This window comes from Paenibacillus sp. FSL H8-0315, assembly GCF_038005365.1.
GTDB classification, from domain to species: Bacteria; Bacillota; Bacilli; order Paenibacillales; family Paenibacillaceae; genus Paenibacillus_AQ; species Paenibacillus_AQ odorifer.
Genome location: NZ_JBBOTA010000001.1, coordinates 1,845,485 through 1,960,827 on the forward strand (window position 1 = coordinate 1,845,485; position 115,343 = coordinate 1,960,827).

The window sequence follows — 115,343 nt, forward strand, 5'->3', positions numbered from 1 at the left end:
GTGCGTATCACGCAGATGCAGCGGTACCTCCGCTGATTTGATCTCATCCATACTTGCCATTGCATTGGAAATAGCCATAACCACAGCATTAGACTTCGGACTTTCCACTGCAAAAAGAATAGCTTGGGCAATGTTCAGCTTCGCCTCTGGCCAACCATTGTTTCGATACGCATCCAGCGCACTCACCGCTTGAACCATAGCTTGGGGATTAGCCAAGCCGATATCCTCACTGCTGGCTGCAATCAGGCGCCGAATAAAAGTCATAGGGTCCATTCCAAGCTTTTCTACCGCATACAGAAACCAAAACAACGCGGCGTCGCTGGAACCGCGAATACTTTTATGAAAAGCGGATAGCACATCATACTGCGTAGATTCATCAGCCTTCACAATGGGGCGCCGAATGGATTCTTCCGCCACCTCCAGCGTGATATGAACACTTCCATCAACTTGCGGCGCGGTAGTCAGGGCTGCCAGCTCCAGCGCATTTAGTGCCCGCCGGATGTCTCCATTAGCCATTGTTGCAATATGCAACAAAGCCTCCTCATCAACCTGAAGCTCCATAAATCCAAGACCTTTCTCTTTGTCCGCCAAGGCTCTGCGCATCGCGATCAAGCTGTGTTCACTCGTTAATGCCTCCAGCTGAAATAAGGTGGATCGGCTCATAAGCGCCCCATTAACATAATGGAACGGGTTCTCTGTAGTCGCTCCAATGAAGGTAATAGTCCCTTTTTCTACTGCTGGCAAAAGCGCATCCTGGCGTGAGCTATTAAATCGATGCACCTCGTCCAGGAACAGGATCGTCTTAGTGCCGTACAATGTTTGATTGTTCTGAGCTCGCTCAATAACCTCCCGTACATCCTTCACGGTAGCTTCCACCGCATTCAGACGTACGAACTCTCCTTGCGTGTGATGAGAAATAATATGCGCGAGTGTCGTCTTGCCGCATCCCGGGGGGCCATAGAGCAAAATCGAAGAGACTTGATCCGCCTCAATCGCTCTTCGCAGCAGCTTCCCCCGACCTATGATATGCTCTTGACCAATATATTCATCAAGATTCTCCGGTCTCATCCGGTCCGCAAGCAGCCGTCCGCCCCCGGTGTCCTCTCCGAAAGAAAATAAATCCATAACTCCACTTCCTTGCTATATTCTTGTAAAAGCTCAATGTAAATCCCTCTCTATCATACCATATCACAGGGAAGGATTAGGATGTCCTGCCGGTTCAAGGTAACAGTATCAGCATAGACTTATTTTACGCCAAAATAAAAAGAGCATGATCTCGTCTTAGAAAGGCGGGAGCCATGCTCTTTTTTCAAAATATAAGAAAGTATAGGTTTCACACTACACTTTATCCTTATGATTTCTCGCATAACGCTTACCGTCCTTCTAAGGACACCAGAGGCGTTTATGCTTGAATTGCAAGCTAGCAATTTACTGCCAGCCGCATTTTTGATATGATTTTACGAATGCTTTCTTCCGATAGATGGTACTTCTTCTGAAGTTCCGCTACGGAATCACCGCTTCGATGACAACTGAAAATTTCCTTGTTCCGGTTCGCTATTTCTTTCCTCGAACCGCTGTTCTCGCCCCATCGAACCCGCTCTTCCGTCTTCTTAGGGATGTAGAGCAGTTCACCTTGGATGTATCCCTGAAGCTCTTCGAGCAAGCCAGGGGGGAGCACATCCTTCCCATTTACATAACTCAACTTGCATTTCCTCCTTCAACAGGTGTGTCCCTATGCGTCGGTCAACTAAGTTTTTAGTTATAATCACGTCACCTGCCTCCTTTCTTCTCCTCATATTTGGAAAAATCCGTAATTTCATTATATAAAAACCTTTTGGTAGCGTCTACATTCGATTTCATAAATTAAGTTCTTATGGATAAGTGTGGTACTTCTTATGTTAGTAATAAGGAGGCCGTAAGGCCTCCTCGCTTTAAGCAGGTTTCCGTCTTAAACGGAAACCACCTCGTATACTGAAATCATTTCAATCAGCCTCCTTCCAGAAGTGTTCTTGCCCGGCCGGACACTTATTATTAAGCCATACCTATGGGGGAGTTACAAGACCAAGAACAGTTATAACCATTCTCCACCAGTCTTATTCTCCCTCAGAATCGCTTCCAGCCGCCGTTTGCACATAGGAAGGAACTTCCCCATTATGGAGCAGCCACAGCTCATGGAGAGCACGTGTACAGCCGACATACATCAGCTTCGCGTCCCAAGCCGTCGCTCCGTAATGGTCTTGATCGGCATCTGCTAAGATCACCGCATCGAACTCCAAACCTTTTGATAAATAGACAGGCAGCACCGATAACCCGCCCTGATATTGCGTCATACTGCCATCAATCAGATGAATATCTTCAAAATGCTGTGCCAGCTCCGCATATAGTTCTGCAGCCTCATGAAGATTTCTTGTTAGGACAGCCACCGTACGGTATTCCCTTCCTGACAGAGACTTCAGTGCAGAGGTTATTGTCCGCAAGCGAGCTTGCTCATCAGCCACCAGTTCCCCGGCATCCTCGCCATAGGCGATCATACGCACGGGATCTCCACTACGAAACACAGGAACAGCCAGCAATGAGCTCTCCACACCTGAAGATAGAATTCCATTAGCGAAGTCTATAATTTCCATAGTAGAACGATAGCTGCGTGTCAGCGCGTGATAAGCCGTGTTCTCAGGGGCAAACAACGTCTGCATCTCTTCCCACGCGTGTACGCCTTTATAGGCATGTATGCCCTGCGAGAGATCACCCAGGATCGTAAAGGAATGGCCTCGCACATATAAATCCAGAACGGCAATTTGGAAAGGTGAAAAATCCTGAGCCTCATCGATTACTACATGGTCAAAGCGAGTAACGCCCTCATCACCATTCAAAAGATAATGGATATACAGCAGCGGAGGTAAATCCTCTTCACGTATGATGCCTTTTTTCAGCTCTTTTGCCGTTTCCTTCAACACAGCTGCCGGAATTTCCTCTGGCGGTTCAACCGGCCAATCCTCAGGAAGTTTAGCTGCTCGGAAAATTTGCTTATAGATCGTTAATGGATCATATTTAGGCCATTTGGCACTATAAGCCTTCTCTCGCTGCGCGCCTTTTTTCTTGCGATCCTTCATAGCAGCAGCTGAAGGACTCTTCTTCAGTTCCATCTCAATCCAGCGATGAATCCGCGCCATTACCCGTTCCTTGCGCTTGGCTGGAGGATAGGGAGCATACTCCTCATTATGCCAGCGCAAAATCATAGAACGGCGTAGCACCGCACCCTCCCACGGGCTAAAATCACCCTCAGGTACAGAGCTGCTTTCCAATAGCTTGATGCTGGACTCTATGATTCCCATCAGCACCGTGGAACCCTTGAGGCGCCCCGGCGTCTCTTCTGTAATTACCGGCATGCCGCCAGGGGTTTCGAACCAGCGGTTCATCGTCTCTGTCGCATCCTGTTCCGGCAATTCCAGTCCTAGTACATTAGCCGCCCAATCCGGAAATGTACTTTGAGCAATATTACCTACCCCGAGCTCAGGCAATACGTCCGAGATGTAATCCAAAAACATCCGGTTTGGTGCAAAAATGATCATTTTTTCCGCAGAAACCTGATCCTTGTATTGATACAGCAGAAAAGCAAGCCTGTGCAGTGCAACGGTTGTTTTACCGCTTCCTGCCACGCCCTGAATGATTAGCGCTGTATTTTTGGCAGCACGGATAATCTTGTCCTGCTCCTCTTGAATGGTCGATACGATATCCCGTAGACGATTATCCTTGTTCTCCCCAAGTCGATAGACGAGAAACTCATCTGATACAATCGGTGCATCGCTTTCCCGATTGTACGTATCCGCGACCCGCTCCAGAATTTGCTTCCGAATCACCACGTTGCGTTTGAGGTATACCAGCCCCTCTATTAATCCCTCAGGAGCTTCATAGGAGGCTGGCTCGGTACCGCCGGTAAACGAATAAAACAGGCTTGCTACCGGTGCGCGCCAGTCGATGACTAGCGGACGGTCGCTTACCTGCTCGAGGTCTACGCCGATTTTGCCTATATAGAGTGCCTTCCGTTCATTCTCATCATTGCCTTGAAAATCAAGCCGTCCGAAATAAGGCTCCTGCCTAAGCTTGGCAAGATCTTTGCGCTTCTGATCACGGTTCGCTTCCAGCACCTGTTCCGTATAGTCATGTCCCGTGTACACTGGTGTCTGCTGGAGCTTCTCCAGCAAAGTGTCAATTTCAGTAAGCGCTTGATTCAGCCTGTCTTCTTCCTCTTGATAGGCACTTTGAAAGTTGTCTTCCAATTTCAGTTACCTCCTAAAAGTTTATCGAGCTTAAATTTTCATGCTCCTACGCCCATTTCTCACGCAAAAGGATACCCATTGTAGCACAATCAGCACTTAAATACCAAATCTTACAAATAATTTGACTAAACTTATAAGTTGTTCTCCAACCTAAAGCCCTTTGGTGCACCTTAGCATGCACAAGCGCCGAATGTTCGGGACAAACCAAAGGCTTTTTTGCCTTTGGTTTCAGCGTTCGCACACATTTAGCTCCGATCAGAGGCATTTTTGCCTTTGATTTCAGCGTTCGCTCACATTTGGCTCGCATCTGAGGCATTTTTGCCTTTGGTTTCGGCGTTCGCACACTTTTGGCTCCAATCAGAGGCATTTTTGCCTTTGGTTTCGACGTTCGCACACGTTTAGCTCGAATCTGAGGCATTTTTGCCTTTAATTTCAGCGTTCGCTCACATTTGGCTCGCATCAGAGGCATTTTTGCCTTTGGTTTCAGCGTTCGCACACATTTAGCTCCGATCAGAGGCTTTTTTGCCTTTGGTTTCGGCGTTCGCACACGTTCGGCTCGAATCAACGGCATTTTTGCCTCTGTTTTCGACGTTCGCACACGTTTAGCTCGAATCTGAGGCATTTTTGCCTTTGGTTTCGGCGTTCGCACGCATTTAGCTCCGATCAGAGGCTTTTTTGCCTTTGGTTTCGGCGTTCACACGCATTTAGCTCCGATCAGAGGCATTTTTGCCTTTGGTTTCGGCGTTCGCACACTTTTGGCTCCAATCAGAGGCATTTTTGCCTTTGGTTTCGACGTCCAGGCACATTTAGCTTCCATCTACGGTTTTTATACCTTTGTTTTCGTCGTCTACGCGCATTTAGCTCCAATCAACGGTATTTATCTCTCTGTTTTCGGCGCTTCCACGCATTTAGCCCCAATCAACGGTATTTATACCTTTGTTTTCGTCGTCTACGCGCATTTAGCCCCAATCAACGGTATTTATACCTTTGTTTTCTACGTCTACGCACATTTAGCCCCATTCATCGGTATTTATCCCTTAGATTTCGTCGTCTACACGCATTTAGCTCCAGTCAACGGTATTTATCCCTTTCTTTTCGACGTCTACGCACATTTGGCTCCAATCAGCGGCACAACGGCATTTACCTCTTTAATTTCAACGCTGGCTAATAGAGCTGATTAGTGTGCAACAGGTCCCTCGCAATCAAAGAAACTGGATGCCGCTCTATAGCACAGCCTGCAAAATAAAGTTAGCCACAAACAAACCAGCAATTCCATACAACGCAGGTGGCACTTCCTTCCCTTTGCCCAGCGCCAGCTTCACAATTGGGTAGGTAATAAAACCAAAAGCCATACCGTCCACGATGCTATAGGTGAATGGAATCATAACCATGATTAGAAAAGACGGGAACAGCTCGGTCAAATCACTTAAGTCCATCTCACGCACATTTTGTACCATTAGTCCGCCGATCACAATCAGGATCGGTGCGATCGCACTATCGGGAATATAGGATAACAGCGGTAGGAATAAGAAGGTCGCCCCGAATAGAAGCCCTGTCACCAGCGAGGTGAGACCCGAACGCCCGCCCGCAGCTATTCCTGCATTAGATTCTGCAGCGGCCACAACCGGACTGCTTCCGAAAAGACCCGCGGCGATATTAGCAAGCGAGAGCGCACGCAGGCTGCTTTTGAAGCGTTCTGGACGGCCTGCCATCATCGTCTGCGAGGCTACAAGACCGATATTTTCAAATACAACGATTAACAATAACAGGAATACAGCAATCCAGAACACCAGGCTCACAATGCCGCTCCAGTCCATTCCGAAAAATAGGCCGCCATAACCTGAGAATACATGCCCTGAGGCCTGTTTTTCCGGTGCATGTGCAGCTCCCAGCAGGTAGGCAAGTCCTGTACCGACCAGCATACTTATCAGCAGGCCTCCGTTAGTTCCCCGGATAAATAACACTAAAGCCAGCAATAAAGTCACACAGGATGTAATAACTGCAGGATCACTAAAATGTCCTATGGCAACAAAAGTAGTCTGATGGGCAATCACTATCCCACTCTTTTGCAGCCCTATAAAGGTCAGAAACAGCCCTATACCGACTGTAATGGCATGCTGCAGGTTTTGGGGAATTGCCTCACTAAGAATACGATAAAGTGATGTAAAGGCCACGATAGCGAATAACACGCCTGTTATAACGACTACAGTAAGCGCCTCTCTCCAGTCCAGTTTCATGGAATGAACAAGCGTATAAGTGAAAAATGCGTTAATCCCCATCCCGGGAACCACGATGATAGGCGTCTTCCCGCCAAAAGCCATCAGCAGACAGCCGGTAATTGCGGTCAACAGTGTAGCCACCATTGCCGGTCTAAGCGGCATCCCCGCGTCATGGAGAATCGTCGCATTCACCATAACAATATAAACTGAAGCAAAATAGGAGAGAATCCCTGCAGCCCATTCCCGTTTCCAGTCATTCTCAGGCGCAAGCCCCACACTATTTCGCCAAAAATTCGATTTCATGTACAAAAACCTCCACTGATATTAAGTTCCGCAGGCGGATATTACCCGGATTATAAATCTAATAATCAGCCGTTCATCCCGGTTCAGCTATTATGCCTATTTGTGGCCTGCTTCTTGCAGAACCCGCCTGTTTAACGACAACAAAAGGGCGTACGCAGCCGGATTCCAGCTACTCGCCCTTTTGTCCATTACTCTAATCCTATAACTATAATTGAAACAGCCTCAGCTCAGCGATTCACTTACAAGCTGACGCCTCCAGCCTCAAGCAAGTCACGCACGGCAACGCTGACCATAATTAGGCCGGCTACCGGTGGAACAAATGAATTGCTGGCTGGCGGTTGTTTCGCTTTACGTCGATCCGGCGCATTCTCCGGAACAATCTTGTCCGTAACATCCTGACGTGGCTTCATTGGCGGCTCCGTAGAGAAAACCACCTTCACGCCTTTCTTAATCCCATCCTTACGCAGCTTCTGGCGAATGACCCGGGCAATCGGATCATACGTTGTTTTGGAAATGTCCGCTACCTGGAATCTTGTAGGATCCATTTTGTTGGCAGCGCCCATGCTTGAGATCATAGGAATTCCACGTGCCAGACATTCTTTAATCAAATGGACCTTGTAGATAATCGTATCCGAGGCATCAATCACATAATCCGGTTTCAGCTTGAACAGTTCCTCATAGGTTTCTTCCGTATAGAACATGTTCAGCGCAATCGCTTCACATTCCGGATTAATCAGCTTCACACGGTCTACCATCAGTTCGGCCTTCTTTTGCCCAACCGTTGTAGTAAGTGCGTGGATCTGCCGATTTACATTGGTAATGTCGACGGAATCCTTATCAATCAGAATCAGTCTGCCGATCCCGCTACGAGCCAATGCCTCAACAGCCATACCGCCAACACCGCCGATACCAAGTACCGCTACTGTGCTGTTCTTCATAATCTCCAGACCTTCCGGTCCGATCGCCAGTTCCGTACGTGAGAACTGATGCAGCATGAGGTCAGCCTCCTTCAAAAGCTATGGCGAAGCAGAAATCTGCCTCGCCCGCTTTATTTAATTATTCTTTTTCTTTTTCTTTCTTTGGTTTAAGAGCCAGCTTAATATGCAGTTGCTCCAATTGTGAACCGTCTACTGGTGCAGGTGCATCCATAAGCAGGTCCGTTGCACTTGCCGTTTTCGGGAATGCGATGGTTTCGCGTAGATTTGTACGACCCGCCAGCAGCATAATTAGACGATCTAAACCGAAGGCAATACCACCATGTGGAGGTGTACCATATTCGAACGCATCCATCAGGTAACCAAATTTCTCGTAAGCAACCTCATCTGAGAAGCCGAGAGCTTGGAACATTTTTTCCTGTACTTCACGTTTGTAAATCCGCATGGAGCCGCCGCCTACTTCATAACCGTTCAGAACGATATCGTAGGCTTGTGCACGAATTGCACCTGGATCTGTGTCGAACAGATGCAGATCCTCTTCACGTGGACGAGTGAACGGATGGTGTTCTGCTACATAACGTTTCTGATCTTCATCATAACCAAGCAATGGGAAGTCAGTCACCCAAGCGAACTTGAACACATTATCGTCGATCAGACCCAGCTGACGTCCGATTTTGACACGAAGGGCGCCTAGAACGTCCGCTACAACCTTTTTGGTATCAGCGGAGAACAACAGTAGGTCACCTTCTTCAGCGCCTGTACGCTCCTTCACAGCTGCAATTTCTTCTTCAGTGAAGAATTTGACAATCGGTCCTTTGAACTCGCCGTCTTTCACTTGAATCCAAGCCAAACCTTTCGCTCCATAACGCGCAGCATAAGGTCCGAGATCATCGATTTCTTTACGAGTCCAAGTCCCACAGCCTTTAGCATTTAGACATTTCACTTCTCCGCCTTTTTCGATCACGGAAGCGAATACCTTTACGCCACTTGTGGCAACAATATCGTTCATTTCTACAAGCTCTAATCCAAAACGCAGGTCAGGTTTGTCTGAACCGTATTTGCCCATAGCCTCAGCATAAGTCAAACGTTGGAATGGAAGCTGAATATCCGCTCCTACAGTTTCTTTAAACAAACGCTGCATCAGGTTCTCCATCATGCCAAGCAGCTCATCCTGAGACAGGAATGAAGTCTCGATGTCCACTTGTGTAAATTCCGGCTGGCGGTCAGCACGCAAATCTTCATCACGGAAACAACGAGCAATTTGATAATAGCGTTCAACGCCACCCACCATCAATAGCTGCTTGTAGATTTGTGGAGATTGCGGCAATGCGAAAAATTCGCCTTCATGCACACGGCTTGGCACCAAATAATCACGAGCACCTTCCGGTGAGCTCTTAGTTAGGATTGGTGTTTCTACATCAATAAATCCTTCACTGTCAAGAAAGTCGCGGAAAATCTTAGAAGCTTTCGAGCGTAGCAACAGCGTTTTTTGCATTTCTGGACGACGCAGATCCAGGTAACGATATTTCAGGCGAAGAGATTCGTCTACTTCCACTCCATCTTCGATGAAGAATGGAGGAGTCTTAGCAGCGTTCAGCACTTCGATGTCTGTAATTTGAACTTCAATCTCACCTGTTGGCAGATTGCGGTTAATGGTTTCTTCATCACGTTTAACCACTTTTCCTTTGACAGCCAAAACATACTCACTGCGAACCTTATCCGCAATTTGCAGTGCTTCGCCGGAGTAGTCCGGGTTGAATACAACTTGCACAATACCGCTTCTGTCACGCAGGTCAATAAAAAGTACGCCCCCAAGGTCGCGGCGGGTCTGGACCCATCCGTTCAAGGTTACCGTTTGTCCAATATGTTCTGGTGTTAATTGCCCACAGTTATGACTTCTTTGCATAATTCACCATTCCCCTTTTTAGTTAAAAATAAGTTTCTATTTAAAAAGTCTTCTTCTATACCAACGCCTGAGCCAGCTCTTCGAGCTTCACAGTCTGCTGTTCCCCTGTGCTCATCGACTTCAGCGCAATTACACCATTCTTCAGCTCGTCTTCGCCAAGAATCGCAGTATAACGTGCCGACATACGGTCAGCTGACTTCATCTGTGCCTTCATCTTCCTGCCGAGGTAGTCGCGTTCTGCCGAGAACCCTTGGCTACGCAGAAAGTATAGCTGCTTGGAAATTTCAATGTCAGCCTCTTCGCCAAGAGCTACAAAATACACATCCAGTGGCTTTGCAGTCTCCAGTGCTACCTTCTGATCTTCCAGAATAAGAAGAATACGCTCCAGCCCGATCCCAAAACCAATACCCGGTTGATCCGGTCCACCGATTTCTTCAACCAAACCGTTGTAACGGCCTCCGCCGCCTACGGTATCAATAGAGCCAATGCCAGCTGCTTTATATTCAAACGCAGTATGCGTGTAATAATCCAAACCACGTACAAGACGAGGATTAATCGTGAACTCCACACCCATGATGTCGAGATGCATCTTAACCTTCTCAAAATGAGTTATGCATTCATCATCCAAACTGTCCAAAATGGAAGGCGCATCTGTAAATTTATCCTGATCCACCTTGCAATCCAGCACACGAAGCGGATTACGCTCGATTCGACGCTGACAGTCACTGCAGAGGTTATCCTTCATCGGTCTAAGGAATCCCAGCAGCTTCTCCCGGTAAGCCGCACGGCTTGGTGCATTACCCACGGAATTAAGCTCCACTCTTACATCCTTAAGACCTAGATCCTTATAGAATTGATAGCCCATAGAGATTACTTCTGCATCAATAGCCGGATCCACGGCCCCAAACGCCTCAATCCCAAACTGATGGAACTGGCGATATCTTCCGGCCTGCGGACGCTCATAACGGAACATAGGTCCGATATAATACAGCTTGCTTACATCAGGTTCACCGTATAGCTTGTTCTGAACGTAAGCCCGCACGACACCAGCCGTTCCTTCTGGACGAAGAGCCAAATCACGGTCGCCTTTGTCCTTGAACGTATACATTTCGCCTTCCACAATATCCGTTGTTTCGCCTACTCCACGTTCGAATAACCCTGTGTGCTCAAACATAGGTGTGCGAATTTCCCGGTAGTTAAAACGGCGGCATAAATCTCTGGCCTTCCCCTCAATATACTGCCATTTCTCCACAGCACCCGGAAGCACGTCCTGCGTTCCTGTTGGTTTCTCGAATCTTTCTTTAGCCACAGTCTATCCCTCCTAAAAAATAACCCCTCTAGAGCTGTTCTCTTCATCTGTTTCTATTGCAGAAAAAGCAAAAAATCCCTCGCCCTGTTTTATAAAAAAACAGGGACGAGGGATTATCATAACCAATAATACACCACGTGGTACCACCCACATTCCGGATCAGTAAAAATATACTGAAGCCGCTCAAAGCGGTTAACGCCCGCCTACGCGTAACGGCTACTGATCGCGGCAATCAATACTGCCCACTTTCGCCGTACGTTCTCGGGGAGGTCATTCATTCGCTCATCAACAGAATCCTTGCAGCCAAGCGATACCGGTTCATCATCCACTTAAGTAGATGTCATCCGAATCGACAAGGGATTCTTCTCTGGAGTTGTGGGTTCTCGAATTACTTGGTCCCGTCATCAAAACCATATGATAAAATCGTATATTGTTAATATTCTACTGAACTACTGCATTAAAGTCAAGGAAGTAAAAAGGATGCCTGGTATAAATTTTGACAGTTTCCGAGTTTTTTATTCAGCAATTATATTGTAACAAAAAAAATGACCTGCAGCCGAATGCTGCAGGTCCATCATCATATATTATTAAAAAGGGGGTCATGCCTTTATTATAAACACGCTATATTAAGGAATCATGTACGTAATATTACGATTATATTACATTCCATGAAAGCGGTTTATTTTTAATAGAATACTATTCGAATTGTTCAACATAGGCCCCTTTGCCCCGAAGGATTTCCACAACTTCATTATAATTTTCTTCTGCTATACTTAGCTCCATCACATAACGAAGTTCACTTAAATCCCCATCTTCGAGATCTCCTTCTGCCACGTTCGCACTAACCTGATCTTCATTCACACTATAATGCGTTTCAGGGTCAGCCCGAGTGTCGGAAGCGGCAATGCCAGGAACCAGCATAGCTCCAGCTGCAGGTGTGCTAGCCGTTCCAAGCGTTCCAGTTGTGCCTGCGACTACAGATGCACTATCCAGTGGAATGATTGGAAACAGAATATTACGATCATTGCCGATAGGGTCTGTGAGTGGCCAAACCTCCAAACCATCCACCTTATAGCTAATCAATGCTGTTTTTGCGCCTTCTGCTTCATTTTCAGTTCTGAAATACGCTTGGATTTTTCTGCTCATTGCCATTACCTCCTTGGATTATAAGACTCTAATTTAAATATTGCTTATTTATTTCAGGACCTTCAATATTTCACGAACAAATGCAGGCTCATCTTTTGGTGTACGCGAAGTAATGTAATTGCGATCAACCACTACTTCCTCATCCTTAAACTCCGCGCCGGCATTCACAACATCATCCTTCAGCGGAGGATAAGAGGTAATGGTGCGTCCCTTAAGCAAGTCTGCACTGATCAGAATTTGCGGTCCGTGGCAAATAGAGGCGATAGGCTTGCCTGCTTCATTTGCTTCTTTTACAAACTTCAAAATATCAGCATTTTGCCGTAAATTCTCGGGGGAAGAACCACCCGGGATGACAATCGCGTCATAATCACTTGCTTGAACATCGGCGATCGCCTTGTCTGCTGCGTAGGAGACTTCTTTCTTTTTACCTAGCAAGGTCTCCCCTTTTTTCAAACCAATAATGTCAGCTTGATGTCCTGCCTTTATAATTTCATCATAAGGAACCTTCATTTCAGAATCTTCAAAATCATTAGCCAGTAAGAAAGCAACGTTACTCATGTAATAGTTTCTCCTCTCTGTCTTTAGCAATTAATGATGTTCTAATTATTCTTTCTTGTGGTCTATTACCCTTATGAGGATGCTTTCTAACCTTTAATCGGAAAAAAGGCTTCCTTCACAACACCGAAAAAGCCGCATTTTCCACCCGCTTCAGGTACGCGGCAAGAGATTGCGGCTTCTTCCTTTCATCACTAGTGGTTCGGTCTCGCCGTCTAGCTTTTTGGCTAATGCACAGGCTTCCATAGGACTCCCAGTCGGTAGTGCCGGGATACTTCTCCATACCCATGCCTTCTGTGATTGTCTCATTCTTAAACTCCCTGCCTTATGCGTGATATCTGCCTGCATTTAGTTTATCCAGCCCAAAGAAGCTCTATCCGCATAAAAAAAGATGTCGAAAGTTAGCTCCGGCCAGAAGCAATCTTCGACATCCTCTATTTCGTTAGCTGCGGCTATCCAGAATGAGAGTAACTGGGCCCCAATTGGTCAGCGACACATCCATCATCGCTCCAAATATGCCCGTCTCCACCTGAAGACCTCCAGCTCTAAGCTCTTGATTAAAATAATCATAAAGACGCTCGGCCTCCGCAGGAGCTGCAGCTCCCATGAAATTCGGCCGTCTTCCCTTACGGCAATCTCCGTATAAAGTAAACTGGGACACTGAAAGAATAGCCCCGTTAGTATCCGTGACACTATAGTTCATTTTGCCAGCATCATCTTCAAAAATACGCAGTCCAGCTATTTTATCCGCTAAATATTTGGCATCCTTCTCTGTATCTTCATGGGTAACGCCGACAAGCAGCATCAGGCCATTGCCAATCGCTCCGGTCACTGTCTCATCCACGGTTACTTTGGCGTCCTTACAACGCTGTACTACAACTCTCATCGCACTACTTCGCTCCTTGCCTTATTGCATGATCCGATTCACTGTATATACATCCTTGACTCGTTTCACTTTATCTACAACGGATTGTAGATGCTCCGTATTACGAATAAGGATGGTCATATGAATCATTGCCATCTTATTCTTGTCAGAGCGCCCAGTGACCGCTGAAATGTTCGTTTTGCTCTCGGACACAGCCTGCAATACTTCATTGAGCAGTCCATTGCGGTCATGGCCTGTAATCTCAATATCCACACTATAGTTTGCTTCCATCGTGCCTTCCCATTCCACTTCAATCACTCTAGCTGCTTCTTCTCCGTCACCTTCACCCGGAATATTAGGACAATCCTGGCGGTGTACAGATACGCCCCGGCCCCGTGTAACATAACCTACAATGTCGTCACCCGGAACCGGGTTGCAACATCGTGCAAAACGAACAAGTAAGTTTTCAATTCCTTTTACACTAACGCCATTGGTGGGTTGATTTCTTCTTTCGCCGGAAGACTTGATCTCCTTCATCTCTGAAGTAAGCTCCAAGTGGTTAGCAGCTTCTTCCTGCTCCTTGCGCAGCTTCTCCGTCAAACGGGAGGCAATCTGCGAAGCGGTAATCCCACCAAAACCAACGGCAGACAACATATCCTCTACATCATTAAAAGCAAATTTTTTCGCAGCTTCCAACAGTTTTTCATCAGAAATCCACTCGGAAACTTCGACATTCAGGCGCTTCAGCTCACGTTCAATCGCTTCGCGACCTTTTTCGACATTTTCCTCACGTTTTTCTTTTTTGAACCATTGTTTAATTTTGCTTCTTGCGTGAGAGGATTGTGCAATTTTGAGCCAGTCACGGCTAGGTCCGTAAGAATGCTTAGACGTCAAAATCTCAACAATATCGCCCGTCTTCAGCTTGTGATCAAGCGGCACGATCCGCCCGTTCACCTTGGAACCAATCGTACGATTGCCCACTTCTGTATGAATGCGGAACGCGAAGTCAAGAGGCACAGAACCGGCAGGAAGCTCAATAACCTCACCTTTAGGAGTAAATACAAACACGAGGTCTGAGAAAAAATCCATTTTTAGTGATTTTACGAACTCTTCGGCATCCTTAGCTTCATGCTGCAGCTCCAATATTTCGCGAAAGAAAGGCATCCGATTCTCCGGATTAGCATTATTACTGCTGCCTTCTTTGTATGCCCAGTGTGCGGCTATCCCGTATTCTGCCGTGCGGTGCATTTCCCAGGTGCGAATTTGCACCTCAGTAGGCTCTCCGCCTGGTCCTACCACAGTAGTATGCAGAGATTGATACATATTGGCTTTCGGCATAGCTATATAATCTTTAAAACGCCCCGGCATTGGCTTCCATAAAGTGTGAATAATTCCAAGGGTTGCATAACAGTCCTTGATATTATCCACAATGATACGAATGGCCAGCAGGTCATAAATTTCATTAAACTGCTTGTTTTTTGTGCTCATTTTGTTATAAACACTGTAAATATGCTTCGGGCGACCGGAAAGATCACCTTCAATGCCCATTTCATCCAGCTTGGCACGAATACGGCCAATTACGCTGTCGATAAATTGCTCACGTTCAGCCCGCTTCTTATGCACCAGATTAGCAATCCGGTAATACTGCTGCGGGTTCAAGTAACGAAGCGCAATATCCTCCATCTCCCACTTAATCGCGGAAATCCCCAGCCGGTCAGCTACAGGACAGAAGATCTCCAACGTCTCATAAGAAATACGGCGCTGGCTCTCTTCAGATTGGTATTTTAAGGTTCGCATATTATGCAGACGGTCCGCCAGTTTAATGACAATGACCCGGATATCCTGGGCCATAGCAATAAACATTTTGCGGTAATTCTCGTTCTGCTGCTCTTCCTTTGAGCGAAAGCGAATGCGTTCCAGCTTCGTTAAGCCGTCAACAAGCATTGCGCAGGTATCGCCAAATTTAGCGCGGATTTGTTCCAGTGAGACCGTCGTATCTTCCACCACATCATGCAAAAGCGCTGCAACAATAGATATAACATCCATTTGCATATTGACGACAATATCTGCCACCGCCAGCGGATGCAGAATGTATGGCTCCCCCGACTTGCGGATCTGCCCGTGATGAGCCTGATCGGCAAATTCATAAGCTTCCCGGATGCGGAGAAGATCTTTATCTTTTATATAGGCGCCAGCCTTATCAATTAATCGCTCAATGCCCATTCTCGTCGTATCCGATTCCTTTCTATAATAAAATGAACCCGCAACTGTTCAAAAATCTGCAGGTTCCAATCATTTCATTTGTCCAAGCTTACTTACGCCCTTATTCAAAGTTGTCTATAATTATGAGGCTTAAGGAGGATTACGTCAACACTTGCCATCTCATGGTATTCCAGAAGTAAAAGTAATTAAATTCGGACAAATTAATAACACTTGTGAAAATGTTGTTGTAAAAAAGCCAAGTTCTATTTAATCTAGTAAAGGCGGATTTTCGCCGGACAACCTAATATCAGATAAGAAAGAGGAGTGAACTCCATTGCAACGCGAAATTCAAGTTAACGAAAAACTTCCATGGGGCCCAGGCTTTCTATTAAGTCTCCAGCATTTGTTTGCCATGTTTGGCAGTACAGTGCTAGTGCCTAACTTGTTCGGGGTCGACCCTGGAATGATTTTGCTTATGAATGGTATCGGTACATTGCTGTACATTTGGATCTGTCGCGGTAAAATCCCTGCGTACCTTGGTTCCAGCTTTGCCTTTATTGCACCGGTATTGTCAGTACTCAGTCGTTACCCAAATGATCACATGAAAGGATACTCGCTTGCTTTGGGTGCTTTTATCGTCACTGGTATTATATTCGTGCTCGTGGCATTGATCATTCGTTATGCAGGAACCAAATGGATTGATGTTGTTTTCCCTCCAGCAGTAATGGGAGCGATCGTAGCTACGATCGGACTTGAACTTGTACCTGTTGCCGCACGAATGGCAGGACTTATTGCTCCTGAAGGCGTTGCAGTTGCAGACTGGACTCCAGATGGCAAAACAATCGCACTTTCTATGGTGACACTTGGTGTAACTGTAATTGGAGCTGTACTCTTCCGCGGTTTTCCAAAAATCATTCACATCCTTATTGGTATCGTCACTGGTTATGGTTTAGCATATATTTTGAAAATGGTGGATACCGCTGCTATCTCTAATGCAAAATTTTTAGCGCATCCTTCCATTGTTACTCCTTCATTTGATTGGAATGTAATATTCACTATTATCCCGGTATCATTAGTTGTTATTGTTGAGCATATTGGACATTTACTTGTTACAAGCAATATTGTCGGCAGAGACTTGGCAAAAGATCCTGGACTTGACCGCTCTCTGATGGGGAACGGGATATCTACAATTATCTCCGGTTTTATCGGTTCTACTCCAAATACAACCTACGGTGAAAATATCGGGGTTATGGCGTTGACTAAAGTATATTCGGTATATGTAATCGGCGGCGCAGCGGTGATTGCTATTCTGCTTTCATTCTCTGGTACTTTCTCCTCCGTCATCGCTAATATTCCAACCCCTGTAATGGGTGGTGTATCCCTGTTGCTGTTTGGTGTAATTGCGGCTTCCGGATTACGTATTTTCGTTGAGCAAAAAGTTGATTTTTCCAAGGCTACGAACATGATCATGGCTACGTTGGTACTCGTTGTCGGAATCAGTGGTACAACCCTTACTATGGGCAACGTTAAACTAAGTGGTATGGCGCTGGCTACAATTGTTGGTATCGTATTGGCATTGTTCTTCAAACTCATTGAAGTGCTTGGACTGTCTAATGATGGCGGAGAAAGTGATAAAACTGCCCATTAATCGGTTATAAAAAATAGAATTTTAAAAAAGCTGCTCCAACATCCATTTATGGACTTGGGCAGCTTTTTTTATTGACTCAGATACAAAACAGCAACTCTCCGCCACAAGGCAGACAGCTGCTGTTATTATCTTACATTTTCCAATTAATGTTTAACTTCCACACTTTGCGTCACGCGCTAATCTTTGCACTTTTCAGCATAATTCGAGAGCCGAATCCCCGTTTATTTCCCGGGAAAAGACAAACTTTACAAGATTAATCCTCGTAATTCACCAAGGAAAGAACTTCAACTCCAGAAAGCTTATTACGCCCAGCAAGCTCAACCAGTTCAATCAGAAAAGCAGCACCTACCACTTTACCGCCAAGCTGTTCTACAAGGTTAACCGAAGTAGCAATGGTTCCACCAGTAGCCAATAAATCATCAGCGATCAATACTTTTTGACCAGGCTTGATGGCATCTGTATGAACAGCAAGGGTGTCCTTGCCATACTCAAGATCATAACCTACCTCTATAGTCTCATATGGAAGCTTGCCGCTTTTACGAATCGGCACAAAACCTACTCCCATCGCATAAGCAAGAGGTGCTCCAACTACGAAGCCACGTGCTTCTGGTCCAGCGATAACGTCGATTTCCAAATGCGCTACGAGAGCTTTCAACGCGTCAATCGCTTGGCGGTAAGCCTCACCGTCTTTAAGCAATGTGGTGATATCTTTAAAACTAATACCTTCTTTAGGGAAATCAGGAATCACACGAATACTATCTTTAAAATCCAAATTTATCATCTCCTATAAGTTTTGTTAGCATAGCTGCATTGATTTCAGATCGACAAAACTTGCTTCGTAAGCATTCGCTTTGTTTTGTTAGCATAGCTGCTTTGATTTCAGATCGGCAAAACTTGCTTCGTAAGCATTCGCTTTGTTATATGAGCGTTGCATTTTTATACACCGTTGGGTACGCTCAGCATCTCATATTTGCATGGATTATGATACGCCTAAACGACGCGATAACATCCAGTCCTGTAACTCTGACAGGCTGCCCTCCATGAAGTATTGCTCCATCTCCGCCATCTGTCCCAGTCGGACAAAATGACTCGAAGCTGTCAGACTTTTAGCTACTGGCTGAGTAATAAACGCCACACTTCCCTGACTTCTTTTAATAAAATCAAGCTCCTCAAACACATCAAGCATGTTGTTAAGCATGCGGATACTTAACGAGGACTGGCGGCTTAACCGCAGCAAAACTTCGTTCTCAGGCGTTGCAACTGAGGTGATCGAAGCCAACAGTTTATATAGTATTTTGAAATGATCCCGTGTCGGAGTAATAAGTCGTTCTCGGCCATCCTTGATAGAATGCAATAACGCAATATTATCAGCATTAGGGAAGGTTTGGAGCAGCGCATCCAGTTGTTCAGGAGTCTCCGGCATATCCAGTATGCATAACAGAGAGACATGCCCTGACTCCTGAAGGGGCTCATCCTTAACAGCAGCGCTAATGCCAGCTTCTTTATCATATACCCATAAAGACATTCCTATCAATTCACTTGCAGGCGTACTACGTCCGTTCTGAAACACTGCAGCAGCTCGATACGGACCCGCACCACTATAAGGAAGAAGTAGTTCTCTAATATGTGCGGCTTGCCGTACGGCGTCAGCAGCACCACGAAGATCGAATAACTGGGCATCCTGCACAGATAAATCCTGCAGCATCAGCTGTGATTTGCGTGAGCCATTCCATTCATTGATCGACAGCTCAGCTAACACGTTGATCGTAGTACCCGCCGGTAGCAGCCTGGATAAAGCGCCTTTACCAAACGCCAAGGCTTCAATGCTGTTTTTCCCCTGCTGCAATACAATCTTCAGGTGTTTTCCATCTTGACCCATTGTACGTGTCTCTTTCACAGTAGCCCCACGAATAATAAACTTCGGCAACGGATTAGACATTCCGAAAGGTGCAAGCCTTTCCAATTCTAGCGCGGTCTGCAGTGATAAATCCGAGATTGACACCTCTGCATCAGCGGAAGCAACAGGAACGAAATGCTCTGACGTTAACACCCCGGACGCATATTCATTTAATGCTGCAGCAAAGACTTCTAATCCATCCCGATGCAGGCTCATTCCCGCAGCGGCTGGATGACCTCCAAAATGATCCATTAAATCAGAACAAGAAGAAAGTGCAGCGTAGATATCAAGTCCAGGTATGGAGCGAGCAGAACCTTTGCACATTCCGGTCTCTGGATGTATATCCAGAATGATCACAGGCCGATAATAACGCTCCAGTAGTTTGGAAGCCACTATACCTACCACACCTACATTCCAGCCATGATCAGCAAGAACAATGATGTCTGGGATTTCGCCACCCTGTGTCATCTGCTCCAGCTTGGCAGTGGCCTCAACAACAATTCTTTCTACCACCAATTGGCGTTCTTTGTTAAGCAGGTCAAGCTCTCCAGCTAGCTGCTCTGCCTCAGCCGCATGCTCGGTAGTGAGGAGGGACACAGCCCGTCCAGCATGATCCAGGCGACCACTGGCATTGATGCGCGGCGCCATGCCAAAAGCGATATTGACCGCACTCACAGTGCTCATGTTCACACCGCTGACAGCGAGTAAGGCACGAATCCCCGGGAAACTTGAATGCCGCATACTTTCCAAGCCATTTCTAACAATCTCACGGTTCTCGCCAAGTAGCGGCATTAAATCCGCAACCGTTCCTATCGCTGCAATCTCTGCCCATTCTGTGGGAGTCTCTTCCCCTAGAATAGCCTGAGCAAGCTTATAAGCCACACCTACACCCGCTAATCCTTTGAACGGATAAGGGCAATCTGGCAGCTTGGGATTAATAAGCGTATAGGCTTCTGGCAAAAGCTCAGGAGGTTCATGGTGATCCGTAACGATCACATCGATCCCCAGTTCATTAGCGTAAGCAACCTGATGATAAGCGCTAATGCCAGTATCTACTGTAATGATTAAGGAGACACCTTGCTGTAAAGCCCAATCCAGGGCATGATTATGCAGCCCATAACCCTCATTAGAGCGGTGTGGGATATAAATATCAAAGGAAGCGCCTAAATAGCGCAGCAGATGAATCATAAGTGCTGTGCTGGACACCCCGTCGGCATCATAATCGCCATAAATAAGAATATGTTCTTCATCTTTTAAAGCCTTTCTAATTCTAGGAACCGCTTCAGCCATTCCTTTGAGTAGGAACGGATCATGCTGTTCTTCCTCACTGCCATCCATGAAGCTTAGAGCTTCATGAGGCGTGTTCATTCCTCTATTTACTAATAGTGAGGATAAGAGTGGAGAAATAGAAAGGCTCCGGGCCATATCCCTAACTGTGTCGGGATTGGCTGCCGGAGATTGCCATCTTGTTTTTGAATAAAGCAATAGAACTCACCTTTCTCTCACCTTGCAAACTACTGAAGCAACGTAGGAATATCATTATCCGGCAATTCATAATTGCTTTTGTACGGATAGCCGGGATCATAAGGAACAACGTCCATATGCACCTCACCGACATGAACAAACCGGTGCTGCAGCAGCTTCCTAGCGCATTCCGAAATATCCTGTGCTTCCATCACCGTAATCCGCGGATTCACACTGATTTTCACTTGAAGATTCACATAATTCCCTTGCTCAAGTGCCTTCAAATGTTCTACGCGAATGACGCCATGAACACGTTGCACTGTTTCAATAAAATTAGCGGCTTCCTCCGAAGGAAGCTCCTGCGCGTTTTTAGTGTTAATAGAGCTAGCAATGAGTGAATAGCCTTTACGAAGAATTAAAACTCCGGTTAAGAGCGCGGCAATAGGATCCATATAAGATAGAGGATGCCAATAGGTACCACCCATGGATAACGAAATTCCGACTAATACTGTGATAGATGTATATAAGCTGAAACGATGACTATTAACATATGCAGCATGACTGCCATCACCTATTTTTTTAAAGTAGCGATATTGATATTGAAAAACAGCTTCTTTAAACACAATAGATACTAAGACGGTTACAAACGCCAGCTGTCCGTGTGTAGATGATTTTCCATCTGTTAAGTCGCGGATTGCAGAGAATGCGATCTGCAGTCCCCCCATAAGAATAAATACCGAAAAAAGTATAGCCAGCAGCGGCTCCTTAGTGCCCCGCCGTTCTTCGATCCGTTGCTTACTCTTTCTCCCTTGCTCAGAGCGCCACGGAAGAATATCCGCCAGTTTAGCTGCTGCATCTGCTCCGGAATACAAAGCATCCCCCATTAATGCCTTGCTCCCTGAAATATAGCCAAAACTCCCCTTAGCTACTGCCAAAGTAACATCGCTAATGATCCCTGTCCAAGCAACCGTCTCGCTTTGCGGTGATCGTTCTTTATTCATACGAGGCCCTCCTTACCAATAGCAAGTAATCTCATGATGATTCAATACACATGACATGACCCTAAAGATTTCGAAAGCCGCGTCGCATTTGACGCGGCTTTCTTAAACGTATAAGAAAAGTAGAACTTCGATGCTAATTTCTTCTAACCTTTATTCGGGCTGCTCTTCACTTTAACCTTCTCACGCTTTTTAAGCACTAACCAGAGTGGACTTGCAATAAAGATGGAAGAGTAAGCTCCGAAGAGCAAACCGATTACCATCGCAAGCGAGAACATCTTAATCGACTCGCCTCCGAACAATAACAGGAAGAACGCCGCAATAAATACGGTAAATGCAGTATAGAGAGAACGCATGAGCGTTTGAGCCACACTTTTGTTCACAAGGTGTTTCAAGTCTTCATAAGTTTTCTGTTTACCAAAACGTAAATTCTCACGGATACGGTCAAAGATAACGATCGTATCATTGATGGAATAACCGATGATCGTAAGCACCGCTACAATGAACGTCAAATCCACTTCCAAGCGGAAGATAGAGAAGAGCGCGACTACGATAAAGGCATCATGGAGCAAGGCCACAATCGATGCCACGGCGAAACGCCATTCAAAACGAATACTTACATAAATAATAATCCCCAGACAAGAAATCAGAACTGCATAAATAGCATTACGTGCCAATTCTTTAGCCATTTCAGTGTCCACGGTGTTAATTTCAAATGATGCTTTGTCATCCAGCTTAAGGATTTCAGCTTTTAGGGCTTCATCTTGAGCCTCATCAAGAACTTCGTCATAACGAATATTCACACGCTGATCACCAAACGAAATCGTCGGTTCATGATCGACATCGATTGCACTAGTTGCAGTCTTAACCTGATCCAAGTTCAAATTCTTGGATAGGGAGATGTCCACATTAGATCCAGCTTTAAAGTCAACGCTGTAATTCAGGCCAAATGTCGCCAGGAAAATCAATCCTGCTACTGTCAATGCGATAGAGAAAATATAGAAATATTTACTCAAATGTACGAAATCAAGCTCTTTCTTAAAGCGCACGGATTTCACTCTCCTTAACACCGAAGCTCTTCGGTTTGTTCAGCTTACCCGCTTTGACAAGCTGGCTAAGCAACCAGTGGGAGAAATAAAGATTCGTGGCGATACTCAGCACGATTTCTACAATCAGCACCAATGCAAAGCCTTTGACCGCACCTGTACCGAAGGCAAACATAACTGCTGCCACAATAATAGTAGTCACATTGGAGTCCATTACTGTCCGGAAAGAGGATTTATTCCCTGCCTTAACGGAGGACAGTATACTTTTTCCACTGCGCATTTCTTCCCTTATCCGTTCGTTGGTAATGATATTAGCATCGACCGCCATACCTATACCCAGAATAAATGCGGCTATACCAGGCAGCGTCAAGGTGAAGTCCGCGAAGACGAAGACCGCAATTAGCGCCCATGTATGCAAGAGCAAGGCAAAACTAGCCAAAAGACCTGGCAAACGATACATTCCGATCATGAAAATAAGGATAATCACAGAAGCCAGCAGACCTGCTCGAATCGTTTGATCAAGCGATTGCTTACCCAGGGTAGCACCCACACTTTGGGAATATTTCTCCGTCAGCTTCAGTGGCAATGCACCTAGGTTAATCGTGTCTGCAAGTTCGCGCGCTTCCTTAATTGTATAGTTACCAGAAATAGAAGCACTGCCATCGGTAAGTACTGCTTGTACCGTAGGGTCAGATAGTTTGTTCTCATCCAAGTAAATTGCGAGATTCTTTCCCAAGAGACGTTTAGTAATCTCTGCAAATTTGTCCTTGTCCTTAATCTTGATGCTGATGATTGGCTGATTCAGGTTATCCCGTCCAACTTCTGCAGCACCTTCAACAAAATCACTACCTACCAGTTCGATTTTGCTGTAAGTTCCCTCAGCGTCACCTTCAGCAGCACTACGGAAAGTCAGAACTGCAGGTTCCTTCATTTTTTTACGAACCTCGGCTTCATCCGTTACGCCCGCAATTTTCAAACGGATACGGTCCGTACCTTCAGTAGTTACCTCTGGTTCACTTGTTCCGAGCGCATTCGCCCGTTTTTCTAAGCTTTCCGCTGTCTTCAGCAGAGAAGCTCGGGACAATGCTGCTCCCGCTTCCATAGGCTCAGCATGATACAAAATCTCAAATCCGCCTTTCAGGTCAAGACCAAGTCTAACCTTGTCCAGCAGTCCAGGAGTAGTAAATGCCATAACGCCTGTCAAAACGAGCACGGTAATAAAAAAGCCCATTAGTCTCTTCATGCTCTAGCTAGTTCCCCTTTCATTAACTCAATATTCCTATTATAGCTACACGCGAAATGACCGTCAATTCACAGCATTGATAGAGCTATACTCACACAAAGAAACGGCCGCCCCTGCCTAAATCAGCAAGACATCCGTTTTAATAGGAGATGTGGAGTTATTATTCTCTTACTTTACTGCTTTATCAGGCAGTTCGCAAAAAGAAATATGTGGTTTATTGTTCAGTTCAACCCCCGATAGGCCGCAATAGTCAAATAATTCATGTAACTATTGGCTTTCAAGGAATAAATGTCGTTTACCAGCTTATGTAGGGGAGGCAAGCCTTCCTTATCATAATTACGGCTGATGCAATCCCAAATATCCTTGCTGGTTACATACTCATAGCCGAGGAGCCGGAATTCTTCAGCTTTGCTGCGGCACATGGCTTCGATTTCTTCACTATGTTGATCATGATTCCACTGTTCCGATTCCACGTGTTGACACCTCCAAAGATCGCTCATGTTCGTATGCTCACCATAGATATTCGACTCTTGTTCTTCGCTTTCCTTCTTCCGTCACAAAAAGTTAATGCCACTAAAACAAGGCATGCCGAGATAGGGGTACAGCATATCCATAAGAATAGACAAGTTCGCCAGCGTTTTATTTCATTTTGGGAAGAAGGCGTGACCTTTGAAGAAACAGAGCTTTATACAAGGAACTTTAATCTTGCTAGCCGCCGGCATCATTAATCGGATGCTTGGATTTATTCCCCGGATTGCTTTACCCCGTATTATCGGAGCAGAAGGTGTGGGTCTGTATCAGCTCGCGTATCCTTTTTTTCTTGTGCTGGTTACTGTCATTACAGGCGGGATTCCACTGGCGATAGCCAAGATGGTGGCGGAAGCAGAAGGAGAGAATCGGCCTGAAAAATCACGGCTGATTTTACGTACTGGACTTGCTCTTAGTATTGGACTTGCAATCTTCTTTACATTGGTTGCTTTGGTAAGTGCCTCATGGGTCTCCAATGTTATCTTAACAGACCATCGAGTTTATTATACGTTTATTGCCATGATCCCAATGATTGGGATTGTCGCCGTATCTGCAATTTACCGCGGTTATTTCCAAGGCAAGCAGAACATGATACCATCGGCGCTCTCCTCCATCTTCGAATCTTTAGTTCGAATATTCTTTATGCTCTGGTTCTCCTGGTTGTTGCTTCCTAAGGGTATTGCTATGGCGGCGGCTGGAGCGATGTTAGGTGTGACGGTAGGAGAAATTGGCGGAATGTTAGCGATTCTGTGGCAATATTATGTCATTACTAAAAAAGATAAAAAGCAGACAAATCCGACTCCAGAGCAACCCGCTCTCGAGCCGGAGGTTATCCCATCTGATACACAAGGTGTGAAAGCCAACTCCCCCATATTACGGCGGTTACTAGGCATATCCATTCCCGTTACAGCAAGTCGGCTTGTAGGCTCTTTTTCTTATCTGCTGGAATCTATTATTACTGTGCGCAGTCTCGCCTTGGCAGGTATAGCCGCTGCTGCCGCTACAGCTCAGTACGGGTCTTTACAAGGGATGGTTGTTCCTTTATTGCTGCTGCCCGGGGCATTAACCTCTTCACTTGCTGTGTCTCTGGTTCCTTCCATATCAGAAGCTGCGGCAAGAAAGGACTTGCCCACCATTCACAAGCGTATGCATCAAGCGTTGCGGCTTGCGCTGGTAACAGGGGCTCCTTTTGCTGTTCTTATGTATATCCTGGCGGTTCCGCTATGCAATTTGTTATATGGTAACGCGGATACAGCTCCTATGCTGAAGCTCATGGCTCCATTCGCCTTGTTCATTTATGTTCAAGCTCCTTTACAAGCTGCGCTGCAAGCTATGGATCGACCGGGCAGGGCACTCATCAATACCTTAATTGGAGCAGTAGTCAAAATCATTCTGATCGTAATACTGGCATCGCAACCTGAATATGGAATTTACGGCGCCATCATAGCCATTATTGTGAACAGCATTCTGGTTACGCTGCTTCACGGATACAGTGTGGTCAGTCTTATTTCATTATCTTTAAGAGTAACCGAAACCATAAAAACCTTATGTGCAATGGTCATTATGGGAGCGGGCGTGCATTATGTATACACTTCCATTCCCATTGCAGATGTACAATGGATTCAATTTATATTTGCCTCTGCGATAGGAATGGTCCTGTATTTCGGAATCAGTCTGTTAGCTGGCCTTATCTCAATTCGTGATTTGGACCGTCTGCCGTTTATCAAACGCAGGCTCTAAAAAGCTATCTGTTGTCCAAACGGTCGACATAAATTCTGCCCTTATGATCTATGGAGCATAGAAATACATTTTTGAAATCAGATACTCCTTTTTGACGAATTTGAGTTCTTAACCAAAATCTGGTTTTTCCAATCATCTCTAAATTCTGATCCTGCACCTTGCCATCCATAATCAGAGGGATTGGAAGTCCTTCATATCTGATCTTATTCTTCGGCAGCTCTATCTTACGGTTCTTATTTCCTTTATTATCGTCACTCTTTTTATGCTCAGCAGCTGCACTGCTATTGCCTGATGGGTTAGAGGATGAACTCCCCTTCTCTTTCTCGAATACGGTTAGCTGTCCACTAGGCTCCAGGATTGCAAATTCCACGTCAGCAGGACTGGCGATGTTCTGTCCACGCAACTGCTGCAGCAGATCATCAATATTATATCTCTGCCTACGCATTTCGCCCCGGTGCAGCTTGCCGCCAGAAATGAGTATGCTCGGTTTGCCGTCCATTAAAAGTCTGAGCTTTCTGCTCTTAAGACTGAGCTGAGCCACAATTACCTGTATCAACACCAATGTTGCCATCGGAACGACTCCTTCATAGATCGGCCGATTAATATCCTCAAGCACAAAAACAGCAATCTCAGCAATCATGATGGAGATCGTTAAATCAAATACAGACAGCTTACCTATTTCCCTCTTCCCCATGATGCGCATACACAGGAATATGAAGAAATACATCAGCACGGTCAAGAAAATATGGGTAGAGATATGCTGGAACATATAGCTTCGCTCCCCTCCATTCTCACCCGCAGACTTGTTTTCCCGGGTGGATTAATGTAACCCTATTCTGACCGCTCTGTGCAGGGAACATTCGGAAGCCGGCATATTAATTAATGGTAAAAAGGCTGCAATGCCCTTTCTTGTACTATTGGGGCAAGCCATCCCATACAATGAATAATAACTATGTTGATTCTTTTTCCTCAAAAAAACTTTAGGAGGTTGTACCATGTATTTAATCCGGCGCATGTTCTCGTGGAGAATAGCCAATCCTGTGTTATCTGGCCTATGTCGATCATTCCTTTGGATGCTGATGGGTGCGTTTGTCCTCTCACTTTTGTTATGGGGCAGCAGTCTGAAGGAGCAGGATCTCTCAATGTACACATACATTGTACACGGCATAGCTGCAGCATTCGGAGGACTAACCGCCGGTCGCAGAGCCACGAGCAAAGGCTGGTATCAAGGAAGTCTTACAGGCGCATTTTATGGAATTATCGTTCTGTTGATCGGTTTTTTGGCACTGGACAGCGCACCCTCTGGTGTGGATCTGCTATGGGTTCTGGCAGCTGCTGCAATTGGCGCTCTCGGCGGAATGTTTGGCGTTAATTTACAAAAAAGCTAAAATTATAATTCCATTAAATTCGAAACATTCCTTGAAAATATGTTAAACTGTGATCATCTGACTTCATTAAGAGATCAAGGAGGCTTCGATTGCTTTGTTTTACCAATCAATGAACCATATTGTTTTGTACACAGTTGCATTAGTAGTGATATTAGTATGGATTGGCGCTAAACGTAATCCACTCATGGCATTGGTTGAAATTGGGAAAGAGATGCTGCGATCCTATAAGTTTTTGTTGCTGATTGCAGGAATGTTTGGCGTATTAGCCATAAATAAATATGAACTGCAAATTGAACAAAAAATGCATCTTACCTCTGATTATACGCCGTTTATATTTGGTCTAGAGGGTCATTTTGTCCAAGCCGTTCAGGATATATTCTACAGTCCATGGTTAACACCGATCATCGTCTTTTTCTACATTTTCATGCTTCAGTCTGTTCTAGCAGCATCATTAGGGGTCTATCTGTTAGATAAAAACCGGGTGATGTTATATGCCACCTGCTATGCTATTATTATCAACTATGCCTTGGCGATTCCATTCTATCTTTACTTCCCGGTAAACGAGGTTTGGTCCTATCTGCCAGCGGGCGTCAAATTTACTATGCTGGATGTATTTCCGAAATTCGAACAGGAATATAGACCGCTATCCGGTCTCAATAACTGCTTCCCGAGTCTACATACGTCCATATCTGTTACAATGGCACTTCTGGCCTTCCGTTCAGGGAACCGCCGCTGGATGGCCATCACTAGTATTTCCGCAGTTGTAATCGTCTTTGGAATTTTCTATCTGGGCATTCATTGGCTTACAGATATGATCGGTGGAACCTTGCTAGCTGTACTAGCCTCTACAGTTGGCGTTCAACTCGCCAAATTAACTTTGCGGGGACGTGAAGAGTCGCTTACCGTTCCGAGCCGCGTAACAAATGTACGTTAAAGTTAAACTGCTAAATCTTAATAACCTTAAAGATCAAAAAAGCGGTGTCCTCTCCAATGAGAAGACACCGCTTTTTATGTACTTAAATAACAAGTCTATACTTTCTCTTCGACATCCGTCGCCACAGCGTGGCTGATGGAACCGCGATCAAAAGTCAGCTTAGTTACATCGTTGACCCGCAGAACCACGATATCATCGGAAATCTCCATGATCGTACCGTGAAGTCCTCCAATAGTAACGATTTTATCGCCCTTTTTCAGAGCTTTCAACATTGCGTTACGAGTTTTGGTCTTCTTTTGTTGCGGACGAATCAGCAAGAAGTAGAATACTACAAACATAAGGACAAAGGGACCTACCAGGCCTAGTATACTACCTCCACCACCTGCGCCAGTTGCATATTGAAACGATTGAATCATATTTCTCCCCCCTTTCAAAGTACATTAAAGCATGACTCTTAAATCAAACCCTAAAAGCCTTTAAGATTATCATATAATCCGTATTTGGCAAAAAACTCATCGCGAAAATCAAGCAGCCGATCTTCTTTGATGGCTTCACGCACTTTACGCATTAAATCCAACAAGAAGTGCAAATTGTGGTATGTCGTCAATCGAAGTCCGAAGGTTTCATCGGCTTTGATTAGATGGCGCAAATAAGCGCGGGAATAATTCCGGCATGTATAGCAATTACACTCCGGATCAAGCGGCCCAAAATCACGGGCATACTTAGCGTTGCGTACAACGAGTCTTCCCTGACTGGTCATCGTTGTTCCATTACGGGCAATACGAGTAGGCAAGACACAATCGAACATGTCTACTCCTCGGATTGATCCTTCCAGCAGCGCATCCGGTGAACCCACGCCCATCAAATAGCGAGGTTTGCCTTGTGGCAGCAGGGGAACTGTATAATCCAGCACTTCATACATTAGCTGCTTGGACTCTCCGACGCTGAGCCCCCCAATAGCATACCCCGGGAAATCCATGGAAGTCAAATCAGCCGCGCTCTGACGGCGCAGATCTTCATACATGCCCCCTTGCACGATAGCAAAAAGACCCTGATCGTTAGGACGAGCATGACTTTTCAGGCAACGTTCTGCCCAGCGCGTGGTGCGCTCTAGGGATTTTTTCACATAATCATATTCAGCCGGGAATGGAGGACATTCATCAAATGCCATCATTATATCTGAACCCAGAGAGTTCTGAACCTCCATCGCTACTTCCGGAGACAGGAATTTCTTATCCCCATTTAAATGGGAACGGAAATGAACTCCTTCTTCCGTAATCTTGCGCATGTCGCTTAACGAGAATACTTGAAACCCGCCGCTGTCTGTCAGAATCGGACGATCCCAGTTCATGAACTTGTGCAGTCCACCAGCTTCACGAACAATATCATGGCCTGGTCTTAGAAATAGATGGTAAGTATTGCTCAAAATAATATGGGCATCCATCTCTTTCAGCTCTTCAGGACTCATGGTCTTAACTGTAGCTTGTGTGCCGACTGGCATAAATGCTGGTGTCTCAATCACACCATGTGGAGTGTGGACTCTTCCAAGTCTGGCTCCGGATTGTTTGCACGTTTTGATGTGCTCATAAGTAATTGCTGCCATAAGTTAACCCATCCTCTTACCTTAATAAATAAACATTGCATCTCCAAAGCTAAAGAATCGGTACTTCTGCTCTATCGCTTCTTCATAAGCAGCTAGAATATGTTCCCGACCTGCCAAAGCGCTAACCAACATAACCAAAGTAGACTTTGGCAGGTGGAAATTGGTAATTAGCGCATTTACTACACTGAACTTATACCCTGGATAGATAAAAATATCCGTCCAGCCGCTGCATTCCACAAGCGGACCACCTTCACATTGTCTTCCGACCGTTTCAAGTGTCCGACAAGACGTTGTGCCAACTGCAATAATACGGCCGCCTCGTGCCTTAGTAGCATTTATGGTATCTGCCGTTTCTTGAGACATTACGAAATACTCAGAATGCATAACATGCTCTTCAACCTTCTCTACAGACATCGGACGAAAAGTACCGAGACCTACATGAAGGGTGATATAAGCGATATTTACACCCTTAGCCTCAATCTGTTCCAGCAATTCTTGGGTAAAATGAAGCCCTGCGGTAGGCGCAGCGGCCGAGCCCTCATGCCGAGCATACACAGTCTGATATCGTTCACGATCATCCAGTGTTTCCTTAATATAAGGTGGCAACGGCATCGTTCCCAGCCTGTCCAGAATCTCCTGAAAAATACCCTGATATATGAAACGAAGCGTACGGCCGCCCATATCAGCTTCGTCCTCGATAACGGCACGAAGCTCATCACTAAAGATAATCACCGCGCCTGTCTTGAGCTTTTTCCCTGGCTTTACAAGTGCTTCCCAGCGATCATCCCCAAGATTCTTCAGGAGAAGCACTTCCGCCTTAGCACCAGTATCTTCTTTCACTCCAAACAATCTCGCTGGAATGACTCTCGTATCATTTAGAACAAGCGTGTCTCCGGGATTAAAATAATCAATAATATTGGTAAAATGCCGGTGAGCCAGCTCTCCATCCTCCTTATTCACTAGAAGCAGTCTAGAAGCACTGCGATCAGCGAGAGGTGTCTGGGCAATCAATTCTTCCGGCAAATGAAAATCATAAGCATCTACATTCATGGTCTGTCTTCATTCCTTAACTATAGTAACGTTCTTATAATAGTGTTGCAATATTTGCTTGTAATCATACCCGCTGTCCGCCATGCCTTTCACGCCCCACTGCGACATGCCTAGACCATGGCCGTTGCCTTGTCCAATGAACAGAAAGCCCGAGCTGTTAGTGATCACTCTGGCCGCAGAATCTCCGCCCATCACTACAGTTCCACTGCCATTCACATTAACCTTCCCCGATGCGGAAAGCACGCCAGCACTCTGCGAGCTGCTAATTGTGGCGGTAGCGCCGTCAGCGCCTAATACAGTATAACTTCCGGGTGCCACAATATCAAACAATGTACTAGGTAATCCATTAAACGCGGAGCGGAACATATCAGGATATTTCACATTCAGAGCCTGACCATTAGCTTTCACCTGAATCGCTCTTCCAGAAGGACCGCGCTGGGTGACCTGCAGGTTAGAGATGCTGGAAGGGAGCGTGCTTGTTGTTTTACCCTGCAGGCTTTTTAGAAGTTCAGCAGAGGTATACGGCCCTTTGATCCAGCTATAGCTGCCAGACTCATATACTTTATCCAGAGCCACAGCGTTCTCACCCGGATTCAGCTTTCCGACTGCACTAACACTGCTCTCAATAACTGGCAGAGGACGTATATTCACATCTTTGGTTGTAGCGGTAACTATATCGAGTCCGGCAGCGGTTTTGCTGCCCGTCAATTTAATATTATCTTCACGTGCATAACCAGAGGTACCATTCGCAAGCAGAACATAATACCACTTCTTAGCAGCAGCTGCCGAAACATCTTCAACGCTTGGAACACTAGCAAATACATCGCCACCATTCGCCCAAACCTCTGAAGGGTCAGCTGTCATACCTCCACTATTGGAAGAAAATACAGCCTCAACAACTTTACCACCACTCATCAGCACTTCACCAGCAGTAGTATCTACAGCTTTGATAATGGAGGGAGCTTCAGACCCGATTCCGTTATATACCTGACTAAGAGTGGTATCTACTACATTCGCTACATCAAAACGGTTGCCTTGGGACAGCGCATAGCTGCGGGCGGCGACAGCCTGAGCTTTTAGCGCTTCTTCTGGCCAGCTGGAGGAAACCTCTCCTCCAACTACGGCATACAAATATTGCTCCAGCGGCACTACATTAATTACAGCCAGCGATCCGCTCAAATTGCTCAGTTCCAAATTTCCGCGATATGTACGCTTGGATCTTTCCACTAACTGAATCCCAGCCTCGCTGCCTGCAGCAAGAAATTTAGCATTGCTTCCAGAAACCAGATAATGATCGGCTTGAGTTTCACTGCTAAAATCCAGTCCGGCATCCTTACGCAGTATTAATCCAGGCGAGGTCGCCACCGAAACCGTAAATTGTGGTGCCGCCGTAGACACAGCGGCCTGAACAGCTGTTAAATCACTATCGTTGGCAGCTTCGCCTACCCATACCTCTACTTGTGCACTGCCATCGTTTCCTGCCAGAAACACCTTCCAAGCATCCAAACCAGCTGCGGTGAGGCTATTAAGCGCCACATCTGCTTCCTGCTCCGAAGAATAGCGGCCAGCTGATAAATGTTTATTACCTTTCACTGCTGGGGTTTGGTCAGCAGGAATGCTCAACCCTGCTTTGACTACACGGGTAAGCCCATCCTTGGCAGCTGCTTCACTAGCATAGACGCCCGTGTACAACTGATACACAGTCGCTCCATTTCTGGAGATTGCAAAAATCTGCGGTTTATCGGAGGTGGATTGGAGCTTTTTAGCTGCATCCGCTGCTGTCTGCCAGCTTGAAACCTCCATCACCTTAACTCTATATCCGTCCAGACTTACACGAATTTGCTTCTGTGCTGGGACAGACACCAAAGGAGCACTTCCTGCTTGATCCGACAGCAAAGTAAAGCTTTGCGTTGATAGCAGTGTTACTGCTGGCACAGTGGATTTATATTTACTTCCAATATCAGCATAAAGAGCAACTCGTATCGTGCTATTAGAATCGGCATGACTGGCACCCGCAGGGATCAGGAAACTTCCTACAGCAAGCGCAGCCGCAAGCAATCCTTTGCTTAGCGGGGCGACCCCTCTCCATTTCCTCTTCGTATGCTTCATCCAGCATCCTCCTTTATAATTGTAGTGACGAACTAGTGCTGCTCCGGAGGGAGCGGAAGCCCTAAATGATGATAAGCGGCCGGGGTTACAATTCTTCCACGCGGACTCCGCTGCAAGAAACCTATCTGCAGCAGGTACGGCTCATATACGTCCTCAATCGTCTGACTTTCCTCACCAATCGTAGCTGCAATCGTATCCAGTCCTACAGGACCGCCGCGAAAGCTTGAAATCATAGCACTTAACATCTTGTGGTCAATACTGTCCAGCCCACGTGGGTCCACCTGAAGCATCTTCAATGCTTCCCCAGAAATTTCAGGAGTTATAATTCCATCTCCGCGCACTTGAGCAAAATCACGGACCCGCTTCAATAAGCGGTTAGCAATCCGCGGCGTGCCCCGCGAACGAAGCGCGATCTCTTCTGCTGCATCGCCAACAATCTCAATGCCTAAAAGATCCGCATTTCGAGAAACAATGTAACTCAGCTCATCTATGTTATAGAATTCCAGGCGACTGACCACTCCGAAACGATCACGCAGTGGCGCAGACAGTAGTCCGGCCCGGGTTGTGGCACCTATCAGTGTGAACGGCGGCAAATCCAATCGTACCGAACGGGCACTTGGCCCTTTGCCGATCATGATATCCAGCGCGAAATCCTCCATCGCAGGATACATAACCTCCTCGACCGTGCGGTGCAAACGGTGAATCTCATCGATGAAAAGCACATCGCCTTCCTGCAGATTCGTCAGCAGAGCGGCAAGATCGCCTGGACGCTCTATCGCAGGGCCGGAAGTTGTTCGCAGGTTCACACCCAGCTCATTGGCGATAATATTAGCGAGCGTTGTTTTGCCCAGACCCGGAGGTCCGTACAGCAGTACATGATCCAGCGCTTCGCTTCTCATTTTGGCCGCTTCTATATATACCTTCAGGTTTTCTTTCACCTGAGTCTGGCCGATATATTCTCCCAGATAACGAGGACGCAAGCTTAGTTCTACCGCCTGCTCATCCATCATCAAATTCGCGGATATAATCCGGTCATCCATTTCCTATCGCTCCCTTTCTTTAGGATGTGTACGGCTTTACTTAGCTATATATAGCAGCCCTAGTGCTTTCTTCATCAGCACATCTACAGTGCCTGTCTCTGCTCCCTCTTTCTTCAACGCGAGCCACACGCGGTCCAATTCGCTTTCGGTATAACCCAGCCCCTTAAGCGCATCCCGCGCCTCTTGCCAGGCCAATCCATCCGTTGCTTCTTCCGTTGGCACTGCAAACAATCCCGTTTGCATTGAAGCCATACTGAGTCCGTCCAGCTTGTCCTTCAAATCAAGGATCATACGCTGTGCCGTCTTTTTGCCAATGCCCGGTAATTTCGTTAAGAACGTTATATTCTCTTGATAAATCGCTGAAATCAACTGATCCGGTGTTCCACCTGTCAGGATTCCAAGCGCAACCCTAGGACCGATGCCAGATACCTCTATCAGCTTGCGGAACAATTTTTGTTCCTCACGAGTCGGGAACCCAAATAATAGCGTAGCGTCCTCACGTGTTTGGTAATGAATATAGATCGTTACAGGTCCTTCTACTTTAGCAAAAGCATAAGGATTCGGGCAGAATACCCGGTATCCTACTCCCTGCACATCCAGCACCACATATTCCGACTCCAAATGAACGACGGGTCCTCTTAAGAAATCTATCATTTTCGCAATACCTCATTTAATTTAGAATTAAGACTGCTCGAATGGGCATGGCATACCGCTACCGCCAGCGCATCCGCCACATCATCGGGTTTCGGAATCGCCGATAGCTTCAGCAGCAGCTTCACCATTTCCTGGACCTGCCGTTTCTCAGCCTTACCATAACCCACAACAGCCTGCTTTACCATCATAGGTGTATATTCCGAGACGGGGAGACCCCGCTGTACTGCAGCTAATATAGTCACACCGCGGGCCTGCGCCACTGGCAATGCTGTAGTAACGTTGCGAGCGAAAAACAGCTTTTCTATCGCCACAGCATCGGGTTTATATTTATCAATGAGCTGACCCATGCCTTCATAGACATGCAGCAGTCGTTCTTCTTCAGGCGTATGAGCCTCAGTCTGAATACAACCATATTGGACGGGGGTCAGTTTATGTCCTTCCTTATCCACAAAGCCAAAGCCGACGATCGCCAGCCCCGGATCAATTCCCAAAATACGCAAACACGATCTCTCCTCTATAACAGGCAGATTATTCCACCGTTTTCATCCATTCCTCCGCCATGAAGCGAACATATGTATTCCTTCTAACCATTATAGCAAAAATCGCCCTTGCGGGAGAAAAAAAGTTTACTGTTTGCAGCGAAATGGCAACTTTAGGCCTACAGCTAAGACTCTTCCCCGTTTCATTTCACACAAAAAAGCTGCCCTCAGCCATTAATAATGACTTTAGGACAGCTTTATCAAAGCTATTGCTTGTTCTGCATGACATGCTCAGCAGCTTCGCGGGCATAATCACTGAAGGTAGACAGCACACTGTTGTACTCTTCAATATCCTGAACACGAATCCCCTCATGAAGCTCTTTCCAAATATTTTCCGGCAATGAGGATTTCAGGGAACCCATATCCATTTGAAAAAAAGTCTTCAGTACCTTCTCCTGAACTGGCGGACCTTTAAACAAGGTCAAATTCCCAAACGCATCTACACCAATGTAAGCTTCATTTTTTATCATTGTCGATAAATCATTCACTTTTTGTTCCAGCCACAAATCCCCTTCTGAACTAATCCAACCGCTCCATTCAGGGTGTTCATTGATTATAGTCTTCAGCTGAAGCGGGTTCTTTACGCCCGGCAACGTCTGAATCTCTTCTCCGGACACATAGGTTGTTTTTAAATGAACGGTTCTGCTGAGCCCACTTTGGGTGATGGTTTGCAGCAGTTGTTCATTATTTAAAGTGCCCTTCTCTTTTGCCTCATCACTGTCCTCGCCTACTTTAAAGACAGCTGCGGCCAGCTCACTATCGGCACTATCCGCCCAGCTAGAATTCGTCAGCAGTCCACTGATTTCCTCAGGTACCTGCATACTGCGCCAAGCCAGTACAGTAAAAGCTATACAAGCAGCTCCTACCCAAAGCGCCTTTTTCCAACGTCTCCATCGCCGCCAAAGTTGTTTTTTTAAGCGAAACGCGTTCACGTTAATCCCTTCATTCTGGTTTTTCCCTATTGTGACCTAAGAAGGGAGCATTTATGCGCTTTTCTGTGAATAATCGACATTTCTCCAAAAATACAAGGTTGACCTTGCAGTATAGTTCAAGATTTATGGTATAAGTCTGGAAGGGGGATTCTGGGGAGAGGTTTCACATACCGGTCTAAGGTGATACCTATTTCATGACGATCGACCATTTCTTGCACCAAAGCTTTTGCTTCGCCAATAGACTATTTAGTTCTTAGTGTGCTATGCCATTGGATTGGGCGTTTGCGTGCTGGGAGTATGTGTTCTGCGTTTGCGCGTTGTGCGGAGTGGATCTAAAACTAATTAGGGAAAAACTCCCTGAAAGTAGGAGAAATTTGCTCTAAATGAACGAAACCAGGGAATTCCTCCCTAATAAATAGGCTGTTTTCCTTATTTCCGGGGAATCAGACATAAAATTAGGGAGTTTTTCCTCAATTATATGCCTGACGACCAGAATCCTAAGAATTTCAGGGAGAAATTCCCTAATCGCTCTATAAGAGTTTTACTTTTCGCTTCAATTGAAGCATAAGCTCATTCTTCACTTTTTGTTTCACCTAGGCCTCACTCGGTGTTCACTCGGTGTTCACTCGGTGTTCACTCAGTACTCTCTCGGTACGTCACTTGAAGCATCATTTGTCATCAAATGCAGCTTCAGCTTCAAGTGTTAATTCCCTTTACCTTTGTTCAGCCCTTTCTTCGTATTAAAGTCACATTTAAGATTTAGGAACCACCGGCAGCTTCACATGGCTCGGATACTCACGATTATGGTAAACAGTCTGCAGCACAGTAATCGCTTCTGAATCTTCATACGGATTACTGCCTGTATTTGTATTAGGGAAAGCAACGAATTTACTGGACGAAGTAATCGAGAACCGAATTCGGTGCCCCACAGCAAATTTATGAGCAATATTCGGCATGAAAATATCATATTTCTCCACCTGCCCAGGAATCAGCAGCTCAGGCGCTTCCAATCCATGACGGTATTTAGCTCTGACAATATAATTGGATAACCGGATAGAGTCCCCTTGTTCATTCACGTCACTAAGCGTAACAACCCAATCCGTATCTTTGCCAGTGCTGGCAGCATAGATAACCGCAGACAATTCTCCGGCCACAGTCAGCTCATCCGTCAGAATATCACTAGTGTAGACAAGGATATCATTGCGCAGCTCGTATTTTCGCAAATTCTCAGGCTCTCGTTCACCGCTATCATTCATAGGATCATGAGGATTATAGATATAAGTATCTTCAGGAGAATGTTCCTCAGGCGCTGCAAGCAGTTGCCCATCCCCATGTCCTGAATTCGCTCGCCCGCCGCTGGAAAGGTAGAAGGAAGAAGTTGTGGCTTCAGCAGGTGTCCAATCTGCGGACGTTCTCCACTGATTTTCACCAACAACATAATAAGAGGCTCTAGGCTCCTGATCTATTCCATTTGGAATGCCTTTGAGGAAGCGGTCGAACCAGCGCAGCACAGAAACATCGTAATCATAGACTACGGCATCATTGCCGAAGCTCACGCCTTCGTAGTCTCTAGCTCTGTTCGGCCCGTGCTCCCAAGCGCCCAGACGGATTTTTCGATTTGGCACATCATGTTCTGTTAGCATTCTCCATGTTTCCGATACGCCGGCGCTGTCGCCGTCATACCAACCTGAGATAACATACATAGGCACCTGCACCTGATCACCGCGCTCGGTAAAAGTACAGTTTTTCCAGAAATCATCATACTCCGGATGCTGGCTCCACAGATCCCATGGACCTGATGTTTTGCCAATCATTTGCTGAGGGATCTCTTTAATCGGTCTTGCATCAACGGCTGCTTCCGGATTCACCGTAATGCCTCCAAAGATATCAAAATCCGTCCGAGTACCCACAGATTGAGCAAGAGTCCAAGAGAGCAATGGCCAAGAACAAAGGGTTCCCCCTTTGCGAACGGTATCAACAAATGGAGAGCCCACGTTCACTTCATCCACAACCGCCTTCAGATTCGGGTGCCCACTGGTGGCCGCCGCCACAACAACAAAACCTAGATAGGATGCGCCCCACATGCCGACGTTGCCATCCGACCAGTCCTGAGCAATAATCCAATCAATCGTATCATAGCCATCCTCCCGTTCATTATAAAAAGGAATCAGTTCGCCTTCAGAATCCGCCCGACCTCTAACATCCTGCGATACTACTGCATAACCTTTATTGGCCCATCTCATAAAAATCTCTTTTTTTCCGTTGCGGTCATAACATGTTCTTACGAGAATTGTCGGCAGCTTAGTTCCCGGCTTAATGCCCTCTGGTAAAAAAACATCTGTCGCCAACTTCACCCCATCGCGCATCGGAATCAGATCAGTACCCAAATCGTTCACACCATATTCTGCCTTGGATAGAAGAGGATCGTCGTAGACCACTAACGGAGTCAGCTTCTCATAACCTGCTTTAACCATAAGCTCAATACCATACCGATTCGGCGTTAAAAAAGCGATAATTTCCCCGTCCAAAGTCACAATGTCCAGAGCCGTCTCTTTGCGCAGCGCCCATACTTGTGAGGTCAGTTCGCGGCCTTCAATCTGCGCCTGATACTGGATATGCTTTTGATAGATATCGCCATTACTCAGCACTACCTCGTCTTCTGCCCATTCTGCATTAGCATAAGCATCCAAATGTTTATGGATTTTTTGAAGCGGGAGTACGGTCTTGAACTGTCCATCCAGCACATTGTCCTGCATTTGCGTTCTTCTACGCGGATCGACCTTAGCTAGCATGATCTGTTGCTCTGTAAAATGAATTTTGCCTGTATAAACACCAGAAAAGTAGACGTTAAATGTAGATGTGTGTAAGTAGGTTGTCATCTGTTTATCCCCTATCCGCAAATTTCTTCAAATACGCGCAGCCAGTTGCCGCCCATGATCTTAGCAATATCTGCATCCGCATAACCGCGGGCAACCAAACCTCTAGTAAAGTTAATAAAATAACTATATTTCTCAAGTCCAGCAACGGTTTCTGTAGAAGGTCCGTCTCCTTTGGCGAATCCAAGCTTGGGTGCGATATGTTCTTTAAAATAAACCAATGACCAGAGCACATCGCTCATCGGCCAATCCGTTCCAATTCCGACATGATCCACGCCTACAAGCCGGATTACATATTCGATATGATCCAGCACATGGTCAATAGTTGTATGTTTAGGATCTTCATGAACAAACCAAGGCATAGCAAAAATACCAATAACTCCACCCGTCTTGGCTATCGCGATAATCTCCTCATCACTTTTACAGCGCATATGCGGATAGATCGCCTCTACACCCGTATGTGAAGCAATCACCGGAGTTGTGGAATAAGCGCAGGCATCTAACGTAGTCTGTTTCCCGCAATGCCCCGTATCTACAATGATCCCCAGCTTGTTCAAGCGTGCAATGAATCTTTTCCCAAAATTAGTGACCCCGGCGTTCGATTGTTCTGCGCAGCCCGCCCCAATCTGGTTCTGATTGTTGTAGGTCAATTGTATAATTCTTAATCCGAAGTTATAAAGTACATCTAATTGATCGAGATTCGTGCCCAGACCATCCGTTTCTTGTGCTGTGATAATGCCCGCTTTATAACCATTACGCTTGGCAGCACGTATGTCTTCGGCAGTTAAGGCTTTGATTAACCAATCTGCAGAATCGAATTGCAGTTGCACCTCTGCCATGCTTGTAATGATGCTGTCTAAGGATTCCAAATGAAGTTCGCGGTTCCCTGCTGTAATTCCGGACTTGTACCACTCTTCCTTATACTCAGGGATCTCTCCGCTCGCAGATAGCTTTGTGATGATTTTTGCAGGCATACTGCTGTATACCATTGGCTCATCTTTATAAGGCTCACATAATTCTTTGATTCTGTCAGAGATAGAGTCTGGAATCGCGCTTGGAGATAAGGGGCCTTGAAACAGCAGATCGATAATAATGTTCTGTTCATGCAAGCGTTTAGCCCGCTCCTCCTCTTGCTCCGTCAACTTGAAATCATACAGACCTTCATAAGTGCTCATCGTGTAGTCGCTCCTTAGAATGCAATTTCAGTGCCTTTATGTAATCTAACAGCTTCATTATATATAAAATTAGCTGCTGCTAAATCCTCAATGGCCAGCCCTAATCCTTTAAAAAGAGTAATGTCAGCTGCGGACCTTCTGCCCTCGATAGTGCCACTGATCAGCTCACCAATCTCCCCGACAATATGATCTGCTGTAATTTTGCCTTCGTTCAGCGGGATTAAATAATCACCAGATTCATTCTGAGCGGATTCCAGCCGATCTACATATAACTTAGCTAATTGGACGGTCTCCGAATCCAGCTCACGGTCATTTGGTCTGCATGCGCCGACAGCATTGATATGTACACCCGGTTTCAGCCATTCTCCCTTGAGCACAGGTTCGGTGGATGCTGTCACGGTACAAATGATATCCGCTGCGCTGACTGCCGCTTGAACTGTCTCGGCAACAATGATCTGCACATCATATTTTTGGCTCATCTCCATTTGAAAATCCTGTGCCTTTGCGAGTGTCCTGCTCCATACTTTTACCTCACGGATGGGTCGAACCCGCAACATCGCTTCCAGATGACTTTTTGCTTGTTCCCCAGTTCCAAGAAGAGCAAGGATTTCGGCATCCTCTCTGGCCAGATATCGGGTTGCTGCTGCACTGACTGCCGCCGTACGAATGGCTGTAATCTTTTGTCCATCCACTATAGCTTTCAGAACACCCGTAGATGAATCGAATAGGGTAACAAGACCTTGATGAGAAGGCAGGCCTGAACCATGATTGCTGGGAAATACACTGATGATTTTGGCACCAGCTACCTCTTCATGCTGCAAATAACCCGGCATTAAGCCGAGCAGATTGCTCTTTTGTAAAGGAAGCACTTGTCTTAAGCTTTGTACGGCTTGTCCAGCGGACAGAGCCTTCAAAACAGATTCCATAACGGAGATGCAAGATTCCATAGCTAACAGTTCGGCCACTTCATTTTGATTAATGACTAGCATAAGACGGACCTCCTTCTCCTCATCATGATTGCACGAACGCAAATATAAAATTTTTCTTACTATCATAACTTATCCGGTTTAAATATTCATGTATAAAGCTGGAAGGCAAAATTTGTCCTGACCCGAGTTATTCTCTATACTTAATATAGTACGTATTATATTTTAAGGAGCTGACTATTGATTATGGCTAATAAAATAACTTTAGGAAAAACCAATCTGCAGGTTCTCCCGCTGGGTCTGGGTGCCAATGCTGTTGGCGGGCATAATTTATTTCCGGGTTTAAATGATGAAACCGGCAGAAATATTGTGCGCAGCGCTCTGGATCATGGGATTAATTTTATTGATTCCGCCTTTATTTATGGACCAGGAAGATCCGAGGAACTGATTGGCGAAGTGCTGAAGGAAAGAGGCGGCCGCGACAATGTGGTCATTGCTACTAAAGGCGCTCACGTGATTACCGGTGACAAGATTACACTCGACAACTCTCCAGCTTTTCTAAGACAGTCTGTAGAAGACAGCTTGAAACGCCTCCAGACCGATTATATTGATCTTTACTATATTCATTTCCCTGATGAAAGCACACCTAAGGACGAAGCTGTAGGTGAACTTAAGAAGCTGAAGGATGAAGGGAAGATTAGAGCCATCGGGGTGTCTAACTTCTCCATTGATCAGCTGAAAGAAGCCAACAAAGACGGTCATGTGGATGTTCTTCAATCCCACTACAATCTGCTGCATCGTGATGCGGAACAAGATTTGCTGCCTTATACGCAGGAGCATGGCATTTCTTTCGTGCCCTATTTCCCACTTGCGTCGGGCCTGCTGGGCGGCAAATATAAGCAAGGCGATACATTCAGCGACATTAGAAAAAATGACCCGCTATTTCAAGGGGAGACCTTTGCCAAGAATCTGGAGAAGGTGGACAAGGTTCGTCAGATTGCCAATGCCAAAGGTGTCGAAGTCGCACATGTCGTACTTGCCTGGTATTTGACCGTACCTTCCATCGATGCGCTTATTCCGGGCGCCAAACGTCCTGAGCAGATCGTTTCCAATTTAGAGACGCTGAAGGTGCAGCTGACACCAGAAGAGATCAAAACTATAGATTCCATATTTAAGGCGTAATCTAGCCTCATTAGATTAAGGGGTTGTCCCATGGCCACGAAATGGCTGCTGGGGCAGCCCCTTTTCTGCTTGGGTTCATCGGATGATTCGGGTTAGATAGTTCGATTGCCATGATTCGTAAGATTCGTCATTCGTTCGTTTTATTTCCTTCGTACGTTCGTTCGATCGACCTATCACAGCTCCCCGCACAATGCCCTATCGGACACAGTTGACCCGTAACGCAGCATTATTGCACATTTGGAATTCCAACGGACCTCATAGCCTCTATTGGCACAAAATACACCTAATATGAACCTTTTTCTAAGCAATAACGTCTCTGGGGTCCGAAACCCTGCTGAAAAGGCGATAAATTTGCATATAACGTCATCTGGGTCCGTAAGCGGCAGCGGATGGCAGTCGATCGTAGTGGAGAGCAATCATTCTTCTCCAATATCCTAAATTCTTTGTATTAGTAAATATTGTTTGCTATACTTTCTCTGAAGTAACATTGGACTTTAATTTTTATAAAAAGGGGAATTCCTTGATGATTATTCAACCTAAAACTCGCGGATTTATATGTACAACAGCCCATCCAGAGGGATGCGCCAAACAAATACAACAACAAATTGAATATGTAAAAGCACAAAAGAATATTGAGGGACCTGCTAATGTACTAGTCATTGGCGCTTCTACCGGATACGGACTAGCTTCCAGAATTTCAGCCGCTTTCGGTGCTGGCGCCAACACTATTGGTGTTTTCTTTGATAAAGCTGCTGAAGGTCAACGTACAGCTTCTGCTGGCTGGTACAACTCCGCAGCTTTTGAACAACAAGCAGCGCAGCTTGGACTTAAATCTCACAGCATAGTTGGCGATGCCTTCTCCGATGCTATCAAAGAGAAGACCATTGAATTGATTAAAGCTGAATATGGCACAGTTGATTTAGTTGTCTATAGTGTCGCTTCACCACGCCGCACTCATCCGGTAACAGGAGAAACCTTCTCCTCCGTCATTAAACCGGTGGGAACCGCTTATTCGAACAAAACCTTGAACTTCCACACAGGTGAAGTTTCCATGACCACTATTGAGCCTGCTTCAGAAGAGGAAGTACGTCAGACCATCGCAGTTATGGGCGGCGAAGATTGGAGAATGTGGATCGATCAGCTTCAAGCAGCTGGCGTGCTTGCCGATGGAGCTACAACCGTTGCTTACTCCTATATCGGGCCTGAAATCACTCACCCTATCTATCGCGACGGAACGATTGGTCAAGCCAAACATGATCTGGAACAAACAGCGATCCAACTGAATGATCGCCTGTCCACTCAAGGTGGACGTGCTTTTGTTTCCGTGAACAAAGCTCTGGTAACCCAATCCAGCTCCGCGATTCCTGTAGTCCCTCTTTATATCTCTGCATTGTATGAAGTAATGAAGGAAAAAGGGCTGCACGAGAACTGTATTGAACAAATGTACCGTTTATTCTCTGAGCATCTTTACAGTGGGGGCGAAGCTACTGCTGACGGAGGCTGCTTGATCCGAATTGATGACTGGGAAATGCGTGAGGATGTTCAGACTGAGGTTATGAAACGTTGGGACGAGCTGACAACCGACAATGCAGGTGAGCTTGCTGATCTTGAAGGCTACCGCCAAGATTTCTTTAACCTGTTTGGTTTTAGAACAGAGGGTGTAGACTACGAAGCTGACATTGATCCTAATGTCGACATTCCAAATATGTATTAATAACTGATCTATAGACAAATGAGGTTGTCTCTGAAGTAGTGAATTCTACTGACGAGATAACCTCTTTCTCTTTTAGATAGACATTGGCTTACCTCCCCTCTTTATGATATGGTTTGATTGAATACTGCATGTTCTACTAACATTCGAAGGAGTGAGTCACTTTTGGTTAAAAAAATTAGTGTAGCAAACGGCGCACTTGAGGTGTCACAAATTTCGCTTGGCTGTATGCGGATTGCTGATTTATCTGCAAAAGAAGCAGATACACATGTACATAGTGCCCTCGAGCTCGGAATAGACTTTTTTGACCACGCCGACATCTACGCAGCTGGCAAAGCCGAAGAAGTATTCGCAGGTGTACTGGAGAACAATCCGGGTATGCGTGATAAAATGATGATCCAAACCAAATGCGGAATCCGCAACGGTTTTTTTGATTTCTCCAAGGAACATATCCTGCAATCCGTAGAAGGCAGCCTTAAGCGCTTGAAAACAGACTATATCGACGTCCTACTGCTTCACCGGCCTGATACGCTGTTCGAGCCAGAAGAAGTCGCTGAGGCTTTTGATATTCTGGAAAGCAAAGGTATGGTCAAACACTTTGGTGTCAGCAATCAGAACCCGTTGCAAATCGAGCTGCTTAAAAAAAGTGTAAAGCAACCGCTGCTGTTCAACCAGCTGCAATTGAGCATTATGGTCACTGGCATGATTGATACAGGTTTCAATGTGAATATGACTAACTCCGGTTCAGTTGTTCATGATGGCGGGATTTTGGAGTACAGTCGCCTGCATGACATGACCATTCAGCCTTGGTCGCCTTTCCAATATGGCTTCTTTGAAGGCGTATTCTTAGATAACGATAAGTTCCCTGAATTGAACGAGGTCATTAACCGCTTAGCAGCTGAAAAAGACGTAACCAATACAGCGATTGCCATCGCATGGATTCTCAGACATCCGGCAAATATGCAGCCTGTCGTTGGCACAACTAATACGCAGCGCTTGCGTGATATTGCCAAAGCTTCCGATATTACTCTCACTCGGCAAGAATGGTATGAAATCTACCGTGCTGCCGGCAATGTCCTTCCATAAACACCTAAAGCCACGAGGTACGTTATTAACGTACGCCGTGGCTTTTTTACCAGAGAGCGATTCAATCCTCACGTTCTAGTAAAACTAGATAGACAGCGTCAAGATATTCGTATACTCACAAAAAGAACACAAAAAATAATAACTACTACCGAAATACTTAAGATCATAGTGAATCTTTTGTTATCCTTTTTCATAATCCATCCTTCCTTCCTATAGATGCACATCTCTCTTTTCAAAAGAAATTAAAGCAACGCTCAAGCAAACTCCTATGATTACAACAGGGATTAGGATCATACGAACACCCTCGTTTAGGGTATATATTTCATGTGAATTTACAGCAGAGAATTTAAAAATTTGCGTCGTTAGCGTATTTTCAGAAATCACTCTCAGATATACATACGAAGAGTCTTTCAGATAACCACTGAGCAGAAAATCGCCAAATACAAAAACAAACGTGGCAATAACAGCGGTAGCCGATTTTTTCATCAATACTCCTAACAACAGCACGACAGCGGAATAAGCTGCGAGATACAAAATATTGAATCCAATAGCCCCCATAGCAACGATAAACTTCCCCTCTAAGCTTTCATTTCCGATATGGGAACCCGTAACAAGCGCTGCCAGCATATACAATACATAAAAAAGACCAAAAAATTGAATTACCCACCATAATACAACTTTTAATTCGGTCAGATATTTTCCCAGTAAATATAATGACCTGCTCTGACCCGAAGCGATAATGGTTTGAACCGACCCATACTCAAATCCCTCGGTAGCAAAAAAACAAACGTAAATCGGGATGATAAAATACAGAAAAAAAGATAACTGAATGCTAGTGATTAAAGGCTCTAAAGGACCATCTATATCAAATCCTACTTGTACCCCCATCCAAACCAGTAATAAGGCACTTCCAAACAGCAAAAGAAGACTTATCCCCTTGAACATGGGATCCTTGGTTACATAATAAGCTTCAGCCTTAAGAAAATTCCTCATTCGTTACCTCCAGCAATTAGATCCATATAATAGTTCTCAAGATTTGGAGCCGACAGGTTAATCCCTTCAATATGGATGCCCCGCTTTAGAAAAAAAGACATCAGCTCTTCTAGATTTGTACTCTCTTTAGGAATTTGAATTTCTCCAGCTTCGCTGATCGTAATGGTTTCTAGTTGGAGTTCACTTTTCAAAATCTGAAGTGTCGCTGCGGGATCAGCCGTTCGAATACAGATTTTTGTTTCCGCCGTATGTAAGAGTTCCTCCGCAGAAGCTTCTTTGATTAACCTTCCTTTATGAATAAAACCGTATTGGGTCGCAAGTAGCTGCAACTCACTTAAAATATGACTGGAGATTAATATAGTCACTCCTTGTTCTTTGGATAGCTTCTCCAGGATCTTTCGCACTTCAACAATGCCTGACGGATCAAGACCATTAATAGGCTCGTCCAATACCAGAAATTTGGGATCGTTAAGTAGAGCAATAGCCAGACCTAAACGTTGTTTCATCCCAAGGGAGTATTCTGAGGTTAGCTTAGAACCGGCATCTGCCAGAGAAACTGCCTGCAATACTTCCGCAATTCTGCTCTTATCCTTAATCCCAAACGCACGGCAATAAAACGTAAGATTTTGCTTCGCATTTAGATTAGGATAAAGCGCTGGCCTTTCAATTAGAAATCCAACCTTTCGCCTCGCCTCGTGAACAGCTTTTGTGTCCTTTTTTTCAAAAAGAGAGATTTCGCCATGTGTCGGATGTACCAATCCGCCTATTATTTTCATTAATGTAGTTTTACCTGCCCCATTTTCGCCAACAAACCCATAAATATCTCCTACCCCAATCGTCATATAGACATCCTGAAGAGCAAAAGACTCTCCGTATTGTTTGCTTAAACCTTTGGCCTCAAAGATCGTTTGAGTCAAATCAAACACTCCTCTTTTCACTTTTCCACATCCTAACATGTTGCCATGAACTCTACATTCAAACTGTAACAATCAAGTTAGTTAATGTAATTATTAAGAAGGATTTGTATAATGTGACTTATATGGTCGACAAATTCCCGGATATTTTGGACAATTCTTGTCGAAAGGAATGATAAAGTGATACGTATTGCTGTCTGTGATGATGACTTTCCCACTACTGAATTAATAGAGAGACTTATTCTGGAGACTCAAAGGAATTTCACAAGGAAAATAGAGGTGTCGATCTTTTATTCCGGAGAAAGCTTCACTAAGGCCATTCAAGAGGCCTGCGCGTTTGATATTATTTTTATGGACATTGAAATGGCGGATATGGATGGAATAAAAGCTGGGTATGTACTGCGGGGAAATGATGAAAATGATCTAGTGCAGCTTATCTATGTCTCTAGTCATGATGAATATCATCTGCAACTCTTCGATGTTCAGCCCTCGGGATTTATAAAGAAACCTATCGATTCAGAGATATTTAAGCAAAAACTGATTTCTACGATTGAAAAAGTAATTCGCAAGCTGCAGCAAGGCAAAAAAAACTTCTTATCACTACAGCAAAAAGGAAAAGAAATTCTAATCCCCTATCGAAATATCATCTATCTGGAAAGCAACCGGCGGAGAATTATTCTTTATTCCTGCAACGATCAACTCGACTACTACAGTACACTAAACGAGGAAGAGCAGAAGCTTCCTGTGAGCGATTTTGTCCGAATCCATCAATCCTACATCGTTAACTTTTACTTTATTAAAGAAATCAGTAACCAGGGAGTAATTCTCCTAAATGGCGCAGCCTTACCCATTAGTGCAAAATACAGTGCCGATTTTAAGAAAAAATATCTGAAATTCAGGGGGAGTCTTGTTGGATAATATCTTTCTGGAGGAGTTATTCTATCTAGTAACGCTTCCACTTCTACCTATCATCATTCATTACTTCTACAGCCATTGTTTCGTTAGCCGACTTACCACCAAAGCCAATCTTGTTATCGTGTACTCTCTATATTTCCTCTGTATTGTCTTTCTGCACTATAGCTCACTGCCAGGCTCAATCCTACTCACACTCAATATTGGCCTGATTGCTCTCTTATCTTTTTTTTACAATGGAAATATCAAATGGCGGATCGTTGCCGCTCTTTTTCTGGTTGCGCTTATTACGCTTAGTGAGTTATCACTGCCCCTATTTTACTCGACAAAGGGATATATTCTGAACCAGTTTCTTTCCAAGCTGCTGATGTTTATATTAGCTTTTGTATCCGTGCGCGTAGCTAAAGCCTTTGGAAATGGCGGGTTATCTAAATGGTATTGGGTTCTATTATTTATTTGCCCTTCTATAAGCACACTAGGGATCTACAGCTTCGCATCCAGCCTTTATATGCAGTCCTTCCCTACCCTTGTTCCAATCCTGTCCACAGGACTACTCATCATAAATTTATTGATATTTATCTTATGTGACCGTATGTTAGTTATCCAATCTGCGCAGAACCAAAGTTATTTACTTGAGCAACAAAATGCTTACTATGTAAATCAATATCTTTTGACAAAAGAAGTACAGGAAGAATCTTTTAAGTTCCAGCATGATATTAAAAATATTCTCATAGGTTTACGCGCAAAGGTACAATCCGGTGAAGCTGCCAATCTAAATGAGTTGGACAACTTACTGGGCCAAATAGACAATCCAATAGGCGTTAGCAATAGCGGGAATACGATTATTGATTCCATTATCAACTACAAGCAGCAGGTCGCTGAGAAGCATCAGATCCCCTTCAAGTTAGACTTGAACATCCCTGCACAGCTGACGCTCGACACCACAGTTATCAGTGTGATTTTAGGAAATGCACTGGACAATGCCATTGAAGCTTGTTGCGATAAAAGAAATGAAGAGTGCTATATCACCATACATATGCATTATCTTAATGAAAGCTTGTTCATCCGGATTCAGAATCCTTATGTGAATGAAATTCATACGAATCGTTTTGGCGACATCTGCTCCACAAAAACTAATAAATCCGGTCATGGTATAGGCTTAAAAAGTATCCAGAAGGTCGTAGAGGATAGTAATGGCTTAGTAGATATTTCATATAACAATAATCTATTTCAAGTCGAAATTGTTCTTTTTATGGTCCCCTGTAAAAAAAGGATTTAGAAGCTTATCATAAGCTTCATCATAAACCCAAGTGATTCCTTCATCTTTACTGGTAAGATATATAGTTCCTGCCACACCGGTATCTTGATCAATTAACGAGATAGGGAACAGTCCTTCCTTTCTATTAAAGATAGGAGAAAGGGGATTTTTTTATATTTATCAAACTTTTCTGGAATTTAATAAGCTCTGAAAATGAAAAAGGTCTATAAAATCGCTTATTAAGCAATTTTATAGACCTTTTTAGTATACCGGTGAGAGGAATGGAACCTATCGATATTTATTTTGAACGCATCAATAGATATAGGAAGTAAGGCACACTCAGCATTGTTACAATAATTCCTGCGGGAATATCTGACTTAAAGCTGACCGTTCGAGCAATCGTATCCGCTACAAGCAGCAATAGCGCACCAATAAGCGCTGAAGTAGGTAGAAGCACTTTGTAGTCGTGACCTACCAGCTTGCGAGCCACATGCGGACTAATCAATCCAATAAAGAAGATCGAGCCCCCGAGCGCTACACAGCCAGAAGCTATGCCTACAGCCGCAATTGCCAAGCGCAAAAATTTCTTCTTTACAGCAACACCTAATCCTATCGAAATTTCGTTGCCTAGCACCAAGACGTTCAATGTCCTGAAATTAGAAAGAATATATGCGAATAGCAGCAATACCCAAGGTGCCAACAAGCTGATATAAGACCACTTGTCCCCCCATAAATATCCTGCTTGCCAACGCTGCGCAAACTCATACTTCTGGTCATCAAGCTTTAAAGTCAGGAATAGCGACAGCGCACTAAACCCCATATTGATCGCAACACCAGTCAAGACAAGTCGTGTAGAAGAAATCATACGACGTTTTCTATAGGCTAGAACATAGATCAGAGCTGCTGCCAGCAGACCACCTAAGAATGCCATAGACGGCAGTAATAATGTTATAGCGGCGCCTTGAATGCTTACCGTTGAGATAATCAGCAACACCATAAGACCTGAACCTGAGCTAATACCAAGCATGCCGGGATCAGCCAGATCATTGCGCAGCAAAGCCTGCATAACTGCACCTGCCAGTGCCATCCCAAATCCAACAAGTATCGCTAATACGATCCGAGGAAGACGAAACTTATAAACAACAAGATTATGCTCCTCTGGACCTTGTCCAAGCAATACTTGAAATACTTCAAGTGGATTGAGGGACACCTTTCCCATATTAAGACTAAGAATAGCTCCTGCAATAAGCAGTATTATGAGAGATAGAATCCATATTGTAGCCTTATGCGATTTAACAACATTCATTTGAAGGCTCTCCTCTCTTTGCTCGCAATTAGCAAGAAGAAAGGAACACCAATCATTGCAAAAATAATGCCCAGTGCTGTCTCTGCCGGACGATTAATCAGCCTTCCTGCGATATCCGCTACAACCATAAGTGCACCGCCGTAAATGGCTGATGCCGGAATAATATAACGATAATCTACACCTACAAAAAAACGCATAATATGCGGAATAATCAACCCTACAAAGCCGATTGGCCCTACAAGTGCAACAGCTACACCCGCAAGTAAAAGGACCGCTAGCATAGCTATCATCTTAACGAGAACGATCCGTTGCCCGAAGCCTTTCGCGATCTCTTCTCCCAAGTTTAAAACAGTGATAGAGCGTGAAATGAATAGTGACAAAGCCAGTCCACCTAAGAACCAAGGTATAACTAGCCTAATTTCCACCCATGTTGCTCCAGCCACACTACCCGAAGTCCAATAAGCAAGGGCACGACCAATTCCATAGTTTAATGAGATAAATGACCCCACAGCTCCAAATAGCATTGTAATTGATATTCCAGCTAGCACCAGTCGTTGAGGTGTCATTCCTGAACGATTCAATGAAGCGGCAAGGTACGTTAATCCTGCTCCAAGTCCTGCGCCAATAAAGCTAACCAGCAAGGTTGTTGTCTGCAGTTGCCCTGGAAGAAAAACCAGTGTAACGGCCATTGCAAGAGCTGCTCCTGCATTTACTCCCATTAATCCGGAATCTGCTAAGGGATTTCGCGTATAGCCCTGCATAACCGCTCCTGCTACCGCGAGACACATACCCGCAATAATATCAGCTGCTGTACGCGGAATTCGAAGGGCATGAATAATCTGATGCTCGGTCAGTTCAGGATCAAAATTAAAAATCGCTGTCCATGCCATCTTCAGGCTCATAGAAGCAGAGCCAAATGAGATAGAAGCTGCTACTGAAAGCAGCAGCAGCAGTATCCCTAGGAGTAGAAACAGACCGAAATACGATTTCCCTCTTAAATCAGGGATAACGGTTGTTCTATCATCTAGCTTTCTATTTTTTTTCATACGCTGACACTAGCTTCTCAACTACAAAATCTAGCTGCTTATCAAGAGAGTAGATATCGGAATAATATGAAAAATCAAACCCGATTTCGATCAATCTACCTTCTTTGATTGCTGGAATGCTGTTCCAAATTGGATTGTCCGACAAATCATCAGCCCCATCCCATACAGAGCGGAACACGAAGTCTCCTATATACTCAGGTAACACCTCTAAGGAAACAAACCCTCCAGTAGCCTTCTCTCTGCCATCAATCTTTTTCTGAAGAATCTCTGGTGCTTTTAGCCCTAAATATTCATAAATGATCTGAGAGCCCCTTCCATAAAGCTTGCTATCGATCACCGCCATCTCTTTTTTGCCGCCTTCGATAATGGTTACTGTCTTATCCAAAATTCCAAGTTCATCAAGCTGCTGCTTGCTCTTCTCCAACTTCTCGTGGAAATTATCTAATAGAGCTTGTGCCTCCTGCTCCTTGCCAAATACCTCGCCAATCTTCATTACACGTTCATCCGTCGCCATTTTTTCATAAGGAATTGGAACGGTCGGTGCAATATCCTTAAGGATTTCGTAGGTTTCTTCAGAAGCAGCTATGATCAAGTCCGGCTTTACTGCCATAATAGCCTCTGGATTAGGCTCATACCATGAACCTAGATCTTCAATCCCCCCCAGCTCTTCTGCAAAGGCCGCTCCTTCAAAGACACTCGAAGTCCCTACTGGCTTAATGCCGAGGGCCACAAGATCCCCTTGAAGGTATAACACGACAACCCTCTTTGGATTAGCTGGAACAACAATATCTCCCTTTATTGTAGAGATAGTTCTTGTCTGAGCCTCCTTATTGGCATTGTCAGCTGCAGTTGAATTATTTGCTGGTGATGATGTAACTTCAGAAGCTTTGGATCCATTAGAATTTGTGGCATTAGAACCAACACTTGCAGATCCACATGCACTTAATAGCAAGGTAAAGCTAAGCAGCATCGCTACAATAAAACTTGACGTCTTTGTTAATCTCATAGGTGAAGACCCTCCGGTTATTTCATTATGGTAATAGTAATGATAATGATTATCATACTCAATAACATTATATCGGGAGGATATGTGCTCGCCAATGGAGAATTTGGCGGTGGTAAATGGACGATTGTCCGATGAGCTCACCTGCCTGCTTTCCTTGCGGAACCGGATGGGAGATTGACCATTGTATTTACTGAACATGCGACTGAAGTAATATACATCGTTATATCCAACTTCTTCTGCAATATCGCGAAGTGGAGCATCGGTACATCGTAATAGCTCTTCTGCATGTTTAAGCCGGAATCGTATCAAATATTCAATCAAGCTAAACCCTGTCTCCCCTTTAAAGCGGGTTGATAAATGACGAGGGCTATAATTAAATTGCTCCGCTATAGATTCTAGTGATAAATTATGACGATAATGCTCCTCAATATAACGGACAACCTGCCCAATGACATCCGGTTGCCTGAGGTTAATTCCATCCTTTGTAAACTGCTTTAATAATTCATGTATAAACTGATAGAACAAGCCTTTAACTTGAATTCTTTCCAATTGGCTTCCTTGTGCCCAAAGTTGTTCCATTGCCATTAGTTGATAGTGCAGTGGTAAAGGCTCCAAAGACTCGAAGCTATACTGCATCCGAAATGGATTGCTGCGTTCTAAAAGTCTTGCTAAATCCTTTCTTCCTGGCAAGGAGGCTCTATAGAATAATAAATAGTATTCAAACAACCTCCCTGTCTCTATACTTAGTCTCATGCCCTTGCCACCATGCACAATAAAGTGACGGTCTGCGTCGTAATCTATGCCGTTGAGATTCAAGCTGGCCGTACCCCGCACACAGTAGATAAATCCACATGCTGGTAATACATAGCCTTGCAGCTTGTCCCCAGGCTTCATCACAGCATGTCGAATATCAAGTACTTTAACAGCGGCATAATTCCATGCAAAAATATGATCTTCCAGCTTCATCTTTGCAATACACTCCGATCTGCTCCACAATCTATTTGAATTAATTATATTTCACAATAAATGATAATGATTATCAATTAGTATTAGGTAGTTCCTCTATTTTGTCAATCGCTGTTTAGTATCATGATTGCTTATAGCTTTCGAAGTGGAGCTTCCTCAGGAATGCCTCTATCTCATTCACATATCCGCTTACATTAATCTTCCTCAGTACAACTAAGTACAATTTCTTATTCACACTTGAAGGATGTATCAAAAGTTTTCCGGCACAGGCATGAACGGAATTGTAAAAAAACAAACAAAAAAGTTCATCAGATATAGTATCTAATGAACTTTGAGTTGATTTAGTTGGTACCGGTGAGAGGACTCGAACCTCCACGGTTTCCCTCTCGATTTTGAGTCGCTCATGCTATCGGGAAGATAGCAGAAACTAAGTCAAAGAAAAGGAATCTAAAGCCCGCGAAAATCCTTGTAAGATCAAGTTTTTTTGCAGGTTCTTTCGTTAGATTTAAACGCCGCAAGGCTTCCGGGAATCTTCTCAAATAGTAGTCGCTTTTGCACAAATGAGAGAACTCGGAGAGAACTATAACAGATCAGCCCGCTCCCTATCATTGACAGATAATATCGAAGCTTTGGCTTCAGGGAGGGGAATTGATATGAGAAAAACAACAGTAAACACTATCGCTAATCAAAAAGGCAGTACAGGTAAAACCACCACCGCTTATAACCTGGCTTACGCCTTATATAATGAAGGAAAAAAGATATTACTGATTGATTTTGATCCTCAAGGGAATCTAACGATGTACTTTGGTATCGAACAACCTGATAAACTCCCTTACTCTATGTTCAACATCAAGAACGCGATGATGACGGACGAACCGCTTCCATCGCCCGAAGAGTGCATTCATTCTCAAGGTAACATTGACCTGATTCCTATCAACACTTGGCTTACTCAATATCAATGCTTTGGTAGCACTCAACTGCTCAGATCATTGTGAAGGTAAAGAAGCGAATCAATCCACATATTCGCATTGAGGGCGACTTGATGACCAGGTGCGACACCCGTACCAATTTATATAATGAAACCATTCGTCTAGTGAAAGTGTGGTGTATCATAGAAGTCAGTCATCCGGCAAGTTTATTTTGATCAATGAAAATGGACTCTAGACTCCAAAGCGAGGAAAACTATCGGCCTGTCTTTTACGTTATTCAAAAATAATTAAGTCATCTATCTCCCCTAACGCAAAATACAAGAATCCTTTGAATTTATCAATCGTAACATTCCGTAAAATATCAGCAAAATCTTCATAATCTTTTATTACTTGAAAATTATTAAAGTAAACTTCATTCAATATCTCTGCTTCGCATTCACTTCGACTTATTGGACTAAATCTATTACTGTATACATTTATCCTTAACTCCTCTTTTAACTCGTGGAAATTTACACTTTCAAGCATGAAATTTATTATCTGTTCCACATCTATGGTTATCTTATTTGGAGTCTCGTAAATATCATTGCTGCTCGTTAATTCAAATATATAGTAAATTCTAGTAGAGTCCTCATTACTAAAAAATATAATTTCAAATTTACAGTTATTTTTGACACCATAAGCTTTATCTAATAATTTGCAAATACTTATCAAGTACAATTCATTGAGAATCGTTTGTTCTTTGTTAAAAATCTTAGAAAAATAAGTACTAGAAAGTGCAACTTTTTTATCACTATTACAAAATAATTTAAATATTTGTACATCTATATTTAAATTAGATGCTATCCGTTCCAGTTCTTTGTCATGGAATTCTTGCTTTTCCACACAACCTTTTCGCTTTGTTTTTTGAGGCAAGTCAGAAATAACAAACTCATTTTTTTCATGATTAAAAATGAAATATCTTAAATTTCCTGCTACATAAATACTACTTAAAGTCTCAAATAATTGGTCAACGTTCAAACTTTTTACGTCCTCAAGTAGGCCTATTGGTCGAGAAACAATATCTTTATTTAAAAAATGAATCATTACATTGATCTTTGCCACATCATTGTGTTTCGATAGTATTTCTTCCTCGACCTCTCTAATGGCCATTAACATTAAGTCATAATATTCATTTTTATTATCTAATATCCTCCTCACATAGTTTTCAAATTCAAAGATAAGGTTTAAACCTACTTGGTACTTCGCATTGCTCCAACTATATAAGCAATAGCAGTAACTTGTTTGTCCTCTCAAATTACATTCTTTCTCTGTGAAAAAATCTTTGAGCATCGCCAGTATAACAAAGTGCTCTAGAACGTGAGCTAAACCGTTGTTGCTAATACCATCTTTTTCTGATCCAGCTTCGCATAAAATAAAAAATGAATACATCATCTACCTTCTTTCCGAACTTCACTTCATTTTTTTATCCTTGATGTGTTTTAACTTTATGCGTAATGCTCAATCTAAGAAGTAAACCTCATTTTATTAATCCATCTTGGCAAAAATAGTAGGAGTATAAATAAAACTGCAACAGTAATGGAAGGAACGGCAATAATTCTAGAAATACCTCCATAGGGTTCAAAACTTGTGTAATAGCTATTGAACTTGGCTATCTGCATGGGCAGAAAATTGCCCACATAATGTTTCAGAAAGAATACCTCGCTCATCTGAATGGCGTAAGATATGGCTATGGTGAATAGTAACAGGGCGTAGCCAGTATAAATCTGTGTGACTAATACGCTGATCAATAAAGTAATCCCTGTCATCAGTGAGATTGCCACATATCCAATAACCAGGTTGATTAAAAACTGCTCGAAATAATTCACCGCAACCATTGATAAAAAAAATTGTGGACTACTTTGTATAGGCAAATCCGCTCCTTGTAAACCGTACATAAAGAATATAGGCGTAACGTAAATCGCTACCGCCGCCAGATAAAGCAATAAAGAGAGCTGGAAGGCGTTGATAATCCGTATCCTACTCAGCTTACGTTTTCCAAACCTCGTGGATTTGACCAGTCCGTCCACGCCCAAGGTCTCGTCTTCATTAAAAATTGGGACCAGTAGAATGGAAATGAGAACCAGGACAATAAAAACACACTGGCTCATCCCTGAGTTAACGTTCTTCCATCCCTCGGCATAACCCATCCGGATAGGTTCGGAGAGAGAAGCCGCTGCAAAATTCCCGTTGCTGATTCCTTCCCTAGAACTCCCCGCTTCCTTCTGTGCACTTTTGATGATGTCTGCCCTGTCCTGATAAAATTGTTCTGCTGAGACATCCCGTATTCCAGTCCAGTTCCAGCCATACACTTGGATAATCATATCCAAGGCTGGCAAATCTGCAACATCCGCTTTATTCCTGTCTTCTGGTAGGCTAAGTTCTCTGTATTTTTCCAAAATTTTATTAATCTCAACTTCATCCAATACCTCCGGTTGATAGAAATACCGGTATTCCGTCCCATCTGTTACCTCATATCTTGCCTGATTTAAATAACCTGTTTTGATGGTGTCTAAGTTGTAAAAGGTAAGTATCAGAAACAATGCCAACAAAAAACCGAATATGTTTATGTTTAGGATTTTACTTCTGTTTACTTTTGATAAATAGCTCATGATTTCACCTACCTTCCTCTACTGTAAATAATATCTTCTCATCCATATAGAGATACCGATTCGAGATAAGAGAATGTACACAGTACCCAGAAACAGGGCGACAAAAACATAAGGAAATACAGTATTACCCACAAAATATAATTTCTCTATGCCTATAAGATTATTGATAAAGTTCTGGGGCATGAAGACCATCACTTTTTCAATCAGCACCCCCCTCCCCATCTGATAAGTATTTACGAGATAAAAATAAATCAGTGAAAGTGCTAATACCAGTTTCCCTCTTTTAAAAACCACGGACAAAAACAGGATAAGATGCGTCACGACAAGTGTGGAAAAGTATCCCATGGAAATATAGAGTAACCCCTCTTGAAGCTGATTCATAGAATAAAATGTAATTGTTCCGATTTGAACCGAAGAGTCCCAGCCGTGCAGCGTATACACTGCGGTAATAAACAGCAGTATGATCGCAATATACACAAAATAGGCTATCGTAGAAAACACACAAGCGGCACCAAGCTTGTAGCTGAGCAGCCTTCTCCTGCTCTCCTTGGTGGATAAGGTCACCTTGTCAATTCCTTTGCTGCTGTTTTTGGAGAATCCCTCGCATAGGATAAAGGCCAAGAACATAAAGAAAAGGTAGATCGTATTTAATAAACCTATTTTCAGGTACTCCCAGCCACTATCGTATTTGAATAAAAATGGGGTGGGTACTTTTTGCATTTTCTGGGATATGATTTCGATTTGTTTCTCTGTATAAGGAAATAGATTTTGTTCAGTGGATAAATATTCGGTAAAACTGCCCTTCCAATCTACATAAAAATTGGAGAGCTGCTCATCCGTTAAATTTAAGCTGTTATCGAGAACACGGTACTTTATATATGGAAAGTTCAGTTCCCAGTTCAGCGCATCGTGAGGAAAAGTTAATCTTTTTCCCAACTTGCGATCTGTATCTACTTCGCCTTCAATATAAGGTTTGTCCACGCTGTTTTCGTAGTTTTGTTTCATTTGTAATAAATAATCCGTCGTCATCGTGCCCTCAACCGTGCGCTCCCTTAAAATTTTCCAGCCTCCAAGACCGCTATGTATGGTTCCCTCATCATCCAAGACATCTATACTCTTGGCGGTTTGAATCCAGGGGATCAGAATAATAGTGAGAAAGAGTAGGCTGATAATTACTGTATTTTTATTTAATATTTTTTTCAGTTCTAATGGAATGAAATTACGCATGGCTCCCACTCCCTAAGTAGATGTAGTAATCTTCCAGCGTGGGCTCGCATACGATTGCGCCTGATTCCTTTTCTCCCAAGTAACGGACATTAACAACGTTTTCTTCCTGCCGGATCCGTACGATCAGGTGCTCCTTTTTAAAGGAGGCCAGTCGCTCTCTGTCCATCTCCTCAGTAAATACTTTTCCTTTAATCCCGGATAACATCTTTTGCACATTACCTTGCTCTTTAATTTTCCCCTGATTTAGGATGATCACATTGGTGGTAATTGCTTCGATATCCGAAATAATGTGGGTAGAAAACAAGATGATCTTGTCCTGTCCCATTTCGCTTATGATGTTTGAAAAACGGATTCGCTCATGGGGGTCAAGCCCAGCGGTGGGCTCGTCAAAAATTAATATCTTCGGATCGTTAATAATGGCTTGGGCAATGCCCACCCGCCTTTTCATCCCTCCGGAAAAGGTTTTGACCTTTTTATTAGCAACATTCTCCAGGTTGACAAACTGTAATACCTCTGGAACTTTGTGCATCAGTTCTTTTTTTGACAACCCCTTCAGTGCTCCCATATATTCCAGATATTCTGTTGCTGTAAACGCGGAATAAACCTCGAAATCCTGGGGAATATATCCCACAAGATTCCGGTAGTCGTCGTTCATATGGAAGATATCCTTGCCGTTAAAGGTAACCTTACCACTAGTTTGATGGTCAATTGCCACAAGGATTCTCATCAAGGTGCTTTTCCCTGCCCCATTATCTCCCAAAAGCCCATACACACCTTCAGGCAATGTAAAATTTAGTTCACTGATTGCCCGTTTCATTCCAAATGTTCTTGTTAAATTCTCCGCTTTAATTTCCATCGCTAATTTCCTCTCTCAATTGATATACGTCTCCTTCCGAGAGAACTTGCCATTCTTCTCCCGTAGACTTTCTACCTAACAGGAGGTTGGTATATTCTCCGTCCAGCTTTTTCACTTCCCATGCGAACAGATTTTCATTTTCGAATCCTGCTATGATACCTGTTTTTTCTTCCTTGTATAGAATATTTTGGATTCTCGGATCATCAGTGTTTCCCCTAGTGCCATTGTCCGCTGGTTCGGGAAACCGATCTGAATTTTCTCTCATGTATGCATCAACTGTTTTGTAGATGCCTGTTATATCCTCGATAGAAAGAGATGGAACTTCTATTGTTGGCCTAATTGAAGACTCTTTTCTTCCTTGCTCCCGATAAGTTCTTTCATTTTTTTTCCTCCCTTCATCAAGACGTTTGTCCAAAGCAATATCCTCAAAAGTCCTTTTATCATCTAGCGTTGCATCCTTTGGAGATTCCTCATTGCCCGGATTCTTATTCTCTGACTTTACATCCTTCGGATTATTATCTAAGGTAATTAAATCCTCTGAGATGGTTTTATCATCCTGTATGCTTGCATATTCTGAGTAGCTGCTTTGATTTTGGAAGTAGAGGCTTCCTCCAATCAAAATGGTTATAGTTAATACAAACATTAAGATTTTTTTCACTAAGACACCTCCATTTTTTATATGTAATTCTACATTTTATCGTTTATTTCAACTGACTTAATTTTCCGTATAAATTTAAAGTATCCCTAATCTGAGCCTGATCTGGATGACTAATGTCCTTTAATGGCGCCCCCATGACGATGACTATATACTCACGGTTATTCACTAACCCAAGTGTTGCCCAACATTGTCCAGCAGCAGATGTAGTTCCCGATTTACCTCCAATAATTTTGAAGCCGATTTGCTGATCTTCATTAAGGTACTTCAGTACCGTCGATTCTAACAGAATCCCTTCTGGATGGTCTGTTGTTGATGTCGTCAGGTATGTCTCTTGAGTAAACATCTTTTTAAAATCCTCGTTAGCTAATGCATAATCCAAAAGCTTTCCCACGTCTGAAGCGGTTGTATACTGATTGTCATCATGAAGGCCCTCAGGACTAGTGAAATGTGTACCATTTAAGCTGAATTCAGCGGCTTTATCATTCATCATCAAAACAAAATTTTCCACACTTCCCGCAACATGAACAGCTAAAGTGTTTGCCGCTTCACCACCAGAAGTGAGAAGCGTCCCATATAACAAGTCTTGGTAGGTAACCTCCTCATCTTCGCGAAATCCGGCCATAGAAGAGTTACTTGCAAGAAGCTCACCGAACGTTCTCCGGTCTACCGGCGCGATTACAGATAAGTCATCAACATGCTCAAGGGTGACAATTGCGGTCATAATTTTTGTCAGTGAAGCAGGATAAACCTTGGCTCCCGCACTTTCTTCGTAAATGGCTTGATCAGACTCTCTGTCATAGACATAAATATATGGACTGGCATAAGTGTTCTGTCCAAAGAATGGCAAGACCTTTTGTGAATCTAAATTCAGTTTACTTGCTGTTCCTATTAGCACTCCGAGAAGAACAATTGTGAATACTGATATTCTTACTAACTTGGGTTTCCTGTTCTTTAGCTTGCTACGTTCACCTTTCTCCATTTCCATTTTCTCCCTATTCTTCTTGGTACAAAGTATAGATTCAACACCTTAAAAATCTAGGTGTGTAGATCTTAAATTTTTCTTAAATAAATGGTTTGTGCTTTACTATTCTTCTCTACTTCATTAGTATCCAGCCGTACACGAACTTCAACCGAGCGTTATATATAAAATGTTTCAAATAAATAGTGACATCAAAAAAATATCATCTAAATATTTTACTGCAATGTTGGTATTGCCTAACGTTGATTCTTTCTTTGTAAATCACTCATATATCCCTTAATATGCTCCAATAACAAACCAGTAAATTTTAAGAATAAAAAAATATGATGTCACTATTTTAAGATTGATATATTGCAATTTAGCAATTATAATAAACACAACCTACTATATGAAAGGTGAATGAAATGAAAAAACTGCCTAGAATCAGTCAAAAAGAACAAGATGTGTTATTGGTTTTTTGGCGAGATGGCGGAAATTTAACCGCATCAGCCATCGCAGATAAAGGGGACGGATTGGGTATTAATACCGTTCAAGCAGCGGTTCGGAATTTATTGAAAAAGGAATATATTGAAATTTCTGACATTGTATATAGTGGCACCGTACTAACAAGAAGTTATAAGCCTGTTATAAGTGCAGAACAATATGCTGCATATCAGTTGCAAATTTTAAAAATAAATGCTAAGAATTTTTCAGTATCGAACTTTGTAGAACATTTTAAAGAAAATAATGAGTTAGATTGTTTAAAAGAATTGAAGTAGTTATACAAATCCAAGTTTAATCTCACCGTAGTTAAAGATAAAATTCATATAGGACGAGTATGAAAACTGAAAAATTAAGTATGTCAAGCATTTTGTTGATATATTATATAGACATCTGTTTATTCCTTCTTCTAGAATTACAACAATACAGGAGTATCAGATGTTTTTCCATTTTCACCTTTTGGACACTTTGTCAAGCACTGATTACTGCTTTGAGCTCTTTATATTATTTCAACAACTCACCTGCAAGAGCAGGCTCTTTAATGAATCCTTTATAGTTGTCTGCTTGAATGTCATACAGCTCCGCATATATTTTATTATTGCTAATCAGAAAATCATGATCACCCACAGCGTCTACTTTTCCTTCGTGTATTACAATTATTTGATCAATATTTTTTATATTAGTGAATCTATGAGTAATAATTATATTAATCCTCTCTGTTTTTTTGTTTACCATATTTTCAAAGACTTCACTTTCTGTCTTAGCATCTAAAGCTGCTGTTGGTTCATCAAATACCATAACGTCTGCTTCCCGGACGAAACTTCTTGAGATAGCAAGTCTTTGCCATTGTCCTGTTGAAATATCCTCACTATTTTCCCATCCAATCAATAAATTTGTATCAAATTTCCTATTTAATTCATTAATAAAATCATGTGCTTGACCTAAGACGGAAGCTTCTATTATAACTGGCATATTGTTAATATTATCAACCATTGAAATTCCAATATTTTCTCTTATTGTAAGCGGAAACTTCACAAAATCCTGAAACATCGCGCTCATTTTCTCAAAATAGGCTTTCTTGTCGTACATAGTTCTATTAATGCCATTGATTAATATCTCGCCTTTTGTTGGTGCATATAACCCTAAAATGATCTTGATCAACGTAGTTTTTCCACTTCCGTTATATCCGACAACTGCATAATCAAATCCTTTTTTTAATGTCAAATTTATATCTTCTAATATATGGTTACATGAGCTTGGATATTTAAAATAAACTCCTATAAACTCAATTGAATCCACGACAAAATCCTTTATTAAATCCTCCCTAACTTCCTCGCTTTTTATTGAATTTATTTTGTTTAACCTCTCAAAGCTCAATAAATACAAACAATTTTCATATAGTGTCAAAGCACAGCTTATTAAATTGATCAAAGCATTTTGCAGCTTGGTAGCAGTTTCAATACTCATTATGATCACACCGATTGACAGTTTACTCATAATACCATTAACAACTATAATTATTTTCAATAAATAGGTCAGTAAATGTTGAATAGAATCACCTACTGTAGATTTTATAGTCAAAGTTCTTTTTACATTTTTATCTTGCTCAATTATCTTTTCAAAAATATTATTAATGATATTCTGTATAAAAGATATGTTGGAAAATAATTTCATTTCTTTGAAATTTTCATATGTAACTATCATATCCTTTAAAGAACTATAGTACCTAGTTTTTTCATATCGTTTATCATATACTTCAAATAACTTTGACATAGATTTTAAATTAATTATTGTACTTGGGACTATTGATAGTATGATGATAATCACTATACTTATCTGGTAAGATGCCAATATACTTATTGTACCAACGAATAAAGTCATATTCATGATAATCTCAACAATGTTATTCAAAATACCTATACTTCTCACTGTTGACTCGTCATTTGTTTTTTGGATGTCATTATGTAGTCTTGGATCTTCGAAATCTTGCATTTCCATGCTGTCTACAATTTCAATAGTTTTATTTGTTATATACTTATCAACTAATACAGTATAAATTTCCTTTACATAATTTGTAGTTTTATTAATAATTAATTTTATTAGTACAATAATGAAATGAAGAAGAAAGAGATATATTATGATAATATAATCTTTGTTGTCATTTATTAAAAGAGAACCTATTTGATCTATTATATGCTGCCATACAATTAAGTTTATGATATCAGGTAAAGCCATAACAGAACTTAAAACTAAAATTAATATGAAGTATTTTTTTGAAGAGGCGAATAATACGCTTAGAGTAGTTTTTATAATAGCAAAGTAGTTACTAAAGTGTCTAAAATTGTTGAATTTCTTCATCTCAATTATCCTCCAGTATTAATTGTGTTCTAAGTACTAAGGACGTGACTAAACCCTGAAGAATAATGTGGTATGGTTATTGTATTTCAATATAGGTCATAGCCTTCTGAAGAGTAACTCCAGTCTAACAACCTTAGATTTGAATACAACAGTGTCTTCGTCGGTATTGGACGAAGACACTGTTGTATTGTGAAACTCAATTTCTTGCCGCGTCGGAGTTATACGCGTTGTTTACAGAACCGACGCAAGAGCAATTACAATCAGGTTCTGAAATTTTATTTAACTGAATAGTTCGTTAATTGAGAATTACACATACTGCTGGTTTGTAAAACTAGTTTCTTGCTGCGTCTTGGTTAGCCGCTTCATTTACAGAACCGATGCAAGAGCATTGACAACCAGTTCCTGAAACCTTAGTAGCTGCTTGGTTCGCTAATTTAGAGTTACACACACATGGCGCACGAAAAGCTATGCTCTCATTGTCAATAGCTTGCTGTTGATATGGATTCATAATTTTCAGCATATTCTCACCTCCTTTCATTATGTATTTATCCAGGTTTAAATGAGAACAATTAAACCGAGAAATTAATTGTTATAAAAGAACATCTTCGTTAAAGATTGCTAATTGTTCCGGTGATGTCCTAAGTAAGTTGTGATAATTCCTTAAACTACGTTCTGTTGTACTTCTATAATATTCACACTCTGCAAGATCAGGTTCCCTGACTCCCGAAGAATCCATTCTGTCTACATAACAACTACTACAAAGTTTAGCAGCCCAACAATCAGAGCAAATATTTTCCCAAACTTCGGAAAATTCATAAACATATTTTTTATAAATCTTTTCCTCAATAATCCCTTGATTTATATTTCCTATTGAAGGACTGTTTCCTATCCTTTCACATGCGAGAAAATCGCCATCTGCGGAAACAAATAATCGTCGGGATCCAACAACACAACAACCGTTCATTGGTACAAAATTAGTAGCTCTTTTTGTTACGCTTCTTTTATGAATTCTATCAAGTGAATTAAAGATAGTTTGTTCTTTAATTTCTTCCAAATTGCTAGTAATACTAATTTGCTTATCCTGCCATTGTCGTAGCGATTGGTCATTATAATCGGAGCTTTTAAGCAATTCTTCAGGCACAGTACCAGGACCGGCATAACCTAATTGATATCGGAAATCTTCATGAGTAAAATCTAAATTTGTAAAAAAGTCATCTATTTGAGAAACCTTTTCTTCGCTAAACGGAGGCATGTACACCGCATTTGCACTTATGTGCATTTCCTTACCATTTTTTCTAGCTACACTATTTAATAATTTGAATTTCTTGAAAACGTCATCAAATGAGCCTGAGCCATTCTTATAAACTCGATACATATCATGTATTTCTTTGGGACCATCAATGCTACAAAGAATAGATAAATTGTCAACGGTAGAAAAATATTCAGCCATTTTGGGGGTTAATACAGACAAGTTAGTAGTAAAAGAAAATTGTATAGTCCTTCCTGCTAGAGCAACCTTCGAGTATTCAATAACTTCTTTTAATAGCTCGAATTCAAGTAAAGGCTCTCCACCGTAAAAAGTAATAGAAACTTCCTGCTGATCCCCATAAAGTTTCATGTAATCAATAGATTTAAGCGCCGTATCAGATGACATTCTTTTTGAAGTAAACGCCCGATTGTGAGGATACCCATCATGGTATATACAATAGCGACAACGCATGTTGCATTTTCCAGTTAATTCTAAAATGAGTTGCGTTGTCCCTGTATTCATTTCATTTTTTATATACTCTAGGGATATGTCATTATATAAGTGCTTAATTTTGAATCCTTTGAATAAATCCTCCTCATTAATTGAAGTCATTAATTCATCTACATTAACGTTGTGAGCATAAATATATTGATTTAATTCATCTAAGCTTTTATTAGAGGAAATTAACAATTCAAATAACTGAGCTATATCATTGTCAAGCATCACAACCTTACTTGTACCACTATCGTAGAAGTAGTAAAAGTTATGTTCAGAGAATATCTTCCCTATGGAAAGTGCTGTTTGTGCTGGTTTTTCTTTTTTGTATTCTTGGATGTAATTAAAGAGTTCTGAAAAGTTTTCGAAGTTATCTTTATATAAATCCATTTCATTACCTCCTGCCATTAAAATACAACTCTTGAATATTATTATAGTAACATATTAAAAAAATATCAACACATTATTTTTTTAATATGTTACTTTCGGTCTTACCACATCTAGGTTATGAAGTTTAGTAGGCGAAAACTCTACTTGATAAGACTAAACCGAGCCCCATATTTTAATAGACAACTTCGCATAGAAACCTGCAACACTCTAAATCAAAAAAGAGCAGCATAAGCGCTGCTCTTTTTTGCTAGGCTAGAATCGGAGTCTTAATACTTGAATTCATACGAATAGGAGTTTATTGTCTCCAGAACCGTACTATTTTCCACAAATTTTGTTATATGTACCACCCGGTAGGTATTCCCGGAATTGACATAGTTAAACCCGTTCGAAGCATGTGAGCCCATGCTCGAGAAAGACTAGGTCCAAGTCTTCACATCAGACCATTGATTGCTGCTGTTTTACCTCTTTTGTAGGGTGAGAGTAATAGAAGTATCATAATCCGTATAAATCTTTATTGTTCTCCCACTCTCGATAGTCAGCGAAACAGATGTCACCGAGATATACTATAAAGGGTATTATTATCTTCTCCTGTACAGCAGGTTCAGCATATTCTACTCTCTAAGGTCATGCAAATAAAGATTTCTTCGTAATTTCCCTCTATTTTTTTCTTATTCAGATGTTTCTTCATATTCCACTTCCGCCATTCTTAAGAAGCAGCTTCATTGCTCTGCGCCTGGCTCTGGTCAAATAAGATCTAATATTCACCGCTTGGACATCCATAGAAGCAGCAAGCTTGTGATCACTCCATTCAAGAATGTACTTGTTATACAATAAAGTCTGATCCCGTTCTGATAACTCACTGAGTATCTTGGCAATCTCTGTGTAATCCTCCTTGAGGCTATACATCTCCTCGATGCTAGGCTGCTTGTCGGCTATTTGCTCTATACTGTCAGCGGTTATCCCTGAAGAGGTATGATTCAGATGTCTTTTGCGCTGCTTCGCATGATTAATACTAGTATTATGTACGGTATGGACCAGATAGGATACTTGTTTATGCAGGTCTAGGGAACGCAATAATGCGGCTTTACTGATTAGTCTGACGAAGGACTCCTGTATCATATCATCAACAACATCATAGTCCTGCAAGATCTCATAAGCCTTCTTTTTCATAATAGGATAATACCTATCGTATAGCTCTGTTAGAAATACAACATCCTCGTTAACTTCTACAGTAGATAGGATGGTGAAGAACATGAATATTCTCACTCCCTTTAATTTACATTATAATACATAATAATAGTTGATCCACCTTATTATGGAAGTGATGTATGATTCACAATATATGCTACTAGAAGCATTCAGCGAAACAAAAAGACCACTATAAATAGCTATATTTAGAAAATAAAAAAAACTTGTAAAATTGCTGAAAGCAATCTTACAAGTTTTTTTCGATATACCGGTGAGAGGACTCGAACCTCCACGGTTTCCCTCTCGATTTTGAGTCGAGCGCGTCTGCCATTCCGCCACACCGGCAAAGTATTAAGTTAAAATATGGCGCGCCCTGAGAGATTCGAACTCCCGGCCTTTTGATTCGTAGTCAAACGCTCTATCCAGCTGAGCTAAGGGCGCAAAATTTATATGGAGCGGACGACGGGAATCGAACCCGCGACCCTCGCCTTGGCAAGGCGATGCTCTACCGCTGAGCCACGTCCGCACACGGTATGTATTGATGTCCGACTCACTAAAGAAGTGAGCCATGAAGGACTCGAACCTTCGACACCCTGATTAAAAGTCAGGTGCTCTACCAACTGAGCTAATGGCTCATAAAGCAAGAAAATGGCGGAACCGACGGGATTCGAACCCGCGGTCTCCTGCGTGACAGGCAGGCATGTTAGGCCAACTACACCACGGTTCCAGAAGAATAATTGCTTAATGAAAATTGGTTGCGGGGGCAGGATTTGAACCTGCGACCTTCGGGTTATGAGCCCGACGAGCTACCGGGCTGCTCCACCCCGCGTCAGTAAAAAAGTATTAATTCCCTTGGATCCGCCGGAAAGTATCCGGAATCCTCAGTGAAGCATTAACTTCACTTTTGGGGATGTGTTATGGTGGAGGCTGAGGGGATCGAACCCCCGACCCTCTGCTTGTAAGGCAGATGCTCTCCCAGCTGAGCTAAGCCTCCATATAAAGAAGCAACTTAATTATCATAACATAATCAAATCTGTAATGCAACCATTTTTTCTAGAAGTCTGATGCTGTTTCAAGAAGAAGTGGTGACCCGTATGGGATTCGAACCCATGTTACCTCCGTGAAAGGGAGGTGTCTTAACCCCTTGACCAACGGGCCGTTTTAAAAACAAATTGTTTTGACAACAAAAAATATTGTATCATGTATTATTAAGTATAGCAATACCTAAACTCATTATTTTTCTTTTTACTCTTCACTAGGTAATAGATTGATATGAAGCTTTTGAGCTATTATCTCAATGATTTCACCCGTAGTTCTATCATTCGTGTCTAGATGCTGCTTAAATACCTCGTGATCAAGCCCTGTGATGCACCTGTCGATCTGATGAGCAGCCCAAGAGTCTTTTCCTTCACCTCTAACGCTTAATCTCTTAAGCAAGGTCTCTCGGGAGGCACACAAACTAAAATGATAAAGCTCTATGCCTCCATCAATGAACTTGCCGATGATTTCCCTGCAATAATCCGGATTCACTAGGGTCATAGGCACGATAATTATCCCATCATATTCGCTAGCTATGTTTTTCTTCGATACATTTCATTTGCGGTTTCTGTCTTCCCTGAACCAAAAGCACCATTGATCCATATAATCATGATCATTTGCCTCCATGAACTAATTTTCATTCAAAAACCACTTCACAGTGATTGCCTATCCTTATAATAAACTGCTAAACATCGTACAACAAAAAGACCACTGTCGATTACTCAACAGTGGTCTTGCGTGCTTGGCAACGTCCTACTCTCCCAGGACCCTTCGGTCCAAGTACCATCGGCGCTGGAGGGCTTAACGGTCGTGTTCGGGATGGGTACGCGTGGAACCCCTCCGCTATCGCCACCAAACATGCGTCTGTGAAACAGACGCTGCCGCGTGAAATTCGGTTCATCACCAGAAGTGAGAATGAATTTCTAAGCGTGTTACAGGCTTGATGCCTGAAAACTGAATCCGAAACGAATTTGCATTCTACGTATAGGATAAGCCCTCGACCGATTAGTATTGGTCAGCTCCATGCATTACTGCACTTCCACCTCCAACCTATCTACCTCGTCGTCTTCAAGGGGTCTTACTAATTGGGAAATCTCATCTTGAGGGGGGCTTCACGCTTAGATGCTTTCAGCGCTTATCCCGTCCGTACGTAGCTACCCAGCCATGCTCCTGGCGGAACAACTGGTGCACCAGCGGTACGTCCATCCCGGTCCTCTCGTACTAAGGACAGCTCCTCTCAAATTTCCTGCGCCCACGACAGATAGGGACCGAACTGTCTCACGACGTTCTGAACCCAGCTCGCGTACCGCTTTAATGGGCGAACAGCCCAACCCTTGGGACCTACTTCAGCCCCAGGATGCGATGAGCCGACATCGAGGTGCCAAACCTCCCCGTCGATGTGGACTCTTGGGGGAGATAAGCCTGTTATCCCCAGGGTAGCTTTTATCCGTTGAGCGATGGCCCTTCCATGCGGTACCACCGGATCACTAAGTCCGACTTTCGTCCCTGCTCGACTTGTAGGTCTCGCAGTCAAGCTCCCTTATGCCTTTGCACTCTGCGAATGATTTCCAACCATTCTGAGGGAACCTTGGAACGCCTCCGTTACTCTTTAGGAGGCGACCGCCCCAGTCAAACTGCCCGCCTGACACGGTCCCCGTACCCGGTAAGGGCACTAGGTTAGAACCTAGATACGATCAGGGTGGTATCCCAACGGCGCCTCCACCGAAGCTTGCGCTCCGATTTCTACGGCTCCCACCTATCCTGTACAGATCGTACCCAAATTCAATATCAAGCTGCAGTAAAGCTCCATGGGGTCTTTCCGTCTTGTCGCGGGTAACCTGCATCTTCACAGGTATTAAAATTTCACCGGATCTCTCGTTGAGACAGCGCCCAAGTCGTTACGCCATTCGTGCGGGTCAGAATTTACCTGACAAGGAATTTCGCTACCTTAGGACCGTTATAGTTACGGCCGCCGTTTACTGGGGCTTCGGTTCATAGCTTCGGGTTACCCCTAACCACTCCCCTTAACCTTCCAGCACCGGGCAGGCGTCAGCCCGTATACTTCGCCTTGCGGCTTCGCACAGACCTGTGTTTTTGCTAAACAGTCGCTTGGGCCTTTTCACTGCGGCCCCCTCGTGCTATTCACACTACCGGGGCACCCCTTCTCCCGAAGTTACGGGGTCATTTTGCCGAGTTCCTTAACGAGAGTTCTTCCGCGCGCCTTAGAATTCTCTTCTCGCCTACCTGTGTCGGTTTGCGGTACGGGCACCTTCTCCTGGCTAGAGGCTTTTCTTGGCAGTGTGAGATCATGACCTTCGCTACTACAATTTTCGCTCCCCATCACAGCCCAGCCTTAACGATGTGCGGATTTGCCTACACATCAGCCTCACTGCTTAGACGGACATCCATCAGTCCGCGTCACTACCCTCCTGCGTCACCCCATCGCTCATAGCGGATTACGGTGGTACAGTAATTTCAAACTGTTGTCCTTCGACTACGCCTTTCGGCCTCGCCTTAGGTCCCGACTTACCCTGAGCGGACGAGCCTTCCTCAGGAAACCTTGGGCTTTCGGCGGATCAGATTCTCACTGATCTTTTCGTTACTCATACCGGCATTCTCACTTGTGTAGTGTCCAGCGCTCTTTTCAGTACACCTTCAACCCCTACACAACGCTCCCCTACCCCAGATACATACGTATCTAGCCATAGCTTCGGTGGTGTGTTTAGCCCCGTTACATTTTCGGCGCAGAGTCACTCGACCAGTGAGCTATTACGCACTCTTTCAATGGTGGCTGCTTCTAAGCCAACATCCTGGTTGTCTGTGCAACTCCACATCCTTTCCCACTTAACACACACTTGGGGACCTTAGCTGATGGTCTGGGCTGTTTCCCTTTTGACAATGGATCTTAGCACTCACTGTCTGACTCCCGGCAATAAGTATATGGCATTCGGAGTTTGACTGAGCTTGGTAATCCTTGCGGACCCCGCACCCAATCAGTGCTCTACCTCCACTACTCTTATACCGAGGCTAGCCCTAAAGCTATTTCGGGGAGAACCAGCTATCTCCGAGTTCGATTGGAATTTCTCCGCTACCCCCACCTCATCCCCGCACTTTTCAACGTACGTGGGTTCGGGCCTCCAGTGCGTGTTACCGCACCTTCACCCTGGACAGGGGTAGATCACACGGTTTCGGGTCTACGTCCACATACTAATTCGCCCTATTCAGACTCGCTTTCGCTGCGGCTCCACCTTCTCGGCTTAACCTTGCATGTTAAACGTAACTCGCCGGTTCATTCTACAAAAGGCACGCCATCACCCATTAATAGGGCTCTGACTTTTTGTAAGCACACGGTTTCAGGTTCTATTTCACTCCCCTTCCGGGGTGCTTTTCACCTTTCCCTCACGGTACTGTTTCACTATCGGTCGCCAGGTAGTATTTAGCCTTAGCAGATGGTCCTGCTGGATTCATACGGGGTTTCACGTGCCCCGCACTACTCGGGATCCGTCTCGGAGAGAACACAGTTTAGGTTACAGGGCTTTTACCTCTATCGCGGGCCTTTCCAGACCTCTTCACCTACCATATTCCTTTGTAACTCCATGTGAGACGTCCCACAACCCCTAAGAGCAAGCTCTTAGGTTTAGGCTGTTCCGCGTTCGCTCGCCGCTACTGACGGAATCACTATTGTTTTCTCTTCCTCAGGGTACTTAGATGTTTCAGTTCCCCTGGTCTGCCTCTACATTTCCTATGTATTCAGAAATGAGTAACTGCGAATTACCACAGCTGGGTTTCCCCATTCGGACACCCCCGGATCAAAGCTTGCTTACAGCTCCCCGAGGCAGTTTCGTTGTTCGCCACGTCCTTCGTCGGCTCCTGGCGCCTAGGCATCCTCCGTGTGCTCTTATTAGCTTAACCTTGATTTTTCCGTAGAAAAATATCATACGATGACATTCTCTTTGGAATCATCTCACTAATAACATTTACTTGTTTGCACAAGTTGCTAAAAGATGTTCTAAAACGCAAATTCGTTTCGGTATCCAGTTTTCAAGGATCAAGTCTTACTTGAGAGCTTAAACTCTCAAAACTGAGCAACGAGTGAGTAACAGGCCTAAACCTGAGTTTTGGAAGCTGAACTTCCGATTTGAATGTCCTCATTGCAGAGAACGATTCTCCATAGAAAGGAGGTGATCCAGCCGCACCTTCCGATACGGCTACCTTGTTACGACTTCACCCCAATCATCTACCCCACCTTCGGCGGCTGGCTCCCTTGCGGGTTACCCCACCGACTTCGGGTGTTGTAAACTCTCGTGGTGTGACGGGCGGTGTGTACAAGACCCGGGAACGTATTCACCGCGGCATGCTGATCCGCGATTACTAGCAATTCCGACTTCATGCAGGCGAGTTGCAGCCTGCAATCCGAACTGAGACCGGCTTTGATGGGATTGGCTCCACCTCGCGGCTTCGCTTCCCGTTGTACCGGCCATTGTAGTACGTGTGTAGCCCAGGTCATAAGGGGCATGATGATTTGACGTCATCCCCACCTTCCTCCGGTTTGTCACCGGCAGTCACTCTAGAGTGCCCAGCCTTACCTGCTGGCAACTAAAGTTAAGGGTTGCGCTCGTTGCGGGACTTAACCCAACATCTCACGACACGAGCTGACGACAACCATGCACCACCTGTCTCCTCTGTCCCGAAGGCCGCTGCTATCTCTAGCAGATTCAGAGGGATGTCAAGACCTGGTAAGGTTCTTCGCGTTGCTTCGAATTAAACCACATACTCCACTGCTTGTGCGGGTCCCCGTCAATTCCTTTGAGTTTCAGTCTTGCGACCGTACTCCCCAGGCGGAGTGCTTACTGTGTTAACTTCGGCACCAAGGGTATCGAAACCCCTAACACCTAGCACTCATCGTTTACGGCGTGGACTACCAGGGTATCTAATCCTGTTTGCTCCCCACGCTTTCGCGCCTCAGCGTCAGTTACAGCCCAGAAAGTCGCCTTCGCCACTGGTGTTCCTCCACATATCTACGCATTTCACCGCTACACGTGGAATTCCACTTTCCTCTTCTGTACTCAAGCCACCCAGTTTCCAGTGCGACCTCAGGTTGAGCCCAAGGTTTAAACACCAGACTTAAATAGCCGCCTGCGCGCGCTTTACGCCCAATAATTCCGGACAACGCTTGCCCCCTACGTATTACCGCGGCTGCTGGCACGTAGTTAGCCGGGGCTTTCTTCTCAGGTACCGTCACTCCGGTAGCAGTTACTCTACCGGACGTTCTTCCCTGGCAACAGAGCTTTACGATCCGAAAACCTTCATCACTCACGCGGCGTTGCTCCGTCAGGCTTTCGCCCATTGCGGAAGATTCCCTACTGCTGCCTCCCGTAGGAGTCTGGGCCGTGTCTCAGTCCCAGTGTGGCCGTTCACCCTCTCAGGTCGGCTACGCATCGTCGCCTTGGTGGGCCGTTACCCCACCAACTAGCTAATGCGCCGCAGGCCCATCCCTCAGTGACAGATTGCTCCGTCTTTCATTCTTCTCTCAGGAGAAAAAAGAAATTATCCGGTATTAGCTACCGTTTCCGGTAGTTATCCCAGTCTGAAGGGCAGGTTGCCTACGTGTTACTCACCCGTCCGCCGCTAAGTTATTTTGAAAGCAAGCTTTCAAAATAACTCCGCTCGACTTGCATGTATTAGGCACGCCGCCAGCGTTCGTCCTGAGCCAGGATCAAACTCTCCAATTAGTATTGAAAAGAGCGATATGCTCATTTTGAAACATCTGACGAGAAAATTAATTCTCTAATTTTGGATTTCACTTACGTGATTTCCTACTCACTCGTTGTTCAGTTTTCAAAGATCAAGTTCTCGTTGGCGCCGTTTAATGTCTCAGCAGCAACTCTTATAATATATCATGCTTTCTGATTTATTGCAACTCTTTTTTTCAAAGTTCTTTGCAATCTAATTCAGATTAACATTCACCAACCGAAAGCTTTATAGTTCCTCTTTGCGACTGGATTTATAATGTACCATATATCCCTATATAAAAACAATACTTAAAAATTTATATTTTATAAATAAGTGCTTTTGCCCCACTTTATTTAACATCTTTTATCCCTATTTACCTATAAAAAAACGTGTAGATTCTAAGGATACAGAATCTACACGTAAGTCAAACAAAGGGCTTAATATATAAATTTATTAGTTTGAAATCCAAGGATTTCTACGTTTTTTAGTACTCGCTGCTGAACCTTGAGATTTCGTAGCAGTTTTGCTTTTCTTGCTACTAGGTTGACCTGAGGTCTTTGCTTTTTTGCCTGTTGCTGTTTCCTTTGCTACATTCCCCTTATTCTTGAGAGAAGCGTTAGAAGTTGACTCATCAGTCTCTGTTCTAGCCGTTTCGGGAGATTCCTGCACGAACGCTTCAGGTTCTTGAATTTCCGGCACCCGATTATGCTGCGAATAATTACCTATCCCTGGATACTGCGGATTGGATGGAATATTAGAGTTATCCGGTCCACCAAATGCTCCAAGCGTAGAAGTAGGTACCATTCCCTGATTAGGCATTCCTGCTCCATATGCGGAAAAAGCGTTTGGATTCCCATATTCAGGATAGGTGTTATATACAGGCATGTCATATGAATAAGTTTGCACTGGTTGAATATGCACGCCTCCGCACCCACAAGTTGGCCAAGGAAGGTTCGGCGTCTGTCCTCCATATTGAGGAACAGCATACGGGGAGAAATCCCCGCCAACATTCATGCCAGCAACATTAGCCTCCATCGGATTCCACTGTCCTGGACTCATATTAGGGGCAGCATTGGGATTCCATTGCTCTGGGCTTATGTTTGGCGCGGCATTGGGATTCCATTGTTCTGGGCTCACGTTAGGCGCTGCATTGGGATTCCATTGTTCTGGGCTCACGTTAGGCGCTGCATTGGGATTCCATTGTTCTGGGCTCACGTTAGGCGCTGCATTTGGATTCCATTGTTCTGGGCTTATGTTTGGCGCGGCATTGGGATTCCATTGTTCTGGGCTCATATTAGAATACATATTGCCCGAAAAATAACATGGTGAAATACATTCTGGTGCATAAGCCATTGGCTGAACATAACTTGGTGCCCAGTTCATGTTCATATTAGGGCTATTTTGATATGAATCATAGAGATAAGGATTTCCTCCCAGTCCCGGGTATCCGTTGGAATTATCCCATGTGCAATCATTGTCTGCTTTCTTCTCAGCTTTAGGTGCTTCTTGTTGAGCAATCGGTTCTTGATTTGGAACCGTAATCTGAACAAATAAACTCTGCATTTCAATTTCTTGCACAGGAGCAACTTCCATTTGCATATTAGGTGCAGGATTGGGTGCAATGTTTTGTGTATTAATAGGGGCGATGTTTAGCGATGGGTGTGGTGAAGAATTAGATTCAGGTGAGATATTTGTCGCTGGTTTAGGTGCTGGTTTAGCTTCTGGCTTTATTTCTGGTTTGGTCTCTGGTTTAGTTTCCGGTTTAGGTGTAGGCACTACCTCAGCAGCAGGCTGTTCTTTGGGACCTGTATATTCCTTGCCACCCACCTGCGTTTTCTCTGACGCATTAGACGGTGTATACCCAGGCTGTGTCGGTGAGGTATTGGATACTTTTTTTGGAATATTTACTACTTCCCCTAACATAAGTACATTTGGATTCTTTAGTTGGGGATTGGCCTCAACCATATCCTTCAAAGGAATTCCCCAGGCTTTAGATAATTTCCACAAGGTATCTCCTTGTTTAACGGTGTGCTTGTAGTAAACTTCACTGTTCTCCGGTACGGATACAGGGGCCGTAGGTATTTTTACTTTGTCTCCAACCGCTAACACATTCGGATTACTGATCTGCGGGTTTGCTTCAATAATTTTTTGTAACGGCACTCCGTACTTTTGCGATAATGCATACAAACTATCGCCTTGTTTGACAATGTGTATTTTCACGTAGCATTAACCTCCTAAAAGTTTTGTGGAGTATTGCTTTCTTTACAGCTACACAGCAAAACTGACTTCGAAAGCAAACACCCTTTTCATGGAACATTGCTCTCTTACAAAGTTATATGCGGTACAGCCGCCTCCTTCGTTACTACATCTTATGCAGCCCATGGGCGAATGACATCCCCGAAATAAAAAAAATCCTTTCATGATCCATGAAAAGATTAACCGGAGACTCCCGTTTTCTTCTGCATGTATGCATAAAAGGACTTCTGATGCGTATTCAATGCTATTTACGTTGTATGATTAGTCTTTATTCCCAAACCTTATAGCCATCTTTATCAACCACATTACGGAACTCTTCGAGCAGCTTCAAAGTGATTGGACCCGCTTGTCCTTCACCAATGATCCGGCCGTCAATTTCACGTGCAGCAATAACCTCAGCAGCTGTGCCAGTGAAGAACACCTCGTCCGCTATATAAACATCATGCATTGTGAACGGTTCTTCTTTCAGTTTAATACCTAATTTCTCGCAGAGCTCAATGATCGCCAGACGGGTAATTCCTTCAAGGGCTCCCAAGTAACATGGAGGAGTGAAAACTACACCATTTTTGATGATGAAAATGTTATCGCCCGATCCCTCAGTAACATAACCTTGAGCGTTCATCATGATGGCTTCGTCGGCTTCTGCCAAGTTGGATTGGATTTTTACTAGGATATTGTTTAGGTAATTAAGCGATTTGATCTTTGGATTGAGTGCATCCGGAATATTACGGCGTTGGGACACAGAAACTGCACGAAGTCCGTTCAAATACGCTTGTTCTGGGTAAATAGCCAGTTGCTCAACGATAATAATTACACTAGCTTTTGGACAACGGCGTGGATCAAGACCTAAGTTCCCTGGTCCCCGGGAGACGATCAGTCGAATATAGCCGTTCCGCATGTCATTAAGACGAATCGTTTCAGCCATAGCCTCCAGCATCTCATCATACGTTAGCGGAATGTCCAGCATGATCGATTTTGCCGAATCATACAGTCTGTCCAAATGCTCTTTACATTTAAAAATATTGCCGTTATAGATACGGATACCTTCAAAAATACCGTCTCCATACAAAAAACCGTGATCAAAAACGGATACCTTTGCATTTTCCTTCGTTACGTGTTGTCCATCCAAATAGATCCATTGCTCAGCCATGAATTTACTGCACCTCCGCTTTCTCTTCCTCATAGGTGTATGTGGGATACGAGCCCAGAATCCTTACCTGACAGCCTAAAGCACTAATTTCTTCAATAGCCCCTGGCAGCAGAACAGATTCTATCGGTTCCAGCACATCAATATAAAAATAATAAGTACCCAGCTTCTTCTTCGTTGGTCGTGATTCAATACGCGATAAATTCAGTTTCCGCCAGGAAAAAGCAGCAAGCACCTGATGCAAGGCACCTGGAAAATCCTCTGGCAGCGTTACTAGAACACTCGTCTTTACTCCTGTGCTGCTCCGCGGAAGATCTATCTTCTGTGGACCAACCAGGACAAACCGTGTGTAGTTGTTGTTGTGATCTGTAATTTGCCGATCTACAATCTCCAGCCCATGAGTAGCGGCGCCAAGAGCGGTACCGATAGCAGCCCAGCCCTTGCCGGGATTGTTTTTGACGATTTCCACAGCTTCAGAGGTACTTCCGACCGACTCCAGTTCAGCCCAAGGGGCATGCTTACGAACAAATTGCATACATTGTGCCATTGCTACGGGATGCGAAAGGATTTTTACCATCTTGGTGAAATCCTTGTTGCCGTCTGTATCTGTGAATTCCCTTGGGTTACCGATAAGATTCTGTATCGATGGAAAAATCCATTCCGTCTGCATTGGCAGATCCACTTCATTGATGAGCCAATCGATGTGAAGACTAACTGAGCCTTCAATGGTATTTTCAATCGGAATCACGCTGTAATCGGTGGTACCATTCGCCGTAGAGAGAAATACATCAGAAATTAACTTGTGATGCACAAGCTTTACAGGTTCACCGTTAAACAAATGCAGCAGCGCTTCGTGGGATACCGAGCCCTGCGGCAATACCGCTATTGATTTCATGACCGTACTCCTTTTATCATATCCAAAAATGATACGTTTTGCATCTCGTTTATTTCGAGCAGCTCTGTAGTAACTCCAGAAGCACAAGGTGTTAACCAGCAGGTCCGAGCGGAAATGCCATGTTCCTGCATCGTATTCTTCAAGAAGGCCTCAAGCTCACTCTTACGGGTCTCTTGGCGATCCACTAAACATAGCAGAGTCGGTCCAGCACCGCTAAGTGCGATCCCTAAAGCACCGTGTTCAGGAGCTTCTGCGAGCAGCTTCTCCATGCCCGGTATAAGCGGTGCACGATACGGCTGATGCAGGCGATCCTGCATCGCTCTGCTAAGCAGGTCAAGCCGGCCTGATGCCAGCGAAGCCGTCAATAGAGAGGTTCTGCTGATGTTGTACACAGCATCACTAACTGAGATTTCTGTTGGAAGCAATCCCCGCGCTTTTGTGGTTTCCAGTTCAAATTCAGGAATAACCACCAGCACCTCAAGATTTTGTGGTGGTTCTAGCCGAACATAATCCGCATGTTCACCATCCCACACGGCAGTAATAATGCCGCCAAACAAGGAGGCACCCACATTATCGGGATGTTTCTCAAGCTGGGTAGCCATATCAAACAGCTTAGCATTATCCAGCGGAGAGCCAATCATTGTGTTCGCTGCGGCCATTCCGCCAATAATAGCTGAGGCACTGCTGCCGAGTCCACGCGTAAGCGGAATTTCCGAGTACATGGATATCGATAATTCAGGCACCGTAACGCCTGCTTCTGCAAATACCATTTGAGCGACCTTATAGAGTAAATTGCTCTTATCCTGAGCCACTCCATTCATCTCATCACCATATAGATGAAAAACAGTCTCCTCTGCTTCCTCCATCTCAATCCAGGCATATAGCGGCAATGCCATACCCAGAGTATCGAAGCCCGGACCAAGATTGGCAGTACTAGCAGGCACTTTAACCCTAGCTCTTCCGTAAATACTCATAACAGGTACAATCTCCTTACTATGTTTTGAAATATGAAAGTATTAGTTCAGTGGCTTGGTTAACCTTCCACACGATAATGGCTCTTAATCCGGCGGATGACTTTCAACTCCTCGAAATGGCGCAGCACTTTGTTCATGCTTGCTTTACTAGCGTTATGAGTGACAATAATGATCTCCGCATCAGGATTATTGGGATTGGCTTGCTGAACTACTGAATCCAAACTTACATCATATTCGGCAAACACTTGAGTAATCTTAGCCAATACCCCTGCTTTATCATCAACATGCAGAAGCAAAAAGTTTTTATAAAAAATAGCTTCATCACTCTTAAGCTTTTTCTGCTTGTAAGGTACTTTTTGCTTCAATCCATTTACACCTAGTTTAAGGTTCTTAATGACAGCTACCAAATCAGCTACCACTGAGGTTGCAGTTGGCATTGCGCCCGCACCCGCACCGTAGAACATGGTCTCTCCCACTGCTTCCCCGTATACGTAAACTGCGTTGAACACGCCATTGACGGAAGCCAAGGGATGACTAGCCCGAATCAAGGTTGGCTGAACACTGATGCTGAATTCTTCATCCTGACGTTCAGCGATGCCTAACAGCTTAATTTCATATCCGAGACGTTTCGCAAAGGCGATATCCGCCTTACTCACCTGAGAAATCCCACTCACACTTACATCATGCAGCTCCACATTAGTACGGAAACCTAAGGTTCCGAGAATCGCCATTTTGCGGGCAGCGTCCAGGCCTTCCACATCCGAGGTTGGATCAGACTCTGCGTATCCCAGATCCTGCGCTTCTTTTAACACATCATTATAGGATGCGCCTTCTTGGCTCATTTTGGTTAGTATGTAATTAGTCGTTCCATTCACGATACCTATAATCTTCATAATCTTATCTGAAGAAAAGCCCTCGATAAGTGTGCGGATAATCGGAATGCCTCCTGCTACGCTAGCCTCATAAAAGACATCACATTGCTTCTCCTGCGCCTTAGCAAGAATCTCCGAGCCGTGCAGCGCCATCAAATCCTTGTTCGCAGTTACGACATGTTTACCGCGTTCCAAAGCTTCAAGAATATATTCTTTGGTTCCCGCGATTCCCCCCATAACTTCAACGATGACATCAATTTCAGGATCACGAATCACATCCCATGGATCTGTCGTTATTTTAGCAGGATCAACCTCGATTTCGCGTGGTTTATTAGAATTATTCACAGCTATACGTTCAATGACAATTGAAGAGCCTACCTGGCTGCTTAAATCCTCTTGATTCCCTTCCACGATACGAACTACACCTGTGCCTACTGTTCCCAGGCCCAGCAACCCCACTTTAACCGGCTTCATCTGTCTCCTCCTAAAAGTTTACGAATATAGTTCCTATCCCTGTCCAACGATTAAAGCACGCTTCACTCCTGGAATCTCTTTCAGACTATCCAGCATCTCTCCGAGTTCCTCATTTAAGTGTGAAATTTCTACGGAGATCACCACATTTGCCCGCCCTTGCAGCGGAATACTCTGGTGAATCGTCAACACATTAGCCCCATGTCCCGCTACAGAGCCTAGTACCTTGGAAAGCATTCCAGATTCGTGCTCCAAATCCATGGAAATCGTAACGATCCGCTCTCGTTCGAGCTGATGGATCAAATGAATTCCATCCTTGTATTTATAAAAAGCGCTTCGGCTTAATCCCACCTGCTCTACACCTTCATTTACGGTCTTCGCATCCCCGGCCTCAAGCAATTGTTTAACCTGCATAGTCTTAAGTACAGCATCAGGCAATATGTCCTCCCGGACCAAATAATAGCGTTCTCTCACGAACGTCCTCACCTCAAAGACTTTTGTGTTTTCTTAGTGGACATTATATCGGAAAAGGCTTGTAAAATGCAATAACTTTATCTGGATGCTCCAAGGCCGGGTAGTTAGGTGTAGTAAAACCCCCGGATTCCCGGGGGCAGAAGGCAATCGTATGTACACTAACTGTATGGAATCGTCGTCCCGCAATAGTCACAGATTTTATCCTGCCCTGGAAGTACTCTACTCTTAGCACCGCAACTCGGACAAACGATGGATTTCGGCAGTTGGACAGGTGGCTTAGGCCTATTCTCCGGCAATGACTGCCGTCCAGATGATGGCTGGTTCTCTGATGCCGCGGAGAGCTGTGCCCGGTCAGGATGTACAAGATTGGGCGGTTGTTTATCTAAGAGCTTAACACGTCCTTCATAATAGACAAGATCAGAAGCAAGTAACCCCCATCTCACCAAATACCGTAGGTCTCTACGTACATCATCTTCACTTTGTTTCGTGATATCAGCTAAATTACCAATATGCCTAACATCATCCACTACGATCAGCATGAGATACTTCTTGCACAGAAAATCAAAGTTTTCTGTTGCGAAGGTAGCCCTCCCTGCAAAGCTGTCCGCCGGAATTATAAAGATCACGTAGAGGACCACCAGAATGATCAATAAAGTGTACCACTTAAAATCCCCTTTGTAGGTCCCCACGGCGAAGAGGACAGCAAGTTCCATAAAAGCTCCCATACATACATGATAGAGCAATTTGTAGTTAAATGATTTCCGCTCATTCTTATAATGAGTGCTTACAAAACGAAGCATCGCAAGTACAAACCCAAGCGGAGCAAACAAATAGGCAATCGCCATGATGATTCGATCAAACACTGTCCGGTCTCGCTTGTTACGGTAGCGAGGGTTATTCTCAGGCGCACGCACCAGTGCTTGTGCCCGTTTGGAATAAATAAGCTTCGGCGGCAATTTTACAAATGGATTGTCTACACGTCCTTCATAATAAACAATATCTGGAGAAAGCACTCCCTGATCTTTTAAATATTCCAAAACCTCGCGGACATTCTCTTCACTGAATCCGCGGATATCGGATAGGCTGCCGATATGCCTTATGCCGTCCACAAGAACCAATGCGATATAGTCATTGCAAAGATAGGTGAATCCCTCTCTCCATCCTACGGCCCTAACCGACAATTTGATGGCGGGAATCCTAAACAATGCGTAGATAATCACCAGCCTGATCAAGAGTGCGACATAATCGATTTGACCGAGTAGCTTGCTAATAATGAAATAGATCGCCAATTCTACAAAGGCACCCATACACGCATGATAAAACAGGTTAATATTGCTTGCTTTGCGCTGTCTCTTGGAATGTGTAGATAATAACCGAATGGCAGCCAATATAAAGCCAACCGGAGCAAATACATACGCAAACACAATAGTCGTATAATCAAACGCCGTCCGCTCATATTCATGCTTGTACACAGGTTTTCCCGATGTCGGCGGCTGTCTGCGTATATCCAATCCACTCATTTTGTCTTTAATCCCCTTATTTATGTAATCCTATATGCGATGCAGCTAATCTGTTGGTTGACGGCATTAATTGTACGGGATCTTCGTTCCACAGTAATCACAGCTTTTAGATTGGCTTGGGAGCACAGTATTCTGGGCTCCGCACCCCGGACAACGGATAGACTTAGGCAGTTGCGGCGGAGACTGAGGCTGCGCAGGTATCTGCTGCCCCGATGCTTGGGTTCTCCCCGTTCCTCCAAAGCCCGAAGTACTTTCAGGGTAACCTTGATTAGCTGCTGATGGTTCTGGCGTCTGGCGCCCTTCGGATAATGCGACATCAATATCAAGCAGTCCTTTATCCTTCAGATACTGGACATCTCTCCGTACATCACTTTCACTTTGGCCTATTCGTTCAGATATACTGCCAATATGCCGGATATTCTTATTTCGAATCAGCTCTATATAAGAAGTGTTAAGCTTAGAAAGGGTATATTTAGCTTTCGCTGTCACACTGGCCAGTATAAAAGCTGGAGTCAAAAACATGATTGCAATTAAAATAAGCGTTGATACTAATTCAGAAGTTCCAAATTCCCCATTGAGCGCACTAGAAAACATAGCAATAGAAAGTTCAACAAACCCACCAATAAATACATGCATCAGCAGATTGAGGTTAGTCGGTCTACGGTAATTTTTGTAATGCGTTGTCATCAAACGTAACAAGGCAAGCACAAGTCCAACTGGCATCAGCAGATAAGCAGCCGCGAGAATAACATAATCAAACCCGGTACGTTCGTATTTAAGCCGGGGAACGGCTGCATTTCCTCCCGGGAGCGGTGACGGCTCTTGTAGGTTCAAACTGTTCATGTAGTAAACTCCTCCTATTTAAGTGCCGCTAATTCACGGTTACGCCGCTGAAGTGTAGACTTTATACTCTCTGACATCTCATTTACTTCTACCTGCCAGCCCTCATGTGGCTCTTGGGTCGCCAGCAGTAGCTTCACGTGATCATGTAACAGAGAAATCTGCTGCTGCAGAATATCCTCTGTAGCATATAAAGACGGTTCTGATATCGGATCACTGTACTTAAATTTTCCCTCCAACATATCTAACACGTTCACTAGCTGCTCGGATTCGGAATTCTTCCAGCTACTAGCCAGCTCACTCATTTCAGTTAATTCGTTCTGATACCGCCGAAACTTTTGTAAAGACCTTTTGGCTTGCTGTTCCCCTGCCCCAGCATTCCACCCGTAAAGCCCTATCGCGGCCAAAGTGATCGCTCCTAACACAAGAATCAGCAATTGATCGGCTGCGTACCACAAGGCGGGTAACTCCAGCAGCCAATCGAAGAGTAAGGCCGATACAAATACGATGGCTGCATAGATTCCCGTAATGATTGCGCCGCTGATAAGAACAGGCGGAGTCTGCTGAATGCTACTTGCCGTTCGGAGCCAAAAAATACAATAGCCATAGATTACACTCTCTGCTAGCAGAACCGCGGATAAAGAAATTATGAACCGAAACAGTGAGTCGGAGAAACCTAATCCAATAAACGAGAACACTGTCAGTACTATAGCTACCGCATAAATGATGGTAATAATGTATATATATCTCCTGCTTTTGTTCATTAGGTCCTCCTTAGCCTGCTTTTGTTCCGCACTCTGCACAGAATTTTTGTCCAGCTTTCAGCTCATGTCCACAGCCGCTGCATTTAATCACCATGCTGTCTCCACAATGAGGACAGAATTTCACCCCTGGCGCTACCATAGTCCCACATTTACCGCAAGCTTTAGGCATTTCTTTTCCACAGGAGACACAAGAAGCCGCTCCCTCAGGATTATCTGCTTTACAGGATGGGCAAGGACGATAAGGATTCCCGCAACCTGGACAGAACTTAGCTCCCGCATTTAGTTCATGCCCGCATTCAAAACATTTGATCTTGTTCGCAGAGGGAGAACCTTGCGGGTTGCCTCCAAGCGCCTGCCCACAACCGCTGCAGAACCGTCCCTCTACTGGATTCATAACTCCACACTTAGAGCAGGAACGCTGCTCTTGACGTATAACTGTAGTCCCTGAATCCAAGTTCATCCCTCTAGTCATACGGTTCACCATATCCATAGCGGGTCCAGCAAATCCCATTCCAAGTCCAAGCCCCATCCCGGTGTTCATCATGCCCACTCCAAGATTGCCGGGATTACCTGCCGCTTCTTCCATCGTGTCAAAACCACGCTCCTGCTGATAGGTGAAGCCCATGATATCCATTTCCGCTTTTTTAGCCAAAGCTTCCTTCAAACGAATCGTTGCCGGATCATCCTCTGGAATATTGATCGAATCAATATAGAAATTATTCAGCTCAATGCCATTATCCAAGAAAGCCGAGGCTAGTCGGCCCTGAATATGTTTGGAGATCTCTGCAACATAAGCATTAATCTCCAGTATGCTGATTTGCTTGTGCACAAGGTAAGAAGAAATAAGTTCATTTATATTCGACATCAGCAGTCCGCGGAAATAACTGATAAGCGTTTCATGATCAAACTGCGGGAGCGTCCCTACGAGCTTCAGCAAGAATTTTCGCGGATCATCGATTTTTACACCAAACTGCCCAAAAGAACGAACAGAAATCATAATTTTGTATTTGGGATCCTGAAGCTGTAAAGGTGAGCTCGTTCCCCATTTGACATTCATCGAATTCGTCTTATTCACATACCATACTTCAGCCGTAAATGGTGATTTTCCACCAAAAGGAAGATTAACGATATTGGATAAAATAGGTATATTAGCGGTGCTTAGGGTGTGCCGCCCAGCTGTAAAAGAATCAAGCGCTTGTCCGCCCTTGAATAGAATCGCTTCCTGGGATTCATTAACGATTAGTTGTGTCCATGTCCCCAGCTCCTGGTTAGGATATTTCCATGCAAATATACCTGGAGGACCGTCATACTTCACCACTTCTATAATTGCCATCTGCTATTCCTTCTTTCATTATCTTATATATAAATAACGTGTACGCTCCCAAATGGGAATTAGTGTATTTCGATATTTATTGTATACGATATATATCGTGTTTTGGGTTCTTTTATTGAAAAAAATTACTGATCTCCTCACAAAAAAAGCGCCAACTATGCTATCCCTTTACAGGAAAACCATAGTTGGCGCTTCATAGTCAGCTAAATATTAATAGTAGCTGCTGTTCTCAACGAATTCGAATTCGAAATCAGCGATACGGACAATCGTTCCTTCTACAGCACCGCGTTTACGAAGCTCTGCATCTACACCCATATGACGCAAAGTCCGTGCCAGCTTGAGAATCGCATCATGTGTGCTAAGCTGCATGCGCTTCAGCATACGTTCGATACGTGGGCTTGTGACCACAAACGCCTCGTTATCACGTGTAATAGTAAACGAATTATCCTCTTCTGCTTCCAGCTTATACACCTTACGTTCAGTAGTTTCAGCAACTTCCTCAACCACCGGCGCAACCGGAATGCTGTCGAGAATATCCGTTGCACGATATAGGAGCTCCTGGACACCCTGACGGGTAAGGGATGAAATTGGCATGATTTCTAAATCCGGCCGCACCTCAGCTACGCGTTCGCGGAAAGAAATAAGATTCTCTTCTGATTCAGGCATATCCATCTTATTCGCCGCCACAATCTGCGGACGATCGATTAGACTAGCATTGTACTGCTTCAGCTCATCATTAATTAGAACCCAATCCTCGAAGGGATCACGGCCCTCAGAGCCAGACATATCAACTACATGAATGATGATACGCGTGCGTTCAACGTGACGCAGGAATTCGTGACCCAGACCTATGCCTTCACTAGCTCCCTCGATTAATCCAGGCAGATCCGCCATCACAAAGCTTCGGCCATCCCCAACATCCACTACCCCTAAATTCGGTGTAATTGTTGTGAAATGGTAAGCTCCGATTTTGGGCTGAGCTGCGGACACAACCGACAGCAACGTAGATTTACCCACACTCGGGAAGCCTACAAGCCCTACATCAGCCATTACCTTAAGTTCCATAACAACATAACGCTCTTGGCCTTCTTCACCGTTCTCCGCAAGCTCTGGTGCAGTATTATTAGCTGTGGCAAAACGGGTGTTACCCCGGCCTCCACGGCCTCCACGTGCAACTACAACCTGTTGTCCATGACGCGTCATATCGGCAATGATCTCTTGCGTATCATCGTCAATCAGAATGGTTCCTGGCGGAATACGAACGATCATATGATCCGCATTCGCTCCATGTTGGCTTTTGTTCCGTCCTTTAATCCCTTTGTCAGCTTTGAAGTGGCGCTGATAACGGAAGTCCATCAACGTGCGCAGTCCCTCATCTACACGGAAAATAACGTCGCCTCCACGGCCTCCGTCACCACCGGCAGGACCACCCTCCGGTACATATTTCTCCCGGCGAAACGCAACGAGACCATCCCCGCCGTCACCGCCTTTAACATAAATCTTAGCTTTATCTACGAACATAAATGTTCACCTTCCTCACATTTCAAGCGGTAATCGCAGCTCTACATAAGCCCTGCTAGGCTTAAACTGCTCTGCTTTCATGATTTTTCCTTGTACTATATTATAAATTTGCCCTTTGAGCAGCTCGGGATTGCCATGCTCCCCCTCGCCTTCGAAGGAGATAAGAATGTCTCCTCCATCCTGAAAAAAGCCAAGGCGCAGCTTGCGCGTCTCCCCCTGAGGAGCCAGCCCGTTGTACTGATAAGCCCGTATGGTCTGCATAATCACTGAAGTCAGCTCATCTCCTGCTTCTGGATTTAGCTTGTCCTCTAGCTGCAACCCTTCCTCCACCTGAACTTCCAATTCCAGACTAGACCTGTTAGTTCGGAAGGATTGGATATAGAAAACCAATGAAGGAATGCCCAACTTAGCGATACGACTATCAAGTGCTATGCGTTCCTTTATTCTTTCCACACACTCCACGGATTTATTAGGCTTTCCAAGCTGAATATATCCGTATAGAATCTGCAAATCGTTCATCCAATCATGTCGATGATGATTCAGTGTCCGAATCGCCGCCTGTTGCAGAGTGTTCTCTTGTATACGCAGCTCCCGTTCATAATGACGCTGGCTCCAGATAAAACTGAAAGCAACGATTGCCACTACCCAGACTCCGAGTAATAGACACGTCAGAAGAGAAGTATGCCAATACAAAAGACCTAAAGGAAGCATTACGGATAACATGACTGCCCAGATTGCACTTTTCCAGGATTTCATTCTTTCTCCCCGTCCCTCAGTTCGCAAAATTCATGACTTCGTTTAGATAATTTGTTTTGTTAGTATCATTTACCATTTCCTAGTATAACACACGCGTTCACTGTAGTTCACCAGAGATAATAACGAGAATTTCACATCTATCTAACCATTCCAACTTTGCATCACAAATAATTATGAATATTCTACAAAAAAGCCTCCGGCACTCATGCCGGAGGCTTCTACTTGCTCATATGGTCCGTAAGCTTACGCTTCCAGTGCCGCTGCTACCGGAGCGACATCAACTGGGTACACGCTCACTTTTTTGCGATCGCGGCCCCAACGTTCGAACTTCACTACGCCATCCACCATTGCGAACAAAGTATCATCTTTACCGATGCCTACGTTAGTTCCTGGGTGAATTTTTGTTCCGCGTTGACGAACCAAGATGTTACCGCCGGTTACTGCTTGACCGTCAGCACGTTTCACGCCAAGACGTTTGGAATGGGAATCCCGTCCGTTTTTTGTGGAACCTACACCTTTTTTCGATGCGAACAATTGAAGATTCAATTTCAACATGTTGTCAACCTCCTTCTTTAAATATTTACTTGCTGTATTTGAATATACTTCCCGTATGATTCTGCGATATCATTCAGCATCACGACCATGGATTCAAGCAGCAATTGTACCTTCGCGGAAGTATCGAAATCTTCAACAGAACTTAATGTTCCACTTAAGAATCCGTTCTTCATGGATGTATCCATGGAGATTCCGGTCAAGGTCTCAATCGAATTGACGGTTCCAACTGTTACAGCGGATACCCCGGCACATACGATATCTTCGCCACGCTTCGCATAACCCGCATGCCCCTTAACCTCAAAGCCAACGATAGTTCCTAGATCCGATAATCGTGTAATCCGCACGCTAATCATTAACGCACCTTCTTACGCTTGAATCTTCTCAATAGTTACTTTCGTGTACGGTTGACGATGACCTTGTTTCTTGTGGTAGTTCTTCTTAGGTTTGTATTTGTAAACTACAACCTTAGCGCCTTTACCATGTTTCTCGACTTTAGCTGTTACAGACGCGCCGCTTACTAGCGGAGTTCCTGCAGTCAGACCACCATCATTAGAAACAGCCAATACACGGTCAAAAGTTACACTTGCGCCGTCTTCAGCTTCCAACTTTTCAATGAACAAAACGTCGCCCTCTTGGACTTTGTATTGTTTACCACCAGTTTCGATAATTGCATACATTTTACTTGCACCTCCTCATGTCTCAGACTCGCCTAGTCTAGGTGGCAGAATTCCCGTAGGAACTGCGCTTATGTACCCGATCGGAGCGGTTACAGCATGTGCAGGATCAACTGCATCAAACACATACTTGAAGATAGTATCATACTTATGACTTATCGTCAACTCATTCCAGCCATTCTCCAACTTTTCCGGTTCCCCCGCAGCACTGGCAAATCACAGGCGCAAAGCTGGCTGAATCATGCCTTGCCTTCTTTCTGGTCATCTCGAGCAGCCCGAGTCTTGTCCACCCCAAAATATGTGTTTTGGTGCGATCCTTGCAGATCACTTTCTCTAATCGCTCTGTGACCATCTTGCGGTGAAGCTCTTGTTCCATATCAATAAAATCGACAATAATGATTCCACCAGTATCGCGTAACCGGATCAAACGACCGATCTCCTCAGCTGCGAGCAAATTCGTATTAGTAACCGTTTCTTCAAGCGATGCTCCGCCAATGTATTGAGCGGTGTTGACATCAATTACGGTTAACGCCTCTGTCTCATCCCAGATCATTGTTGCTCCGCCCTCCAGCGTGATTTTGCGGCTGAAGCTCTTGAGCAATTGATCCTGAATACCATAAGCAGCGAAAATAGACTCCGCTCCATTATAAAGACAGACTGGCTTGTACCCTTCAGGAGCCATGTCGTCCAGAAAGGCTGTTGCTTCTCTAGCTGCGGCAGATGAATCAATAATCAACTGATCCCGTTGCGGATTAAAGGCATCTCTTATAAAGCGTTGGACAATACTAAGATCACGATGTAGTAAAGCGGGAGCCTCTACCGTTTGTGCCTTACGTGTAATATTCTCCCATTGGGCACGTAAAAAAGAAAGATCACCCTCCACAGCTTCATGTGGCTCGTCCTGAGAAACCGTCCGCATAATAAGCCCTTCTTCCTTCATTCGCAGACGTTCTCCGATTCCTTTGAGACGACTGCGCTCTGCATCCCGGCTTATTTTTTTGGAGACACCGACGTATTCTGCAAAGGGCATGTACACCATCCAGCGTCCGGGCAACGTATAATGAGTCGTTACACGCGCGCCTTTTCCGCCGCTCGGCTCTTTCCGCACTTGAACAACAATATCCTGTCCCGGCTGCAAAAGCGTCTCGATAGAGGGCTTCACATCAGGCTGTTTATCCAAATTAGGATGCAATACATCATCAACATATAAAAAAGCATTCTTCTTCTGTCCGATATCAACAAAAGCAGCCTGCATACCTGGAAGTACGTTAATCACACGGCCCTTGTAATAACTGCCGACCAACCCTTGCTGCTGATCGCGTTCAGCCGCGTACTCCACCAGCCTTCCGTTTTCCAGAAGAGCCATTCGGGTAATGTGCTGCGTGCAGTGAACGATCATCTGTTTCATGGCTTCACCTCTGGTTTCGTTCGTTCATTCCTTCACATTCTCTGCATAAATACACTATATTCCGAAGTAGGTTGATATTAAGCGCTGTTCCGGCACAACAGCAACAACATTTCCTTTACCGTTTAACACATAGATAAAATGATATTGATTACGTTTAAATAGACGCAATATATCATCTAAAGGTTTCGCAGATAATGCAACTATTGGACGAGCTACGCTTCCTGTTCGCAAATGATACTCATAAACAGCCTCCCGATTCATCAAAAAAGCAACAAACCGGTACGGTAAATTACGATGGTCGGTGAAATTCGAATACAGCAGAAAAGCTCCGATCATGACCATATTCAGCCTAAGGCCTCCACCCGCTCCAAGAGGCAGCAGCGCATATATAATCACAAGGACACTTGCGGCTACACTCACCCGTCCAGTCCATAACAAAGTGTAGTAATAAGGAAGTACTAAACTAATAGTGGCCTGAAGCACTTTACCTCCGTCAAGCGGCAGCACTGGCACTAGATTAAAAAGCCCAATAATGGCATTGGCATGAATAAAATAGGTCAGAAATTCCTGATTGCCATAACCGGCTTGTTGAAGTCCAAAAGCAATAACGATCATAATTCCATTTTGCAGTGGACCGGCGAGGGCTATTCCGATCTCACGACTGGCTGTAAGCCGCCCATGATCTTCAATAACAGCCACTCCGCCAAACGGAAGAAGCTGAACCGACTTAACTGTAACACCAGCCAAAAGAGCCGCAACGACATGTCCCATTTCATGAATGAAGACAATCGTAAATAAGGTGAGCAGCTCTAGAAATTGTCCCGTGACCACGGAGAATAACATAATGATCACGAACAGTGGATGTAGTGACAGTTCGATACCAAAGATCCTAATCAAACGATACCACTTCTGTAGGATCAATATAAGTCTTGTCTTTCATCACTGCGAAAAATAGTGTTGAAGCTGAGGATACGTCCTTCTCCATCATCCAACCGAGTGAATCCCCGCTCTGCACCCAGTCATCAACCTCCAGCTTGGTGCCGCTCAAATGTCCGTATTCTGCAGTGACACCGCCTGAATGCTGAACAGCAATTCGAATACCCCCTTCCAGCTCTTTAGAGATGGAGAGAATACGTCCCATGTCTATACTTTTCACCGTCACATTTAAGGTTGAATCGATTTGAGGCATAATTTCCACCCCTTTTAGCGTAGATGCAAAAGGCTGGACAATGCTCCCAGCTATCGGGGCAGTGAGTTGATGATGAGCGGCCACTTTTTGAGCAGGCTCATCTTTATCCCCAAATATCGGAATGAACGCTGGAGCTCCGTTAAAGTTCTCCTCATACCAGACTCTCACAGCCGTGAAATCCATGTCATTGCTTAACGCATCACTAATAAAAGCTTGCATCTTATAGGACCATGGCTGATGTACCGCAAAAATCCCCCACACTGCTCCAAACACAAGAACACTAGCAACAAAGCGCCGAATAAAACCGGCAGTAAAATTTGAGCCTCCACCGCCGTTATCCTCCCAGCCTCCACGACTCTTTTTCCACATCACCTCTGGATCGGGCTCTACAGAGGATTGATCGGCATTCTTAAATCCTGTTCCCCATTCCTTAAAGCTCGTACTCTTATCCGGCATAATAAATAAAGGGGGAGCCTCCGCTATTTCTAGTTCCGGGACTTCCGAAACTCCTGAGACTGCTGAGACTTCCGGGAGTTCCTCCAATAAACTACGAATACGCTCCTTGCGGCGATTCTTGATATCTGATTTCTGATCCATATTTATCCCTCCGGACGGGCTTGTTTTACTTCCATTTTATGAAGCACGGAAGTCTCTTTAGAACAAGCCCCTCCAAGACAGACCATTTAAATCCCGGAAATGCCATACATTCATATGTATTCAAAAAAATAAGCCCCACCATAGATTTCTCTACTGGTGGGACCCGTGTATGCTTCTTATCATAGGATTGCTTAGTAAAAATTAAGCCATGCCGAAAAATTTCTTAAGTTTCTTAAATGCTCCCGGTTTCCGGTCAAGCTGCATCAGGGGTACAGCATCACCTAGAATTCGGCGTGCAATATTGCGATAGGCAATAGCAGCTGAAGAATCGGGATTCATAACTGTAGGTTCTCCGTTATTTGCGGCTTTAATGACTAATTCATCATCCGGAACAATTCCGATAAGATCAATGTTCAGCACCTGTAATATATCCTCAATATCAAGCATATCCCCAGACTTCACAAGACCTGGGCGAATACGGTTTACCACCAATTTCGGCGATTCCACACTCGACTGTTCTAATAGTCCGATAATACGATCGGCATCCCGCACAGCGGCATGCTCTGGTGTGGTAACCACAATCGCTTTATCCGCACCGGCAATCGCATTGCGGAAGCCGTGCTCGATTCCTGCCGGACAATCGATCAGAACATACTCATATTCCTTTTTTAGTTCAAGAATGATATCTCTTACTTGTTCAGGAGAGACAGCCGTTTTATCCTTTGTTTGAGCTGCAGGCAGCATATACAATTCATCAAAGCGCTTGTCTTTAACTAGCGCTTGATTTAGGCGGCAACGTCCTTCCGCTACATCCACAAGATCATAAATAATACGATTCTCAAGCCCCATAACTACATCCAGATTACGCAGTCCAATGTCGGTATCGACGAGACATACTTTTTTGCCCTGCAGTGCAAGTGCGGTTCCAATGTTGGCTGTTGTGGTTGTTTTGCCAACTCCGCCTTTGCCCGAGGTTACGACTATCGCTTCTCCCATGGAGGCTACACCCCTTTAAACACATTTAAATCCTGACGTAATTTGACCAAATTATGAATCTTATCGATCTGCATAGCTCCGTTTGTTAAATATGCAAATTCCATACTGCTTTCTCGGGTTTCCCATTCATCGGGCGGACGACTAATAATATCGGCAATTCGCAGCTGCGTTGGAGACATTAAAGAAGCAGCTATAATTGCTTCCTCATTCCCGTCTACTCCAGCATGCGCCATCCCTCTTAGCGAACCTAGTATATAAATATCGCCTGAACAGGTTATGGTCCCCCCAGGGTTCACATCCCCCAGATATAGAAGATTTCCGTTATGGTGCAGCACCTGACCGGAACGTAGAATTCCGCTCATCAGAAACAATGCGTCATTATCCTCACTGCCGGGCGCTGGAAGCGCCTCTATAGATCGAATCAACAGATTTCCCTGTCCCTTAAGAATCTCCAGCACAGCTTCCTTATCTTCCTCAGTTACGGTACGATTGCCCAGCTTTATGTCCACATGTACAATCGGTCCAGTTAAAATATTTTGATGGCTGTGCTCCAGCTTATAGCGAAGCTCGCTCAGAAGATCTTCAAAGGGACATTTGTCGTCTAGCAGGAATATCAGGCCATCCTTGATGCCCTTAATCCTTACATGCTTGGATTTTACTGTCATATGCCTGGCCCCCTATCCTCATTCATTCGTGCCGGGCCCCTTAAATTCCTGCTTTGTATAGAAAGAAAATAGAAGCTCTTTAAGCCGCTTCTTCCTTATTCGTTTCTTTCTTGATTAGCTCAAGCTGGCGCCGAACCGGTATGTAGAAGAGTAGCCCGATGGCAAAATGAAAAAGCATCGTCGGCAGCATGTGATTCAAAATCGCCCAGCTATAAGGTTCTTGATTAAGATTAAATACACTATAGATACCAAATAGTATACTATCCTCAAGTAGACTTCCAAGCAGAACCACAGTCATCATAAGGGGCAGCGGAGCACGTGGAATCTGAAATAAAAGGCCGATTAAATAAGCCGACAATCCCATCGCAAAAGAGTGTGCTCCAAGAATTCTGCCGTAAAAAACGACATCATGCAGCATTCCAAAACATAATCCCAATATAAGTGCTGTATGCCGATGATGATATATAGTCACGAACAATAACACTACAAAAACCAAATTCGGAATGATTCGCATCTGCCACACATCTGGAATCAGCCAAGGTAAGATGGTTCCCTCCACAATAAATAACAGGAACAGTATCAGAACAAGAACTGATCTGCGCATATTCACTATTCAGCACGCTCCTCCGTAAACACAACAATCAACTGCTTCCAGTCCTGAAATTCTGCTGAAGGCTTAATCACTGCTGTGGAGGTTAATCCAAATTCACCAACATCGACGCTTTCAACTGTGCCTATTGTCAATCCCCTTGGATACAACCCTCCAATACCGGAAGACAGAATAGTATCCTTCGCTGCAATAGGATCACCCGGTGGAATCTTAGTCATCAGCAGTCTGTTCGTCTCGGGATTATAACTCTCAATCATCCCAAAGGATTTACCCTCTTTATTTAAGGCAGTTGCCGCAATAGGCGGCTGGGAATTAGGATCATTGGTGTCCATCATTGTCATCAGCTTCACCGTGGAGGTGAAATTGCTCACCTTACTGATAACACCAACTAGACCATCCACTGAAATCACGGACATATTAGGTCTAACCCCATCTTTGGAGCCCAAATCGATAACAATCGTACTATTGCTTGGCTCTGTTGTCTGGCTAATTACCTGTGCAATACGATATTCATATTTATACAATTTCTTCTGTTCTTCAGTGAAATTCCAATTTTTCTCCAACTCGTCATTCCGCGCCTTGACGAAATTATACTGGGCTTTATCACGTGCATACTGGGCAGCCATAATTTTAAGCTGTTCATTTTCTTTAGCAAGATCACTCAGATTTCCAATATCTTCAAACAAGCCCGCTACATATCCAGCGGGCTTGTAGAACATTTTTTGCACGAAACCAGTCGAATCTCTGAGAAAGTTCTCCGGCCAGGACAAGCCTTTCCTTGTTGCCAAGCTGAAGCCCATTACCACAATGAACAGCACCAGTGTAATCAACAGAATAAACAGACGTTTATTGCTTAAGAGTTTAAACAGTTTCAACACCCTCTAACAACAGTATTTCTCCCATAACAGGGGTTGACTTACACAAGTGGTAGAACATCATCTTATCTCTTCGAACGAAGACTGGATCCGCTGCGGCTCTTGAACAAATGAATGTTCTCAAGTGCCTTACCGGTTCCAATAGCTACACAGTCCAGTGGATTCTCAGCAACAATAACCGGCATTCCCGTCTCACGTGCAAGCAGCTTATCCAAGTTGCGAAGCAAAGCTCCCCCACCTGTCAAAACAATTCCACGATCCATAATATCTGCTGCAAGCTCTGGCGGACATTTTTCCAACGTTACTTTAACAGCTTCAATAATAGCATTCACTGTGTCAGACAAAGCTTCACAGATTTCATCAGAAGTAATTGTAAGTGTTTTTGGCAGACCTGTTACGAGATCACGGCCGCGAATTTCCATGGTTTCAGCCTTTTCAAGAGGAAGGGCAGAGCCAACATCCATTTTGAGCTGCTCCGAAGTACGTTCACCGATCATCAGATTGTATTGACGTTTGATGTATTGAATGATGGACTCATCCGCTTCATCACCTGCAACACGCACTGAACGGCTAGTAACAATGCCGCCGAGTGAGATTACGGCAACTTCAGTTGTACCTCCACCGATATCTACAACCATACTACCTGTAGGCTCCCATACTGGCAGATCCGCACCGATAGCAGCAGCAAAAGGCTCTTCGATAATGTAAGCTTCGCGAGCGCCAGCTTGTTTGGTAGCATCTTCTACCGCACGTTGCTCTACAGCAGTAATGCCAGATGGCACGCAGACCATTACATTAGGGTGACGCTGGAACATAGAACGCTGTTTCTGTGCTTGACGAATAAAATATTTAATCATCGTAGCCGTTGTATCAAAATCAGCGATAACGCCATCTTTCATCGGACGGATAGCACGGATATTTCCAGGTGTACGACCGATCATTTTTTTGGCGGATTCACCCACAGCTTCAATCGTCTTAGTATCAGTGTTAATGGCTACAACGGAAGGCTCTCTTACAACAACACCCTTACCGCGTACGTAGACAAGCGTATTCGCTGTCCCCAAGTCAATTCCTAAATCTTTTGTGAAACCACCCAACATGCTAATTTCTCCTTTTCCTAAGTAAATCTACATTTATATTACATATGTCCTTTTTCTTTCAAGCTTACGAAACTGCTATCTCCGATAATTAGATGGTCCAGCACATCTATTCCGATAATCTCACCTGCCTGAAGCAATCTAGCAGTTAGGGAAATATCTTCTGGACTAGGTGTTGGATCACCACTAGGATGATTGTGCGCGCATATAATAGAGGCGCTACTGCATTTTATAGCTGCTCTGAATACCTCACGAGGATGAACGATCGAAGCATTCAGGCTGCCCATGGACAATGTTTCTTGTCCAATCACATGATTCTTCGTGTTCAGAAACAGACAGACAAAATGCTCCTTTTGCAAATAACGCAATTGCTCAGTCAGAATCTCAGCAGCGTCCCCAGGACAGCGGATAATGACCGGCATATTGAACCTGGAATTCGCAAGGCGCCTTCCCAGTTCGATGCCTGCTTTTAGTTGTACGGCCTTGGCAGGACCGATACCGTTGATTTTGGTCAGTTCTTCGATGCTAAGGTCAACTAGCCCACGCAGGCCACCGATCTTCCCCAGCATCTGCTGTGCAATATGAATAGCCGACTCGCGGCGTGTTCCCGTACGCAGCAGAATGGCTAACAACTCCGCTTGACTTAATGATTCCGCCCCATAATGCATCATGCGCTCTCTAGGTCGTTCTTCATGGGGGAGGTCCCGCAGCATAATTGGTTGCGACTCCATCCCTATCCCTCTTTCCCCAGGCTTCCTACCGGCTCAATACAGTTATACCGAACTCGGATAGCATTTCGCCAAGAAGCGACAAAGGCAATCCGACTACATTGAAATAACAGCCTTCAATTCGTTCCACCAAAATGGACCCAAGCCCTTGTATCGCATAAGAGCCAGCCTTATCAGCGGGCTCTCCCGTAGCTATATAAGCAGCAATTTCCTCTTCAGTCATTGCCCTCATCGTTACGGAAGTAACACGGTGCTCCACTATAGTCTTCCCATTCGGGAGTCCGAGGCAGGCTACACCCGTGTATACCTTATGAGTTCGGCCCTGAAGTCTGGTAAGCATCGCTTTGCTGTCCAGCTTGTCCACCGGTTTGCCTAGCACAGTATTATCTAGTACAACAATTGTGTCGCTTCCTATAATGACTGCATTACGCTCTCCGGCTGTAGCTACTACGGCTTCTGCTTTTCGCAAAGCTAGACTGCGCACGATTCTCTCCGGCGTCCAATCCGGCGGTGTGCTCTCATCAGCTTCGCTGGTAATGACCTCAAAGGGTAAACCCAGTAAGAATAACAGCTCACGTCGACGCGGTGAACCTGAGGCTAGAATAATGAGTGGTGAGTTGTCCACGTTGTAAACGTCCCTTCTTGCTCAGTAACGAGAGTTACAGTCTGCGGTACAGCCATACAGCTGTAATAATACCGGCGAGACTAAGCATGCACAATTTCAAATGAATAGTGATGTCATAGGTTATGATGTCTAAATCGGCTCGCGGAGACCATTTGAGCACAGTCGATGTTGTTAGAAAAGACAGAGCCTTTACGGGCTGCAGCAGCTTGGCGATCCAGGCTCCAGCCAGCCAGCCTAGAATTAGAAATAACAGCAGTGTTCCTACATTTTTCTTCTTCATCTCAGTCTTCCCTCGCCATTTTTTGACACCCTAATTATTATACGGTGAAACGGTGATCAATACAAACGTAAAATCCCCTACGGTAATGTTTACCACCTTTTGCCCTAAAAGTTGCGGAACGATACCCCTCTCCGAAAAAAAACAACAAGCCCCCAATTCCCCGGAGACTTGTTGTTATTTTGAATCCGCAATCCAAGCATTCAATTCATAGCAGACAGCAGCTGTTTTTGGCTGGTCAAGAAGCTCAGCATGGATTCCTGCACTTCCCAAAGCAGGGCTTGCGCCTTGTTCTTGTTATATTCACTCAGTGCTGAAATTCCTTGGCTCATAGATTTCTCTAGCGCTGCACAAATGCTTTTGGCTTCAGGCGTTATGCCTTGCTCCAGAGCTTTAACAGCTTCACTCCATTGGAGATGAAGATCACTCACAGCTGAGGTATTAGCTGCCGCATCCGTTTGTCCGCCACTGAGTAAAGAAGCGGATTGACTGCTTAGTTCACTGAGCAACTGTCCACTCACCGCAAAATAACTATTCACAGCCTCCGCATTTCCGGCAAATCCTAATCGTTCCACTCCGGGAAGATCCACCTCTCTTACATAAAGCTCAATCCCTTGATTCTTCAGTCCACTGCTGAGCAGCTTAGCTTGTTCACGGTCAGAGGACATTCCGGCATATACACGATTTCCGTCAGCAGGGTCCAAGCCCGCAGCCAAACCAGCGTCCAACAGCTCTTGTCTAGCTTGTTCCGCGCCTGCCGGCGTACTGAATACGCCATACTGCAGCAGGTAGTAGCTTTGCGCAGCCACTTGAACAGGAATACTGTTTTTGCCAGCATCATCTGTGCCCGTAACCGGCAATCCCGAGGTTCCTACACCTGCTGGATCATTAGCTCCGGAAGTCTGCCCTGAAGTAGCCAATGTATCTGTTATCCCGGTTCCCGAACTACTATCCATGTTTCCTCCATAAAAAAAGGAAAGCGCCGCATACCCAAGCAGTAGACCTGTGCCGATGGCCCCCACCACAGACAGGGATAATTTCCACCAATACGATGGGCGACGAGTATGATATGAGCCCCCATAACCTCCCGTGTAAACCTCTGCTGATTTATCTCTGTCATCTAGTACCAAATCTGAGAGCAGATACGATTGCTGCGTATTTCTGAAATCTCTATCCTGTTCGTCCCATTCTTGCTGGCGTGGATCTACAGTTCCTGAGTAATAGTCGTAAGCATCCTCCGGCGGTGCCTCACGCGTAGAGCGTAGATCAGGTTCTTGCACCCAAGTATGCTGCTGTGCTGGACCGACCTCCTTGCGCAACTCCTCTGCATATTCTTCAGCTGTACCCAGTCCGCCACTGGACCAGCGCTCCACTACCTGCGGTTTTGGCTTAGGCTCGTCCTTATTCACGTCAAATCGGAATGTCATTCTTCCGTTATTCAACAGTAACACCTCACCTCATCTAATCTATATGGAAATATATGATAGACAATAGAGAGATATGCTATTTTTATAGCCAAATGAATAATGAAAGTTATACGGATTCAGTTTACATTACATGTAACTTTTATATACTATATAAAAAGAGCTAAAAGTGTGCACTATACTAGTTAAGCTAGAAATAGGATTTTAGTTCATTACAGTTTAGGAGGGCTTTTTCTGAAACAAAAAATTCAAGCAGCAATTGTGGGCTACGGTAATTTAGGAAAAGGTGTACGTAAGGCTATTAACCAAAGTGAAGATATCGAGCTGGTTGCGATCTTTACGCGCAGAGAGCCTGGACAACTGGAAGCTGGTGAAACCGGTGTGAAATTCGAGCATATCTCTGCCGTCGAACAATATAAGGGAAAAGTAGATGTTATGATTCTGTGCGGAGGATCGGCTACCGATCTGCCAGAACAGACACCAGCTATTGCCCGGATGTTTAATACCGTGGACAGCTTTGACACTCATGCCAAAATCCCTGAGTTCTTTGCGACCGTTGATGCCGCAGCTAAACAAGGCGGAACACTCAGCGTAATTTCTACGGGCTGGGATCCAGGCCTGTTCTCCATGAACCGTCTGCTAGCTGAAGCTATTCTGCCACAAGGTAAAGAATATACTTTCTGGGGTAAAGGCGTCAGCCAAGGTCACTCCGATGCCATTCGCAGAGTAGAAGGCGTTAAAGGTGGCGTACAATATACTGTTCCAGTACAAGAGGTTATCGAGGCCATCCGTGCGGGTGAAACACCAGAACTTACTACTCGTGAAAAACATCTTAGAGAGTGTTTTGTAGTAGCTGAGGCTGGTGCAGATCAAGAGCGCATTCGCGAAGAAATTGTGAATATGCCGAACTATTTTGCAGATTATGATACTACGGTTACTTTCATCACTGAAGAAGAACTGGCAGCTCAGCATAGCGGTATTCCGCACGGCGGGTTTGTTATTCGCAGTGGGGTAACAGGAGAAGGCACGAAACAAATTGTTGAATTTGGCCTGAAGCTGGAGAGCAATCCTGAATTTACAGCTAGTGTGCTTGTGGCTTATGCCAGAGCTGCTCAGCGTATGAGTCAAGAAGGTCAAAGCGGAGCGCGTACTGTATTCGATATTCCACTTGGGATGTTGTCTCCGAAATCACCAGAAGAACTGCGCCGCAACTTACTCTAAAATCCTGTCGACAAATAACCCGCGTAGGACTTTTAATGGTCCTCGCGGGTTATTTGTTGTCCAGAGGGGCAAGCATCATGTCTGACAACCCTCTATACAAGACTAAGAATCTTACTCTTAACATGATTCATTTCGTAATTCTTCAACAAAGTCTCATGCGCACGATCCGCAATAATGGCGCCAAGCTCAGGATTTTTCAGTAAATTCAGTACACTTCCAACAACCTCAACTGAGGTATTAGCCAGCAAAATATTTCGGTTATGCTCACAATTCAGCTTCTCACACATGATTGAGCTAGTAACCACCGGGGTTTTTAGCGCCCAGGATTCCAGTATATTTCTAGAAACTTCGCAGCCTTCAAGGATAGGCACCAGAACAGCTTTAGACCGTCGTATGTATTCAGTAGAGGAATTTACTGGTCCAGTGACTATGACCGATTCATCTTCCTTAATCAAAGTCATGACCTCTGGGTGAACCTCTGAGCTGATAATGTAACTTTTGATATCAGGCACTTGTTCTTTAATCATGGGATAGGTTTTTTTAAAGAATACTCGGGCTGCATCTATTCCCAGTCTCATATTCATATTCCAGTGCAGCACAATTGAATTTTCTTTAGTCACAGGCTCTGCAAAAGTCTCATACTCATTCATCTTGATGAAATGGGGGACAACATGAACCTTACGAGCATCGGCAAATGATAGAGATTTGAACGCTAGTGCATCCCATTCCGAGGTTGCTAAAAGTAGTCCCGTCTTATTCATTAATCGCCGTTTATTCCTACGATCCCATGCAGCATTGAGTTTATTATATGGATTCTTCCTGCTTAACTTTCCTGCCTCTCCGGCAGATCCTCCGCTTCCGTTTGCAAAACTATAGGTATCTGTGATCACACTGGCTTCTGGAAGCAAGTTCCGCACCATATCAATGCATTTACCCAATAGGACATGCGATATAAATACATGCTTGTAATTATTCGAACGGCAAAGCTCCAAAATAGTGTTCTTCATATCTTTATCTATATGACTTAAATTTGAGAAATTCCGCAGTTTATGTAAGGGGCGCAGCATTGGCCTCCAGGTCGTATAATCTTCATTAATGTTATGAACCGTAAGTGCCGTCCGCTCATTTATAGACACGGTTTGGTTGGCACTGCCGTACGTCAGCAAATCTATATCAAATTTCCCAAGCAAAATCTCGAGAATACTCCCTGTTCTCATTTCTCCTTCTAGATCCTCTGCGCTTTGATTCTGGGCTGATAGGAACAGCATTCTTTCTCGCATGACTCTGGCTCCTTGTATTTTGTAATAAAAACCCCCATCTACTAACTGAAACTTTAGATGCAGTTCAATAGTAACTCATTTCAATTAAAAGTTTTGTCGATTTATAGGAGAAGTCTAAAATTTTTTAAGTTTTTTTCTGAGTTTCCAAAATTCTATCACGATTTACCCTTATAAAACGCCACATTTTCTAAAATATAGACTAAAACCCCTTTTTTTACGCCATACATAATCATGAATTGCTCTATGGATAGAAATCGTAATCTTTAGGTAATATGTACTACGCCTCTTTGCATACAAAAAAAGCATCTCCCTCGCTTAATGTCGAAAGGAAGACACTTTAGTTGTCATAGCTTCTAACTACACAGTTCCGGCCCTTTTTCTTAGCCTGATACAATGCAGTGTCACTAAGTTTGTAAAGAGTGTTCAATGCGTATCGTTCACCTGAATCCACCGTGATGATGCCAACACTTATCGTGTAATGCAAGGGCACACCATGAATGACCGCCCCTGTAACCGCTGTGCGCATCCGCTCTGCAATCATATCACTGTTTTGTTCATCGGCTCTATGCAGCAGCACAGTGAACTCCTCACCACCGAATCTTCCGAACAGATCACCATTGCCAAGCTGCTGTTTTATTTTATGAGACAGATCTTTTAGAACGTGGTCGCCGGTATTGTGGCCGTAGGTATCGTTTATGCGTTTAAAGTGATCCACATCCAGCAGTAAAAAAGAATACGGCAGCTTCTTCATTGCTGAGGCAGCTATTAAAGGCCGGGCGCGCTGTACAAAGGATCTGCGATTCAAAATACCTGTCAACACATCATAAGTGGCCACCCGTTCCAATTCTGTAAAGGAATCCTCCCTATAAAGCAGCATGATTCCTGCAGTTCCTAAGAACATAAGCAAATAAATCCCCAGATAAAAAAATATCTGCAGCCAGTGAGAGGTCTGTGCATTCCATCCTAACATCGAATAAAACGGTTCAAGTCCCTTGCTAACCAGCGCTAAAATTACAACAAAGTACAACAATCCTATGGTTCGCTGGAGAGAGGTCTCTCTAATCTTCACAGCTAATATATAAGCTGGCAACGCTAAGATCATAATCCCAAATAGACAAGTTGCAGCCATAACCAACCGCTCATCTGGCATAATTATATGCAGTAGCACTACGATGACAATGGATACTCCGAACAGGATCGTATAATATCGTTCAATCCTACTCCCAAAAACTCTGAGAAGCATCAGAAGCGCTAAGCTTTCCAGCGTACCTCCAGCTAAAGCAAGCAGCATACTGATTGGAATGGGAAGTCGTGAGTCTGTGAAATCATTCAGCAAAAGGAGAATTAAAGCTGCCAGCTGCAAATATTTTGCCGTGACAAACAAGGTAGAAGTCCGTTCCTGCGCGTAACGCAAACGATAGACGACAATAAGCAATACCGTAAAGGATTGCCACATAAAGAGGCAGACCAGCAGTGTCTTGAGATCCAGATGCATGTTAGTGAATTTCACCCCCTGTATTCTCTAAGCTCAATAAATATAATTGTATCTGACCACTCGGTTTCTTCCTTCTTGTTTGGCTTGGTATAACGCTTTATCGCTCAGCTTGTACAGCTTATTTATCCAAATCTCCTGATCCGGTATGATTGTAATTACACCTATACTAACTGTATAGCCTTGTAAAAGTTTTTGTGTAGGCGTCTTCATTACTGCCTTTCGTAACACTTCAGCTTTCCGGTCACAGCTAGCTTCATCCAGCCCGCAAAGGATAACTGCAAATTCCTCGCCGCCCAGCCTGCCAAATAAATCGCTGTTTTCGAGGTTGTCCTTAATCGTCAATGCGAATTCTTCCAGAACAACATCGCCGGTATCATGGCCGTATGTATCATTGATTTCTTTGAAATGATCCAAATCCAGCAGCATAAAAGAAAAGTACTCTTGCTCAGCAACTGCCTTCTCAAGCCGTACCTCAGCTTCCTCAAGAAATGCTCCACGGTTAAGGATTCCAGTCAAATCATCGTAGCTAGCGATTCGTTTCAGTTTTACAAAGGAATGCTCGTTAGAAAGTAGAATAAAGCCTGCGGCTCCCACAATCAACAATAAATACATCCCCAAGTAATATAAATACTGCGAAAGATTAGTTGTGAACACGTTCATCTCTGGCTCCCAGATCAATGCAACAATCGCGCGGAGCAGCATAATCCCTGCAAAAGCGTAAAACAATATTCCGAGTATCTTCTGAAGAGGGGTGCCTTTGGGGTTCACCGTGAGGTGGTAAGCTGGATAGACAATAAACAGTATCGACCATAATGAGGTACAGGCTATGCGCCAGCTGGAATGATGAAAGAAGATCGCAACAATACTAAAAGTAATCGAACTAAGTATGGAAAGCGTTATGTAATACAACTTTATCCGCTGACCAAGGATTCCCATCATCAGCAATAAAGCAATAATCTCCAGACAGCAGCCTAAAAGAATCAAAGCGTTGCTAAGTGGAATGGATAAAGCGCGGGGGATATGACCCCATAATAATAATGAACACCAGAAGAGCAGCTGCACCGCCTTTGAGCGTATGAATAAGGTGGATGCCCTGTCTTTAGGAGCGCTCCTCCGGTAATTGGTTATCAGCAGCAATATAAATAGATTTCCAAAAATAAATAAATACACTAACGTTTTGATATCAAGCTGGGAGTCCATGAGTCACCACCTACACGGAAAAATTGATCCTCTACTGACAGCACTATAGCACTCAATGGCTGGTTCAGCAAATACCCTATTTATTTCATTTTTTAGAATGTACATACACCGCTTAAGTATACAAAAAAGCACTTCCCCCTGCACGGAGCTCGGGGGGAAGTGCTATGGTCAAGAGAATATGAATATTCTCGTGTAGGCCTGTGTTTGTATTAACGCTTCTTCAAGCCGTCCGCCAATGCGTATCCAACCTTCCAGATATCGCCTGCGCCCATCGTAATCACTAGGTCACCTGGGGCAATACGAGGTTTCAGATCAGCAAGCACATCTTCTTTGGTTGGCAGATGTCTTGCACCAGCGTTACTGTTCTGCACAATAAGCTCAACCAGCTTCGCAGATGTAACCCCCTCAATCTGCTTCTCACCTGCCGGAGAGTAGATGTCGGTGATGATCACCTCATCTGCTTCGCTAAAGGCGCGGCTGAAGGCATCTAGCAGGAAGAACGTACGTGTATACCGCTGAGGCTGGAATACGGCAATAATCCGTTTCCCCGTTGCCTTAGCAGCACTGATTGTCGCCTGAATTTCAGTTGGGTGATGCGCATAATCATCGATGACCAGAATGTCATCGACTTCTCCGAGCACTTGAAAACGGCGCTTCGCACCATGGAATTTCACGATCGCTTCAGCGATTTTTTCAAAAGAGATTCCTGACTTCAAACAAGCGATAACCGCAGCCATTGAATTATACAGATTGTACTGGCCTGGCACGGATAGTTCAATTTGTCCCAATACTACGCCATTATGGTTCATCGTATACGAAACCTGACGGTCGCCAAGAACGATGTCTGTGGCAATATAATCTGCAGTCTTCGACTTGATGCCGTAAGTAATCACCTTACCTGACACTTCAGGCAATAAAGAAATCACGTTCTCGTCATCTGCACACACAATCGCAGTGCCGTCTTCACGGGTCTGGTTCATAAACTGTACATAAGCAGCCTTGAGACGGTTAAAATCTCCGCCGTAATTCTCCAAGTGATCTGCTTCCACATTCGTGACAATTCCAAGCCAAGGGTGATAGTGCAAGAAAGAGCCATCACTCTCATCCGCTTCCGCCACTACATAATCGCCTTGTCCTGCCTTTGCATTCGTACCGACGTTCATAATCTCTCCGCCGATAATATACGTAGGATCAACTTCACACTCTTCCATTACAAGTGCGATCATAGAGGATGTAGTTGTTTTACCATGCGCTCCGGCAACGGCTACCCCTTTACGTTCGTTCAATAAACGGGCTAACATTTGTGAGCGGTGCAGAATTGGAATCTTAAGACGCTCTGCTTCCACCCATTCCACATTATCGCTGGACAAAGCCGTAGAGTACACGACGAGATCCGCACCTTTTACTTGTTCTGCTGTATGCCCAATATAAATCTTGGCACCTTTAGCAATCAATTTATCCGTCAATTCTTGGGCAGCCACATCGGAGCCCGTAACCGTATATCCCATTTCTAGCATTACTCGGGCAATCGCGCTCATACCGTAGCCGCCGATCCCTATAAAATGCACACGTTCAGTAGTATCCAACAGTCGTCACCAGCCTTTTTCAGTATCGGGTTGCTGCAAAAGTGTACCGCGCACGTCAGAAATCAAATACAGCGTACCAGATACGACGGCAAGGTCATCCTCCGCTGTAATCGACTTCAGTTGTTGCAGCGCTTTTCCCCAATTATGTTCTACTATGATTACCAAGTTTTCCTTGGCATATTTATCCCGCAGACTTTCTGCGATAACCTGCAGATGCTCCGCGTCCATTTTGTTCTGGAAATCCGGTTCGGTCAGGATGAGCGTATCCACTATAGGCAGTATATGCTTAAAGTAGGATTCATGATGCTTATTTGCCATCATTCCCATAAGTAAATTTAATTTACCGTATTTATAGAGCTGTGGCAGGCTTTTGGCAAGGCTCTCCGCGCCTTCCGGATTATGTGCTCCATCCAGTACGATCCTCGGAGATTTACTTACCTCTTCCAGCCTTCCAGCCCAAAATGCATGACGCAATCCTTCCAGAACATCTTCATCCTCTAGCATGAACGCCATATACTGGCGCAAAACTTCAAGAACCATCATGGCTCCCGCCGCATTGCTAATCTGGTGTTCGCCTTTCATCACAATCCCAAGTTCAAGCGAACGGAAGGGACCCTTAAAGTTAAAGGTCTGCACATCCCCATGGATTCCAGTAGCTTCATAGCTAAAATCTTCTCCGGCAAGATAAAGAGTAGAGCGGCAAGCCGCCGCTTTCTCCTTGAGTACAGCCACGACTTCCGGTTGATTTACGCAGCTAACAACTGGTACACCGGGTTTGATAATCCCGGCTTTCTCCATTGCAACCTTCTCAAGCGTATCTCCCAGAATATCCATATGGTCATGGCCGACATTTGTAATCACCGACACGATCGGAGTAACGATGTTCGTTACATCCAGCCTTCCCCCAAGCCCAGTCTCCCATACGACAACATCCGGACAAGAAACACCCGCAAAAAATAGAATGGCCACAGCTGTAGTTACCTCAAACATCGTTGGTGAGCCAAATTCCGTTTCTGCAATCTCATCTACCAAAGGACGAAGGGTATTCACTAGCTCAAGAAGAGTTTCTTCAGGAATGTCCGTATTATTATATTGGAACCTGTTCGTGAACTTCGTAATATACGGAGACGTGAAGGTGCCGACAGAATAGCCGCTTTGCAAAAGTGCGCTTGTCAAAAAAGCACAGGTGGAGCCTTTGCCGTTGGTACCCGCCACATGAATAAATTTCAGCCGACGGTGCGGGTTTCCCAGCTTGTCCATCAACATCTCAATTCTGTCTAAACCTGGCCGGATTCCAAAAGGAATCAGGCCCTTGATCCAGTTAACCGCTTCGGTATATGTCGCAAGAGGGGCGGTGCTTCCGCCCCGATTTAGGTCATCCATGTCTCTTATCCTCTCAGCTCTGCTATGCGGGCAAGTACTTTCTCACGTTTGGCAGAATAATCTGCCTGCTTCGCCTGCTCCTCTTCGATAACTTTTGCGGGAGCTTTGGCCACGAAGCCCTGATTGCTCAACTTTTTCTCTACGCGTTCTACTTCGCTGTTCAGCGTCTGCACTTCTTTTTCCAGACGAGCGATTTCTTGTTCAATATCAATCAGCCCCGACAAAGGCAGAAGCAGTTCCGCTCCCGTTACTACAGCGGACATTACCTTGTCTGGCGTTTCCGGATTCAGGCCAGCTTCGAAAGAAGAGGTATTGCAGAAACGTCCGATGTAGTTGTCGTTACGAGTAATGATGCTCAGTGTTTCCTCATTGCTCGCTTTAATAATCAAATCAACCTTTTTGCTCATCGGTACATTTACTTCAGCACGGATATTACGAACTGCCCGGATTACATCCATCAGCAGGTTCATTTCCGCTACCGCTTGCGGGTTCTCCAGAGCAGCATCATACTCAGGCCAAGCAGCCAAAGTGATTGTCTCTCCTTCATGCGGCAGATGCTGCCAGATTTCCTCCGAAATAAACGGCATAAACGGATGGATCAAGCGCATCGTGCGGTCGAGTACATAAGCAAGTACGGACTGTGTCTTCGCTTTGGCTGCGGCATCCGTTCCGTAAAGCGACAGCTTCGCGAACTCAATATACCAGTCACACAAATCGTCCCAAATGAAGTTGTACAGCTGGCGGCCGGTCTCGCCGAACTCGTACGAGTCAATTAGACGCGTAATTTCACGAGAAGTTTCGTTCAGACGGTGTAAAATCCAACGGTCAGCCGTAGTTAGCTCTCCAGTAATGTCAATATTCTCGAAGCTAACTCCTTCAAGATTCATGAGGGCGAAGCGTGACGCATTCCAGATCTTATTAGCGAAATTACGCGCCTGCTCTACCTTTTCCCAACGGAATCGTAAATCCTGACCCGCTGTGCTGCCGGTAGAAATCATATAACGCATAGCATCTGCGCCATACTTCTCGATAACCTCAAGCGGATCTACACCGTTGCCGAGTGATTTGGACATTTTTTGTCCTTCAGCATCCCGTACCAAACCATGCATCAATACGTCCGAGAATGGTTTCTCTCCGGTGAATTCCAGTGCCGAGAAGATCATCCGCGCTACCCAGAAATAAATAATATCGTAGCCCGTTACGAGCACATCGTTCGGATAGTAACGTTTGAAATCTGCACTGTCTTCATTCGGCCAGCCTAGGGTTGCAAACGGCCAGAGGTTGGAGCTAAACCAAGTATCCAGAACATCCTCGTCCTGTTTCAGGTCGGTTAAGCCGCTGATCCGGCGCGCTTCTTCCTCGTCATTCGCCACAACCAGCTCACCGGTAGATTCAGAATACCAAGCCGGAATACGATGCCCCCACCAAAGCTGACGGGAAATACACCAGTCGCGTACGTTTTCAATCCAGTTCAGGTAGGTTCTCTCGAACCGTTCAGGTACAAAGTTAACCCCATTACCATCCTTCTGTGCATTGATGGCAGCTTCGGCGAGCGGCTGCATCTTCACGAACCATTGTGTGGACAGGTACGGCTCAACAACCGCTCCTGAACGTTCACTGTGTCCAACTTGATGCACATGATCTTCAATAGAGATCAGAACGCCTTGCTCCTTCAGATCCGCCGTGATGGCCTTACGGCATTCACTCCGGTCTTGACCTTGGTAAGGTCCTGCTTCTTCGTTCATCGTACCGCTCTCATCCATTACGTTGATCTGCGGCAAATTGTGCCGTTGACCTACCTCGAAGTCATTTGGATCATGAGCTGGCGTGATCTTAACCGCACCGCTACCAAACTCTTTATCTACATACTCGTCAGCGATAATTGGAATCTCCCGGCCGATAATCGGCAGGATCAGGGTTTTACCAATCAGATCTTTATAACGATCATCCTCAGGATGAACAGCAACTGCCGTATCACCCAACATCGTCTCCGGACGTGTGGTCGCTACAGTGATATGTCCGCTGCCATCTTTAAGGGGGTAACGCAGGTGGTACAGATGACCGTTAACTTCCTTATATTCAACCTCGATATCCGACAACGCCGTACGAGCCGCCGGGTCCCAGTTGATGATACGTTTACCGCGATAGATCAAGCCTTTATTATAAAGCTTAACAAATACCTCGCGAACTCCCTTCGACAAACCCTCATCGAGGGTAAAACGCTCGCGGGAGTAGTCAAGGGAAAGTCCCATTTTTGCCCACTGCTCATGAATGGTGTTCGCGTATTTATCTTTCCAATCCCACACCTGCTCCAGGAACTTCTCACGTCCGAGGTCATGTCTGGAAATCCCCTGCTCGCGCAGCTTCTGCTCTACCTTCGTTTGTGTTGCAATACCTGCGTGGTCCGTACCTGGTAACCAAAGCGTATCGAAGCCCTGCATCCGTTTAGTACGAATCAGGATATCCTGTAATGTGAAATCGAGCGCATGCCCGATGTGCAGCATTCCTGTTACGTTTGGCGGCGGGATCACAATACTATAGGCTTTAGCATCCGGACGTTGGCCTGCACGGAAATATCCGCCCTCTGTCCAGTAGGAATACCATTTCTGTTCTGCTGCCTTCGGATCATACGTTGTTGGCATCTCGTTTTTAGATTCATTCGTAGCAGCAGCATCTGCCGCTGTTAGATGGTTTTGGTCAGCCATTCTCTGATACCTCCACTAGTTTACTTGTAGTTGCTTATAGTTGTTAATAAAGTTGCTGTATAGAGCGCACAGGTCTCTGAAAAAAACAAAAAGACCCCTCGTCTCAAAGGACGAAAGGTCATTCTTTCGCGGTACCACCTTTGTTTCGCGCCAATGAAAAATAAAACTACACTTCTTACCCTACGGATTCAGAAGCTTAGCGCGACACTCGTACAGATAACGGCTGCTACCGGCCACAACCTAACTTATCCTTCACAAATATGAAGATAAGCTCAGAAGGGCGACTCCGGGGCGACTTCGGGGGCTGTTTCCTACGGAATGTCACAGCACTTGCAATTCCGCTCTCTGAAGGGCTGACCGCCTACTCTTCCCGTTCCCAGTCTTTACTTAGATATTGCTTACTCCATAATACATTTTGAGCCCCCCCTAGTCAACCTGGATACGCCTTTGCAGCGGGACTTTAGGCTGAATTTCGACTTATTTCTTCTGAAGCATCCCTTCCAACAATGAAACAGCAAAAATCCCGATCCTAATACCTGATCGGGATTCACCTATTCATGTGTGTACGCATCACGATTCGATTACGGGATGTACAACACTTGACCTTCCTCTACACTCTGCCCGGATAAGCGATTATACATTACCAGCTCCCGCGCACTTAGCTGATACTTCTCTGCTATGGTATCCAGTGTTTCTTCACGCTGCACAATACACAGCCGAACTTTGCGGAACATGTTAGCTCCATCCGCGCTGGCAATGAATCTGCTCTTCCATTCCGTATTATTGCCAACCTCTGGAACGTCCACTGCTGCAGATGTGTTTCCTTCCGACTGCAGAGCTTCCTGCTCTTTACGGACACGACTGGAGCTTAGTAAAGAGGAGAAGGTGAGATGTTCTTTTTCCGGAATTTCTGCTTCTTTTTTACTGCCCAAGGCGATCTTAAGATCTTGTTTCTCCTCATGAGAAGCCACACTCTCTTTTGAAACAAAAACTTCGTTCGCATTCTCATTAATCGGCGCAGTATTCTCTTCTTGCTTAGGAAGCGCATTATTAGCCTCATTTTCAGAAGCGAATACAGGGATATCCTGAATTGCATCTGCACTAACGGCTAGGACAGCAGTCTCTCTAGGAATAAAATATTCCTCTGCCGACTGTTGGTTCTCTTCGCTCACATAGCTTGCTTGATTCAGCTGAGACACCTCAACCTCTTTGTTCTGGGCCTCGGCTTTAAACCAGTAATCGGATAAACCCGCTTTAGCATCCTCAACTTGGGACTCCAGACTATGTGTCCGTGCTTTAGCTCCCTTGTCCTTCTCCTGACCGGATGAGAAATTGACTACAGGGGACGTATGAGCGGCTCCACTTGAGACTAATGATTCTTCTGCTTCCTGTTCATTCGCTTCGGCATGCTCATGTTCTTCTACAGCAACCTGTGAGGCATCCTCACCAAAGGTCCACTGTGAATTTTCATAAAGTGCATCATTTTCCTGTTCTTGTAGCTCCGCAGTAGCTTCTACCCTGTCATCATTCACAGGAGAATAGGCGACTGTATACTCCTCTTGCTGCCAGGCTGGTTGAGGTTGAGGGTCCGCACCACCGATCCCCCGCAGCGATAATACGCCTGTTATATTCACAGTGCGCATCGTGAGCAGATCGATATCAAAATTCTCAATCTCTACCCCAATATCTTCAATCGAGCTGACGCGTGTAAGCGGAACAGTAATTTCCACGGGAATGGCATGCTCCAGACGTTGTGTTCGGTCATCTTCACTCCGGTAAAGCCCGGTAAGCAACAGCTGACCATATAACTCGGCCCGATCCTCCCGCTGAATCACCTGAATTTCCGGAAGTAGTTCAACCTCCTCCAGCTCAGCTATTCCCGGAAGCTCTTCCGAAAGGTGAATGCGTTCGTAAATATCAAACCGCAAGCCGTGGGACTGATCAAACACGGGATATGTCCTCCTTCTTGGCATAATCTAACCCTGAGACAGGCCCAGAGCATAAGCCCAAAATGTTACTCCCCACATGTATATGCTTCAAACAGAGAGGCATGACAACTTTGGTAGTACTAACCGGACAGGATGCTAATAAATTTCATGAATTTAAGAGCTCACCAAACCTTCAGCCTGCTGATAGATGCACTACTTCGTAAGAACAAAGTATTATATGCTGCTTTTATTAATAAGACATGGATAGATGTTTTTTTTCTGAAAAAATAGAAAAAGAACAGCAGAACCAGCTTTTGCTGATTCTACTGTTCCTTAGCCACTTACGTATCTGTCAGGGTGCTTCAGACAGCAGCTCTCGCAGCTGCAGCATATCCTCCGGCCACGGATCGCTGACTTCCAGCTGTTCTCCGCTCCAAGGATGGCGGAAGGACAATGCCTCGCCATGCAGGGCATGGCGGCCGGCAGCGCTGGAAGCCCAAACCGGACCGCCATATAGTTCATCCCCATACAAGGGATGACCCATATGGCTGAGATGAACGCGAATCTGATGCGTCCGTCCAGTCTCCAGCTGCACATGCACTAGGCTTCCGCCATGCAGTGCCTCGCGCTCGATGATTCGCGTCACGGCAGATTGTCCGCCGGGCGAGACCCGTCTGCGCGCAGCGTGATGCCGGTCGCGCCCAATCGGGGCATCGATCACCTTAAGCGCAGGCGGCACGATGCCTTCAACGATCGCGGCGTAGTGCCGCGAGATGCCTTTTTCACGCATATTCTCGTCCAGGACTAACTGTGCAAACTCATTTTTCGCATACATCACCGGACCCGTTGTATCTTTGTCCAAGCGGTGAATATGGCGCACAGCCACATTTTCGCCGGAAGTGATATAATGCGCAGCTACGAGGTGATCCAGAGTTACACCTGTTCCACTGCCATCGGGATGTACCGCCAGCCCAGCTGGTTTATGAGCTACCAGGCAAAAATCATCCTCATACAGCACCTCAAGCTCTTCCCATATCGGTTCAAGCCCCGCTTCACGATCGGGAAAAAGCGCCAGCCGAAGCCGGTCGCCTTTCCACTGAATGCCTCCCTCGCGGCGTAACCGCAGATGAAGTTTCTCCGGCATACCTACAGTTTCTAGCAGCCACTTGTCAATCATTGCCTGCGTATCCTCGGCTCCAGTAATGATTTTGCCGGGTGTTACCTCCAGCCACTCTCCACGCCGGGTCCAAGCGCCACCACCGGTTCTTTCTCCGGCTCCGATGCTCAAAGGGCCTTCAGGGCATTATAATGGCCCTCAATGGTATCATCAATATCTTGCTCACTATGTGCAGCCGATATGAACATCCCCTCAAACTGTGAAGGTGGCACACTGATGCCTTGGTTTACCATATGACCAAAATAACGACGGAAAAGATCCGTGTCACTGGACTTAGCCGTTTCAAAATTGATTACAGGTCCTTCAGTAAAGAATGGGCAAACCATTGATCCTACCCGGTTGATAGTGAGCGGAATGCCAGTCTCAATTGAATTCTTTTTCAAACCCGCTTCCAGACGTGCACCCAATTGTTCCAGACGATCATATACTTCCGGGGTCAACAGCTTGAGCGTAGTATATCCGGCTGCCATCGCTAAAGGATTACCACTAAGTGTGCCCGCCTGATAAATCGGTCCAGTAGGAGCGATTTGCTCCATGATCTCTCTTTTGCCGCCATAAGCACCCACTGGAAGTCCGCCGCCGATAACTTTGCCAAAACAAGTAATATCCGGAGTAATCCCGAACAAGCCTTGAGCACAGCCACGATTAACACGGAAGCCTGTCATAACCTCATCAAAAATAAGCAGCGAACCATTGTCAGAAGTTAATTTACGAAGCCCTTCCAGGAAGCCTGGAAGCGGTGGAACCACGCCCATGTTGCCGGCAATCGGCTCTACGATCACTGCGGCAATCTCATTGCCAAAACGTTCGAAAGCAATCTGAGTGGACTCCAAATCATTGTAAGGAACCGTAATGGTATTCATTGCAACGCCTTCTGGGACACCCGGGCTATCCGGCAAGCCCAATGTAGCTACACCAGAGCCAGCCTTAATAAGCAGACTATCCGCGTGACCGTGGTAGGAGCCTTCAAATTTCAAGATTTTGCTGCGTCCAGTGAAACCACGTGCCAAACGAATCGCGCTCATCGTAGCTTCCGTTCCAGAGTTAACCATGCGTACGATATCTACAGATGCCACTCGTTCAACAACGGTTTTTGCCATTTCCGTTTCCAGTAGCGTTGGAGCGCCAAAGCTTGTCCCTTTTACCGCTGTCTCCTGCAATGCCTTCACAACCTCAGGATGCGCATGACCCATAATCAGCGGACCCCATGAGAGCACATAGTCGATAAAGCTGTTGCCGTCGATATCAAAAATACGCGAACCTATCCCATGATCCACATAAATCGGAGTCAGACCTACGGATTTAAACGCCCGTACAGGGCTGTTCACCCCGCCGGGAATATATTGTTTTGCTTCATCAAAAGCCTTCCGGGACGCTTCCTCTTTACGCGCCATTGGCACATTACTCATGTATCTTCACTCCTATTCTCTTCTTGGTTACACAAGCTTGTACAAACATATATTAGCTGCCGCGATGTCGGTGTGATGAAGATTAGCCGCGCAGCCAGCGGGCTGCATCTTTTGCAAAATAAGTAATAATAATGTCCGCACCAGCACGTTTCATGCCCGTCAGCATTTCCAGCACAACGGCTTGCTCGTCGATCCAGCCTTGCAGTGCCGCTGCTTTTACCATGGAATATTCTCCACTCACATTATAAGCCACCAAAGGAAGATCAAACTGATCACGAATCGTACGAATCACATCTAGGTA

99 protein-coding genes, 8 tRNA genes, 3 rRNA genes and 1 other annotated feature (2 of these 111 running past the window's edge) are annotated in these 115,343 nt (G+C 44.6%); of the genes, 13 read left to right on the forward strand and 97 right to left on the reverse strand.

The features are described 5' to 3' along the window. The 4 genes from MHB56_RS07980 to MHB56_RS07995 all read right to left on the reverse strand — a co-directional run. Nucleotides 1–1,125: the 5' portion of a replication-associated recombination protein A gene (locus MHB56_RS07980; protein ID WP_076129668.1), read on the reverse strand. 180 nt of this gene lie to the left of the window's left edge; 1,125 of the gene's 1,305 nt are visible here — the first part of the coding sequence; the start codon lies at nucleotides 1,123–1,125; the stop codon falls past the left edge of the window. Between the two features lie 295 nt (nucleotides 1,126–1,420). Beyond that, on the reverse strand, nucleotides 1,421–1,702 hold the full coding sequence (locus tag MHB56_RS07985) for a CD3324 family protein (protein WP_076129667.1): 282 nt from the start codon (nucleotides 1,700–1,702) through the stop codon (nucleotides 1,421–1,423). Between the two features lie 391 nt (nucleotides 1,703–2,093). Continuing rightward, entirely contained in the window at nucleotides 2,094–4,277 is a 2,184-nt protein-coding gene (locus tag MHB56_RS07990; protein WP_341143455.1) for a HelD family protein, read from the reverse strand. A 46-nt stretch (nucleotides 4,278–4,323) separates the two neighbouring features. Beyond that, complete coding sequence (locus MHB56_RS07995) at nucleotides 4,324–4,926, reverse strand: hypothetical protein (RefSeq protein WP_341143456.1); 603 nt, start codon at nucleotides 4,924–4,926, stop codon at nucleotides 4,324–4,326. A gap of 106 nt (nucleotides 4,927–5,032) precedes the next feature. Between MHB56_RS07995 and MHB56_RS08000 the strand changes: the two genes are divergently transcribed. Continuing rightward, complete coding sequence (locus MHB56_RS08000) at nucleotides 5,033–5,458, forward strand: hypothetical protein (RefSeq protein ID WP_076303074.1); 426 nt, start codon at nucleotides 5,033–5,035, stop codon at nucleotides 5,456–5,458. A gap of 42 nt (nucleotides 5,459–5,500) precedes the next feature. Here the strand turns inward: MHB56_RS08000 and MHB56_RS08005 are convergent, their stop codons facing one another. The 10 genes from MHB56_RS08005 to MHB56_RS08050 form a co-directional block, all read right to left on the reverse strand. Continuing rightward, nucleotides 5,501–6,799, reverse strand: coding sequence for an NCS2 family permease (locus MHB56_RS08005; protein WP_036677630.1), 1,299 nt, complete (start codon nucleotides 6,797–6,799; stop codon nucleotides 5,501–5,503). Between the two features lie 239 nt (nucleotides 6,800–7,038). Continuing rightward, the gene (locus tag MHB56_RS08010; RefSeq protein WP_076130395.1) at nucleotides 7,039–7,794 is read right to left on the reverse strand and encodes a tRNA threonylcarbamoyladenosine dehydratase; all 756 of its coding nucleotides are present in this window, start codon (nucleotides 7,792–7,794) and stop codon (nucleotides 7,039–7,041) included. 61 nt (nucleotides 7,795–7,855) lie between these two features. Next, entirely contained in the window at nucleotides 7,856–9,640 is a 1,785-nt protein-coding gene (gene aspS, locus MHB56_RS08015; RefSeq protein ID WP_076193219.1) for an aspartate--tRNA ligase, read from the reverse strand. A gap of 55 nt (nucleotides 9,641–9,695) precedes the next feature. Next, the gene (hisS, locus tag MHB56_RS08020; protein ID WP_076304246.1) at nucleotides 9,696–10,949 is read right to left on the reverse strand and encodes a histidine--tRNA ligase; all 1,254 of its coding nucleotides are present in this window, start codon (nucleotides 10,947–10,949) and stop codon (nucleotides 9,696–9,698) included. A 203-nt stretch (nucleotides 10,950–11,152) separates the two neighbouring features. Next, a complete protein-coding gene (locus MHB56_RS08025) occupies nucleotides 11,153–11,278 on the reverse strand; it encodes a hypothetical protein (RefSeq protein WP_256716501.1) in 126 nt (41 codons plus the stop codon). A 367-nt stretch (nucleotides 11,279–11,645) separates the two neighbouring features. After that, nucleotides 11,646–12,095, reverse strand: a complete 450-nt coding sequence (locus tag MHB56_RS08030) for a hypothetical protein (RefSeq protein ID WP_036677637.1) — start codon at nucleotides 12,093–12,095, stop codon at nucleotides 11,646–11,648. Nucleotides 12,096–12,143: 48 nt separating this feature from the next. Next, nucleotides 12,144–12,653 carry a type 1 glutamine amidotransferase domain-containing protein gene (locus MHB56_RS08035; protein ID WP_076105448.1) on the reverse strand — a complete coding sequence of 170 codons (510 nt, stop codon included), beginning with the start codon at nucleotides 12,651–12,653 and terminating at the stop codon, nucleotides 12,144–12,146. A gap of 150 nt (nucleotides 12,654–12,803) precedes the next feature. Continuing rightward, entirely contained in the window at nucleotides 12,804–12,959 is a 156-nt protein-coding gene (locus tag MHB56_RS08040; RefSeq protein ID WP_175617366.1) for a hypothetical protein, read from the reverse strand. A 133-nt stretch (nucleotides 12,960–13,092) separates the two neighbouring features. Continuing rightward, nucleotides 13,093–13,536: a D-aminoacyl-tRNA deacylase gene (gene dtd / locus MHB56_RS08045; protein ID WP_036677641.1), complete on the reverse strand. Its 444-nt coding sequence runs from the start codon at nucleotides 13,534–13,536 to the stop codon at nucleotides 13,093–13,095. Between the two features lie 21 nt (nucleotides 13,537–13,557). After that, on the reverse strand, nucleotides 13,558–15,738 hold the full coding sequence (locus tag MHB56_RS08050; protein ID WP_036677643.1) for a RelA/SpoT family protein: 2,181 nt from the start codon (nucleotides 15,736–15,738) through the stop codon (nucleotides 13,558–13,560). 313 nt (nucleotides 15,739–16,051) lie between these two features. On the opposite strand from MHB56_RS08050, the gene uraA reads away from it, so the two are divergent. Then, a complete protein-coding gene (gene uraA, locus MHB56_RS08055) occupies nucleotides 16,052–17,365 on the forward strand; it encodes a uracil permease (RefSeq protein ID WP_038572987.1) in 1,314 nt (437 codons plus the stop codon). A 253-nt stretch (nucleotides 17,366–17,618) separates the two neighbouring features. Here uraA and MHB56_RS08060 read toward each other — a convergent pair whose 3' ends face one another. From MHB56_RS08060 to MHB56_RS08085, 6 genes are all read right to left on the reverse strand, one after another. After that, on the reverse strand, nucleotides 17,619–18,137 hold the full coding sequence (locus tag MHB56_RS08060; protein ID WP_036677647.1) for an adenine phosphoribosyltransferase: 519 nt from the start codon (nucleotides 18,135–18,137) through the stop codon (nucleotides 17,619–17,621). Between the two features lie 207 nt (nucleotides 18,138–18,344). After that, nucleotides 18,345–20,747: a single-stranded-DNA-specific exonuclease RecJ gene (gene recJ / locus MHB56_RS08065; protein ID WP_076130397.1), complete on the reverse strand. Its 2,403-nt coding sequence runs from the start codon at nucleotides 20,745–20,747 to the stop codon at nucleotides 18,345–18,347. Between the two features lie 29 nt (nucleotides 20,748–20,776). Continuing rightward, nucleotides 20,777–21,727: a cation diffusion facilitator family transporter gene (locus MHB56_RS08070; protein ID WP_036677651.1), complete on the reverse strand. Its 951-nt coding sequence runs from the start codon at nucleotides 21,725–21,727 to the stop codon at nucleotides 20,777–20,779. 143 nt (nucleotides 21,728–21,870) lie between these two features. Further along, the gene (gene secF, locus MHB56_RS08075; RefSeq protein WP_052097271.1) at nucleotides 21,871–22,773 is read right to left on the reverse strand and encodes a protein translocase subunit SecF; all 903 of its coding nucleotides are present in this window, start codon (nucleotides 22,771–22,773) and stop codon (nucleotides 21,871–21,873) included. Beyond that, nucleotides 22,763–24,013 (reverse strand): protein translocase subunit SecD, encoded by a 1,251-nt coding sequence (secD, locus tag MHB56_RS08080; RefSeq protein WP_036677653.1) that lies wholly within the window; start codon nucleotides 24,011–24,013, stop codon nucleotides 22,763–22,765. The genes secF and secD overlap by 11 nt, the downstream gene beginning before the upstream one ends. A gap of 221 nt (nucleotides 24,014–24,234) precedes the next feature. Beyond that, entirely contained in the window at nucleotides 24,235–24,486 is a 252-nt protein-coding gene (locus tag MHB56_RS08085) for a post-transcriptional regulator (protein WP_036677655.1), read from the reverse strand. Between the two features lie 196 nt (nucleotides 24,487–24,682). Between MHB56_RS08085 and spoVB the strand changes: the two genes are divergently transcribed. Continuing rightward, a complete protein-coding gene (gene spoVB / locus MHB56_RS08090) occupies nucleotides 24,683–26,281 on the forward strand; it encodes a stage V sporulation protein B (RefSeq protein WP_076130398.1) in 1,599 nt (532 codons plus the stop codon). A gap of 4 nt (nucleotides 26,282–26,285) precedes the next feature. Here the strand turns inward: spoVB and MHB56_RS08095 are convergent, their stop codons facing one another. Continuing rightward, nucleotides 26,286–27,050, reverse strand: a complete 765-nt coding sequence (locus tag MHB56_RS08095) for a DUF421 domain-containing protein (protein ID WP_076130399.1) — start codon at nucleotides 27,048–27,050, stop codon at nucleotides 26,286–26,288. A 226-nt stretch (nucleotides 27,051–27,276) separates the two neighbouring features. Here MHB56_RS08095 and MHB56_RS08100 point away from each other — a divergent pair, with 226 nt between their 5' ends. Both MHB56_RS08100 and MHB56_RS08105 read left to right on the forward strand, forming a co-directional pair. After that, nucleotides 27,277–27,669, forward strand: coding sequence for a TIGR04086 family membrane protein (locus MHB56_RS08100; RefSeq protein ID WP_036677660.1), 393 nt, complete (start codon nucleotides 27,277–27,279; stop codon nucleotides 27,667–27,669). A gap of 94 nt (nucleotides 27,670–27,763) precedes the next feature. Further along, nucleotides 27,764–28,603 carry a phosphatase PAP2 family protein gene (locus MHB56_RS08105; RefSeq protein ID WP_248549480.1) on the forward strand — a complete coding sequence of 280 codons (840 nt, stop codon included), beginning with the start codon at nucleotides 27,764–27,766 and terminating at the stop codon, nucleotides 28,601–28,603. Nucleotides 28,604–28,698: 95 nt separating this feature from the next. On the opposite strand, the gene yajC is transcribed toward MHB56_RS08105, so the two are convergent. The 11 genes from yajC to MHB56_RS08160 form a co-directional block, all read right to left on the reverse strand. Beyond that, nucleotides 28,699–29,019: a preprotein translocase subunit YajC gene (gene yajC / locus MHB56_RS08110; RefSeq protein ID WP_036677664.1), complete on the reverse strand. Its 321-nt coding sequence runs from the start codon at nucleotides 29,017–29,019 to the stop codon at nucleotides 28,699–28,701. 50 nt (nucleotides 29,020–29,069) lie between these two features. Further along, complete coding sequence (gene tgt, locus MHB56_RS08115; protein ID WP_036677666.1) at nucleotides 29,070–30,206, reverse strand: tRNA guanosine(34) transglycosylase Tgt; 1,137 nt, start codon at nucleotides 30,204–30,206, stop codon at nucleotides 29,070–29,072. A gap of 21 nt (nucleotides 30,207–30,227) precedes the next feature. Continuing rightward, nucleotides 30,228–31,256, reverse strand: coding sequence for a tRNA preQ1(34) S-adenosylmethionine ribosyltransferase-isomerase QueA (queA, locus tag MHB56_RS08120; RefSeq protein WP_341143457.1), 1,029 nt, complete (start codon nucleotides 31,254–31,256; stop codon nucleotides 30,228–30,230). A 9-nt stretch (nucleotides 31,257–31,265) separates the two neighbouring features. Continuing rightward, entirely contained in the window at nucleotides 31,266–33,365 is a 2,100-nt protein-coding gene (locus tag MHB56_RS08125; RefSeq protein ID WP_076130402.1) for a SpoIID/LytB domain-containing protein, read from the reverse strand. Between the two features lie 32 nt (nucleotides 33,366–33,397). Further along, a complete protein-coding gene (gene ruvB, locus MHB56_RS08130; RefSeq protein ID WP_036677672.1) occupies nucleotides 33,398–34,405 on the reverse strand; it encodes a Holliday junction branch migration DNA helicase RuvB in 1,008 nt (335 codons plus the stop codon). A 36-nt stretch (nucleotides 34,406–34,441) separates the two neighbouring features. Further along, nucleotides 34,442–35,059 (reverse strand): Holliday junction branch migration protein RuvA, encoded by a 618-nt coding sequence (ruvA, locus tag MHB56_RS08135; protein WP_036677675.1) that lies wholly within the window; start codon nucleotides 35,057–35,059, stop codon nucleotides 34,442–34,444. Beyond that, nucleotides 35,056–35,559, reverse strand: coding sequence for a crossover junction endodeoxyribonuclease RuvC (gene ruvC, locus MHB56_RS08140; protein ID WP_036677679.1), 504 nt, complete (start codon nucleotides 35,557–35,559; stop codon nucleotides 35,056–35,058). The genes ruvA and ruvC overlap by 4 nt, the downstream gene beginning before the upstream one ends. 245 nt (nucleotides 35,560–35,804) lie before the next feature. Next, nucleotides 35,805–36,530 carry a BofC C-terminal domain-containing protein gene (locus tag MHB56_RS08145; RefSeq protein ID WP_076130403.1) on the reverse strand — a complete coding sequence of 242 codons (726 nt, stop codon included), beginning with the start codon at nucleotides 36,528–36,530 and terminating at the stop codon, nucleotides 35,805–35,807. 752 nt (nucleotides 36,531–37,282) lie between these two features. Further along, a complete protein-coding gene (locus tag MHB56_RS08150) occupies nucleotides 37,283–39,409 on the reverse strand; it encodes a CocE/NonD family hydrolase (RefSeq protein WP_341143458.1) in 2,127 nt (708 codons plus the stop codon). An 11-nt stretch (nucleotides 39,410–39,420) separates the two neighbouring features. Beyond that, complete coding sequence (locus tag MHB56_RS08155; RefSeq protein WP_076278864.1) at nucleotides 39,421–40,581, reverse strand: dipeptidase; 1,161 nt, start codon at nucleotides 40,579–40,581, stop codon at nucleotides 39,421–39,423. A 14-nt stretch (nucleotides 40,582–40,595) separates the two neighbouring features. Next, nucleotides 40,596–41,570, reverse strand: a complete 975-nt coding sequence (locus MHB56_RS08160; protein ID WP_076185517.1) for an ornithine cyclodeaminase family protein — start codon at nucleotides 41,568–41,570, stop codon at nucleotides 40,596–40,598. Nucleotides 41,571–41,753: 183 nt separating this feature from the next. Between MHB56_RS08160 and MHB56_RS08165 the strand changes: the two genes are divergently transcribed. From MHB56_RS08165 to MHB56_RS08175, 3 genes are all read left to right on the forward strand, one after another. Beyond that, a complete protein-coding gene (locus MHB56_RS08165; RefSeq protein ID WP_076185518.1) occupies nucleotides 41,754–42,689 on the forward strand; it encodes an aldo/keto reductase in 936 nt (311 codons plus the stop codon). Nucleotides 42,690–43,212: 523 nt separating this feature from the next. Further along, nucleotides 43,213–44,403 (forward strand): enoyl-ACP reductase FabV, encoded by a 1,191-nt coding sequence (fabV, locus tag MHB56_RS08170; RefSeq protein WP_076193199.1) that lies wholly within the window; start codon nucleotides 43,213–43,215, stop codon nucleotides 44,401–44,403. Nucleotides 44,404–44,577: 174 nt separating this feature from the next. Continuing rightward, nucleotides 44,578–45,486 carry an aldo/keto reductase gene (locus MHB56_RS08175; RefSeq protein ID WP_370510776.1) on the forward strand — a complete coding sequence of 303 codons (909 nt, stop codon included), beginning with the start codon at nucleotides 44,578–44,580 and terminating at the stop codon, nucleotides 45,484–45,486. 210 nt (nucleotides 45,487–45,696) lie between these two features. Here MHB56_RS08175 and MHB56_RS08180 read toward each other — a convergent pair whose 3' ends face one another. Together MHB56_RS08180 and MHB56_RS08185 are read right to left on the reverse strand one after the other, a co-directional pair. Then, the gene (locus tag MHB56_RS08180; protein WP_076130409.1) at nucleotides 45,697–46,479 is read right to left on the reverse strand and encodes a hypothetical protein; all 783 of its coding nucleotides are present in this window, start codon (nucleotides 46,477–46,479) and stop codon (nucleotides 45,697–45,699) included. Then, a complete protein-coding gene (locus tag MHB56_RS08185) occupies nucleotides 46,476–47,417 on the reverse strand; it encodes an ABC transporter ATP-binding protein (protein WP_339169432.1) in 942 nt (313 codons plus the stop codon). Before MHB56_RS08185 ends, MHB56_RS08180 begins: the two co-directional genes overlap by 4 nt. A gap of 156 nt (nucleotides 47,418–47,573) precedes the next feature. Between MHB56_RS08185 and MHB56_RS08190 the strand changes: the two genes are divergently transcribed. Continuing rightward, the gene (locus tag MHB56_RS08190) at nucleotides 47,574–48,311 is read left to right on the forward strand and encodes a LytR/AlgR family response regulator transcription factor (protein WP_341143459.1); all 738 of its coding nucleotides are present in this window, start codon (nucleotides 47,574–47,576) and stop codon (nucleotides 48,309–48,311) included. Then, nucleotides 48,304–49,584 carry a sensor histidine kinase gene (locus tag MHB56_RS08195; protein ID WP_038573017.1) on the forward strand — a complete coding sequence of 427 codons (1,281 nt, stop codon included), beginning with the start codon at nucleotides 48,304–48,306 and terminating at the stop codon, nucleotides 49,582–49,584. Before MHB56_RS08190 ends, MHB56_RS08195 begins: the two co-directional genes overlap by 8 nt. 277 nt (nucleotides 49,585–49,861) lie before the next feature. On the opposite strand, the gene MHB56_RS08200 is transcribed toward MHB56_RS08195, so the two are convergent. Genes MHB56_RS08200 through MHB56_RS08210 form a run of 3 tightly spaced genes read right to left on the reverse strand, consistent with a single transcriptional unit; the run spans nucleotide 49,862 to nucleotide 53,887 of the window. Next, nucleotides 49,862–50,869: a FecCD family ABC transporter permease gene (locus tag MHB56_RS08200; RefSeq protein ID WP_076137453.1), complete on the reverse strand. Its 1,008-nt coding sequence runs from the start codon at nucleotides 50,867–50,869 to the stop codon at nucleotides 49,862–49,864. Beyond that, entirely contained in the window at nucleotides 50,866–51,915 is a 1,050-nt protein-coding gene (locus MHB56_RS08205; protein WP_339244595.1) for a FecCD family ABC transporter permease, read from the reverse strand. The genes MHB56_RS08200 and MHB56_RS08205 overlap by 4 nt, the downstream gene beginning before the upstream one ends. After that, a complete protein-coding gene (locus MHB56_RS08210) occupies nucleotides 51,902–53,887 on the reverse strand; it encodes an AraC family transcriptional regulator (protein WP_341143460.1) in 1,986 nt (661 codons plus the stop codon). The genes MHB56_RS08205 and MHB56_RS08210 overlap by 14 nt, the downstream gene beginning before the upstream one ends. A 653-nt stretch (nucleotides 53,888–54,540) precedes the next feature. On the opposite strand from MHB56_RS08210, the gene MHB56_RS08215 reads away from it, so the two are divergent. Then, a complete protein-coding gene (locus MHB56_RS08215; RefSeq protein ID WP_340976755.1) occupies nucleotides 54,541–54,882 on the forward strand; it encodes a ParA family protein in 342 nt (113 codons plus the stop codon). A gap of 207 nt (nucleotides 54,883–55,089) precedes the next feature. Here MHB56_RS08215 and MHB56_RS08220 read toward each other — a convergent pair whose 3' ends face one another. The 6 genes from MHB56_RS08220 to MHB56_RS08245 form a co-directional block, all read right to left on the reverse strand. Further along, on the reverse strand, nucleotides 55,090–56,247 hold the full coding sequence (locus MHB56_RS08220) for a hypothetical protein (protein ID WP_341143461.1): 1,158 nt from the start codon (nucleotides 56,245–56,247) through the stop codon (nucleotides 55,090–55,092). Between the two features lie 71 nt (nucleotides 56,248–56,318). Continuing rightward, the gene (locus MHB56_RS08225; protein WP_076185529.1) at nucleotides 56,319–57,464 is read right to left on the reverse strand and encodes a hypothetical protein; all 1,146 of its coding nucleotides are present in this window, start codon (nucleotides 57,462–57,464) and stop codon (nucleotides 56,319–56,321) included. A gap of 18 nt (nucleotides 57,465–57,482) precedes the next feature. Next, nucleotides 57,483–58,691 (reverse strand): hypothetical protein, encoded by a 1,209-nt coding sequence (locus tag MHB56_RS08230; protein ID WP_341143462.1) that lies wholly within the window; start codon nucleotides 58,689–58,691, stop codon nucleotides 57,483–57,485. Then, entirely contained in the window at nucleotides 58,684–59,547 is an 864-nt protein-coding gene (locus MHB56_RS08235) for an ABC transporter ATP-binding protein (RefSeq protein ID WP_076220372.1), read from the reverse strand. The genes MHB56_RS08230 and MHB56_RS08235 overlap by 8 nt, the downstream gene beginning before the upstream one ends. Continuing rightward, nucleotides 59,537–60,205 (reverse strand): hypothetical protein, encoded by a 669-nt coding sequence (locus MHB56_RS08240; protein ID WP_036687472.1) that lies wholly within the window; start codon nucleotides 60,203–60,205, stop codon nucleotides 59,537–59,539. Before MHB56_RS08240 ends, MHB56_RS08235 begins: the two co-directional genes overlap by 11 nt. A gap of 43 nt (nucleotides 60,206–60,248) precedes the next feature. Next, a complete protein-coding gene (locus tag MHB56_RS08245; RefSeq protein ID WP_076220371.1) occupies nucleotides 60,249–61,184 on the reverse strand; it encodes a D-alanyl-D-alanine carboxypeptidase family protein in 936 nt (311 codons plus the stop codon). Nucleotides 61,185–61,588: 404 nt separating this feature from the next. Here MHB56_RS08245 and MHB56_RS08250 point away from each other — a divergent pair, with 404 nt between their 5' ends. After that, nucleotides 61,589–61,942 carry a BlaI/MecI/CopY family transcriptional regulator gene (locus MHB56_RS08250; RefSeq protein ID WP_051491512.1) on the forward strand — a complete coding sequence of 118 codons (354 nt, stop codon included), beginning with the start codon at nucleotides 61,589–61,591 and terminating at the stop codon, nucleotides 61,940–61,942. A gap of 226 nt (nucleotides 61,943–62,168) precedes the next feature. On the opposite strand, the gene MHB56_RS08255 is transcribed toward MHB56_RS08250, so the two are convergent. The 44 genes from MHB56_RS08255 to MHB56_RS08470 form a co-directional block, all read right to left on the reverse strand. Continuing rightward, entirely contained in the window at nucleotides 62,169–64,022 is a 1,854-nt protein-coding gene (locus MHB56_RS08255) for an ATP-binding cassette domain-containing protein (protein WP_036687469.1), read from the reverse strand. Between the two features lie 331 nt (nucleotides 64,023–64,353). Then, complete coding sequence (locus MHB56_RS08260) at nucleotides 64,354–64,542, reverse strand: hypothetical protein (protein WP_036687467.1); 189 nt, start codon at nucleotides 64,540–64,542, stop codon at nucleotides 64,354–64,356. 69 nt (nucleotides 64,543–64,611) lie between these two features. Beyond that, complete coding sequence (locus MHB56_RS08265; protein WP_076130852.1) at nucleotides 64,612–66,156, reverse strand: radical SAM/SPASM domain-containing protein; 1,545 nt, start codon at nucleotides 66,154–66,156, stop codon at nucleotides 64,612–64,614. 684 nt (nucleotides 66,157–66,840) lie between these two features. Beyond that, the gene (locus tag MHB56_RS08270; RefSeq protein ID WP_341143463.1) at nucleotides 66,841–67,410 is read right to left on the reverse strand and encodes an RNA polymerase sigma factor; all 570 of its coding nucleotides are present in this window, start codon (nucleotides 67,408–67,410) and stop codon (nucleotides 66,841–66,843) included. 200 nt (nucleotides 67,411–67,610) lie between these two features. Then, nucleotides 67,611–67,689 (reverse strand) — tRNA-Leu (locus MHB56_RS08275). Between the two features lie 19 nt (nucleotides 67,690–67,708). Then, nucleotides 67,709–67,785: transfer RNA gene (locus tag MHB56_RS08280), tRNA-Arg, on the reverse strand. A 10-nt stretch (nucleotides 67,786–67,795) separates the two neighbouring features. Beyond that, a tRNA-Gly gene (locus MHB56_RS08285) sits at nucleotides 67,796–67,870 on the reverse strand. Between the two features lie 36 nt (nucleotides 67,871–67,906). Beyond that, nucleotides 67,907–67,979 (reverse strand) — tRNA-Lys (locus MHB56_RS08290). Nucleotides 67,980–67,993: 14 nt separating this feature from the next. Next, nucleotides 67,994–68,071, reverse strand: a tRNA-Asp gene (locus MHB56_RS08295). Between the two features lie 25 nt (nucleotides 68,072–68,096). Beyond that, nucleotides 68,097–68,173 (reverse strand) — tRNA-Met (locus MHB56_RS08300). Between the two features lie 89 nt (nucleotides 68,174–68,262). Continuing rightward, nucleotides 68,263–68,338, reverse strand: a tRNA-Val gene (locus MHB56_RS08305). Between the two features lie 89 nt (nucleotides 68,339–68,427). Further along, nucleotides 68,428–68,502 (reverse strand) — tRNA-Glu (locus MHB56_RS08310). A gap of 87 nt (nucleotides 68,503–68,589) precedes the next feature. Continuing rightward, nucleotides 68,590–68,889: a hypothetical protein gene (locus MHB56_RS08315; protein ID WP_341143464.1), complete on the reverse strand. Its 300-nt coding sequence runs from the start codon at nucleotides 68,887–68,889 to the stop codon at nucleotides 68,590–68,592. A 233-nt stretch (nucleotides 68,890–69,122) separates the two neighbouring features. Next, nucleotides 69,123–69,239, reverse strand: a 5S ribosomal RNA gene (gene rrf / locus MHB56_RS08320). Nucleotides 69,240–69,367: 128 nt separating this feature from the next. Further along, nucleotides 69,368–72,294: ribosomal RNA gene (locus MHB56_RS08325) — 23S ribosomal RNA — on the reverse strand. Nucleotides 72,295–72,556: 262 nt separating this feature from the next. Next, nucleotides 72,557–74,114, reverse strand: a 16S ribosomal RNA gene (locus MHB56_RS08330). The 16S, 23S and 5S rRNA genes sit together here, the layout of an rRNA operon. A gap of 454 nt (nucleotides 74,115–74,568) precedes the next feature. Then, nucleotides 74,569–76,335 (reverse strand): LysM peptidoglycan-binding domain-containing protein, encoded by a 1,767-nt coding sequence (locus tag MHB56_RS08335; RefSeq protein WP_341143465.1) that lies wholly within the window; start codon nucleotides 76,333–76,335, stop codon nucleotides 74,569–74,571. A gap of 304 nt (nucleotides 76,336–76,639) precedes the next feature. Next, nucleotides 76,640–77,521 carry a branched-chain-amino-acid transaminase gene (gene ilvE, locus MHB56_RS08340; RefSeq protein WP_036685189.1) on the reverse strand — a complete coding sequence of 294 codons (882 nt, stop codon included), beginning with the start codon at nucleotides 77,519–77,521 and terminating at the stop codon, nucleotides 76,640–76,642. 4 nt (nucleotides 77,522–77,525) lie between these two features. Then, complete coding sequence (gene pheA, locus MHB56_RS08345) at nucleotides 77,526–78,413, reverse strand: prephenate dehydratase (RefSeq protein ID WP_036685188.1); 888 nt, start codon at nucleotides 78,411–78,413, stop codon at nucleotides 77,526–77,528. After that, nucleotides 78,410–79,387: a homoserine kinase gene (thrB, locus tag MHB56_RS08350; protein WP_038573028.1), complete on the reverse strand. Its 978-nt coding sequence runs from the start codon at nucleotides 79,385–79,387 to the stop codon at nucleotides 78,410–78,412. Before thrB ends, pheA begins: the two co-directional genes overlap by 4 nt. Before the next feature lie 59 nt (nucleotides 79,388–79,446). Further along, nucleotides 79,447–80,733, reverse strand: a complete 1,287-nt coding sequence (locus MHB56_RS08355) for a homoserine dehydrogenase (protein WP_036685184.1) — start codon at nucleotides 80,731–80,733, stop codon at nucleotides 79,447–79,449. 33 nt (nucleotides 80,734–80,766) lie between these two features. After that, a complete protein-coding gene (locus MHB56_RS08360) occupies nucleotides 80,767–81,204 on the reverse strand; it encodes an ACT domain-containing protein (RefSeq protein ID WP_038573029.1) in 438 nt (145 codons plus the stop codon). Between the two features lie 158 nt (nucleotides 81,205–81,362). Then, complete coding sequence (locus MHB56_RS08365) at nucleotides 81,363–82,724, reverse strand: hypothetical protein (RefSeq protein WP_341143466.1); 1,362 nt, start codon at nucleotides 82,722–82,724, stop codon at nucleotides 81,363–81,365. A gap of 66 nt (nucleotides 82,725–82,790) precedes the next feature. Continuing rightward, entirely contained in the window at nucleotides 82,791–83,567 is a 777-nt protein-coding gene (locus tag MHB56_RS08370; protein ID WP_248549646.1) for a hypothetical protein, read from the reverse strand. A gap of 14 nt (nucleotides 83,568–83,581) precedes the next feature. Continuing rightward, entirely contained in the window at nucleotides 83,582–84,328 is a 747-nt protein-coding gene (locus tag MHB56_RS08375) for a hypothetical protein (protein ID WP_341143467.1), read from the reverse strand. Between the two features lie 10 nt (nucleotides 84,329–84,338). Next, complete coding sequence (locus MHB56_RS08380; RefSeq protein ID WP_038573034.1) at nucleotides 84,339–85,661, reverse strand: SPFH domain-containing protein; 1,323 nt, start codon at nucleotides 85,659–85,661, stop codon at nucleotides 84,339–84,341. Nucleotides 85,662–85,871: 210 nt separating this feature from the next. Beyond that, nucleotides 85,872–87,182: a GTPase ObgE gene (obgE, locus tag MHB56_RS08385; protein WP_036685174.1), complete on the reverse strand. Its 1,311-nt coding sequence runs from the start codon at nucleotides 87,180–87,182 to the stop codon at nucleotides 85,872–85,874. 15 nt (nucleotides 87,183–87,197) lie between these two features. Continuing rightward, entirely contained in the window at nucleotides 87,198–87,938 is a 741-nt protein-coding gene (locus tag MHB56_RS08390; protein ID WP_076105522.1) for a Spo0B domain-containing protein, read from the reverse strand. 243 nt (nucleotides 87,939–88,181) lie between these two features. Then, a complete protein-coding gene (rpmA, locus tag MHB56_RS08395) occupies nucleotides 88,182–88,493 on the reverse strand; it encodes a 50S ribosomal protein L27 (RefSeq protein WP_036685171.1) in 312 nt (103 codons plus the stop codon). Nucleotides 88,494–88,510: 17 nt separating this feature from the next. After that, entirely contained in the window at nucleotides 88,511–88,846 is a 336-nt protein-coding gene (locus MHB56_RS08400; RefSeq protein ID WP_036685168.1) for a ribosomal-processing cysteine protease Prp, read from the reverse strand. Nucleotides 88,847–88,858: 12 nt separating this feature from the next. Continuing rightward, a complete protein-coding gene (gene rplU, locus MHB56_RS08405; protein ID WP_036685166.1) occupies nucleotides 88,859–89,170 on the reverse strand; it encodes a 50S ribosomal protein L21 in 312 nt (103 codons plus the stop codon). A gap of 14 nt (nucleotides 89,171–89,184) precedes the next feature. Beyond that, nucleotides 89,185–89,271 (reverse strand) — a sequence feature (ribosomal protein L21 leader region). Beyond that, the gene (locus MHB56_RS08410; RefSeq protein ID WP_155288184.1) at nucleotides 89,186–89,353 is read right to left on the reverse strand and encodes a hypothetical protein; all 168 of its coding nucleotides are present in this window, start codon (nucleotides 89,351–89,353) and stop codon (nucleotides 89,186–89,188) included. Its footprint overlaps the feature before it by 86 nt. After that, a complete protein-coding gene (locus MHB56_RS08415; protein WP_076129388.1) occupies nucleotides 89,334–90,575 on the reverse strand; it encodes an Rne/Rng family ribonuclease in 1,242 nt (413 codons plus the stop codon). The genes MHB56_RS08410 and MHB56_RS08415 overlap by 20 nt, the downstream gene beginning before the upstream one ends. 54 nt (nucleotides 90,576–90,629) lie before the next feature. Beyond that, on the reverse strand, nucleotides 90,630–91,472 hold the full coding sequence (locus tag MHB56_RS08420; protein WP_036685160.1) for a M50 family metallopeptidase: 843 nt from the start codon (nucleotides 91,470–91,472) through the stop codon (nucleotides 90,630–90,632). After that, on the reverse strand, nucleotides 91,465–92,361 hold the full coding sequence (locus MHB56_RS08425) for a M23 family metallopeptidase (protein WP_076218574.1): 897 nt from the start codon (nucleotides 92,359–92,361) through the stop codon (nucleotides 91,465–91,467). The genes MHB56_RS08420 and MHB56_RS08425 overlap by 8 nt, the downstream gene beginning before the upstream one ends. A 201-nt stretch (nucleotides 92,362–92,562) precedes the next feature. Then, a complete protein-coding gene (gene minD, locus MHB56_RS08430) occupies nucleotides 92,563–93,357 on the reverse strand; it encodes a septum site-determining protein MinD (protein ID WP_036685156.1) in 795 nt (264 codons plus the stop codon). A 5-nt stretch (nucleotides 93,358–93,362) separates the two neighbouring features. Next, nucleotides 93,363–94,022, reverse strand: coding sequence for a septum site-determining protein MinC (gene minC / locus MHB56_RS08435; protein ID WP_036685154.1), 660 nt, complete (start codon nucleotides 94,020–94,022; stop codon nucleotides 93,363–93,365). A 79-nt stretch (nucleotides 94,023–94,101) separates the two neighbouring features. Continuing rightward, entirely contained in the window at nucleotides 94,102–94,632 is a 531-nt protein-coding gene (gene mreD / locus MHB56_RS08440; protein ID WP_081387283.1) for a rod shape-determining protein MreD, read from the reverse strand. Beyond that, the gene (gene mreC, locus MHB56_RS08445) at nucleotides 94,632–95,510 is read right to left on the reverse strand and encodes a rod shape-determining protein MreC (RefSeq protein WP_076186079.1); all 879 of its coding nucleotides are present in this window, start codon (nucleotides 95,508–95,510) and stop codon (nucleotides 94,632–94,634) included. Before mreC ends, mreD begins: the two co-directional genes overlap by 1 nt. 62 nt (nucleotides 95,511–95,572) lie before the next feature. Further along, complete coding sequence (locus MHB56_RS08450; protein ID WP_036685150.1) at nucleotides 95,573–96,607, reverse strand: rod shape-determining protein; 1,035 nt, start codon at nucleotides 96,605–96,607, stop codon at nucleotides 95,573–95,575. Nucleotides 96,608–96,645: 38 nt separating this feature from the next. Further along, a complete protein-coding gene (gene radC / locus MHB56_RS08455; protein ID WP_036685147.1) occupies nucleotides 96,646–97,335 on the reverse strand; it encodes a RadC family protein in 690 nt (229 codons plus the stop codon). 25 nt (nucleotides 97,336–97,360) lie between these two features. Continuing rightward, nucleotides 97,361–97,957, reverse strand: a complete 597-nt coding sequence (locus MHB56_RS08460) for a Maf family protein (RefSeq protein WP_076303228.1) — start codon at nucleotides 97,955–97,957, stop codon at nucleotides 97,361–97,363. A gap of 34 nt (nucleotides 97,958–97,991) precedes the next feature. Next, complete coding sequence (locus tag MHB56_RS08465; RefSeq protein ID WP_036685144.1) at nucleotides 97,992–98,237, reverse strand: DUF4321 domain-containing protein; 246 nt, start codon at nucleotides 98,235–98,237, stop codon at nucleotides 97,992–97,994. 200 nt (nucleotides 98,238–98,437) lie between these two features. Next, nucleotides 98,438–99,676, reverse strand: a complete 1,239-nt coding sequence (locus tag MHB56_RS08470) for an SPOR domain-containing protein (RefSeq protein ID WP_076194477.1) — start codon at nucleotides 99,674–99,676, stop codon at nucleotides 98,438–98,440. Between the two features lie 216 nt (nucleotides 99,677–99,892). Here MHB56_RS08470 and MHB56_RS08475 point away from each other — a divergent pair, with 216 nt between their 5' ends. Continuing rightward, nucleotides 99,893–100,879, forward strand: a complete 987-nt coding sequence (locus MHB56_RS08475; protein ID WP_038573038.1) for a diaminopimelate dehydrogenase — start codon at nucleotides 99,893–99,895, stop codon at nucleotides 100,877–100,879. Nucleotides 100,880–100,971: 92 nt separating this feature from the next. Here MHB56_RS08475 and MHB56_RS08480 read toward each other — a convergent pair whose 3' ends face one another. The 10 genes from MHB56_RS08480 to hemB all read right to left on the reverse strand — a co-directional run. After that, nucleotides 100,972–102,159 (reverse strand): glycosyltransferase, encoded by a 1,188-nt coding sequence (locus MHB56_RS08480; protein ID WP_076194482.1) that lies wholly within the window; start codon nucleotides 102,157–102,159, stop codon nucleotides 100,972–100,974. Between the two features lie 337 nt (nucleotides 102,160–102,496). Further along, complete coding sequence (locus MHB56_RS08485) at nucleotides 102,497–103,654, reverse strand: GGDEF domain-containing protein (RefSeq protein WP_076194484.1); 1,158 nt, start codon at nucleotides 103,652–103,654, stop codon at nucleotides 102,497–102,499. Between the two features lie 33 nt (nucleotides 103,655–103,687). Continuing rightward, nucleotides 103,688–104,854 carry a GGDEF domain-containing protein gene (locus MHB56_RS08490; protein WP_076129397.1) on the reverse strand — a complete coding sequence of 389 codons (1,167 nt, stop codon included), beginning with the start codon at nucleotides 104,852–104,854 and terminating at the stop codon, nucleotides 103,688–103,690. Nucleotides 104,855–105,063: 209 nt separating this feature from the next. Then, nucleotides 105,064–106,440, reverse strand: a complete 1,377-nt coding sequence (murC, locus tag MHB56_RS08495) for a UDP-N-acetylmuramate--L-alanine ligase (protein WP_036685137.1) — start codon at nucleotides 106,438–106,440, stop codon at nucleotides 105,064–105,066. A gap of 6 nt (nucleotides 106,441–106,446) precedes the next feature. Continuing rightward, complete coding sequence (locus MHB56_RS08500) at nucleotides 106,447–107,823, reverse strand: bifunctional folylpolyglutamate synthase/dihydrofolate synthase (protein WP_076129399.1); 1,377 nt, start codon at nucleotides 107,821–107,823, stop codon at nucleotides 106,447–106,449. A 5-nt stretch (nucleotides 107,824–107,828) separates the two neighbouring features. Continuing rightward, entirely contained in the window at nucleotides 107,829–110,528 is a 2,700-nt protein-coding gene (locus MHB56_RS08505) for a valine--tRNA ligase (protein ID WP_076129400.1), read from the reverse strand. Between the two features lie 581 nt (nucleotides 110,529–111,109). After that, nucleotides 111,110–112,477 carry a LysM peptidoglycan-binding domain-containing protein gene (locus tag MHB56_RS08510; RefSeq protein ID WP_341143468.1) on the reverse strand — a complete coding sequence of 456 codons (1,368 nt, stop codon included), beginning with the start codon at nucleotides 112,475–112,477 and terminating at the stop codon, nucleotides 111,110–111,112. A gap of 331 nt (nucleotides 112,478–112,808) precedes the next feature. After that, a complete protein-coding gene (locus MHB56_RS08515) occupies nucleotides 112,809–113,744 on the reverse strand; it encodes an RluA family pseudouridine synthase (RefSeq protein WP_256715829.1) in 936 nt (311 codons plus the stop codon). Next, complete coding sequence (gene hemL, locus MHB56_RS08520; RefSeq protein ID WP_445667742.1) at nucleotides 113,741–115,042, reverse strand: glutamate-1-semialdehyde 2,1-aminomutase; 1,302 nt, start codon at nucleotides 115,040–115,042, stop codon at nucleotides 113,741–113,743. Before hemL ends, MHB56_RS08515 begins: the two co-directional genes overlap by 4 nt. A gap of 82 nt (nucleotides 115,043–115,124) precedes the next feature. After that, on the reverse strand, nucleotides 115,125–115,343 hold the final stretch of the coding sequence (gene hemB / locus MHB56_RS08525) for a porphobilinogen synthase (RefSeq protein WP_076129402.1). It continues 780 nt past the right edge of the window; 219 of the gene's 999 nt are visible here — the last part of the coding sequence; the start codon falls outside the window, past its right edge; it ends in the stop codon at nucleotides 115,125–115,127.

Excerpts from the sequence above, each read along its gene's own strand:
- MHB56_RS08375 (WP_341143467.1), bottom strand. The coding sequence starts at position 84,328 with ATGAACAAAAGCAGGAGATATATATACATTATTACCATCATTTATGCG.
- MHB56_RS08230 (WP_341143462.1), bottom strand. The coding sequence starts at position 58,691 with ATGCGTAATTTCATTCCATTAGAACTGAAAAAAATATTAAATAAAAAT.
- ruvB (WP_036677672.1), bottom strand. The coding sequence starts at position 34,405 with ATGGATGACCGGATTATATCCGCGAATTTGATGATGGATGAGCAGGCG.
- MHB56_RS08390 (WP_076105522.1), bottom strand. The coding sequence starts at position 87,938 with ATGAAATCCTGGAAAAGTGCAATCTGGGCAGTCATGTTATCCGTAATG.
- ruvA (WP_036677675.1), bottom strand. The coding sequence starts at position 35,059 with ATGATAGATTTCTTAAGAGGACCCGTCGTTCATTTGGAGTCGGAATAT.
- MHB56_RS08030 (WP_036677637.1), bottom strand. The coding sequence starts at position 12,095 with ATGAGCAGAAAAATCCAAGCGTATTTCAGAACTGAAAATGAAGCAGAA.
- MHB56_RS08095 (WP_076130399.1), bottom strand. The coding sequence starts at position 27,050 with ATGTTCCAGCATATCTCTACCCATATTTTCTTGACCGTGCTGATGTAT.
- MHB56_RS08505 (WP_076129400.1), bottom strand. The coding sequence starts at position 110,528 with ATGGCTGACCAAAACCATCTAACAGCGGCAGATGCTGCTGCTACGAAT.
- MHB56_RS08425 (WP_076218574.1), bottom strand. The coding sequence starts at position 92,361 with ATGGATCAGAAATCAGATATCAAGAATCGCCGCAAGGAGCGTATTCGT.
- MHB56_RS08380 (WP_038573034.1), bottom strand. The coding sequence starts at position 85,661 with ATGGCAATTATAGAAGTGGTGAAGTATGACGGTCCTCCAGGTATATTT.
- MHB56_RS08155 (WP_076278864.1), bottom strand. The coding sequence starts at position 40,581 with ATGAGCACTTATGAAGGTCTGTATGATTTCAAGTTGACGGAGCAAGAG.
- queA (WP_341143457.1), bottom strand. The coding sequence starts at position 31,256 with ATGAATGTAGATGCTTATGATTTTCATTTGCCGGAAGAATTGATTGCC.
- MHB56_RS08260 (WP_036687467.1), bottom strand. The coding sequence starts at position 64,542 with ATGCTGAAAATTATGAATCCATATCAACAGCAAGCTATTGACAATGAG.
- MHB56_RS08400 (WP_036685168.1), bottom strand. The coding sequence starts at position 88,846 with ATGATTAGCGTGCGGATTACACGATTATCGGATCTAGGAACTATCGTT.
- MHB56_RS08040 (WP_175617366.1), bottom strand. The coding sequence starts at position 12,959 with ATGAGACAATCACAGAAGGCATGGGTATGGAGAAGTATCCCGGCACTA.
- MHB56_RS08050 (WP_036677643.1), bottom strand. The coding sequence starts at position 15,738 with ATGGGCATTGAGCGATTAATTGATAAGGCTGGCGCCTATATAAAAGAT.
- secD (WP_036677653.1), bottom strand. The coding sequence starts at position 24,013 with ATGAAGAGACTAATGGGCTTTTTTATTACCGTGCTCGTTTTGACAGGC.
- MHB56_RS08365 (WP_341143466.1), bottom strand. The coding sequence starts at position 82,724 with ATGAGTGGATTGGATATACGCAGACAGCCGCCGACATCGGGAAAACCT.
- rpmA (WP_036685171.1), bottom strand. The coding sequence starts at position 88,493 with ATGTTGAAATTGAATCTTCAATTGTTCGCATCGAAAAAAGGTGTAGGT.
- minC (WP_036685154.1), bottom strand. The coding sequence starts at position 94,022 with ATGACAGTAAAATCCAAGCATGTAAGGATTAAGGGCATCAAGGATGGC.
- MHB56_RS08220 (WP_341143461.1), bottom strand. The coding sequence starts at position 56,247 with ATGATGTATTCATTTTTTATTTTATGCGAAGCTGGATCAGAAAAAGAT.
- minD (WP_036685156.1), bottom strand. The coding sequence starts at position 93,357 with ATGGGAGAAGCGATAGTCGTAACCTCGGGCAAAGGCGGAGTTGGCAAA.
- MHB56_RS08480 (WP_076194482.1), bottom strand. The coding sequence starts at position 102,159 with ATGCGAGAAAGAATGCTGTTCCTATCAGCCCAGAATCAAAGCGCAGAG.
- thrB (WP_038573028.1), bottom strand. The coding sequence starts at position 79,387 with ATGAGTATTTACGGAAGAGCTAGGGTTAAAGTGCCTGCTAGTACTGCC.
- MHB56_RS08160 (WP_076185517.1), bottom strand. The coding sequence starts at position 41,570 with ATGCTAGTCATTAATCAAAATGAAGTGGCCGAACTGTTAGCTATGGAA.
- MHB56_RS08270 (WP_341143463.1), bottom strand. The coding sequence starts at position 67,410 with ATGTTCTTCACCATCCTATCTACTGTAGAAGTTAACGAGGATGTTGTA.
- ilvE (WP_036685189.1), bottom strand. The coding sequence starts at position 77,521 with ATGGCTGAGCAATGGATCTATTTGGATGGACAACACGTAACGAAGGAA.
- MHB56_RS08255 (WP_036687469.1), bottom strand. The coding sequence starts at position 64,022 with ATGAAGAAATTCAACAATTTTAGACACTTTAGTAACTACTTTGCTATT.
- MHB56_RS08370 (WP_248549646.1), bottom strand. The coding sequence starts at position 83,567 with ATGAACAGTTTGAACCTACAAGAGCCGTCACCGCTCCCGGGAGGAAAT.
- MHB56_RS08165 (WP_076185518.1), top strand. The coding sequence starts at position 41,754 with ATGGCTAATAAAATAACTTTAGGAAAAACCAATCTGCAGGTTCTCCCG.
- MHB56_RS08485 (WP_076194484.1), bottom strand. The coding sequence starts at position 103,654 with ATGCATCTGGATCTCAAGACACTGCTGGTCTGCCTCTTTATGTGGCAA.
- MHB56_RS08035 (WP_076105448.1), bottom strand. The coding sequence starts at position 12,653 with ATGAGTAACGTTGCTTTCTTACTGGCTAATGATTTTGAAGATTCTGAA.
- hemL (WP_445667742.1), bottom strand. The coding sequence starts at position 115,042 with ATGAGTAATGTGCCAATGGCGCGTAAAGAGGAAGCGTCCCGGAAGGCT.
- MHB56_RS08500 (WP_076129399.1), bottom strand. The coding sequence starts at position 107,823 with ATGGATGACCTAAATCGGGGCGGAAGCACCGCCCCTCTTGCGACATAT.
- pheA (WP_036685188.1), bottom strand. The coding sequence starts at position 78,413 with ATGAAATCAATAGCGGTATTGCCGCAGGGCTCGGTATCCCACGAAGCG.
- MHB56_RS08010 (WP_076130395.1), bottom strand. The coding sequence starts at position 7,794 with ATGCTGCATCAGTTCTCACGTACGGAACTGGCGATCGGACCGGAAGGT.
- MHB56_RS08125 (WP_076130402.1), bottom strand. The coding sequence starts at position 33,365 with ATGAAGCATACGAAGAGGAAATGGAGAGGGGTCGCCCCGCTAAGCAAA.
- aspS (WP_076193219.1), bottom strand. The coding sequence starts at position 9,640 with ATGCAAAGAAGTCATAACTGTGGGCAATTAACACCAGAACATATTGGA.
- MHB56_RS08415 (WP_076129388.1), bottom strand. The coding sequence starts at position 90,575 with ATGAAACAGATGATCGTTCACTGCACGCAGCACATTACCCGAATGGCT.
- MHB56_RS08235 (WP_076220372.1), bottom strand. The coding sequence starts at position 59,547 with ATGGAAATTAAAGCGGAGAATTTAACAAGAACATTTGGAATGAAACGG.
- MHB56_RS08150 (WP_341143458.1), bottom strand. The coding sequence starts at position 39,409 with ATGACAACCTACTTACACACATCTACATTTAACGTCTACTTTTCTGGT.
- dtd (WP_036677641.1), bottom strand. The coding sequence starts at position 13,536 with ATGAGAGTTGTAGTACAGCGTTGTAAGGACGCCAAAGTAACCGTGGAT.
- MHB56_RS08355 (WP_036685184.1), bottom strand. The coding sequence starts at position 80,733 with ATGAAGCCGGTTAAAGTGGGGTTGCTGGGCCTGGGAACAGTAGGCACA.
- MHB56_RS08200 (WP_076137453.1), bottom strand. The coding sequence starts at position 50,869 with ATGAATGTTGTTAAATCGCATAAGGCTACAATATGGATTCTATCTCTC.
- MHB56_RS08180 (WP_076130409.1), bottom strand. The coding sequence starts at position 46,479 with ATGAGGAATTTTCTTAAGGCTGAAGCTTATTATGTAACCAAGGATCCC.
- radC (WP_036685147.1), bottom strand. The coding sequence starts at position 97,335 with ATGGAGTCGCAACCAATTATGCTGCGGGACCTCCCCCATGAAGAACGA.
- MHB56_RS08225 (WP_076185529.1), bottom strand. The coding sequence starts at position 57,464 with ATGAGCTATTTATCAAAAGTAAACAGAAGTAAAATCCTAAACATAAAC.
- MHB56_RS08250 (WP_051491512.1), top strand. The coding sequence starts at position 61,589 with ATGAAAAAACTGCCTAGAATCAGTCAAAAAGAACAAGATGTGTTATTG.
- tgt (WP_036677666.1), bottom strand. The coding sequence starts at position 30,206 with ATGGCAGCAATTACTTATGAGCACATCAAAACGTGCAAACAATCCGGA.
- MHB56_RS08450 (WP_036685150.1), bottom strand. The coding sequence starts at position 96,607 with ATGTTGGGTGGTTTCACAAAAGATTTAGGAATTGACTTGGGGACAGCG.
- obgE (WP_036685174.1), bottom strand. The coding sequence starts at position 87,182 with ATGTTCGTAGATAAAGCTAAGATTTATGTTAAAGGCGGTGACGGCGGG.
- rplU (WP_036685166.1), bottom strand. The coding sequence starts at position 89,170 with ATGTATGCAATTATCGAAACTGGTGGTAAACAATACAAAGTCCAAGAG.
- MHB56_RS08070 (WP_036677651.1), bottom strand. The coding sequence starts at position 21,727 with ATGAATAAAGAACGATCACCGCAAAGCGAGACGGTTGCTTGGACAGGG.
- MHB56_RS08205 (WP_339244595.1), bottom strand. The coding sequence starts at position 51,915 with ATGAAAAAAAATAGAAAGCTAGATGATAGAACAACCGTTATCCCTGAT.
- MHB56_RS08215 (WP_340976755.1), top strand. The coding sequence starts at position 54,541 with ATGAGAAAAACAACAGTAAACACTATCGCTAATCAAAAAGGCAGTACA.
- MHB56_RS08100 (WP_036677660.1), top strand. The coding sequence starts at position 27,277 with ATGTATTTAATCCGGCGCATGTTCTCGTGGAGAATAGCCAATCCTGTG.
- fabV (WP_076193199.1), top strand. The coding sequence starts at position 43,213 with ATGATTATTCAACCTAAAACTCGCGGATTTATATGTACAACAGCCCAT.
- MHB56_RS08490 (WP_076129397.1), bottom strand. The coding sequence starts at position 104,854 with ATGGACTCCCAGCTTGATATCAAAACGTTAGTGTATTTATTTATTTTT.
- MHB56_RS08210 (WP_341143460.1), bottom strand. The coding sequence starts at position 53,887 with ATGAAGCTGGAAGATCATATTTTTGCATGGAATTATGCCGCTGTTAAA.
- yajC (WP_036677664.1), bottom strand. The coding sequence starts at position 29,019 with ATGATTCAATCGTTTCAATATGCAACTGGCGCAGGTGGTGGAGGTAGT.
- MHB56_RS08245 (WP_076220371.1), bottom strand. The coding sequence starts at position 61,184 with ATGGAGAAAGGTGAACGTAGCAAGCTAAAGAACAGGAAACCCAAGTTA.
- MHB56_RS08465 (WP_036685144.1), bottom strand. The coding sequence starts at position 98,237 with ATGAAGAAGAAAAATGTAGGAACACTGCTGTTATTTCTAATTCTAGGC.
- MHB56_RS08005 (WP_036677630.1), bottom strand. The coding sequence starts at position 6,799 with ATGAAATCGAATTTTTGGCGAAATAGTGTGGGGCTTGCGCCTGAGAAT.
- MHB56_RS08265 (WP_076130852.1), bottom strand. The coding sequence starts at position 66,156 with ATGGATTTATATAAAGATAACTTCGAAAACTTTTCAGAACTCTTTAAT.